General features: G+C 46.3%; 70 protein-coding genes and 1 tRNA gene (2 of these 71 running past the window's edge). 34 read left to right on the top strand and 37 right to left on the bottom strand.

What is annotated here, in order from left to right; all coding sequences use genetic code 11:
* On the top strand, positions 1 to 172 hold the 3' portion of the coding sequence (locus tag C3V43_RS06860) for a hypothetical protein (RefSeq protein ID WP_106070493.1). The gene continues 74 nt to the left of window position 1, outside the view; 172 of the gene's 246 nt are visible here — the last part of the coding sequence; the start codon falls outside the window, past its left edge; its stop codon occupies positions 170 to 172.
* 948 nt (positions 173 to 1,120) lie between these two features.
* Here C3V43_RS06860 and C3V43_RS06850 read toward each other — a convergent pair.
* Entirely contained in the window at positions 1,121 to 2,086 is a 966-nt protein-coding gene (locus C3V43_RS06850) for an IS110 family RNA-guided transposase (RefSeq protein WP_106069164.1), read from the bottom strand.
* Between the two features lie 216 nt (positions 2,087 to 2,302).
* Here C3V43_RS06850 and C3V43_RS06845 point away from each other — a divergent pair, with 216 nt between their 5' ends.
* The 5 genes from C3V43_RS06845 (at position 2,303) to leuB (ending at position 9,030) form a co-directional block, all read left to right on the top strand.
* Positions 2,303 to 3,799 carry a 2-isopropylmalate synthase gene (locus tag C3V43_RS06845; protein WP_106070492.1) on the top strand — a complete coding sequence of 499 codons (1,497 nt, stop codon included), beginning with the start codon at positions 2,303 to 2,305 and terminating at the stop codon, positions 3,797 to 3,799.
* Positions 3,800 to 3,955: 156 nt separating this feature from the next.
* Complete coding sequence (gene leuC / locus C3V43_RS06840; protein ID WP_106069163.1) at positions 3,956 to 5,350, top strand: 3-isopropylmalate dehydratase large subunit; 1,395 nt, start codon at positions 3,956 to 3,958, stop codon at positions 5,348 to 5,350.
* A 409-nt stretch (positions 5,351 to 5,759) separates the two neighbouring features.
* Positions 5,760 to 6,359: a 3-isopropylmalate dehydratase small subunit gene (leuD, locus tag C3V43_RS06835; protein WP_106069162.1), complete on the top strand. Its 600-nt coding sequence runs from the start codon at positions 5,760 to 5,762 to the stop codon at positions 6,357 to 6,359.
* The gene (locus C3V43_RS06830) at positions 6,349 to 7,896 is read left to right on the top strand and encodes a hydroxymethylglutaryl-CoA lyase-like TIM-barrel protein (protein WP_106069161.1); all 1,548 of its coding nucleotides are present in this window, start codon (positions 6,349 to 6,351) and stop codon (positions 7,894 to 7,896) included. Before leuD ends, C3V43_RS06830 begins: the two co-directional genes overlap by 11 nt.
* A 72-nt stretch (positions 7,897 to 7,968) precedes the next feature.
* Positions 7,969 to 9,030, top strand: a complete 1,062-nt coding sequence (gene leuB, locus C3V43_RS06825) for a 3-isopropylmalate dehydrogenase (protein WP_106069160.1) — start codon at positions 7,969 to 7,971, stop codon at positions 9,028 to 9,030.
* A gap of 142 nt (positions 9,031 to 9,172) precedes the next feature.
* On the opposite strand, the gene C3V43_RS06820 is transcribed toward leuB, so the two are convergent.
* On the bottom strand, positions 9,173 to 9,592 hold the full coding sequence (locus C3V43_RS06820) for a SlyB protein (RefSeq protein WP_106069159.1): 420 nt from the start codon (positions 9,590 to 9,592) through the stop codon (positions 9,173 to 9,175).
* Positions 9,593 to 10,149: 557 nt separating this feature from the next.
* Here C3V43_RS06820 and C3V43_RS06815 point away from each other — a divergent pair.
* A complete protein-coding gene (locus tag C3V43_RS06815; RefSeq protein WP_106069158.1) occupies positions 10,150 to 10,857 on the top strand; it encodes a TIGR02757 family protein in 708 nt (235 codons plus the stop codon).
* A gap of 52 nt (positions 10,858 to 10,909) precedes the next feature.
* Here C3V43_RS06815 and C3V43_RS06810 read toward each other — a convergent pair whose 3' ends face one another.
* Positions 10,910 to 11,527 carry a glutathione peroxidase gene (locus tag C3V43_RS06810; protein ID WP_106069157.1) on the bottom strand — a complete coding sequence of 206 codons (618 nt, stop codon included), beginning with the start codon at positions 11,525 to 11,527 and terminating at the stop codon, positions 10,910 to 10,912.
* A gap of 226 nt (positions 11,528 to 11,753) precedes the next feature.
* The gene (locus tag C3V43_RS06805; RefSeq protein ID WP_106069156.1) at positions 11,754 to 12,065 is read right to left on the bottom strand and encodes a hypothetical protein; all 312 of its coding nucleotides are present in this window, start codon (positions 12,063 to 12,065) and stop codon (positions 11,754 to 11,756) included.
* Between the two features lie 281 nt (positions 12,066 to 12,346).
* Here C3V43_RS06805 and C3V43_RS06800 point away from each other — a divergent pair, with 281 nt between their 5' ends.
* Positions 12,347 to 14,206: an SLC13 family permease gene (locus C3V43_RS06800; protein WP_106069155.1), complete on the top strand. Its 1,860-nt coding sequence runs from the start codon at positions 12,347 to 12,349 to the stop codon at positions 14,204 to 14,206.
* A gap of 28 nt (positions 14,207 to 14,234) precedes the next feature.
* Here the strand turns inward: C3V43_RS06800 and C3V43_RS06795 are convergent, their stop codons facing one another.
* The 11 genes from C3V43_RS06795 to C3V43_RS06745 form a co-directional block, all read right to left on the bottom strand.
* Complete coding sequence (locus tag C3V43_RS06795; protein WP_106069154.1) at positions 14,235 to 15,449, bottom strand: hypothetical protein; 1,215 nt, start codon at positions 15,447 to 15,449, stop codon at positions 14,235 to 14,237.
* Positions 15,450 to 15,481: 32 nt separating this feature from the next.
* The gene (locus tag C3V43_RS06790) at positions 15,482 to 16,126 is read right to left on the bottom strand and encodes an ATP-binding cassette domain-containing protein (protein WP_106069153.1); all 645 of its coding nucleotides are present in this window, start codon (positions 16,124 to 16,126) and stop codon (positions 15,482 to 15,484) included.
* Between the two features lie 30 nt (positions 16,127 to 16,156).
* The gene (locus C3V43_RS06785) at positions 16,157 to 17,257 is read right to left on the bottom strand and encodes a DUF4836 family protein (RefSeq protein ID WP_106069152.1); all 1,101 of its coding nucleotides are present in this window, start codon (positions 17,255 to 17,257) and stop codon (positions 16,157 to 16,159) included.
* Between the two features lie 8 nt (positions 17,258 to 17,265).
* Positions 17,266 to 17,964, bottom strand: a complete 699-nt coding sequence (locus C3V43_RS06780; protein ID WP_106069151.1) for a 16S rRNA (uracil(1498)-N(3))-methyltransferase — start codon at positions 17,962 to 17,964, stop codon at positions 17,266 to 17,268.
* 11 nt (positions 17,965 to 17,975) lie between these two features.
* The gene (locus C3V43_RS06775) at positions 17,976 to 18,557 is read right to left on the bottom strand and encodes a bifunctional nuclease family protein (protein ID WP_106069150.1); all 582 of its coding nucleotides are present in this window, start codon (positions 18,555 to 18,557) and stop codon (positions 17,976 to 17,978) included.
* A gap of 21 nt (positions 18,558 to 18,578) precedes the next feature.
* Positions 18,579 to 19,844 carry an MFS transporter gene (locus C3V43_RS06770; protein WP_106069149.1) on the bottom strand — a complete coding sequence of 422 codons (1,266 nt, stop codon included), beginning with the start codon at positions 19,842 to 19,844 and terminating at the stop codon, positions 18,579 to 18,581.
* A 645-nt stretch (positions 19,845 to 20,489) separates the two neighbouring features.
* Complete coding sequence (locus C3V43_RS06765) at positions 20,490 to 21,671, bottom strand: class I SAM-dependent rRNA methyltransferase (protein ID WP_106070491.1); 1,182 nt, start codon at positions 21,669 to 21,671, stop codon at positions 20,490 to 20,492.
* 135 nt (positions 21,672 to 21,806) lie between these two features.
* A complete protein-coding gene (locus tag C3V43_RS06760) occupies positions 21,807 to 22,427 on the bottom strand; it encodes a 3'-5' exonuclease (protein WP_106069148.1) in 621 nt (206 codons plus the stop codon).
* 7 nt (positions 22,428 to 22,434) lie between these two features.
* Positions 22,435 to 22,998: a DUF5063 domain-containing protein gene (locus tag C3V43_RS06755; protein ID WP_106069147.1), complete on the bottom strand. Its 564-nt coding sequence runs from the start codon at positions 22,996 to 22,998 to the stop codon at positions 22,435 to 22,437.
* 238 nt (positions 22,999 to 23,236) lie between these two features.
* Complete coding sequence (locus C3V43_RS06750) at positions 23,237 to 23,851, bottom strand: response regulator transcription factor (protein WP_106069146.1); 615 nt, start codon at positions 23,849 to 23,851, stop codon at positions 23,237 to 23,239.
* Positions 23,841 to 24,545: a hemerythrin domain-containing protein gene (locus C3V43_RS06745; protein WP_106069145.1), complete on the bottom strand. Its 705-nt coding sequence runs from the start codon at positions 24,543 to 24,545 to the stop codon at positions 23,841 to 23,843. The genes C3V43_RS06750 and C3V43_RS06745 overlap by 11 nt, the downstream gene beginning before the upstream one ends.
* A gap of 217 nt (positions 24,546 to 24,762) precedes the next feature.
* On the opposite strand from C3V43_RS06745, the gene C3V43_RS06740 reads away from it, so the two are divergent.
* The 4 genes from C3V43_RS06740 (at position 24,763) to C3V43_RS15035 (ending at position 28,693) form a co-directional block, all read left to right on the top strand.
* Positions 24,763 to 25,125, top strand: coding sequence for a BlaI/MecI/CopY family transcriptional regulator (locus C3V43_RS06740; protein ID WP_106069144.1), 363 nt, complete (start codon positions 24,763 to 24,765; stop codon positions 25,123 to 25,125).
* Between the two features lie 125 nt (positions 25,126 to 25,250).
* Positions 25,251 to 26,171 carry a TlpA family protein disulfide reductase gene (locus C3V43_RS06735; RefSeq protein ID WP_164996221.1) on the top strand — a complete coding sequence of 307 codons (921 nt, stop codon included), beginning with the start codon at positions 25,251 to 25,253 and terminating at the stop codon, positions 26,169 to 26,171.
* Between the two features lie 39 nt (positions 26,172 to 26,210).
* Entirely contained in the window at positions 26,211 to 28,283 is a 2,073-nt protein-coding gene (locus C3V43_RS06730; protein ID WP_106069142.1) for a M56 family metallopeptidase, read from the top strand.
* Between the two features lie 278 nt (positions 28,284 to 28,561).
* Positions 28,562 to 28,693: a hypothetical protein gene (locus tag C3V43_RS15035; protein ID WP_262494716.1), complete on the top strand. Its 132-nt coding sequence runs from the start codon at positions 28,562 to 28,564 to the stop codon at positions 28,691 to 28,693.
* A 313-nt stretch (positions 28,694 to 29,006) separates the two neighbouring features.
* Here C3V43_RS15035 and C3V43_RS06725 read toward each other — a convergent pair whose 3' ends face one another.
* The 11 genes from C3V43_RS06725 to C3V43_RS06675 form a co-directional block, all read right to left on the bottom strand.
* Positions 29,007 to 30,590, bottom strand: a complete 1,584-nt coding sequence (locus tag C3V43_RS06725) for a sulfatase family protein (protein WP_106069141.1) — start codon at positions 30,588 to 30,590, stop codon at positions 29,007 to 29,009.
* A 39-nt stretch (positions 30,591 to 30,629) separates the two neighbouring features.
* Positions 30,630 to 32,444, bottom strand: coding sequence for a RagB/SusD family nutrient uptake outer membrane protein (locus C3V43_RS06720; RefSeq protein WP_106069140.1), 1,815 nt, complete (start codon positions 32,442 to 32,444; stop codon positions 30,630 to 30,632).
* Between the two features lie 12 nt (positions 32,445 to 32,456).
* The gene (locus C3V43_RS06715) at positions 32,457 to 35,609 is read right to left on the bottom strand and encodes a SusC/RagA family TonB-linked outer membrane protein (RefSeq protein ID WP_394336168.1); all 3,153 of its coding nucleotides are present in this window, start codon (positions 35,607 to 35,609) and stop codon (positions 32,457 to 32,459) included.
* A 259-nt stretch (positions 35,610 to 35,868) separates the two neighbouring features.
* Entirely contained in the window at positions 35,869 to 37,464 is a 1,596-nt protein-coding gene (locus C3V43_RS06710; RefSeq protein WP_106069138.1) for a DUF4957 domain-containing protein, read from the bottom strand.
* A 31-nt stretch (positions 37,465 to 37,495) separates the two neighbouring features.
* Positions 37,496 to 39,262, bottom strand: a complete 1,767-nt coding sequence (locus tag C3V43_RS06705) for a RagB/SusD family nutrient uptake outer membrane protein (protein ID WP_106069137.1) — start codon at positions 39,260 to 39,262, stop codon at positions 37,496 to 37,498.
* A gap of 21 nt (positions 39,263 to 39,283) precedes the next feature.
* The gene (locus tag C3V43_RS06700) at positions 39,284 to 42,508 is read right to left on the bottom strand and encodes a SusC/RagA family TonB-linked outer membrane protein (RefSeq protein ID WP_164996220.1); all 3,225 of its coding nucleotides are present in this window, start codon (positions 42,506 to 42,508) and stop codon (positions 39,284 to 39,286) included.
* Positions 42,509 to 42,700: 192 nt separating this feature from the next.
* On the bottom strand, positions 42,701 to 42,949 hold the full coding sequence (locus C3V43_RS06695) for a hypothetical protein (protein ID WP_129588735.1): 249 nt from the start codon (positions 42,947 to 42,949) through the stop codon (positions 42,701 to 42,703).
* A gap of 84 nt (positions 42,950 to 43,033) precedes the next feature.
* Positions 43,034 to 43,690 carry an HAD family hydrolase gene (locus C3V43_RS06690; RefSeq protein WP_106069134.1) on the bottom strand — a complete coding sequence of 219 codons (657 nt, stop codon included), beginning with the start codon at positions 43,688 to 43,690 and terminating at the stop codon, positions 43,034 to 43,036.
* A 133-nt stretch (positions 43,691 to 43,823) separates the two neighbouring features.
* Positions 43,824 to 45,500: a glycoside hydrolase family 43 protein gene (locus C3V43_RS06685; RefSeq protein ID WP_106069133.1), complete on the bottom strand. Its 1,677-nt coding sequence runs from the start codon at positions 45,498 to 45,500 to the stop codon at positions 43,824 to 43,826.
* A 68-nt stretch (positions 45,501 to 45,568) separates the two neighbouring features.
* Entirely contained in the window at positions 45,569 to 46,825 is a 1,257-nt protein-coding gene (locus tag C3V43_RS06680) for a DUF4861 domain-containing protein (RefSeq protein ID WP_106069132.1), read from the bottom strand.
* Positions 46,826 to 48,424, bottom strand: coding sequence for a glycoside hydrolase family 28 protein (locus C3V43_RS06675; protein WP_106069131.1), 1,599 nt, complete (start codon positions 48,422 to 48,424; stop codon positions 46,826 to 46,828).
* Positions 48,425 to 48,770: 346 nt separating this feature from the next.
* Between C3V43_RS06675 and C3V43_RS06670 the strand changes: the two genes are divergently transcribed.
* Both C3V43_RS06670 and C3V43_RS06665 read left to right on the top strand, forming a co-directional pair.
* Complete coding sequence (locus C3V43_RS06670) at positions 48,771 to 49,628, top strand: enoyl-ACP reductase FabI (protein WP_106043424.1); 858 nt, start codon at positions 48,771 to 48,773, stop codon at positions 49,626 to 49,628.
* 94 nt (positions 49,629 to 49,722) lie between these two features.
* Complete coding sequence (locus C3V43_RS06665) at positions 49,723 to 50,427, top strand: SAM-dependent methyltransferase (protein ID WP_106069130.1); 705 nt, start codon at positions 49,723 to 49,725, stop codon at positions 50,425 to 50,427.
* Here the strand turns inward: C3V43_RS06665 and C3V43_RS06660 are convergent.
* The 9 genes from C3V43_RS06660 to C3V43_RS14675 form a co-directional block, all read right to left on the bottom strand.
* On the bottom strand, positions 50,393 to 51,511 hold the full coding sequence (locus tag C3V43_RS06660; RefSeq protein ID WP_106069129.1) for a hypothetical protein: 1,119 nt from the start codon (positions 51,509 to 51,511) through the stop codon (positions 50,393 to 50,395). The two genes, C3V43_RS06665 and C3V43_RS06660, sit on opposite strands and share 35 nt — an antisense overlap.
* Positions 51,512 to 51,559: 48 nt before the next feature.
* Positions 51,560 to 52,441 (bottom strand): lipoyl synthase, encoded by an 882-nt coding sequence (gene lipA / locus C3V43_RS06655; RefSeq protein ID WP_106042539.1) that lies wholly within the window; start codon positions 52,439 to 52,441, stop codon positions 51,560 to 51,562.
* A 19-nt stretch (positions 52,442 to 52,460) separates the two neighbouring features.
* Positions 52,461 to 54,671, bottom strand: a complete 2,211-nt coding sequence (locus C3V43_RS06650) for a S9 family peptidase (RefSeq protein ID WP_106070490.1) — start codon at positions 54,669 to 54,671, stop codon at positions 52,461 to 52,463.
* A 197-nt stretch (positions 54,672 to 54,868) separates the two neighbouring features.
* A complete protein-coding gene (locus C3V43_RS06645; protein WP_106069128.1) occupies positions 54,869 to 56,269 on the bottom strand; it encodes an ATP-binding protein in 1,401 nt (466 codons plus the stop codon).
* Positions 56,270 to 57,161: 892 nt separating this feature from the next.
* The gene (locus C3V43_RS14680; RefSeq protein ID WP_129588734.1) at positions 57,162 to 57,689 is read right to left on the bottom strand and encodes a hypothetical protein; all 528 of its coding nucleotides are present in this window, start codon (positions 57,687 to 57,689) and stop codon (positions 57,162 to 57,164) included.
* A gap of 579 nt (positions 57,690 to 58,268) precedes the next feature.
* A complete protein-coding gene (locus C3V43_RS06635) occupies positions 58,269 to 58,844 on the bottom strand; it encodes a hypothetical protein (protein WP_129588733.1) in 576 nt (191 codons plus the stop codon).
* A gap of 269 nt (positions 58,845 to 59,113) precedes the next feature.
* Entirely contained in the window at positions 59,114 to 59,617 is a 504-nt protein-coding gene (locus C3V43_RS06630; RefSeq protein ID WP_217349955.1) for a hypothetical protein, read from the bottom strand.
* Positions 59,571 to 60,065 carry a hypothetical protein gene (locus C3V43_RS06625; protein WP_106069124.1) on the bottom strand — a complete coding sequence of 165 codons (495 nt, stop codon included), beginning with the start codon at positions 60,063 to 60,065 and terminating at the stop codon, positions 59,571 to 59,573. The genes C3V43_RS06630 and C3V43_RS06625 overlap by 47 nt, the downstream gene beginning before the upstream one ends.
* 17 nt (positions 60,066 to 60,082) lie before the next feature.
* On the bottom strand, positions 60,083 to 60,610 hold the full coding sequence (locus tag C3V43_RS14675) for a hypothetical protein (RefSeq protein WP_129588732.1): 528 nt from the start codon (positions 60,608 to 60,610) through the stop codon (positions 60,083 to 60,085).
* 1,118 nt (positions 60,611 to 61,728) lie between these two features.
* Between C3V43_RS14675 and C3V43_RS06615 the strand changes: the two genes are divergently transcribed.
* From C3V43_RS06615 to C3V43_RS06545, 15 genes are all read left to right on the top strand, one after another.
* Entirely contained in the window at positions 61,729 to 62,655 is a 927-nt protein-coding gene (locus tag C3V43_RS06615; protein WP_106069122.1) for a tRNA modification radical SAM protein MnmL/YtqA, read from the top strand.
* 61 nt (positions 62,656 to 62,716) lie between these two features.
* Positions 62,717 to 63,916, top strand: coding sequence for an FprA family A-type flavoprotein (locus C3V43_RS06610; RefSeq protein WP_106069121.1), 1,200 nt, complete (start codon positions 62,717 to 62,719; stop codon positions 63,914 to 63,916).
* Between the two features lie 80 nt (positions 63,917 to 63,996).
* Complete coding sequence (nagB, locus tag C3V43_RS06605) at positions 63,997 to 64,809, top strand: glucosamine-6-phosphate deaminase (RefSeq protein ID WP_106069120.1); 813 nt, start codon at positions 63,997 to 63,999, stop codon at positions 64,807 to 64,809.
* Between the two features lie 206 nt (positions 64,810 to 65,015).
* On the top strand, positions 65,016 to 66,119 hold the full coding sequence (locus C3V43_RS06600) for a helix-turn-helix domain-containing protein (RefSeq protein ID WP_106069119.1): 1,104 nt from the start codon (positions 65,016 to 65,018) through the stop codon (positions 66,117 to 66,119).
* A 393-nt stretch (positions 66,120 to 66,512) separates the two neighbouring features.
* On the top strand, positions 66,513 to 66,737 hold the full coding sequence (locus C3V43_RS06595; RefSeq protein ID WP_106069118.1) for an NVEALA domain-containing protein: 225 nt from the start codon (positions 66,513 to 66,515) through the stop codon (positions 66,735 to 66,737).
* Entirely contained in the window at positions 66,727 to 67,803 is a 1,077-nt protein-coding gene (locus C3V43_RS06590) for a BF3164 family lipoprotein (protein WP_106069117.1), read from the top strand. The genes C3V43_RS06595 and C3V43_RS06590 overlap by 11 nt, the downstream gene beginning before the upstream one ends.
* A gap of 190 nt (positions 67,804 to 67,993) precedes the next feature.
* Positions 67,994 to 68,227: an NVEALA domain-containing protein gene (locus tag C3V43_RS06585; RefSeq protein ID WP_106070489.1), complete on the top strand. Its 234-nt coding sequence runs from the start codon at positions 67,994 to 67,996 to the stop codon at positions 68,225 to 68,227.
* 170 nt (positions 68,228 to 68,397) lie between these two features.
* Positions 68,398 to 69,408 carry a 6-bladed beta-propeller gene (locus C3V43_RS06580; RefSeq protein WP_106069116.1) on the top strand — a complete coding sequence of 337 codons (1,011 nt, stop codon included), beginning with the start codon at positions 68,398 to 68,400 and terminating at the stop codon, positions 69,406 to 69,408.
* A 131-nt stretch (positions 69,409 to 69,539) separates the two neighbouring features.
* Positions 69,540 to 70,352: a DUF1573 domain-containing protein gene (locus C3V43_RS06575; protein ID WP_235655888.1), complete on the top strand. Its 813-nt coding sequence runs from the start codon at positions 69,540 to 69,542 to the stop codon at positions 70,350 to 70,352.
* A 332-nt stretch (positions 70,353 to 70,684) separates the two neighbouring features.
* Positions 70,685 to 71,770, top strand: coding sequence for an IS110 family RNA-guided transposase (locus C3V43_RS06570; protein WP_106068911.1), 1,086 nt, complete (start codon positions 70,685 to 70,687; stop codon positions 71,768 to 71,770).
* 502 nt (positions 71,771 to 72,272) lie between these two features.
* Positions 72,273 to 74,687 (top strand): glycosyl hydrolase family 95 catalytic domain-containing protein, encoded by a 2,415-nt coding sequence (locus C3V43_RS06565; protein WP_394336167.1) that lies wholly within the window; start codon positions 72,273 to 72,275, stop codon positions 74,685 to 74,687.
* 10 nt (positions 74,688 to 74,697) lie between these two features.
* Entirely contained in the window at positions 74,698 to 75,330 is a 633-nt protein-coding gene (locus C3V43_RS06560) for a hypothetical protein (RefSeq protein WP_106069113.1), read from the top strand.
* 83 nt (positions 75,331 to 75,413) lie between these two features.
* Positions 75,414 to 75,977, top strand: coding sequence for a cob(I)yrinic acid a,c-diamide adenosyltransferase (locus C3V43_RS06555; RefSeq protein WP_106069112.1), 564 nt, complete (start codon positions 75,414 to 75,416; stop codon positions 75,975 to 75,977).
* 69 nt (positions 75,978 to 76,046) lie between these two features.
* Positions 76,047 to 76,268 carry a DUF2795 domain-containing protein gene (locus tag C3V43_RS06550; protein WP_002558131.1) on the top strand — a complete coding sequence of 74 codons (222 nt, stop codon included), beginning with the start codon at positions 76,047 to 76,049 and terminating at the stop codon, positions 76,266 to 76,268.
* Positions 76,269 to 76,399: 131 nt separating this feature from the next.
* Positions 76,400 to 78,838 (top strand): DEAD/DEAH box helicase, encoded by a 2,439-nt coding sequence (locus C3V43_RS06545; protein WP_164996219.1) that lies wholly within the window; start codon positions 76,400 to 76,402, stop codon positions 78,836 to 78,838.
* On the opposite strand, the gene C3V43_RS06540 is transcribed toward C3V43_RS06545, so the two are convergent.
* Both C3V43_RS06540 and C3V43_RS14765 read right to left on the bottom strand, forming a co-directional pair.
* The gene (locus tag C3V43_RS06540) at positions 78,784 to 79,317 is read right to left on the bottom strand and encodes a GNAT family N-acetyltransferase (RefSeq protein WP_106069111.1); all 534 of its coding nucleotides are present in this window, start codon (positions 79,315 to 79,317) and stop codon (positions 78,784 to 78,786) included. The genes C3V43_RS06545 and C3V43_RS06540 overlap by 55 nt on opposite strands.
* A gap of 33 nt (positions 79,318 to 79,350) precedes the next feature.
* A tRNA-Ser gene (locus C3V43_RS14765) sits at positions 79,351 to 79,439 on the bottom strand.
* Positions 79,440 to 79,693: 254 nt separating this feature from the next.
* Between C3V43_RS14765 and C3V43_RS06535 the strand changes: the two genes are divergently transcribed.
* The 5 genes from C3V43_RS06535 to C3V43_RS06515 form a co-directional block, all read left to right on the top strand.
* Complete coding sequence (locus C3V43_RS06535) at positions 79,694 to 80,344, top strand: porin family protein (RefSeq protein WP_106069110.1); 651 nt, start codon at positions 79,694 to 79,696, stop codon at positions 80,342 to 80,344.
* Positions 80,345 to 80,869: 525 nt separating this feature from the next.
* Positions 80,870 to 84,040, top strand: a complete 3,171-nt coding sequence (locus tag C3V43_RS06530) for a hypothetical protein (RefSeq protein WP_106069109.1) — start codon at positions 80,870 to 80,872, stop codon at positions 84,038 to 84,040.
* Between the two features lie 92 nt (positions 84,041 to 84,132).
* Complete coding sequence (locus C3V43_RS06525; protein ID WP_106040883.1) at positions 84,133 to 84,492, top strand: hypothetical protein; 360 nt, start codon at positions 84,133 to 84,135, stop codon at positions 84,490 to 84,492.
* A 104-nt stretch (positions 84,493 to 84,596) separates the two neighbouring features.
* Complete coding sequence (gene priA, locus C3V43_RS06520) at positions 84,597 to 87,062, top strand: replication restart helicase PriA (RefSeq protein WP_106069108.1); 2,466 nt, start codon at positions 84,597 to 84,599, stop codon at positions 87,060 to 87,062.
* Positions 87,063 to 87,195: 133 nt separating this feature from the next.
* Positions 87,196 to 87,541, top strand: partial view of a low molecular weight protein-tyrosine-phosphatase gene (locus tag C3V43_RS06515; RefSeq protein ID WP_106069107.1) — the 5' portion only. It continues 131 nt past the right edge of the window; 346 of the gene's 477 nt are visible here — the first part of the coding sequence; its start codon is at positions 87,196 to 87,198; the stop codon falls past the right edge of the window.

Genomic DNA, 87,541 nt, shown 5'->3' with positions numbered 1-87,541 from the left:
GGCTGAATCTAATGCCTCTGATACTGACTCTTGTTGCGCGGCAAAAACAGAACAAGTATGTGATTCTACCAAGGCTTGTTGTAAAACAGAAGGTGACAGTGCAAAATGTGAAAAGGCTTGTGATAAGCCATGCGACAAGAAAGAATGCGATAAAGCATGTGATAAGAAGTAAATGTGAATTTGCATCGAATAGATAAATCACGGGAGAGATGCGGTAAAGTATTTCTCTTGTGATTTCTTTCTGAAGGTACGGATTTTATGGAACTTACCGTTTTAATGATAAACAGGTTAGTCCGTGAAATCCGTGCTTGATGTTAATACTTGTGCTATTCCCATTGTGATTAATTTTTATTGCTAATAAAAACGATATCAAAAAAGGAATCTCATCCACTTTTTAAAGCACTATTTTTGCCCTCTTTAATAGATAATTCAAAGTACCTCTATGGGGAGTTTACAAGTGTCCCACTATGCTATAGCAGGTATTCTTTTTCACTTATATTTTTAATCTTACTTTGTACAAGAACACTGAAGAGAAGTTCATACTGCATTTGAAGGGAGATGACTTTGCATTTAAGGAAGTATGAGTCACACTTTTGAGATGCATTATGTCTCATTCTTGGATACAAAGTTTTGAAAGAGTCGTTTGATTAGGTTGGAGGAATTGTAAATAGCCGGTTGGAACGTTTTAGATTCTTTTATTGTGATATATTTGATTAATTATCATTTTATGAGTTATAAAATGATACTTTTAAAAAGAAAAAGAAAGAGATTTGTTTGCATGCTTCGAAATAATATATACCTTTGTGGCATTAAAATAAAAAAGAACGGAATGAATCAGAACTTTATATATATTCTACTGTGTGGTATTATTATTCTGCTAGCTATGTTTAGTGGAAGTGGGTACTGTGCATGAATATATAGAAGATTTAATGAAATACGAAAGCCTTTCTCACTTCCATGTGTGAAAGGCTTTTTTATATATAGAATATGAACTATAATAAGAAAATTGAATACGGTTAACGATAATTAGCATGTTTATACAGGTTATCGTGCATGGAAAGCTCGTCGGGGCTGCCTGCTCAGCCCCTTGCCGCATGGCGTTCCCTCCGCAGATGAGTATTTATGGTCTTTCGGACTTGAACCCATCGACATACGGTTTCCCTTGCGTGACCACTGCAAAGGCTTGCCTTAGAAGTTTGTTGGCGACCGCAACGACCGCCACCTTACCGGGCTTGCCGTTAGACCGCAAACGGTCGAAACACGCCTTGCACTCGGAATTGCACCTGAGTGATGAGAATGCCGCCACATAGAGTTGGCTTCTGAGGTTTGAATCCCCGTTTCGGTTGATGTGACCTTTGACATTGACTGACGTACCGGATTGTTGGTAAGTAGGCGACAGACCCAGATAACGGGTAAGTTGCTTGGCGTTATCAAAGTAGGTAAACCCACCGGTGGCTACAATGAGTGCCGCTGCCAATGTGGCACCGATACCCTTGATGGAGGTGAGCAGGTCCATCTGCTTCTTGTACTCACCTTGTGCCAAGGAAGCAATCGTCTCTTCCATTGCCTTGATCTGCTTCTCCAGGAAAGTAATCGTCTTTTCGATGGTTTTCTTGCATTCAGGGTCGAAAGAAGGAAGGATTTCAAGTGAGCCTCTTAGGTTACGTGTTGCCACGAGTTGCTTCTTGAGTTGCCGCAGTACCGTGCGCTTCTGCTTCAGGATGAGTATTGAATCGCTGCTCAGCTTGTAAGGAGTCGGTTGCATCCGCTCCCCGTACAGGGCTGTCAGACGAGCATCAATCTCGTCCGTCTTGGTGACGGAGAGCATGGCTCGGGCGAAATTCTTTATCTTCAGCGGATTCTCAAGGCTGACGGTTATCCCGGCTTCGGAAAGCAGATAGACGAGCAACGCACTATAATTGCCTGTTGCTTCCAAAACGCAATGGTGTTCTGCCGCTGAAACGGCCTGTATAAACTCATGTACACCTTTTACTGTGTTTTTAAATGTTTTTGTCCTGCCTGTCTTGGCGGACGAATAAGCGACAACGAAAGTCGCCTTGCTGACATCGATTCCAACGTAGGTCATAGTCTAAAACTTTAAATAAAACAACATCATTACATCGTGAGCCATCATTACAGCCCATTGAACTATCCGGTTTCTGATGTAAGAGTGTGGAGGTGAAACATATTCTACGGTCTTTATGACTAATGAAACATCGGCCTTATTCCACACTCTGATGTTGAAACTTTATGCAAAAGTATAACGAAAAATAATATATAATGAATCAAATACAATTAAATGATGAGTGACAGATTGTTTATTTTCGACACAACGCTTCGCGATGGTGAGCAGGTTCCCGGTTGTCAATTGAACACTGTGGAAAAGATACAAGTGGCAAAGCAATTGGAACTGCTGGGAGTGGATGTGATTGAAGCGGGATTTCCTGTTTCGAGCCCGGGGGATTTCAATTCGGTGATTGAAATATCAAAGGCTGTGACATGGCCCGCTATTTGTGCCTTGACACGTGCCGTTCAAAGAGATATTGACGTAGCGGCAGAGGCTTTGCAGTTTGCTAAGCGTAAGCGTATTCATACGGGGATTGGTACATCCGATTCGCATATCAAGTATAAATTCAATTCTAATCGTGAGGAAATTATAGAACGTGCGGTAGCTGCCGTGAAGTATGCTCGCAAATATGTGGATGATGTGGAGTTTTATGCCGAAGATGCCGGGCGCACGGATAACGAGTATTTGGCACGTGTGGTAGAAGCTGTAATCAAGGCGGGTGCTACGGTAGTGAATATCCCTGATACAACGGGCTATTGTTTGCCTTCTGAGTATGGTGCAAAAATAAAATATCTGATGGAACATGTTGACGGTATACATAATGCCATCCTCTCTACCCATTGTCATAACGATTTGGGTATGGCTACGGCAAATACGATGGCCGGTGTGCAGAATGGTGCTCGTCAGGTGGAAGTGACCGTTAACGGTATAGGAGAGCGTGCAGGGAACACTTCTCTTGAAGAGGTTGCGATGATAATCAAGTGTCATAACGATATTGATATTGAAACCAATATCAATACCCAGAAAATTTATCCGACCAGCCGGATGGTATCCAGCTTGATGAATATGCCTGTACAACCTAATAAAGCGATTGTAGGTCGTAACGCTTTTGCCCATTCTTCGGGCATTCATCAGGATGGTGTGTTGAAAAATGTACAGACCTATGAAATTATCAACCCGCGTGATGTGGGGATTGATGATAATTCCATCGTACTGACTGCACGTAGTGGCCGCGCCGCATTGAAAAATCGTTTGTCTGCATTGGGAGTGAATCCTACGCAGGATAAACTGAACGAAATATATGATGAGTTCTTGAAGCTTGCAGATAAAAAGAAAGATATCAATGACGATGATATTTTGGTATTGGCAGGAGCAGACCGTTCGCAAAACCACCGCATTAAGTTGGAGTATTTGCAAGTGACCAGTGGGGTAGGGGTACGTTCGGTTGCCAGCTTGGGATTGAGTATATCCGGTGAAAAGTTCGAAGCGGCAGCCAGTGGGAACGGTCCGGTAGATGCTGCCATCAAGGCTCTGAAGAAAATAATCAACCGCCACATGACATTGAAAGAATTTACGATTCAGGCCATCAGTAAGGGTAGCGATGATATGGGTAAGGTGCACATGCAGGTGGAATATGATAATCATGTTTATTATGGATTCGGTGCCAATACCGATATTATAGCCGCTTCTGTTGAAGCTTATATTGATTGTATCAATAAGTTTAAGATGTAAAACGACCTTATGGTTGAAAGATTTATTGAGTAAGAATGGAGGGATGATTTCACGAAGATTCAGAAAATATCCGGCAAAGGTTAAACGTTCTTTTAGAAGCAGAGATAAATTCAAAATCGATTTTGAGAAGAAAATAGCTAAATAGTAAATGAACAGATGAATACATTATTTGATAAGATTTGGGATGCACACATTGTGCAGGAAGTGAAAGACGGTCCCACACAACTTTATATAGATAGGCTTTACTGTCACGAAGTCACCAGCCCGCAGGCCTTTTCAGGCTTGCGCGAACGCGGCATTAAATGTTTTCGTCCGGAGAAGATATTCTGCATGCCTGATCACAATACTCCGACGCACGATCAGGACAAACCTATTGAGGATGCCATCTCAAGGACTCAGGTGGACACATTGGCCAAGAATGCGAAAGACTTCGGCCTCACTTATTTTGGCATGATGGACGAGAAAAACGGTATCATCCATGTGGTAGGTCCGGAACGAGGACTGACTTTGCCGGGTATGACCATTGTCTGCGGTGAATCGCATACATCGACTCACGGCGCAATGGGCGCAGTGGCATTTGGCATCGGAACGAGTGAGGTGGAAATGGTGATGGCTTCGCAGTGCATTCTCCAAACACGCCCAAAGACGATGCGTATCACGATTGATGGTAAGCTTGGAAAAGGAGTGATGGCAAAAGATATGGCTTTGTACATGATGTCGAAAATGACAACCAGCGGTGCCACAGGATATTTTGTAGAGTATGCCGGAGAAGCCGTGCGCAGTCTGACAATGGAAGGCCGGTTGACTTTGTGTAACCTGAGCATAGAGATGGGGGCACGCGGTGGTATGATTGCTCCGGATGAAACCACTTTTGAGTATATCAAAGGAAGAGAGTATGCGCCGAAAGGTGAAGCATGGGATACGTCGCTGGCTTATTGGAAAACATTGAAGAGTGACGAAAATGCAGTGTTCGATAAGGAAGTACGCTTTGCTGCCGAGGGCATTGAACCGATGATTACCTACGGCACTAATCCGGGTATGGGCATGGGTATTACAAATTCCATCCCTACCACCGAGGGCATGGATGAAGCCTCCCGGACTTCGTTTGAGAAGTCATTGGATTATATGGGATTTCAACCGGGAGAGCCTTTGCTGGGTAAGAAGATTGACTATGTGTTTTTGGGCGCTTGTACCAACGGCCGCATTGAAGATTTCCGTGCATTCGCTTCCATTGTGAGGGGGCGTAAGAAAGCCGACGGTGTGGTGGCATGGTTGGTGCCCGGTTCATGGATGGTAGACGCGCAGATTCGTGAAGAAGGGTTGGACAAGATTCTGAAAGAAGCCGGGTTTGCCATCCGACAACCGGGGTGTTCCGCTTGTCTGGCTATGAATGACGACAAAGTTCCTGCCGGCAAATATGCGGTATCTACCAGCAATCGTAATTTTGAAGGACGTCAAGGCCCGGGTTCCAGAACGTTGCTTGCCAGCCCGATGGTGGCTGCCGCTGCTGCGGTGACAGGGGTTATTACCGACCCGAGAGAACTCTTTTGATTGCTGAGTAGTAATCTGAATTCGATATAACGTGTTGGATATGGACTGCATCCGTACAAGAAAAAGCCTTTCATCGGCGTATAAAAACCTGTCTTTGCCTTATCTAAGACGGAAAGAGATTAGGGAGAAAACTTCATATAAGGGCTTTATATTTACATATAAAGGCGCGATAATTACATATAAGTGCTTTATAAGTAGATTTCTTCCGTTAGGGGAGAATGTTTTCAAGCAGGTCTCATCATCTTTCGGACGATGTCCCGTCTGCTTCTTTTCTTATATCGAACTCCTGTTAAGCAGACGATTCGCACGTATGGCTGAAGCCGGATCGCGGATGCGGAGTTGTCATGAAAACAAAATGATTGAAACATAAAAATTGATTTGTACATTTACTTAAATTGCAGATAGAGAGATGAAACAGAAATTCAATATCATCACCAGTACTTGCGTGCCCCTTCCATTAGAGAATGTCGATACGGATCAGATAATCCCGGCGCGTTTTCTGAAAACCACTACCCGCGAGGAGAAATTCTTCGGAGACAATCTGTTCCGTGATTGGCGTTATAATCCGGACGGTTCTCTGAATAAAGATTTTGTGTTGAACAATCCTGCTTATGGCGGGCAGATTCTGGTGGCAGGAAAAAACTTCGGTTCAGGCTCCAGTCGTGAGCATGCGGCTTGGGCCATTGCCGGTTACGGTTTCCGTGTGGTGGTGTCCAGCTTCTTTGCGGATATCCATAAAAACAACGAGTTGAACAATTTCGTGCTTCCGGTGGTAGTGAGCGAGCCGTTCTTGAAAGAACTGTTCGACTCCATATTCGCCAATCCTAAAGTGCAGGTCGAAGTGAACTTGCCCGAACAAACCATCACCAATAAGGCAACAGGCAAGAGCGAACGTTTTGAGATTAACGCTTACAAGAAGCATTGCCTGATGCATGGATTGGACGACATAGATTTTTTAGTGGGAAATAAAGATAAGATAGAAGCTTGGGAGAATAAAAATGAAGCATGATTATCCGAAGATAGAAATCATGGACACCACACTTCGTGACGGCGAACAGACCAGCGGAGTATCTTTTGTGCCCCATGAGAAGTTGATGATTGCCCGTCTGCTGCTGGAAGAGTTGAAGGTGGACAGGGTAGAGGTAGCTTCTGCAAGAGTGTCCGATGGAGAGTTCCAAGCGGTGAAGATGATTTGCGACTGGGCAGCTCGTCGCAATCTGTTGCCGAAGGTAGAAGTACTTGGCTTTGTGGATGGGCACACCTCGGTAGACTGGATACATGCTACCGGTTGCCGTGTCATTAATCTGTTATGTAAGGGTTCGTTGAAGCATTGCATGTGTCAGTTGAAGAAAAGTCCGGAGGAACATATTGAAGACATTCTGGCCGTGGTGAGCTATGCAAACAAGCGGGACATGGAAGTGAATGTATATCTGGAAGATTGGAGCAATGGCATGAAAGACTCTCCCGAATATGTTTTCCAGTTGATGGAAGCTTTGATTCAGACCAATATAAAACGCTATATGTTGCCCGATACACTCGGTATACTGAATCCGTTGCAGGTCATTGAGTTTATGCGCAAGATGGTGAAGCGTTATCCGTATGCTCATTTCGATTTCCATGCGCACAATGATTACGATCTTGCCGTGAGTAATGTACTTGCCGCCGTGTTGAGCGGCTGCAAGGGGCTGCATACCACCATCAACGGTCTGGGCGAACGGGCCGGGAATGCTCCGCTTGCCAGTGTGCAGGCCATCTTGAAGGACCATTTCAGTGCGGTGACCAACATTGACGAGAACCGTCTGAACGATGTGAGCCGTGTGGTGGAATCCTATTCGGGCATCGTTATTCCGGCCAATAAGCCGATTGTGGGTGAGAACGTGTTTACGCAGGTGGCGGGAGTTCATGCCGACGGTGACAACAAAAGCAACCTTTATTGCAACGACCTGTTGCCCGAACGTTTCGGCCGTAAGCGTGAATATGCTCTAGGCAAGAACAGCGGTAAAGCCAATATACGGAAGAATCTGGAAGACTTGGGCTTGCAATTGGACGAGGAGGCCATGCGCAAAGTCACTGAACGCATCATTGAACTGGGCGACAAGAAAGAATTAGTGACACAGGAAGACTTGCCTTACATCGTCTCGGATGTTTTGAAGCATGGAGTGATGGAAGAACGTGTCAGCCTGAAGAGCTATATCGTGAATCTGGCCTATGGATTGAAGCCGATGGCCACGCTGAAAATAGAAATCAACGGCAAGGAATACGAAGAAAGCTCCAGTGGAGACGGACAATACGACGCTTTTGTGCGTGCGTTGCGCAAGATATATAAGGTGACGTTGGGACGTAAATTTCCGATGCTGACGAACTATGCCGTAACCATTCCTCCCGGCGGGCGCACCGATGCCTTTGTGCAGACGGTCATCACATGGAGTTTTGAAGACAAGATGTTTCGCACGCGCGGTCTTGATGCCGACCAGACGGAAGCTGCCATCAAAGCAACGGTGAAGATGCTGAACATTATAGAGGGCGAGTATGAAAAGAAGGGGTAGGGTGCTGTAATGTATCTGTCTCCAAAACACGAGTTATTATAAGGAATAAAAACGATTTAGATAGAAGAAACAATGAAGTTTAAAATTGCCGTATTGGCCGGTGATGGTATCGGCCCTGAGATTTCCGCCGTAGGTGTGGATGTAATGACTGCCGTGTGCGAGAAATTCGGACACAAAGTGAGTTATGAATATGCCATCTGTGGTGCAGATGCCATAGACAAAGTAGGTGACCCTTTTCCCGAAGCTACTTATGAGGCTTGTAAGAATGCGGATGCCGTACTTTTTTCGGCTGTGGGCGACCCGAAGTTCGACAATGACCCTACGGCAAAAGTACGTCCCGAACAGGGGCTGCTGGCTATGCGCAAGAAACTGGGCTTGTTTGCCAACATCCGTCCGGTGCAGACCTTCAAGTGCCTGCTTCATAAATCCCCGCTTCGTGCGGAACTGGTGGACGGGGCAGATTTCCTGTGCATCCGTGAGCTGACGGGCGGTATGTATTTCGGCGAAAAGTATCAGGACAACGACAAGGCGTATGACACGAACATGTACACCCGTCCTGAAATTGAGCGTATTTTGAAGGTAGGGTTTGAGTATGCCATGAAGCGCCGCAAGCACCTCACGGTGGTGGATAAGGCCAACGTGCTGGCTTCTTCCCGGTTGTGGCGACAGATTGCCCAGGAAATGGCCCCCCTTTATCCCGAAGTGACTACCGATTATATGTATGTGGACAATGCTGCCATGCGTATGATTCAGGAACCTAAGTTTTTTGACGTGATGGTAACGGAGAATACTTTTGGCGATATCCTGACGGACGAAGGTTCTTGTATCAGCGGTTCCATGGGGTTGCTCCCTTCCGCCTCTACCGGCGAAAGCACACCGGTGTTCGAACCGATTCATGGCTCTTGGCCGCAAGCCAAGGGGCTGAACATCGCCAATCCGTTGGCGCAGATTCTTTCGGTAGCCATGTTGTTCGAGTACTTCGACTTGAAAGAAGAAGGAGCATTGATTCGTAAGGTTGTCGATGCTTCTCTTGAGGCTGATGTCCGCACTCCGGAGATTCAGGTGGAGGGTGGTGCGAAATACGGCACGAAGGAAGTAGGGGCATGGATTGTTGATGCCATCAATGCTTGCTGATAAAAATCACATCAGGCACGAACTTCGCAATTCTTCACGGTTTCTTTGAACTGAAATCCGTAAAAGTCTGCGATGTTCGTGCCTGAAAAATACAACGGTGCTCAGGGCTTCTTCCTCTCTTCTAAAAAAGGAGACTTGCCGTTTATTGGTTCACAAATTCTATTTTCTTGCTCAGCTTGTCCAGACGGCTTTGTACCTTCTCCATTTTTTTTTCCAGATTGGCAATCTCTTTTTGGTTTTTCGCCAGCTTATCGTTGGCGGCTTTCACTTTTTTCAAGGCTTTGGCCCGTGCTTTTGCATCTTTTGCGGTTGCGGCAGCATCGGCTGTCGAGAGTTTAGGGGTAGATGTGTCGACATTCGAGTTGGCTTTCATTGCCTTTTTCTTCAGTTCACTTGTTTCTGAGGTGGCTTTCTCGTAGGCTATTTTCAGCTTAGTTAGTTGCTCATTCAGCTTCAATACCTCTTGTTGTGCCTTTAAACGCTCCACTTCGGGGTCGTTGCCTGCGATGCACACTGTGCTCAATGAAAAGAGCAGCATTACTGCCAATAATAAATTCTTCATACGTGTATTGTTCTTTATTTACGCTATCTTTCTGATATTTAGTTATTTCTCCGCAAAGATATTGTTTTGCCGGCTCCCATACAAGATTGTTATCCGATAAAATGCAAACAAGGAGTATTTATTGATTTGAATCAAGTGGATCGCCGATATGCATGGTGCGGATATAGGGGGGCAGTGGCTTGCCGGATTCATCCGATATATGTGTAGTTGTGTTCTTTTTATTTTACAATTTTTCCAGAATTCCAATCGCTCCTCGGCGCAGATTGTTTCAGTCGCCGATTGAACGACAATCAGTCGCCGACTGAAACGGTTTCAGTCAGTGACTGAAATGGTTTCAGTCACTGACTGATTATACCCCCTCTCAGAAGTACTTCTGGCAGGGGTAGACAGTGAAGTCGAAACGAAGGAAAAGACTAATGGTTAATGGTAAAAAATGGTTATTAATAGGCTTTTGGGGAGATGTGGAAAACAAAAAGTTTCTTATCCTTGATTTATCCGATGTTGCTATAATTACAATATCTTTGCAATCCGAATGAAGAAGATAATTGCTTTGAAAGATGGTTGAAGATACTAAAAGACAACTTTTGGAGTGGGCGGAAACTTATCATTGTGCCGGTTTTATCCCGCACGACCCGGTACAGTTTCCGCACCGCTACTTGCAGAAGCAGGATATTGAAATCAGCGGTCTGCTGACGGCCGTCATGAGTTTCGGAAACCGCAGGCAGATATTGAAGAAAGCCGACGAGCTTCATGGGCTGATCGGAGCATCTCCTTACGAGTACGTGTTAGCCCGTCAATGGGAAGTCGATTTTCCCGCTTCAGACAGGAGGAGTTTTTATCGCATGCTTTCTTACTCGGATTTTCATGCTTATTTCAGTCGGCTGCACAAGGCATATTCTGCTTTTGAGAGTTTGGAAGATGCGTTGCACGCGTATTCGGGCACTCCGATGGAGCGGTTGTGCGCTTTTCTGAATATCTCCGCCAAAAGTCCGCAGAAGAAGCTGAACATGTTTTTACGCTGGATGATACGGAAAAATTCCGAGGTGGATTTCGGTCTTTGGAAGAGTTTTGATTGCAAGGATTTAATCGTTCCTTTGGATACGCATGTTTGCCGGGTGGCTTGTGCCTTGGGGCTGACCGAGACCGATACTTTCTCTTTGAGAAACGCCCGTCGCATTACGGCGGCTTTGGCGGAGGTTTTTCCCGATGATCCTTGCCTCGGTGATTTTGCGCTGTTCGGTTACGGGGTAAACAATCAGCCGTAGCCCCTCGCCGGACGTTCTGCCGTCCTCCGGCAAGGGGTATGATGGGGAGGCGTCAACGCTTATTCGGGAGGAGCGCCGCAATCGCTTTCTCTACCTCTTCCATGCTTGCTGTGGGTTCAAAACGTGCCACGACTTTCCCTTCGGCATCGACCAAGAATTTGGTGAAGTTCCATTTGATGTCCGATTTTTCGGCATATCGGGCATCTTTTTTCTTCAGCATCTCGTCCATGAACTTTCCTCTCTTGTCATTTAAGTCGAAACCTTTGAACGGTTGCATTTTCTTTAAATAAGTATATAAGGGGATTTCCGCGTCTCCGTTGACTTCTATCTTGTCGAACTGCTCAAATTGAATGTTGAAGTTCAACGTGCAAAACTCGTGTATCTCTTCGTTGCTGCCCGGTGCCTGCTCTCCGAATTGGTTACAGGGAAAATCGAGAATGTCGAATCCCTGCTCCCGATATTTGGCATAGATGGCTTGAAGTTCGTTGTACTGCGGGGTGAATCCGCAACGGGTGGCCGTATTGACAATCAGCAAGACCTTGCCTTTGTAAGCATCTAAAGAGATTTCCTTCTCCTCGGCGTTTTTCACTTTAAATCCATAAATGTTTTCTTGTGCAGATGCGGTTAGAGACAAAAGTGCCGCAAACATAAATAACCATTTCTTTTTCATATTCGTTTCTTTTTTTAATTAGTAAAAACAGAGAATGCTCAAAGCGCTTTCTCTCTCTGTCATGATATGCAGAAGATTGCATGAACGGGGACAAAGATAAGTCCGGAGCGGTAATATCACAATAGCATTATTCTTTTTTGGCAAACAGGGAAACAAAAAAGAGACTGCCCACGCATTGTGAACAGCCCCTCTTGCGTACTATTGATGTACTTTACCACTAAGCCTGTTATTCTTTTACGGCTTCACCTTTTTCATCCAGCATGATAGTTGTTTCCGTCTCATCCTTGGCAACAACAACTATTTTGTAGATTTTCACTCCATCTTTTTCTTTCACGTATGCTTCTTTTATCGAAGCTCCTTCATAGTCTTTGGCCAACGTCTGCATTACGGCTTGCGGCAAGTCGGCAGGGTCCATCTTTACAAATTCGTCTTGTGCAACTTGGCTTTCTGCTACAACAGAGTTGTCAACTTCCTGTGCAAATGCCACAGAACTACTTATTCCCAGAATCATTGCTAATGCTACTAATACCTTTTTCATAATGGTAATTTTTTTAAGTGAATATATTAGGTTAATGTCTCTGGCATTTATAATGCAAAGGCGATGCCGAAAAATAAGTGAATCAGTTATTTTGTTGTTTTTCAGTGTGATAGGTGGCCTATGGTAGATGCCGGATAGTTGGAAAAGTGTGGAAATATGTGGAATAGGGGGCACAGGATTGAGGAATAATTGCCCAAATATGATTTATTCTGTTTAAATTTGCGGCGCGCTTATCTTTTACTGTTAGGTTGCATATTTTTATACCGTAAGAACTATTGCTTATGCTGGTAACACTGATTATTCTGATTCTCTCTGCCGCTTTCTTTGTTGGCGGCAAAGTCCGTTCGGACATTGTGGCACTCTGTGCACTGCTCGGTTTGTTGGTTTTTCAAATCCTGACTCCGGAGGAGGCTTTATCGGGGTTCTCAAATTCGGTCGTTATCATGATGGTAGGACTGTTTGTGGTGGGCGGAGCCATTTTTCAGACCGGACTGGCAAAGATGATTAGTTCGCATATACTGAAGCTGGCAGGCAAAAGCGAATTAAGACTGTTTCTGCTGGTTATGATGGTCACTTCGGCCATCGGAGCTTTTGTCAGCAATACGGGGACGGTGGCGCTGATGCTTCCCATTGTGGTCAGTCTGGCTGTAAGCGCAGAGATGAACCCCGGCAGGCTGTTGATGCCTTTGGCTTTCGCCAGCAGCATGGGAGGCATGATGACGCTTATCGGTACTCCTCCGAACTTGGTTATTCAGAATACGCTGACCGGAGCCGGATACGAACCGTTGTCTTTTTTTTCTTTCATGCCGGTGGGCATTGTATGTGTAGCGGTGGGTACATTGGTATTGCTGCCTCTGACCAAATGGTTTCTTTCCAAGAAAGGTAAGAAGAGTGACAGCTTGCTGTCGGGAAAATCACTCAACCAGTTGGTAAAGGAATACGGATTGTCCAGCAATTTGTTCCGGTTGCGTGTCAACAGCGAATCCCGTCTGATAGGACAGACGATTATCGATTTGGACGTGCGTCGCAAGTATGATTTAAACATCATAGAAGTGCGGTGTGCTGATTTTTCCCAGCACCGTTTTCTGAAGACCGTGACCCAGAAACTGGCATCACCCGACACAACCCTGAGTGTGGGAGACGTGCTATACATCACGGGCGACATTGCCAATGTGAACCGCTTTACCGAAGTCTTTCTGCTTGAAATGCTCGACGGGCATACGACGGAAGAAGCTGCCAAAGCCGACAAATCACTCGATTTCTATGATATAGGCATTGCAGAAATAGTCTTGATGCCTTCGTCCAATATCGTGAACCAGACCGTGAAGGACGCCGGATTTCGCGATAAGTTCAATGTGAACGTACTGGGCATACGCCGTAAGCAAGAGTACATCTTGCATGATTTGGGGCGCGAGCGTATGCATAGCGGCGACGTATTGCTGGTGCAGGGTGCTTGGCACGACATTGCCCGTTTAAGCAAGGAAGACTCTGAATGGGTGGTATTGGGGCAGCCTTTGGCTGAGGCGGCTAAGGTGACTTTGGATTATAAAGCGCCGGTAGCGGCCGTTATCATGCTGTTGATGGTTGCGATGATGGTGTTCGATTTCATTCCCGTAGCTCCGGTGACTGCCGTAATGATAGCCGGGCTGTTGATGGTATTGACAGGATGTTTCCGAAACGTGGAAGCCGCCTATAAGACGATAAACTGGGAAACGATTGTGCTCTTTGCCGCCATGCTTCCCATGTCGCTTGCCCTTGAGAAGACCGGCGCTTCGGCTTATATATCCAATGCGCTGGTGAGCGGGTTGGGAAGTTATGGTCCTATTGTGCTGTTGGCAGGCATTTATTTTACCACCTCTTTGATGACCATGTTTATCAGTAATACGGTGACGGCTGTGCTCATGGCGCCTATTGCCCTTCAAAGTGCCGTGCAGATTGGTGTGAGTCCCGTTCCTTTTCTGTTTGCGGTGACGGTTGCCGCAAGCATGTGTTTTGCTTCTCCGTTCTCCACACCGCCCAATGCTTTGGTGATGCCGGCAGGACAATACACGTTTATGGACTACATAAAAGTGGGACTCCCGTTGCAGATTATCATGGGAGTGGTAATGATATTGGTGCTGCCGTTGTTGTTTCCTTTCTGAGCTTGAATGGACTGAGAGGGATAGTGTGCTAAGCTTCCCTCTTCTCGCCTTTCCATATTCCGGAAATCTTTCTCCGTATGGCGAGAATATTCAGCAGCGACACGGCAAGGAATAAGAGAAAGCCTGTCAGGAGACAGGGAAGCAACGAACTTTCTTCCAACTGTGGAAAGAAAGATTGAATCTTTTCGATATAATATGTGCGTATCCACATTACGCCACCTGTGGCAAGGAACAGGACAGCGACATTCAACCCTATCGTCAGAACGTGGTAAGGAAGGGCCACTTGCGTGGGGCTGTATCCTATCAGCAGAAGGTTTTCCAGTTTCACGGTATTCTTTTGCAACAGCAAGAAAATGCTCAACATCAGGATATAGAATGACAGTATGCTGATAAACAGCCCGACTGCCATGACAATGCCTGTGACGAGACGCAGGAAGTAGGTGGTTTTTCCGGCATCGAGGTTGTCACCTTCGGTTTCATAGCCGTTGGCGGAGAAGTATTCGTTGATGGCTGTGTCCGTGGGGTTCTTCACTTCTACGATGAGGCGCGACGGCTTGGCTTCTTTACCGGGAGCGAAGCTGTTGTTGGCCCAATCCATGAACGACTGTGGCACGAGAATGGTGTTCAGCCGGTTGGAGAACCCGACGATATTCCCCTTGTACTGCTCTGTCTGTTCATTGCCCCGCAACACGATGTCCATTTGTATCATGCTTATCAGGCCTTCGGATAGTTTCGGCAAACTCCGGCTTTGGGCGAAACCGAAATTATACAGGTTCAGGTAGTTGCGGGGGATAATGATGGGGATTGTATGGCTTCCCTCATCGAAGTGCCATTTGTCCAGACTGACGTCGACATATTCATCGGGTACGGATTCGAAGAACATTTCCGTGGAGAGGTGTATGCCGGCTTCTTGCATGCCTACTCCGGCAGAGACCTTGAACAGGGAGGGAGTGAAAGCGCCTACGCTGCGTGTGAAAGATTGTTCTTTCATCGCTTCGATGTCGTCCTTGCTGAAGGTATTGTCTTTCCCGGTGATACCGCCTAAAGCGCTGATTCTCTTTGTGGCTATGATATAGCCTTTCTTCATGAAGCTGTCTCCGGAGGTAAAGACGGGGAGTACATCGGAGTAAAACTGTACGCTCATTAGCACAATCGTCATACCCAAAAGATTGGCAAGGAAAAAGCCGGTCAGTTGACCTATGCTGATATGCCGGCGGAGAAGTTTCCAAACAAGTTTGTTCATACCCTTTTTATTAAGTTGAAAGTGGGGGGATATTATAATTTGAAGATGCTGTCGTATTCCATCACTAAGTGCTTTCCGATGGAAGTTATCAGGATGCCTGCTCCCTGCTTTTCTGCCTCGTCCGAAAGGATACGGCTCATGATGGTCCCGTTCTCATCGTCCAGATGGCTGACAGGCTCGTCTAAAAAGATGAAGTCGAAAGGTTGGCAGAGGCAACGGATGAAGGCGACTCTTTGTTGCTGGCCGAAAGAGAGTTTTCCGGCTTTCTCGTTTATCTTGTCTGTAATTCCGAGAAGTTCGAAGAGGGCAAGAATGTCTTTTTTCTTTTTGTATCCGGTGAGTCGGTTCTTCAGTTGAACGTTTTCAAAGGCCGTGAGTTCCGGAAAGAGACGTAACTCCTGAAAGAGGATGCTGAGCGATTGTCTGCGGCTATTTACCCATTCGTTGACGGAAAGGGAGCGTATGTTCCGTCCGTCAAAGTTGATGATGCCTTGATAGTCGTGACGATAACCGTAGATGTAGCTGCAAAGCGAGGACTTACCGGTGCCGGAAGCGGCTTCTATCAGATATCGCTTTCCTTTGTAGAACGTGATGTCCTGATGCCATATATCCGAGGTGATGGTGTTGCGGTCGGCAAATACCGTGGGAAGCGTCTTTTGTAGTCGAATGCTATTCATTTCTTTTATATTGTTCGTTGGTTCTTTGAATCACCATCCGATAAATTGTCTGGCAAAGTCGGCGAGCTGTTTCAAGGAATTCTGTTTTTTATCCTGCAGAACGACGGTGAAGGTGGTGCGGTTGCTGTCTCCCCGTACGTTCAGGACATCAATCCGGGTGATAAGTTGATAGAGGGTCTGAACTTCAGGCTCGTCGACGCCGAATGCCATGAGAGCCCGCAGGTTGGTCACTGTCAGTAGTTCCTCGCTGGTCAGTTCTATGTTGAAAGGTACGCCGTGCATCATTTGTGCCATGGCCAATTGCAGGTCTTTCGTGCTTTGGGGGTGGAAGGGCTGGTTGCTTTCTTTGGTTTCTCCATTAAAGTCGGCTCGTTGCAGGCGGGCATATATTCTTCCGTTCTCAAACAGAACATAGCCGTAAAGTTGTGTGCCTTGCGACCAGTTCAGAACGCCGCGCACGTCGAAAGGCAGTGTGTCGGGAGTGGCAAGCAGGCGTATGTCTCCTTTTTGCTTCATCATGGGCTCATAGAAAGGGTTGGCATGTATGCTTTTATCGGCAGGTTGTTTTATCAGGGCAGTGATGGCAGCCGACAATTTCTTTAGCTGTGTGGTGCTCCCGCCATAAACGACAAGCAATGTCCCATCATTGAAAGCCAGTTGTATGCCTGCTGCTGCCATGTTGGAAATATAATATCCGTCGGCCTTGACGGGAGCTGTGCAGAACTTCTCTTCGGCAAGTGTTTTGAGCAGCGTCTCCAGTTTCTTCAGGTCGCTGACTTTGAACGTGGCAGCCATGCTGTGCAGTGAAGGTGCTTTGAAGGCGTATACCGGTGCGTCCCAGTCTATCCCCGTCTCTTCGGGATGTTCCATCATGTTGTCCAATTGCTTGAAGAGGGCAGGACTGCTTCCGTCGAACAACAGATCGGATACTTTCTGCCGCATTTCCCTGCTGTTGGGAATATTCAATCCGGCTTTCTCGACGATGGCTTTCATATCGATGGCAGCCACTTCGGTAGCATTGGCAGGGATGACATGGGTATATTCTGTTTTTTCGGTCTTACTGCATGACCCACCAAGGAGCAATATCAGTGTCCAAACGGGGAACAACCGGAATAATAAATTCTTTTTCATACGCAATATTATTGGTTTTGTAGGTTTAGCAAGTGGCATGCCACAAGGGCTGCCGTCTCTGTGCGCAGGCGCGATTTCCCCAAACTGACGGGGCGGAAGCCATGTACCCCGGCTGTTTTTACCTCCTCTTCGCTGAAGTCACCCTCCGGCCCGATGAGGATTACGGCGTCGAGTCCGGGTGTCAGTACGTCTTTCAGTAACGGTTTTTCGCCTTCGTAGCAATGGGCTATGAACTTTTGTCCCTCGAAAGGCTGTGCAACGAATTGCTTGAAGTCGGTCATTTCGTTCAGTCGGGGCATACGTGCTTTGAGTGACTGCTTGATGGCAGATACAAGTATTTTTGAAATGCGCTCTGTCTTGACGACCTTTCGTTCGGAGAAACGGCAGTTCAGGAATGTCAGTTCGTCGAAGCCTATCTCGGTGGCCTTCTCGGCAAACCACTCTGTGCGGTCCATGTTTTTGGTGGGAGCCAGGGCTATATGGAGATGCCCTGTCCATAAGGGGGCTTGCGGGATGGTTTCCAGAATGCGGACAAGGCAACGCTTGTTGGTGGCGGTACTGATTTCGGCACGATAGAAGTTTCCTTTTCCGTCCGTCAATGTCACTTCGTCTCCCGTTTGCAGGCGCAATACGCGTACGGCATGTGCGGCCTCTTCTTCAGGAAGTTCTGCGCAAGTTTGTATGTCAGGTGTATAGAAGACATGCATGGCTGTTCGTTTTATTCTTTTTCCATACTTCTAATCCGGTCTCTCAAGCGGGCGGCCCGCTCATAATCCTCGTCTTCGATGGCCTTTTGCAAAGCCGCTTTCAGCATTTCCAGCGAGTCTTCTTGCAAAAACTCATCTTGGGAGGGACTGCCGTCTCTCATAGGAGCGGTAGATTGCTCTCCCGTTTTCAGGCGCTCTGCTTCCAGAATATCCTCGTAGATAAAGATAGGGGCATCCATCCGTAGGGCCAAAGTTACGGCATCGCTGGTACGGGCGTCGATGCGTAGAATGGTTTCTTCGGCTTTCATGTAAAGGAAGGAGTAAAAAATGCCGTTCTCTGCCTTGTAGATGAGGATGCGCAGCAGTTTGACGCCTAATATCTCGAGCACCGAGGCAAACAGGTTGTGTGTCATCGGGCGGGGCGGGATGATTTTTTTCAGTTCGATGAGCATGGCTTGGGCTTCGTAAGCGCCGATAATGACCGGAAGCTGCCTGTTTCCTCCTACTTCGGCCAAAACCAAGGCGTAGGCGCCTGCCTGCGCTTGGCTGTTTGAAATATTCTGTACTTGTAATTCTATCTTTTTCTTATTCATAGGGCTATAAATCCTTCTTTCTTATTTTCTCTCCTCCGGTCGGTGTTTGTATTTAAAGACGATTGAAAAGACCACCGCCACCACCAGTGCATAAATGGCAAATGTGTACCATGCTGATTGCCACTGCGCGATTTGCGGTGCCGTACTGTTGAAATCGACAAAATAATTGACTACCGCCTGTGCTCCCAGCGTGCCGATGGTGGCTCCGAAACCGTTTGTCATGATGACAAACAGTCCTTGTGCACTGGAGCGGATTTCTTTATCGGTCTCCCTGTCTACAAACAAGGAACCGGAAATGTTGAAGAAATCGAATGCAACTCCATAAACAATCATGGAGAGCACGAACATCCATACACCGCCGCCGGGATTTCCGCTACCGAAGAGGGCAAAACGGAGCACCCATGCCAACATGGCAATCAGCATCACCTGTTTGATGCCGAAACGTTTCAGGAAGAATGGTATCAGCAGGATGCAGAGCGTCTCGGATATTTGCGATAGAGAAATCAAGATGTTGGCATGCTGCACGCCGAAAGTGTCGGCATATTCGGGGATGTTTCCGAAGCTGCTGATGTATGGATTGGCAAAGCCGTTGGTTATTTGTAGCGACACGCCCAACAGCATGGAGAAAATGAAGAAAAGAGCCATCTTCTTCTGTTTGAACAATGTAAATGCACGTAATCCCAAGGCCTCCACCAGAGACTTGGTCTGTCCGCCCTTGCTGGTGGGGCAAGCCGGAAGCGACAGGGCATAAACGCCATATACCAGTCCGATGAGGGCGCAGGCGAAGAATTGCCCATAGGTGTTTTGCAGTCCCAGTAAATCGACCATCCACATGGAGCAGATAAAGCCGATGGTGCCGAAAATCCGGATAGGGGGGAAGGTCTTGATGGTGTCCAGTCCTGCCTTATCCAATGCGGTATAGGCCACGGAATTGGAGAGGGCGAGGGTGGGCATATAGAAAGCGACACTTAACGAATAGAAAGTAAACAGAATGCCGAACTCTGCATTTGCGCCTGCGGCCATGCCGTAATAACCGGTGAGCCCCATGAAGACGGCGGCAATGAAATGACTGAGGCTAAGCAGCTTCTGTGCCGGTATCCAACGGTCGGCAATGATGCCCAGAATGGCAGGCATGAAGAGCGACACGATGCCTTGCATGGCGTAGAACATGCCGATATGACCGGCCAGCCCTACATTAACCAGATAGCTGCCCATAGATGTGAGATAGGCTCCCCACACGGCAAATTGCAGGAAGTTCATGATAATCAAGCGGATTTTGATGCTCATAATTTCTTTCTTTTTTATGTGTTTTTCTTATTTATACATTGCCGCAAATGTAGGTATTTTCTCGGAAAGGAAGAAAGGAAGGAGGGGATAATAAAAAAAGAAGGCCATCTATCCCAGACAGCCAATCTTTATTAACCTTAAATCTAATACCATGAAAAACACAGTGCAAAGGTATATGGTTTATGTTATATAATATAATATTCCTGTCTGTTTCTTCTGCCTGTTAACCTTATTTAATGTTTTGAGTTTGGATGAAGAAAGCAGCCTACGAGATTAGCCGGTGTTTGGCATGAAACTTAAAAGTCGGTTGTATCGCCGAGGCGCGGTACTCATCGTTTCTGAAAAATCTTATCAAAATCTCTGTCAGTAGAGTAAGAGAAAAAGAAGAGGCAGGATTACTACCGTACTGAAGGTACATCAGTCGTATACTGATGTGGCTTCAGTCGTATACTGATCCTACTTCAGTCGTATACTGATCTACCCCCTCGCCAGAAGGTGTTCTGGCAAGGGTCTCCGGCTCTTTGGATTCTTTGCCGGAAATGAAATGACCATAGTAAATAGTTAATACATAACAGGCGTTTTTCCTGTCTGTTTATGGAATCAGTCTTGTGTTTTGAGAAAGCCTCAGATGGTTGAGGCTCTTCTTTATTCCACATACAGCACCAACCCTTTCAGGTATTCCCCTTCGGGATGATAGATGCTTACCGGATGGTCGGCAGGTTGTGTCAGTTGATGCAAGATGCGCACGCAGCGTCCCGACATGGCGGCGGCAGTAAACACGGCTGTGCGGAAATTTTCTTTGCTCACCGCCTGCGAGCAGGAGAAAGTGAAAAGAATGCCACCCGGCTTAATCTTCTCGAAAGCCTTGACATTCAGTTTGCGATAACCTTGCAGGGCATTGCGCAGGGCGTCGCGGTGTTTGGCAAAGGCAGGCGGGTCGAGGATGATGAGGTCGTATTGGTCGCCCATGCGGTCCAGATACTTGAAAGCATCTTCGGCATAGGCTGCATGGCGGTTGTCGCCGGGGAAGTTCAACTCAATGTTCTTGTTTGTCAAATCGATGGCTTTGGCCGAACTGTCAACGGAGTGCACCAATTGGGCATTACCTCGCATGGCATAGACGGAGAATCCGCCGGTGTAGCAGAACATGTTCAAAACACTGCGCCCCGGAGCGTAGCGTTCCAGCAGGGCACGGTTCTCACGCTGGTCGACGAAGAAACCCGTTTTTTGCCCTTTCAACCAGTCTATATGAAACTTCAACCCATACTCCGTGGCAATATTGTCGGTGCCTCCGCCTTTCAGAAAACCGTTTTCGGGATAGAGGTCGGCCTTGAAGGGAAGGGTTGTCTCCGATTTATAATAAATGTTGTCTATATTATCGCCCATCACTTCGGCCAATGCGCGGGCTATGGTCATACGGTCGAGGTGCATGCCGGCAGAATGGGCTTGCATGACGGCTGTGCGGGCATACACATCGATGACGAGCCCCGGAAGGTTGTCGCCTTCTCCGTGCACCAGACGATAGGTGTTGCTTGTTGCGCTTTCGGCAATACCGATGCTGCGCCGCATGTTATAGGCTACGCTGAGTTTGCGTTTCCAGAAATCGGTATCGATTGCTTCGTCTTGTCGGAAAGTCAACACACGTACGGCGATGCTGCCGATTTGAAAATGTCCTTTGGCTATGAATTCTTTTCGGGAAGTGTAAATCTCTACTACTTCTCCTTCTTCGGGTTCGCCCTCAAGATGTGCGATGGCACCGGAAAACACCCATGGGTGAAAACGCTTCAATGATTCTTCTTTACCGGGTTTGAGATATACTTTATACATAAACGGGCGGTTATTTATATCATCACTCATTCTGTCATTCTGCGCAAAGAACACGCTTTCTTTATGATATGAATGGTGAAAGAGATGGTTACTATCGTCAATTTAATCAGAAACTTGGCATTATGGGATATGATATTATTCTGTCTCTTCTTCTGCGGCAATTATAAAATCGCCGGATTTCTTTAGTTCCTGCAATCTGTTGTAGATGTTGAGGCACGCCCACGCATCGGTGGCGGCATATAGCTGCTGGGATTGCGTCAGTATTTCGGCCTCCCAATTGGAGAGCTGTTGGTTCTTTGAGATTTTCTCTCCGAATAGAATGGCGTAAATCTTTTGCAGGCTCTTGTCCTGAATACCAAAGGGGCGGACAAACTCTTGCAGCTCGACGACGGAGCGAGGCTCGAACGGAGCACGTTTGTGAAGCATCATGAAATCGTCTTTCAACGAGAGGCCTATTTTCGTGATGGAAGGGTTTTCCAGCAGTGTGATTATGGGGAGGGTCAGTCCGGTGAGGTTCAGGCGAAACAGGAAACAATGCTCTTCCGAAGCAATTTGCAGCAGTGCGACTTTGTACGACTGTCCTTTGTTGAACGAGGGACGCGTTTCGCTGTCGATACCCAGTTGCGGACAAGTTTTCAGATAGTTTACGGCTTTTTCGGCTTCCCAAGGAGTTTGTACGACATGTATCTGTCCTGTGAAAGTAGCTTTCGGCAGCTCCTTCAGTATCTCTTTGTTGATTGTTCTATGTATGACCATGTGCTGTTTACTTTAAGTCAACCTCTTCAGTTGTCTCTTCCTCTTCCTCGTTTTCGTCTTGCGCATATCTCACACTATGCAGGGCACGCAAGGTATTGACGAGCTTTTGTCCCCAATACAGGCGGAAATTCTCCTGACAGATGGCAAGAGCGTCGTTCATGGTTTCGTTCAGTCCCAGTTGAAAAACGAAAATGAAGTCCTTGATGTCCTGATAGATATCGGCTAAATCCTCGGATATGTATTTGGTGATGGGTTGGTCGCTATATTTCATGTCCGAAACGAACACCTCCAGATAATCGTCCTTGCCGGCAAGGATATTGGAGAGGTTCATGCGGAGTACCTCATAAGTTTCTTCGGTGACGAAGGTTTCCGGTGCTTCATCCCCTATGGGTTTGCAGTCGGGCAGCATGGAGGTCTTGAGGTAAAGCAGTGGAAGAATTTTCAGGGATGTGTCGATGAAAATGGAGGGTTTCATCCCTTCCGCCTGTTCCAGAAATTTACAGAACTCGGCGGCTACTGTAACAAACTCTACGACATTGCGGTCGAATATCACTTGGCTTTCTTTTTTCATATATGATGGCACTTTGAGATGCAAAGATAACGTAAACCAGAAGTAGAAGCAAATTAATCAGGGGATTATTCTTTTTTTCACTATTGCGATGTATTGCTTTTCCCCGATATGCCGTGGGGCTGATGTCAGGTTTGTGGGAGTGTGCATCCGGAAAGTGCAGGTTCTGGGACGGACGGGCGTTCGTTGATTTTAGGCTTGCAGAATATATTATATAATAATGTATGATTATTACATTAATTTATAATGTGTCTTTTATGTCACTTAGCTCTACCAGCTTATTCACAATGGCATAAATGGTGAGGCCGGCCGGAGAATGAATCTGTAATTTACGAGCTATGTTCCGGCGATGGGTGATGACGGTGTGAATGGAAAGATAGAGCTTGTCGGCAATGGCTTTATTGGTCATGCCTTTCACTACGCACGTAATAATTTCTTTTTCGCGTTGGCTCAGGGTCTCCTGCTCGCTATCTTTCTCTTCTTCCTCTTCGGTGTGCAGCAACCGGTTAATTTTGGAAGAAATGACATCTACATCATCGCAGATGGCAAAATTCTCGTCGTACTCTTTCAACGTGTTGTTGTCTATGACGGAACATATCATAGCGACATATTTGATTCTGCTTCGTCCGTGTTCTGCTTTGAAAGAAGCTAAGTCGAACCATCCGCCGAAAGTGGGGTTGATGATTACTATGTCAGCCGGATGCATGTGGATGTAGTTCTGCAACGATTCCGGCGAAGCAACCTCAATGGGGTGGACATTCAGGTTGGGAATACGTTTGAGTACAGCCGTAAGGCCACTTCGGATGATAATCGAAGTTTCTGCGACAACAATCTTCAAAGAGGCATTATTGTTCATCTTTCAGCTCCTTTTCTATTTGTGCTACGGCGGGAACAAACATATAATCCTCTACCTGACAGTGGGTTGCAAGGTCTTGCTCGCAGTTGAATATGTCGAACAAAACGGCATTCAGCAGATTGTTGTTCTCTTTTTCCGGGTAGTATTTGATAATGATGTTTTTCAACTCTTTCAGCTTGGTCTCTATCTGATTGTGCTTACAAGCAAAAGTGGCGATATTATAATTATCCGACAGCCTGCCCTGCATCAGTTGTTCTACGTAGGTGAATACGGCTGTATTCTCGTATTCCATGTGGCGTCGTACTTCCTTGGCATATTCATCGAAAAACTTTAAAATGAGGGACGCCACATCATTTGTACCGGAACTGTCGATGGCTTCGATCAGCTTGCTGCGGATGGCCGGCAGGTTGAAATCCAGAAAGTAAGTATGGGCGCGTTTCAGATAATCCATAAGGGCAAGGATGGAGAATTCGTTCCCGTTTCCGTTATAGGAGTATTGCTCTTCGCTGATGAAATTGGCAACAGCGAGGAATGTCGGGCAATCAACGCCTTGCGCTTTACAGACATCTTTAACGCTTTTATCTCCGAACCCTAATGAGAGTCCGAAACGACTCATCACCATCAATAGGGAGTAATTATCGCAGATGAGATCGCTCATTTTATCTGTTGCACGGTACTTATGTTGTTCATTCATTGTGTGGTATCGTTTTTTATGCCCTGAATTAATGTGCAAAGTAACGACTTTTCTTTGAAAGGTGCAATCGCTATTAGTAGGTATTTTGGAATCGGTTGGCATTGAGTGTTCTGTGGATGTCGGAAAGAATGAACTATAAGCTTTAGTTTTATTTAACGAGATAAATTAGTTTGTAAACTATAAATTTTAGTTCTTTGCAAAAAAACATAAGAAAACGATGAAAGGATTGACTGTAAAAGAAGAGGAGATTATGGGTTTTTTCTGGGAAAAAGGTCCATTGTTTGTAAAGGAGATGCTGGGGTTCTATGCAGAACCGAAACCGCATTTCAATACTTTGTCCACCATTGTCAGAGGACTCGAAGATAAAGGTTTTTTGAGTCATCACACTTATGGAAACACTTATCAGTATTATGCGGTGGTGAGTGAGGAAGATTTCCGTAAACGGACATTGAAAGATGTTATCCGTAAATATTTCGACAATTCCTATCTCAGTGCAGTGTCGTCGCTGGTGAAAGAAGAGAAACTTTCGCTGGAGGAGTTGAAGCAACTGATACGGGAAGTGGAAAAAGGGAAGAGGTAATAAGAAATAAGATAAGAAATGACAGGAATGAAAGAGTATTTATGAAACGTAAATTATTGTTTTTATTTATGCTGTGCAGTTTGTGTATACCGGTTTTAGCACAGTTTCCCCAAGGGGTGATTTTTATGATAGACGGAAAGTTCTATGACAAGATGCCTGCTTCATTCAACATGGATTGGATTACCGGAATGGATAAAACGGTGGATGAAGACGGTAATGTATTCTGCAAACTCTACTTGAGAGAGGGAGTTCGACTTGATTCAGTTGATGTGTCCAAAGCTATTCCGGAGGATAAAATCCCACATCTGCAAGAGATTAGAAAGCGCTTGGAAACTAAGGCGGTGGTAGTTTCGAAGCCTAAGAATGCGATAGTGTTGCTCAATGGTGTTTTTTTCTCTGAGATGCCGCCGCGCATTCAGTATGAAATAATGGATGTTCATTTTTATAAAGACACGAGTGGATGCACCATCCCTTTTTATTATTGGAATGGAAAACTGGAGGAAGAGGATATGAAATATGCTTTGCCCTCTGTCAGAGTGGAAGGTGCCGAAGAGATGCTGGCTCTTTATCGCACTCCCGATTTGAGGAAGATGAGGATACAGATGCGGAAACCTAAGGAGTTGCTTCTGAAAGTAGGAGATGAACTGGGACTTTTTAATGTGCAAGATGTGTCGGGCAGACAGTGGACACAACAGGAGACCTTGGGCAGGCCGTTGGTACTTAACTTCTGGTACACGGGGTGCGGTCCTTGTATCATGGAGATGCCCGAACTGAGCACATGGTTGGATATTTGTCCTGAAGCAAATTACTTTGCTGTTACTTGGAACACTGCTGAGCAAATAAGAAAAATTGTCGCTAACAAACATTTTCTTTTCACACAGATAGCCGATGATAAGGTTTTATGGAAGCGGTTTGGGGTAGAACAGACCCCTACAACTGTACTGATTGACAAGAAGGGGGTTGTACGTAAAATAGAAATCGGTACAAACGAGCGCAAACGTAAAGAATTACTGGAATGCTTGAAGAATCTGGAAAAAGAAAAGTAGATCTGTTCGGGAATTTAAAACAATAAAAAACAGAAAAGGATGGGACTCTTCTTTGTATATATACTGAAATCATCCGTTTGCTTGGCGGCATTTTATTTGTTTTACCGTTTGTTGATGGCTCGCGAAACATTTCATCGTTTCAATCGGTTTGCTTTGCTGGGTATCTTGCTGTTGTCTTGCCTCCTGCCGTTGATCGAAGTGAACGTAAAGCAAGAGACTGAAGTGCGTCAGACAATGCTGACACTGGAGCAGCTGTTGATGATGGCGGATGCGGAGAGTTCGGCAACGGTCGGAGCGGTTGAAGAAGCAACGGTTACGTGGGTGCAGATGGCTCTACTGGCTTATCTGTCGGGAATCCTTTTCTTTGCTTTCCGTAATGCTTGTTCGTTGATGCGGTTGCTGATGTTGTTGAAATCGGGAAGCAGACAACATGTTGATTGCTATTTGCCGGGTAGGAGAGAGCATGTCGCTTTGATTGTCCATAATAAGGAGGTATCTCCCTTCAGTTGGATGAAGTACATCGTTATTTCCCGTAAAGACTTGGAAGAGAATGGACGCGAAATCCTTATCCATGAACTTGCCCATATCCGTAACAGGCATTCCTTGGATTTGCTGGTGGCCGATGTTTGTGTTTTCTTTCAGTGGTTCAATCCGGCTTCGTGGCTGATGAAACAGGAGTTACAGAATATACACGAGTATGAAGCGGATGAGGCGGTCATTGAGGAAGGTGTGGATGCGAAACAATACCAATTATTATTAATAAAAAAAGCTGTCGGCACAAGGCTCTACTCTATGGCCAACAGCTTTAATCACAGTAAACTTAAAAAACGTATCACTATGATGTTAAAAGAAAAATCAAGTCCGTGGGCATGTTTGAAGTATCTTTATGTACTTCCCGTAGCGGCTGTTGCTGTTACAGCTTTTGCCCGTCCCGAAGTCTCCGAGAAAGTTGAAGAGATTTCTGCCGTCAAAGTTAATGATTTGGCTGCAATTGTAGAAACAAAAGTGGCAGAAAGTGTGGGAGACACCACGAAACCTGCCGGAGTGACGTATGTGCCTGTCGAGGTGAATGAAAAGTTGAAAGGAACTCCGGTTTTGACAGTCGTTGAACAAATGCCCGCATATCCCGGAGGTATGGCTGCTCTGATGGAGTATTTCAAGGAGAACATGCGCTATCCTGCATCTGCCAAGGAGCGAGGGCTGCAAGGACGTGTCACGGTTCAGTTTGTGGTAGATAAGGATGGAAGTATTAAGGAGCCGAAAGTCATTCGTTCGATAGATCAGGAGCTGGATGAGGAGGCATTGCGCTTGGTAAAGAGCATGTCGAAGTGGGAGTCGGGCAGACAGAACGGGGAACCCGTTGCGGTGAAATTTGCAGTTCCGGTGCCCTTTAAGCTGGATGCTGACGTAAGAATGAGCGAGCAGCTTGTCATTCAAGAAGTGCGTACGTCGATGGACGGAGGTAAAGGAATACCGCTCTATATCGTAGATGGCAAAGAGGTCTCCGCTTCTGTGATGCGTGCGCTGAAACCTGAAAGCATTGCAGGCGTGTCTGTTCTGAAGGATAAGTCGGCCACGGCAATCTATGGAGAAAGAGCGAAACATGGCGTAGTTGTGATAACCTTGAAGGAAGGCGATTCTGCGATAGACATGCCGGAGAAGAAACCGGAGGGAGCCGGTAAGGACGGCAAAGATATCGATCTATCCAAAGTGGAGGTCTTTATTGATGGTGTAAAGGTAGATTTGCAAGAAAAGAAGTTGGACGAACTTGTGCCGTCCGATAAGATAGAGAACATAAAGGTTGATAAAGCTTCTGATGGAAAAGGCAAGATTTATATTACGATTAAAAAAGGAGAAAAAGTACACAATTTATATGCGGTTCAGGGCAATATGAAGGTGGAAGGCAAAGTGGTGGACGAAAAAGGCGAACCGATTATCGGTGCTACTGTTCTGATAGAAGGCACCAATCGTGGTTCGGTTACAGATATTGATGGAAAATTTGTCCTTTCCGTACCCGATAAGAATGCCGTTTTAGTAATCTCCTATATAGGTATGGCAACGGTAAAAGTAACGGCGCAGCCGGAAGTTACTGTTGCATTGAAGAAGGAATGATTCTGTTTCTTTACCAGATTAAGAAAGAGCTACCTCTATGGAAAAAGGAATCTTATTGTTAATTTCTCTTTATATTCAGAGGAAATGTGATTAATTTTGGCGGCACTATAAAATATTTTGTGTAAATGGAAAATACGGGATTCAAAGTGAGTTCCGTATTTTTTTCATTGCTGTCCGCTAAAACATTTTCTAGTGTATAAAATTTAGGGCTGATACTTCGTGAGTGAATTATCAGCCCTTTTGGTTATCTTTGAGTTGCAAAACAAAAAAGTATAACCATGGGTATGGTAAGAATCGTCCTGATGTACTACATCAATATGGATACGTTCTTCGAACGACCTGACGAAGATTTGAAATTACTCCTAAAACAAACATCGGAAGAACCTTCGGAAGAAGAGAATTTGACATAAGGAGGTTTTTCCAAAAGCAGAAATACTTCCAACACGTAATAGTTAATGGGTTGGGAGTAGATAATTATGGTTTAGTGGATAGTAATAAATTTGAATAGGAATCCTAACATCTGTATTATGATTTATGTGATTAGCATGCAAAAATACGGATTATAGGTGAAGGCGGGAAAGAGATATCCCCTCGCTTCCGTCTGTCCTCCCTGAATGGGAGAGCTGATGAACACAAGGGGATTATCGGAAAAACAGTGTCGGTGTGAGCACTGTTGTGAACGCTTGGGGGAGCGTCCTGCGTGTTAAGCTAAACTCTGTTTCTTTATTCTTTATACACTTCGCGTATTGGGTCGTTGTACTGCACTTGAAGCTTCAGCAACTCTTCCTTCAGGTTGGCGGTGATGGTCTCTGTGCCCGGTTGTCCGTAGATGTTGTGCATCTCCGAAGGATCTTCTTTCAGGTCGTACAGTTCCCAACAATCAATGTCGTTGTAGAAGTGTATGAGTTTGTAGCGTTCGGTGCGCACACCGTAGTGGCGTCGTACGGCATGTTCGGCGGGATACTCGTAGAAATGGTAGTAGAGCGACTTGCGCCAGTCCGCCGACTGCTCGCCCCGGAGCAACGGCAAGAACGACACACCGTGCATGTCGGCCGGAACGGGCACACCCGCCAAATCGAGGATGGTAGGACCGTAGTCGATGTTCTGCACCATCTGTTCCACATCTCCCCGCTTTCCGCCCGGCAAGCGGACGAGCAACGGTGTGCGGAAAGATTCCTCGTACATGAACCGCTTGTCGAACCAGCCATGTTCGCCCATGTAGAAGCCTTGGTCGGAGGTGTAGACAATCATGGTGTTCTCCAGCAGGTTATGCTTCTCCAAATAGTCGAGTACACGGCCCACGTTACGGTCTACCGAATGAATCACGCGCAGGTAATCGCGCATGTATTGCTGGTATTTCCATTCGGCCAGCGCCTTGCCCGTCAGTTTGGCTTCCTTGAAACGGCGGATGACAGGGTCATAATGCTTGTCCCATGCAGCCTTCTGGGCAGGATTCATGGCGTTGTATATCCTGCGTCCGGCTTGCTCCAGCCCGGCGTTGCCGGTATGTATCTCATTTTCTTTGTCGGCCATCTTCAAATCATACACCAAGTCCATGTCCTCGATGATGCTCATCTCCTGCTTCGATGCGGGGATGCGTCCTTCGTACTTGTTGTAGAAGTTCTCCGGCAAGGGGTACGCCACGTCGTTATAGAGGTCGAGGTCGCAAGTGTCGGGCATCCAAGTGCGGTGGGGCGCTTTGTGGTGGATGAAGAGGCAGAAAGGCTTCTCCGGGTTGCGGATGCTGTCCATCCAGTTCAGGGCCACGTCGGTCACGATGTTGGTGGCATAGCCTTCGCGTTGCAGTTTCTCACCGTTGCGGATAAAGGTGGGATTGTAATAATCCCCTTGTCCGGTAAGTATATCCCAATGGTCGAATCCCGTGGGTTCGGATACAAGGTGCCATTTGCCTATCATGGCGGTCTGATAGCCGTTTTCGCGCAGCAGCTTGGGGAACGTCTGCTGGCTGCCGTCGAAAACGGTGGTGTTATCGGTAAATCCGTTGGTATGGCTGTGTTTGCCCGTCAGCATGCAGGCACGGCTCGGCCCGCTGAGCGAATTGGCCACGAAGCTGTTGGTGAAACGCACGCCTTCGCGGGCAATCCGGTCGATATTCGGAGTCTGCGTATAACGTTGGTCGTAGGCGCTGATGGTTTGGAACGAATGGTCGTCGCACATGATGTAGACGATGTTCATCGGCTTCTTCGCCTCGGCGGCCGGCTTCTTCGGTGTGCCGCAGGCGGCAAGCGAAGACAATGCAGCCGTCCCGGCAAGCGAGTAGATTAAGGTTGAGCTGTAATTCTTCATTTTAACTCGATATTTTATTTGCAAATAGACATATCCCGCTTACCATCCCGGATTCTGTTTCCACTGATTGGCGGTTCTGTTGAGCATCTCCTGATGGATGGGCAACAGATAGTCGCGGTCGGTATTGAACTTCCATCCGTCGGCATATCCGGCAGGATTGGTGGGGATGATGTAGCGCAAGGCATCGCCGGGCTTACCTGTCAGGAAGAGATTGTTCTTTGAAGGTTGGTCGTACACTAACTTGCCTCCGTATTGCGGATGGTTCTCTAAATTGCTGCCTGTATAGAGTGCGCCTTTGGGCCATTGGCCTACAATCAGCTCGTCGGCGGCTGCCCAGCGCAGGATGTCTTCCAGACGGCTGCCTTCGCAAGCCTTCTCGATGCGGCGCTCACGGCGCACGGCTTGGATGTATTTGTCGAGCTTGCGGAAGGGATAATCGTCCTCTTGGTTATACTCGCGGTCGAAGTCGACGGCAGGCATACCCACGCGGTCGCGCAAAGGTTGCAGTGCGTCGATGATTCGTTGTGCGTTTCCTGCACCATCCAGTTCGGCAAGGGCTTCGGCATAGTTCAGCAATACATCGGCATAGCGGAATTGGATGCCGGGAGTAGCGCCTTTAAACTCTGCGTCGAGGTTGCCGGTGTAGTCAATCTGCACATGTTTCAACAATGAATAGCCCGTCATGTTCTGGTTGTAGGAAGAAGAACCGATGAGCGGCGGAACCACGTAATAGGGTGCCGTGTCGTCCGGACGCAATTGCTGTCCGGGGGCACATACGGTCTGTACCAGACGCGGGTCGCGCAGGGTGGGTTGCAGTTCGTTGCCAAACACTTTCTTGGCCACGATGCGTGCTTCGCCGGTAAAAGGTTTTCCGTCGCGTGTCAGGTAATCGTCCACCAATGAGGCGGTGACACCTACTCCGCCTCCGCCTTGATTCAGATAACGGTTCACGTTGTTGCCTATCTTGTCGCCGTCGTACATCTTAAACCAAAGCACTTCGGGGTTTGAAGAAAGGTCGGCGGTCTGGAACATCCGGCGGTAGTCGTTCAACGGATTGCCGGTGGTATATATGCGCCATACGTTGCGGTCCATCACAGCTTTGGCTGCATCGGCGGCCTGAGTGAAGTAGCTGCGTATTTTTTCGTCCGTCACGGTGGGGTCGTAGAACTTGTCGTTCTTCGCTTTGTGATACTTCTCCCACGTACCCTCAAACAGAGCCACTTCGCTCTTCAGGGTGCGTGCCACGTCTTTGTGCACACGCATGGAAGCACTGTTGTTCTTTTCGTTCAACAGGGAGATGGCTTTGTCCAGATCGCTCAGGATATTGTCGGCTATCACCGTGCGGTTGTCACGGGGCAGTTTCATTTCCTCGATGTTGGGGTCGAGCGGTTTGTCAATCCATGTCAACTGTCCGTAGCTGACGAACAGGCGGTAGTAGTACCATGCGTGGAAATAATAGGCTTCGCCCACGCATTGATTGTAAGCAGCCGTTCCCTTCTCGGAGGTATTCTCCAGATTGTTGAGCAGGAAGTTCACGTTGCGGATTTGGGTATATGCTCCTAACTTGGAAGCATTGCTTAATGAAAGCTCTCCTGCCAATCGGGAGCTGACCGCACTGGATGCCATATTGTCGCTGTGAGTGTCGGAACCGGCAATGCCGCTTCCTCCACCGGCGGCAAAGTCTTGTGCACGAAGACCGCTTTCGTAAAATTGGTCCAAATAGTTTCTGATTTCTCCTGTGCTTGAGAAAGGAGTGGCTGTGGAAAGTACGCCTTCGGGCGTTTTGTCCAAGTCGTAGCAGCCGGCCAAACCGATTATTAGGGCTAAGCCCGGCAATATATTTCTTTTCTTCATGATCGTATAGAATTATAAGTTAACAACTAAACCGAAAGATACCACCTTGTTCATCGGATAGTTCTTTCCACCTTCGCCGGTATAACTATTGCTTGTGAATACAGCTTCGGGGTCGAACATGCCCATCAGCGGCGTAAAGGTCAGCAGATTCTCGCCGGAGAAAAATACCTGCACCTTCTGCATGCCGATTTTCTGTGTCCACCGTTGGGGAATATCGTAGCTCAAAGTGAGGTTTTTCAGGCGGCAATAGGCGGCGCTCTGTATGTAGCGGTCGCTCACGGTCTTTGTCTTTTGTTGGAACGGGCCTACCCCTCCGGCCGAATGGATATACGGTTTTGGGAAATAAGCATCCTTATTATCCTCGCGCCAATAGTCCATGTGTTCTTTGAAGACCGTTACTTGTGCATACGGGCCGCTCCCCCAGAAGTAGACACCGCCTCCGGCATTGTAGTCGCGCTTGCCTACGCCTTGGAACATGGCGCTCAGCGTAAGGCCTTTGTAGCTGATTGAGCCGTTGATGGTATATTGGTAGCGAGGAGTTGTGTTACCGATGATGGTCATATCTCCCATACCTCCTTCTAAGCTGTTTGTACCCCTGTCTATTTTATTGTCCCCGTTCAGGTCTCTGTATTTCACATCTCCCGGCGTCCACGGTTTACCGCTGATATATTTCAAGTCGTATTTCTGGTTATATTCGTCCGCTTCAGCTTGTGTTTGTATCAATCCGTCGGCACGGTAACCCCAGATTTCGCCTACTTTGCGTCCTTTATACCAGCTTCCTGCAGGGTCGCTTCCTTTGGGGTTGACGTATTCCGTTACTTCTGCCGTGGCGTCGGACAGCATACCGCCGATGCTGTAGTCGATGTCCTTGCCAATCTTGCCGCGATAGTTTAGGGTGAGTTCCCATCCCCGGTTACGCATGCGGGCATTGTTGGTTTTGGGTGCATCTGCTCCGAAGAAATCGGGAAAATCTTCGCCCGGTCCTAACATGTCTTTCGTGTCGCGTTGGAAGAGGTCGAACGAACCGGTCAGGGAGTTACCGAAGAACCCGAAGTCCAGACCAATGTTCTTGCTTTCTACCTTCTCCCATGTGGTAGCGGGGTTCACTACCAATGGCGCTTTGGTGTAAATGTGGCGTCCGTCGTTGAATATATAACCTCCCAAGCCGCCATTCAGTTCCATGGTGGCAGCAAACGTATAGAGAGCCGCACCGGCCTGATTGCCCAGCAAACCGTAAGAAGCACGCAATTTCAGGTTGCTCACTACATCGGTGAGTGATTCCATGAAGCGTTCCCGGTTGATGTTCCATCCCAACGAGGCCGAAGGGAAGAATCCCCAGCGGTGGTCCGGAGCAAAGCGGGATGAGCCGTCGTAGCGTCCGTTCACCTCTACCAAGTAGCGTCCGTCATAATCATAGTTGATGCGGCCGAAGAATCCTCGGGTGGCCCATCCGTTGCGGGTATCTACCACCACTTTGTCGCCCGTACCCATACCCACGTTCGGAGTGGCTGTGGAGTAAAGTCCCGTAATAGCGTTCTTCATGTAGCTGTAGCTGTTGTCTTCTTCCTGATAACCGCCCATCAGCGTAAAATTATGCTTATCGGCTAATGAGAAAAGGTAATTGGTATAGAGGTTGATTGTTTGATAACGTGTGCGTGCGTAGCTGCGGGTAAACTTGCCGTCGGGCGACATTCCCAATTCACTGCGTTGACCTTTCGAGGTGCTCACACCGTCGGCTGCGTAGATAAGTGGACTTACGTTGAGAGCCTCGTATTCCATGTTCATCTGTTTATATGTATAGTCGAAAAAGATAAACCAGTTCTTCAGAGGTTGTACTTCAAAACCGGTGGTCAGGCTCAGCCGATCGCGTGCGGTGGTGGTGTACGTACCGCTTTGTAGGTAAGGAATCATACTCAATTCGGTGAAATGACCGTTGGGATCGATTACCGACACCGTAGGTCGGAAACGTGCCAATGAATGGTAAAAACCTTCGCTGATACCACCGTCGCCGAATGGAGTATCGGTATCGGAGTGCATAAATTTGGTGTTTACTTTCAATTTCAGCCAGTCGGTGATCTGTGAATTGACGTTGGCGGTGAGGTTATAGCGGCTGAAATCCATCTTGGCATAGCGCAGGATGCCGTCTTCCGAGTAGTAACCGCCCGAAACGTAGTATTGTGCTTTTTTTCCGCCACCGCTCAGACTGACGTTGTGGTTTTGTTTGAAAGCCCAGTCTTTATAGTGCAGGTCGAAGTAATCTACATTGCCTACACCCAGTTCGGAGTTTTCGAAAGCCGGATTCATGTTGGAGTTGGCTGGTAATTCGGCCCAAGGGTTCACGCTGCTTGGGTCTTTAATGTATTGTTGCAGCAAAGCCATTTTTTCTTCGCTGTAAAGACGGGGAGAGCCGGCATTGGTACATCCGTCGTTCCAATATTTGGCAAAAGAGTAGGAGTCTACCATATCGGGCAACACGGTAGGCGCACTCCATCCCACTGTGCCTTGATAGTTGATGCGTGCTTTCCCGTCTTCGCCTTTCTTGGTTGTCACCAAGATAACGCCGTAAGCCGCTCGTGCCCCGTAGATAGCGGATGCTGCTGCGTCTTTCAATACCGAAATACTTTCGATGTCGTTCGGGTTCACGTCAGAGAGGTTCATTTCCACCCCATCTACTAATATATAAGGATTGGCTGTGTTGTCTAAGTTTCCTTGTCCGCGCAAGGTCAATGTTCCCGATGATCCCGGGCGACCGGTTCCTGAATTGCTTACCATCAAACCGGGTACCAATCCTTGCAGACTTTGTGTGGCATCGGCTACCGGACGGCGTTCCAACGCATCGCCCTTTACGGCCGAAACAGAACCCGTGAGGTTCACTTTCTTCTGTACACCGTAACCTACCACAACTACTTCATCCAGCATTTCGGTATCTTCTGCCAAAGCGATAGTTAAACGTGTTTTTCCATTCACAGCAATTCGTTGCGTGGTATATCCGATGTATGACACCACGATGGTTCCTCCGGAAGGAACGCCGGAGAGCGTAAACTCACCATCCGCATTGGTAATTGTACCGTTGGTAGTTCCTTCCACCAATACACTTGCGCCTATGATAGGCTTCTGATTGTTTTTGTCCGTTACGCTACCTGTTACAGATAAAGACTGCGACATGGCTGCCGGTGAAAGCAGAAGCATGATCGTTACAATCCATCCGAACAAGCATGAAACTGTTCTTCTTTTTTGCATACTCTTAGATTATTTTAAAAGTTAACTTGAGCAAAATGCTCGTTGCAAAAGTAAGGGATCGCAGGTGCGCTAAAGTCGTAAATCGTCTATATTAAGTCTGAATATATCTAAAAAAGCCGTTCAGGAGGGTTTCCTGAACGGCTTTCTATGATAAGTGAATAAAATAATATGAATAAACCGTCTGTTACAACCATCGGGGTGCACCGACTTTGTTTATCTTGACATTTTCGTTGGTTACAGTGAAGTCGCCTTTATCGGCATCTTTAAACTTCGGGTCGAGTGTCTTGCCTCCGTCTTTTGCCACAATTTGAGTAACGCCTTCAACTGTCAGTTCAATGGTGCCTGCATTTGCCGCATTATAATAGTTGTTGTTGCTAAATGTGGGGGCAGAGTTCGTTTGCGATTGTTTGGAAAAGTAACCTGCTGTATTCGCTACAATATTATTGGTGAATTTGATGCTATGCTTGAAAGTCGTTTTCACACCGTTTTCTTCTTTTTCCTCTAATGCGAATCTTACGTACATAATGCGTTTGCTTGCATTGTTCGATATGCCGACTAAGGTGTTGTTACTTACGTTAATCTTACTCATGACATCAGGAAACGCTTTGGCAGTATTGTCATAACGCACGAAGTCACGCTCTGCACAGCTGTTGTAAACGGTGTTGTTGATGAAGTTCAGTGCATTGTATGCCCCCTTACGGCTATCCATGAAGTCAGCTCCGTTGCATTTTACATCGTGTATGATACAATTGTCGAAAGTGATTGATTCTACCAAAGAGGCGGTATTGATGTAGAATAAACCTTTGTCGAAGTTCTTTATTTCGCAATTTTCTACATGCAGGGCTGTGTATGTTGCTTCTTTTTTGTAGTCGAACGCATGGTTTTTGCTACCGTCTCCGTCAAGGATAACGTTTCTCATTTCTACGCTACCCCCATTCAAATTAAAGTTACCTCCTTTAATGACGGGTCTGTTGTTGATTCGTTCGCCCACAATACGCACATCCTTGTCGACATCTATGCCGGTGAGTTCGTAAGTACCTGCACGAACTAAGATAAGGTTGAAGTCTGCTGTGGCTTCATTGATGGCATCTTGCAGAGACTTTCCGCCTTCCGATACTAAAATAGCCGTAGCCGGATCTATTAAGGTTGTGAAGGACTGTTCGCCGCAATTCTTGTCTCCATTGACTAAACGGGCTGTGTACTTGGTGTTTCCTTGCAGTTTGCCGACAGTCGCGGTGCAAGCCTTTAATTCTTCCGGTGTGAAGGTGTGCCGGATATCTCCGGGAGTAAGCACAATGCCGGTTACTTGTTTATTTGTTTTCCACGTAAATGTGGCGCTTGAGTAAGTCAAATCGTCTTCCGTCACTTTGCTTAGCAATTGTTCCGGGTCGGTTTTGAAGTACACTCCGTTCCATTTAGACTCCGGTCTGCCTTCACCATGAGCCTTGAATCTGGCAGAATATTTGGTATCGCCCACTAAGTCTTTAACATCATAAGGAATATCCTTATTTGTCAGGCCTGTGTAGGTGCGTACCGCTGTTCCGGCAAAAGTCAGACTATCATCTTGAAAGATTTCGATGTCATAGCTTGTTGCACCTTCTATCGGAGTCCAGCTTAAACGGACATTGATGTTATTGTTTACTTTTGCCTCTAACCCGAAGGGAGCAAAGAAGCGCGCATATTCAACACCGGTCAACTCGTCGTCTTGTTTGCTGCAAGCCGTGGTCAGGGCAGCCAAAGCCAACCCCAACCCGATTGTATATTTAGAAAACTTCTTCATAATCTTATCTGTTGTATGTATCTCTCATTAATTAGTCATTAGAAAGCATGCCGTTGCTGTTATCGATAAATGTTTGCCAAATTGGCCAAAACTGGCTCTCATCAGGATTCTTCTGATAAAGACTGTTGATTAGTTCATCGGTCAGTTTTTCGGTATTGATCCATGTGACGCTTTCATAACCTGCGGGTGCATTGCCTGTTTCGCCGTGGTTCAAACCGTAGAAGAGCAGTGTTTCTTCGTCTTTGTCTATCTTATAGTACAGTTTTTCGGGAAGGTCGGCGTATGCTCCTTCGCGACGTGCCAGTTGCTTCATCTTCTCTTTTGCCTCGTCCATCTTGGTTTTCAGAAGATTCCAACGGATAAGATCGGCTTTTCTGAGAGATTCTCCGGCAAACTCAAAACCACGTTGCTCTACGATGGCGTTGAAGAACGCTTCTTTGTTTGCGGTGGCTTTTGTCATATATGCCGATACTTTGGCTGCTGGCAATGCGCGCTCCAGTATCGGTTTCAAGTAAGGAGCTGCGGCAGCAGGCGATTCCAACTCGTTGATAACTTCTGCTGCCATCAGATATACATCGGCCAGACGCATGTACTGCCAGTTGACGCCGTCGTCGTTGGTAGAAGTTACAATGCGGTTCATCCATTCATAACGGAGCTTCCCGAAGCACCAGCTTTTCAGGCTACGCACCTCTTGTTTGGCTTTTCCATTTACCAAATTGGACGACCACTCGTAAGGAACACAGGTAATGTCACGGCGCATATCCTCTACATCATAGTCATAGAAAAGATAAGGCAGGGGGCCGTTTATGCCGCCTTGTGCTTGCTCCGTATATTGGTCTTTTGCCTTGTGCTTCACGCCGAAGGTATAAAGTACACGACCGCGGCCGGCAGAAAAAGGAACTTCCCAAAGGGATTCACCGCCTGCGGTGGTGTTGTCTTGGCAAAGTTTCTTAAAGTTATCTATAAAGTTCCCCAGCACACAGCCACTGTTATTAATGATATCTATACACTCTTCTTTTGCAATGGCGTACATCTTGTCAACCGTCAGTTCCGGACTATTGCTGCGGCGTATTCCGTCTGCGCGTTGACTGTATCCTGCGGCATAAAGAGCGGTACGTGCGCGCAACCCTTTGACGAATGCTTTGTTGATGCGTTCCGTGCTTTTGGTGACAGTAGAACCGTTCGGCCAAGACACCATGTCCGAAGCTTCTTTCAAGTCGTTGAGCAGACGTATATAAATGGAGTCTCTGTCCATTCTTGGCAGGTAAACCGTTTCCGAAGAATTAGGCTCGAAGCGGCCGGGAACATCTCCCCAACCTTTTACCAAGTCGAGGTAGAGTACGGCTCTCAAGGTGATAGCCTCGCCTAATAGTTGACTGAAATCCGGGTTCGTGAGGTCGGCATAGGTGCGCAAGCCTCGTATGCATAGGTTGGCACGTTCGATGCCTTCATAGAATTTTGCCCAAGCATTGTTGTCGGTATTCATTTGTGAGTTGGTAGGACGCGTTGCGTATGTACATAACTCGTACTTCCCGTCATCGGCAATCTTTGCAGGGTCTATGTTGTTTATCCATTCAAGGTCGGTGTTTATACCGTAATAAGGGAGGAAACGGCCTCGATAGGAGTTGGTTTCTCCAAAGGATTGATGAATGCCCATCACGGCGCCTTCAGCCAAGTCTCTTACGGAAAACAGGTTGGGCTCTTCCATTGCAGAAACGGAGGGAGCTTCCAAGTCGCAAGAGGTCATTGCGCCTGCCAGCGACAACATTAAAAGGGATTTATATATTATATTTTTCATTTCTTTAATTGTTTTGCTTGGTTAGAAGTTCAAGTTAAGACCTACTACAAACTGACGGCTCTTTGGATAAGCGGAGTAGTCAACACCCGGAGTTAAGTTGGTTCTGCGGATGGTAGATACTTCCGGGTCATATCCTGAGTAGTTCGTAAGACAGAATACGTTGTAAGCCGTTACATAGAGACGTAAGTTCTGTATGTGCGCTTTAGAGAGCAAGCTCTTGGGCAACGTATATCCTAAGGTCAGCGTATTCAGACGCAGGAAAGAAGCGTCTTCTACGGCCCAGTCGCTGAAAATCATTTTTTCGCTATTGACATAGGGCGACCACATAGTGGTGTTGGCATTCATTGCAGCTAATTGGGCGGGATCATTACAGATGGTTCCGTCTGCATTCAGGTTGTTCCAGCGTTTGCCGGCAGCCATTTCGCCAATCATATTGCGGTATTGGTATTTTCCGGGATTGGTGAATTCCATTTTGTTGGCGTTGTAGACATCGTTTCCGTAACTCCAGTTAAAGTTTGCGCTCAGGTCGAAACCGTAGGCACGAGCGTTGATGCTGAAGCCACCTGTATGTACCGGATTGGCATCACCAATGATTTCACGGTCGGCCAATGTTACTTTATTGTCCGCACTGCCGTCAACATTGGCCAGTTTCATGGTACCCGGACGCAACTTACCGAGAACGGCTGTCCCATCCACTACACCGTCTTTCAGCTTCCATGATTTGGTAGTTTCGTCATAGCCTGTGAAATCGCTTACTTCGTAACGGCCTGCCGAGCGATAGCCGTACATCCGTCCTACGGAACTTCCTTTGGCAATCCAGAAGTCGTAACCAATTTCGGAAGATGCCCAATAGGTTTCTTCACCGAAGTCGTTCATGATGCCGAGATCCTTGATTTCATTCTTGTTGAATCCTATATTCGCGCTGAAGCTCAAACCGAAGTTCTTTTTATCGAGAATGGTCCAGTTGATGCTGGCCTCAATACCTTTATTCTGTGTTTTACCCATGTTACGGTATTGATAGTCGTAGCCGGTTCCTGCAACCGGAAACTGAATCAACAAATCCTTTGTCGTGTTCAGGTATACTTCGACAGTACCGTTCAGTTTGCCGCCCAATACGGTGAAATCCATACCCACATTGCGGGTGATTGTGGTTTCCCACTTCAAATCCGAGTTAGGCATTATCTTGGATGCAGACCAATAACTGTCAAATCCGTTGATCCAACTGGTTGCGGATGACTTATAGTTTAAGTTCATCTGGCCGGGAGGAATGTTATTGTTGCCGGCCGTACCGTAGCTGACACGCAGTTTCAGGTCGTCCAACCAGTTTTTTGCGCTTTCCATAAAAGGTTCGGAAGAAACACGCCATGCAACGGCGGCAGACGGGAAGTACCCCCATTGATTGCCGGATGAGAATTTAGAAGAACCGTCGGCACGGAATGTGGCACTCAGCAGATATTTGCTTTCAAAGTCGTAGTTGACACGACCGAAGTAAGACAACAGCTTCTCGTCGGGATTGATGTAGTTGTCAATAGTAAAAGGTTTGCCTTGCGAGGAATACTTCCATGCGTCGGATGCTGTGAACGATTCGGGAAATCCATGAATGACATTGATCTGAACCGTTGATTTACTGATGACCCACTCGTGTCCTATCATGGCATTCAGGTGATGACTGTCGCCCTTAAACAGTTTTGAGAAGTCGTAGCTGACGGTATTCGTACTGCGGAACTTATGACGATTGGTATTGGCGAGTTGAGCTGCCGGTTTTTTCTGATTGTCTTTGGAAGGCACATTCTTTATATAATAGGTGGTCAATCCCCAAAAGCGCTGATCGTTGTTGCGATAATCATCGTATCCGACTTCGGCCTTGATTTTGAAGTTCTTGAAGATTTCCCATCCGAAACCGCCTGCAATATTCAATGTTTTGCGTTCCTGCATTCGATCGTTGTCTGAGATGGAAGTCAGAGGGTGATACAGGTTCCCCAAGTCATCGTCGGCACTACCAGAAGAAGAATCTAAATTGGCAAGGGGTATCGGAGTATAGATGACGGAGTATTTCAGGCGTTTGTCCGAATCGTAAGTAGAGCTGACATCATTTGCACCGCCGCCGTTGATGTCAGTGTCTGAATAACGTGCCTGAAAGTCTAATGTCACATTCTTGGCGGGTTTGGTGTTCAGTTTTAGGCTGAAGTTATCACGTTTATATGATGAGCCTTCCATAATGGCTTTATCATTCATGTGATTGTAGCTGAAAGCATATTTTATTTTGTCGCTACCTCCGTTGATGTTCAGGCTATGATTGAAAGTATGACCGGTGCGGCCGAAAGTCAGATTTTGCCAATCATTGGTTGCAATATTGTCATATAAATCCAAATCAGTGTATGAGCCGAAGAACTTTTCGTAACCTGCAACATAACTGCTGCCTTTCAATTGGGCCAGCTCGTATTGCCAAGTCGCATAATCGGCGGCACTAAGCACGTCCAATGTCTTGGCAATCTTTTTCCATGAATAGTAGGTGTTGTAATTTACTGAGATTTTGCCTTCTTTACCGGATTTTGTCGTCACCAAGATTACGCCGTTTGCACCGCGCGAACCATAGATGGCGGTAGAAGAGGCATCTTTCAATACAGTCATATCTTCAATATCCGTAGCCGGAATGTCGGATATTGATTCTACGGGAAAACCGTCGACGATAAACAAAGGCTCGTTACTTTGGGAGATAGAACCGCCTCCACGCACACGAATCTTTAATTCCGCATCGGGAGAACCTTCGGTTGTGGTGATTTGTACACCGGCCATTTTCCCGGTCAATGCTTCTGTTGCCGAAGCTACCGGAACGGCTGCTAAAGTTTCGGAGTTAACGGTAGCCACAGATCCGGTCAGGTCTTTGCGCTTTACCGCACCATAACCGATGACAACAACCTCTTCCAGAGCTTGTGCATCATCCGACAAAACCACATTGAGTGTTTTCTGCCCTTTGACGGCAACTTCTTGTGTGGTCATACCCACGTAAGAAAATACCAATGTGGCATTAGCGGGAACGGTTAGGCTGAAATTACCGTCTATGTCGGTAATCGTGCCATTGCCGCTATTCCCTTTCTGAACTACGGATGCGCCGATTACGGTTTCTCCGGTTTTGTCTGTCACAGTACCTTTTACGGTTACATTTTGCGCTGATATGCCGAGTGATATCGTGGCTACTAATATAAATAGTAGCGCATTGCGCATGTTCTTCATTTTGTTAGACATCCTTTGCATGTTTATAATTTAAAAAAGTTTCCATCTTTTGCTATGTGTTCGCACACACTGTTAAATCATTGATGCAAATGTATAGAGATGTAAAACCTCGGATGTGTAAATTCTGTTTTTAGGTTGGTACTTTTTGTTATCTATGGCATGCCGATATGTTAATGCTCTGCTCGATAGTGTCATGGCAGAAGCTTATTGCATTCCGGTTGCCGGTATGTATCGGTTGCCGGCAATAGTCTCGATATCATACATTATTTCTGTCGGCAGAAAAAGTTTGCGATGTCCGCAGAAAAAGTTCTCTTTGTCGGCAGAAAAAGTTTGCGAATACGGGAAGTATTCTCTATCCCAAACCTCGGGATATGTATTCCAAGCCTTGGAATATGTATCCCAAGCCCTGAAATATATATTCCAAGGCTTGGAATAGAGTTTTTCTGCGGACATCGCAAAGTTTTTCCGCGGATATCGAATAGCTTTGAAAGGAACGTCTTCTTGCAAAAGAAAAGGAAGTGACCTGCTGTTTTCAGGTCAACGAGACATGGCTATTGTGAAGATTTCGCCTGCTTCGTTCACAATGTATTCGGGACGGAAAGCCTCCAGTTCCGTGCGTGGTCTGAATCCCCACGTCACTCCGCATGCGGTTATTCCTGCATTGGCGGCCGTCTGCATATCCACTCCCGAGTCTCCTACATAAAGGACATCTTCTTTGTCCGTCCGGGCTATTGCAAGAATATCATGCACGATGGTCGGATCGGGCTTTACGTTGATGCCTTCGCGCTGCCCGAATACGGCAGCAAAGCGGATGCCGGGGAAGTAATGGGCAATCAGCTTTTCCGTGGCAGCCTGATATTTGTTGGATGCTACGGCCGGTTGCAATCCTGCCTCCTGCAATTGCAGCAGAAGTTCGGGTATGCCGGGATAAGGACGGCTTTTATCGGCATTATGTATGTCGTAATAAGGGATGAATTCTTTGCGTACGCGCAGTACGTTTTCTTCGTTCTTTTCTCCTTCCGGCAGGGCGCGCTCAAACAGTTTGTCGATTCCGTTGCCCACCATGAAGTTATAGGCTGTTTCCGGATGTATGGGGTAGCCAAGTGCCTGCAAGGCGTGGTTGGTGCTCTGTGCCAGGTCGGCGATGGTGTTCAGCAGAGTGCCGTCCAAATCGAATATTATCAGCTTTTTCATTCGTTTTCTTTTTTTTCGATGGCAAAGATAGCATTTTTATGGAGATGGAAAAAGGGAATTTGAGCGAGGCAGATGACGGAACGGGACAGGTTTCAGCGTGTGTCTTTTATGCCGCACCCGACGTGTGCGTTTTTCATTTGGTGATTCTGAACCAGTCTACATCTGCCCAACCGCCGTCGTTGGCTATGATGGCGGGACGGGTGCAGAACATGCCGATTTTCGTTCCGATCCATTTTCCCTCTTTGGCCTGAAAAGGTTTTCCAAGCTTATGATATTCCTTGCCGTTCAGGCTGTAGCCGAAGTTGCACATTACCACCAAGTCGTGTCCGCCTTCACTCTCGGTTATTTTCTTTCCCTTGCAACCGAATTCAACACGCAGATAAACGGTGTTTTCCTTCAGCTTTGTTGTTCCGTTCACTTCTTCGTGACTGCCTTTGTCTGCTTTCAGGCAGGATACTTGCGAAAGCATCAGACCGTGACCGGTGTTTTCCAGAATCAGCCCGGCATAATCCAATCCCATGACAACCAATCCTGTACGTTCGCCTTTGTATTTCTCCGAAGGCTTGAACGTAAGTTTCATGGTGGTGGTGAAATTGTCCGAAGGAGTTTTTTGCAATAGCAGGTTGGCAACATCCCATAGGTTCTTGTATTCGTCGACTACCGGGTATGAGTAGAGGCGCACCAGGCTTTGGTCGCCGGCATAATAAGCCCATTTCTCGTTGATGTTGGCCTGCCATTGCCATTGCGGAGAGAGGGTGTAACCGTCGAATTCATCGCTCTCTTGCGGGTTGCAGATTGGATAAACCTTGCCTACATTGGGCTTATTGTAGGTCGATACGGGTTCTCCGCATCCGTCACCGTCTTTATCGATGCCGATAACAGGCCAACCATCTATCCATTTCATGGGTTGCAGATGCACCGGACGTCCGTAGGCACCCACGTCCTGGAAGTGCAGGAACCAATCTTCTCCGGCAGGAGTATCTACCCATGCACCCTGATGGGGACCATTGACAGATGTGTTCCCTTGCTCCAATACCTTTCGCCATTCGTATGGCCCATATATATGCTTGGAACGTTGCACAACCTGCCATCCCGTAGGAACTCCGCCTGCTGGATGGAAGATATAATAGTATCCGCCTCGTTTGTAAAGCTTCGGACCTTCGCAGGTCTGATGTTCCTCATGACCGTCGAAGACAATGCGCGACTGTGTGACGGCCTTGGTGGCATCGGCATTCAACTCGCAGATGGCGATGACGCTTTTCAGTTGTGCACGGCTTCCTGCATAGGCGTGCACCATGTATACTTTGCCGTCCTCGTCCCAAAAGGGGCAGGCATCGATAATGCCTTTTCCGGGCTTCACCGGTATGGGGTCTGTCCACGGTCCTTTCGGGTCTTTGGCTTTCACCATGAAAACCCCTTGATCGGGGTCTCCCCAAAAAATGTAGAATTCATTGTTATGATGGCGGATGGCCGGTGCCCATATGCGGTTGCCGTGTTGTGGGCGTTCGGGCGTTTCAATCGGAGGGAGTGCATAGGGTATGGCAGCACCGATAATGCTCCAGTTCACCAAATCTTTGGAGTGTAATATTTGTAATCCCGGCAGGCAGTTGAAACTGGAAGAGGTCATGTAGAAGTCATCTCCTACCCGGCAGGCATCCGGATCGGAATAGTCCGCGTATAAAACAGGGTTTTTATACTTTCCGTTTCCCAAGTCCGGACACCAGACTTCCGAGACGTGATTCTGTCGTTGTGCCTCCAGCGGTAAAGCAAGTAATAAGCCAAGGGCTAAATACAGGTTTCTTGTTTTCATGGTTAAAAAGATTTCAAAGCTTGATATTTAATTATTGTCGCGGTTGAAGGTGGCGCTCTGATTAGTGGTTACTTCTCCTCTTTGCGAGGCAGTGGAATGAGGGGAGAAATACTTACGGGGTGCTCCAGCGCTTCTTTCCACTCTTGCATATAGGCGAACCATGCTTCCGGGGTGGGATAGCCGAAGGTCTCTTTGCAGGAGGCAAACATGGTGTAATGGTGGAAGCGGTTGCTGCCGGGGGCTGAAAGCGTATAGAGGAAGTTTTCCTTGTCAGTCACTTCCTCGCGGATGTATTTTTGTGGAACATAGGTAGCAATGCCTATCGTCTCTTTGGCGTATTTCGCCGTGTCGGTCATGGGCCAGTATCTTCCCCAACTTCCAATCAGCCCCTTATGGTCGGAATAAGAGAGGGTTTCGCCGCCCATGATGTTCTGAACGCCGGTACAGAAAGTCTCTTCTTCCAGAGGTTGGTCGAAGAAAGTCTCCACGAGCAAGTCCCGGTGTCCTGCATAGAGAATGTAGCGGTTGGTCATTGTCAGCTCTTTGCCTTGATATTGCCAGTCTTTCACCTCCACGTCGGTAATGGTGCGTACCGGACCGTATGCAAGGATACGTTCCGTGCGGAAGGTTACCGGCTCGATGTGGGTGGCCTTAGTGCCGTCCCAACCTTTCAGCGTGCCGATGCCGCAACTGCTTCCTACCATCAGCACATCGTTGCCGAAACCGTGCGCAAGCTGCTCGTCGGTAGGGTAAAACCGGCTCTCTTCGAGTTCCAATCCTTTCTTGAATTTACCGTACGGGTCTACTGTCTGTTTCGGGTTGAAGTAGATACGATAGGCTGCCAATTCGGACTCGAACATCGGCCCGTGCCCATACAGCATGTTATAGAAGTCAGTCGTTCCGGGTGCTGTGACTGATTGTACCGGTGCATGCTTCTGCTTCCCTGCATCGCGCACCAGCATGGTGGCAAATACGCGTGCAGGATAAACCTTGGCGGTTTTATCGGCCGAGAATGTCACGGAAAGTACTTTCCTTCCATTGGCGGGCATGTCGATGACGAAGGCCAGCTCGTCGGCTTTCGAGTCACCGTTCAGGTCGTCCAATTGCGACGGTATTTCCACATCTCCATCTTTTACTACGGCCGACTGTATACGAAACCTGCTTTTCAGTTCGGACAGTTTGATGACTATGGGAGCATCCGTTTGGGCTTTGTCCCAAGAATTGACCACTTCTATGGAGTATGTGGCGGTTTGCGGGGCAGTCTGTGCATACATATAGCTGCTGCACAACAGCCAGACAAAGATGATGAGTGAAGCAGTTTTCATTTAAAAGCTCAATCTGATTCCTTTGGCATCGATATTCTTGTAGCTTTTACCATTAACTATCAAGGCTTTTGCGCTTTTCACCTCCAGCGTTTCCCCGTTTGTCTCGATGCGGATATTCTCGAAGATTATTCCTTCTGCCTGACTGACAACTACTCCTTCCTTAGCTTCGCTGATAGTGACATTCTTCACAGTGACATTCTTGATAGGCATTTCCGGCAGTCCGTTGAAAAACATGGCACGCCCCGCCCCTTTGCAGATGATATTGGAAATATGAATGTCACGGAAAGCGGGTGTCTCCACTGTCACGGGCGGAACGCTTGCCCGCATGCGTCCGGCCAGCTCCTCCTCCGTTTCCTCGCCGGCACCTTTGCCGCCATAGAACAAGTCGAACAGCAACGGTTCGTGAGGAATATCAATCATGTGAATGTTATTGATATAAATTCCTTCCACCACACCGCCCCTACCACGGGTACTCTTGAATCGAAGCCCTACATCCGTTCCGAGGAAAGTACAATCGGACACATAGATATTCTTCACCCCGCCGGACATCTCGCTGCCCACCACGAAACCGCCATGCCCGTGCAGCACTGTGTTGTTTTTTACGATTACGTTTTGGCAAGGCTCTCCGCGTTTGCGTCCGTCCTCATCTTTTCCCGATTTAATGCAAATGGCATCGTCGCCGGCATCAAAAATATTGTTGATGATAAGGGCGTTTTTACACGATTCCAGGTCCAGCGCATCACCGTTTTGCGAGTACCACGGATTGAACGCCTTCACTTTATTGATGGTGATGTGTTCGCACGACAGCGGGTGCAGGCACCAGCTGGGAGAGTTTTTGAATGTTACTCCTTCTAACAGCACCTTTCTGCTCTTGACGATATTCAGTAGCACCGGACGCAGCCACGGGCGTATCTCGTTCCATTCCTCATCGGTTTCGATGCCTTCGGGATTGTTGAAGTCCTTGCAAGCCAATGCGCCTTTCAATGAGCCGGCAGTGGGATACCATATCGATTTGTCTACCACGCCGCCCGATTTTACCAGCGCATTCCATTGGGAAACCGTGAGCTTGCTTTGCTTCACAGGGCGCCAACTGTCGCCCGAACCGTCGAATACACCATGACCGGTGATAGCTATGTTTTCAGCATTCCATGCCGAGATGGGCGATTGGCAACGGCGTGTTTCCAGCCCTTCGAAAGAGGTCTTTATGATGGGATAAGCATCGAAGTCGTCTGTAAATACCACCAATGCATTCTTTTCCGTGTAAAGGTTTACATTACTCAACAGTTCGATAGGACCGGTCAGCCACAGCCCTTCGGGAATGATAACCCTTCCTCCTCCGTGCATGTTTACCTCTTTTATGGCATCGTTGATTGCTTTCGTGTTGAGGGTAATGCCATCGCTTTTTGCGCCGAATTGCAGGATATTTACCGAATAATCCGGAAATACGGGTTGTTCCACTTTAGGCATATCGAATGGCAGATTCTCATAGATAGCTTCGTCTATATGATTTCCGCATTGTGCCGATGCGATGTTCTGTGCAGGCTGCAACGGGAGCGATAAGGCAGTAATCACTAACCATTTTTTGATAAGTGTGTTCATTCGCGATACTATATTATTTAATTATAAATTTACCGAGATTGCGGGAGGCGTAACCGAAGAGGGGTTTTATCATTTCTCCGCAAGCGGCCCTCACGGGTGGCCTGCGGAAGAAATAATAAGTTGATTCATGTTAACCTAATTCTAACCTTAAATAAATATTATGAAAAAACCTCTTTAATTACCGGTTGCAAATGTATCGGGCTTCGGCGGAAACGATGTGCACTATTTGTTGGTTTTGGTGTATTTTTTGTCGTTTGCCTCTTTCTTTTGCACACTTTTGAGGTTTTTATGCAGAAATATGCGGAAACTTCCTATCTTTGCAACCGAATTTTTAGTAAATATAGGTATGAGTTATAATTTATTGAAGGGAAAAAGAGGCATTATTTTCGGTGCTCTGAACGAGCAGTCCATTGCCTGGAAAGTAGCAGAAAAAGCAGTAGAAGAAGGTGCAACCATCACCTTGTCAAATACCCCCGTTGCCGTGCGCATGGGCGAAGTATCCGCACTGGCCGAGAAACTGAATTGCGAGGTCATTGCTGCGGATGCAACGAGTGTAGAAGATTTGGAGAATGTATTCAAACGCTCCATGGAAGTACTGGGCGGACAAATCGACTTTGTGTTGCATTCCATCGGCATGTCGCCCAATGTGCGCAAGAAACGCACTTATGACGATTTGGATTATGATATGCTGGACAAGACGCTGGATATCTCTGCCATCTCTTTCCATAAGATGATACAGGCAGCCAAGAAGCTGAACGCCATTGCCGAGTACGGCTCTATCCTTGCACTGAGCTACGTGGCTGCACAACGTACATTCTACGGTTACAACGACATGGCAGATGCCAAAGCGTTGTTGGAGTCCATTGCCCGCAGTTTCGGCTACATCTACGGACGCGAGCACCATGTGCGTGTCAATACCATTTCACAGTCGCCTACCATGACAACGGCCGGTGCCGGCGTAAAAGGTATGGACAAACTGTTCGACTTTGCCAACCGTATGTCTCCGCTCGGCAATGCTTCTGCCGATGAATGTGCCGACTATTGCATCGTCATGTTCTCCGACCTTACCCGTAAGGTGACCATGCAGAACCTGTTCCACGACGGCGGTTTCTCCAGTGTAGGCATGAGCCTTCGCGCCATGGCCACTTATGAGAAAGGTCTGGATGAGTATAAGGACGAAAACGGAAACATCATTTACGGATGATTTTTTATTAGACGTTAGAAGATAGACGTTAGACTTTGGATATTTCTATTCTCTATTTTCTAACGTCTGAATTTATTCTCTAATTTCTACCCAAATGGAACCCGCACTTTATCTTTTGCCCGTCACCCTGGGCGATACGTCCATAGACACGGTATTGCCGTCTTATAATAGAGAGGTGATATCGGGAATCCGTCATTTTATAGTGGAGGATGTGCGTTCTGCGCGCCGCTTTCTGAAAAAAGCGGATAAGGAAACGGATATTGATGCGTTGACGTTTTATACGCTGAACAAGCACACATCTCCCGAAGAGATATCCGGTTATCTGAAACCGTTGATAGAAGGGCAGCCGATGGGAGTAATCTCTGAAGCCGGTTGTCCGGCTGTGGCCGATCCCGGTGCCGATGTAGTAGCCATTGCCCAACGCAAAAACCTGAGAGTGATTCCGTTGGTAGGGCCTTCTTCCATTATCCTGTCTGTCATGGCTTCCGGATTCAACGGACAAAGTTTTGCCTTTCACGGCTATCTTCCCATAGAGCCGGCGGAGCGCGCCAAAAAAATAAAGGCGTTGGAACAGAGAATATACAATGAACATCAGACACAACTCTTCATCGAAACGCCCTACCGTAACAACAAGATGATAGAGGACATCCTTCATAATTGCCGCCCGCAAACCAAGCTCTGTATTGCGGCAAACATTACTTGCGAGGGGGAATATATCAAAACCAAAACCGTGAAGGAATGGCAGGGCCGCACTCCCGACCTGTCTAAGATTCCTTGTATTTTTCTCTTGTATAGATAATATCTTTCAGGTTTTCGTATTCATGTTCCAAGCAACTGCCGAAGAAGTTCCGTCCCATATTATCTTCCATTTGCCGGAGCGTCCATAATTTCCCGCCTTTGAAGTTGTCATTGCATAGGATGGAATCGTCTTTCAAATCGAGTGTAAAGAGATAGACCAGCCGGTTGGTCGTTTCGTTTTCAAAGTGATATACGAAGTTGAAACGCAACTCTTCCGCCGGGGCGGAGGGTAATGTTTCCTTCAGTATCCTCTTTGCCCCTTCCTCCAAGGTTTCTTTGTAAATCAGATAACCTTCCAGCAATAAATCTGTTTTACCTCTCTCGAAAGCGCAGCATTGATGGCGAGGTAGGAGAAACAGCATGCCGTTTGACATGACGGCAATCCGGACGACCGGGTTGATATAATTGTTTTTCCGGCTTACGGCATCCGAAGCCAATGCTTTCCCGATGACATCTCCCCGCATGTTGACTATCGGGAAAAAGACCTCATTCCTCATAAGTGAGTTAAAATAGAGAATGCCGAACTGGTTGAACAGGATACCCAGAATAAATACGAGAAGCGGAGCCACGTTGAACAGCAAATGCCGGGTGGCATTTCCCAAAGGACGACTTACCAGCATGGCGCACAGAATAATCAGGAAATGCAGAAGAGCGATGAGGAGAATGACCCGTGCAGACACGACGGTAGCCTCCGCTCCCTGCATAAAAACCGGTTTGCAGCACTTCTGTGCTTGCTCCGTTTGATGCCGCAGAAAGCGTTTCCGGTTGAAGTATATGATGAGCGGCGGTATGACGACGCAAATCTCCAATGTGAGGGGGAACATGGAGCGGGGGCAATAATGGGGGATGAGCAGTGTGGCTATTGCCAATAATAGGAGCATTGCGGTGCTGCTGTACAGTATGATTTGCGGAATATTATAGTCTTTTTTCCGCAAGGCAAGCATGCTGAGAACGACACCTATCCCCGCACCTATATAGATGGCATCCTCTTGTGTCATAATTTCGCATAACACAAAGGTTATTATGACAGGTATGAATCCCAGCGACAGGTTGAATTTGTATGATAGAATTTTTTGACTCCTCATTCGTTGTATGATTTCTTTCTCTTCTTTACATCATAACAACCGAGCGTATCAAATGTTTCTTCCTTCATTCTTTTTTTGTGCGGGGCAGATGTGCTTCTCCGCATGATAGGAAGAACGCACTAAAGGCGCGCTTTCCACCTGACGGAATCCTTTCTTCAGTCCGATTTCTTTGTAAAGGGCAAATTGTTCGGGCGTGATATATGCCGCTACCGGATAATGCTTGTGCGTGGGTTGCAGGTATTGCCCTATGGTCAGTATGTGGCAACCCGCTCCTATCAGGTCGTCCATCAGTTCCTCCACCTCTTCCGGGGTCTCGCCCAAACCTACCATGATGCCCGATTTGGTTGTGGTGCCGCTTCCGGCTATTTGCCGCAGCACTTCAAGACTGGTTTCGTATTTGGCTGCGCTGCGCACCAACGGACTGATGCGGCGCACGGTTTCCATGTTGTGCGAAATGATTTCCGGACGTTCGTTGATGACTTGCTCAACAAGTTCCTTTCGTCCCTGAAAGTCCGGAATCAATACTTCCACGGTTGTCTTGGGGTTGAGGCGTTTGATTTCCCTGATGGTGCGTGCCCAATGCGATGCCCCCAGATCGGGGAGGTCGTCACGGTCTACGGAAGTGACTACCGCATGCGCGAGTTTCATCAAGGCAATGGATTCTGCCACATGCGTAGGCTCTTCGGCATCCGGCGGCAGGGGCTTTCCGGTTTGTGTGTTGCAGAACTTGCAACTGCGCGTGCATATATTCCCTCCGATCATGAAGGTGGCAGTGCCTTTTCCCCAGCATTCGCCCATGTTGGGGCAACGGCCGCTGCTGCAAATCGTATGCAGGCAGTGCGATTCGACGATGCGTTTGGTCTCGGCATATCGCTCGTTGGCGGCGATGCTTATTTTGAGCCATTCAGGCTTGCGTACTCTTTCCGGCATATCCTTATTCGTATCGGTATCAGAGGTTGTTTTTGAAAAAGTCGGTCAGCCGCGTGTACAGGTGAAGCCGTGTGTTTCCTCCGTAAATGCCGTGATTGCGGTTGGTGTAGATCTGCATGTCGAATTGCTTGCCCAGTTGCACCAACTCTTCGGCATATTCCGCACAGTTCTGGAAGTGCACGTTGTCGTCGGCCATGCCATGCACCAGCAACAGCCGGCCGTTCAGCTTGTCGGCGCGGGTAAAGGCCGAGCCGGCTTTGTAGCCTTCGGCGTTCTCTTTCGGAGTGCGCATGAAACGTTCGCCGTAGATGGTGTCGTAATAGTTCCAGTCGGCCACGGCGGCCACGGCTGCTCCGGCTTTGAACACCGGCGTTCCTTCGCTCATGCTCATAATGGTCATGTATCCTCCATAACTCCATCCCCAAATGCCGATGCGGTTTTTGTCCACATAGGGTTGGCTGCCCATGTAGAGGGCCGTTTCCACTTGGTCTTTGGCTTCCTTGACTCCCAAGTTCAAGTAGGTGCACTTGGTGAAGTCGGCACCCCGTCCGCCGGTGCCCCGTCCGTCTACACACACCACGATATAGCCTTGCGATGCCATGTAGGTTTCCCAACTGACGCTGAACCTGTCTGTTACTTGTTGCGAACCGGGACCGCTATACTGGTACATCAGTACCGGATATTTCTTCCCGGCAGAGAAGCCGGTCGGTTTCATCATCCAGCCGTTCAGTGCGGTGCCGTCGGTGGTCCGGAAGGTAAAGAACTCTTTCCGTGGCATGTCATAATTGGCAATCTCCTGTTTCAAGGCGGCGTTGTCCATGAGGGTGGCGAGTGTCTTGCCCGTGTTGTCGTTCAGGGTGATGACGGTAGGTGTGTCCAGTGCGGAGTAACGGTTCATGTAGTACTTCATGTTGGCGCTGAACTGAGCGCTGTTTGTTCCGCTTTGTGCCGATAACTTTATTTTTTTCCCTTTCCGGTCTGTTTTATAGATTGCAGTGCGCATCGGGCTTTCTTCGTTGCTGCTGAAGTAGAAGCTGCCCTCTTCGGCATCGTAGCCCAGAAACTTGCGTACCTCATACTCTCCGGAGGTTACTTGCTTCAGCAGGTTGCCGCCTATGCTGTACCAGTATAGGTGCTTGTAGCCGCTTTTTTCGCTTACGAAGCTGAAGTTCTCCGGATAGAAAACGATGTTGTCGAATACGTCTTCGCTGATGTACGTATCGCTTTCGTCTCGCAGGGCTAATTTGGCTACGGTGCTGCGCGGGTTGGCAAAGTACATGTCGAACCGGTTCTGATGGCGGTTCAGGGTCATGATGGCAAGTTTGTCAGGATCTTTGGTGAAGCGTATGCGCGGAATATATCCGTCGGCCTCTACGGGTACGTTTATTTTGCGGGTCACCTTCGATTTGATGTCGAAGGTATGTACCGATACTTTGGAGTTGGCCTCACCTGTTTTGGGATATTTATACGCATATTCTCCCGGATACTTTGCGAACGGGGCGAGGCGAGGCCACTGTCCGGCAAAGAGCTGCATGGAGTAGGAGGGCACTTCCCTCTCGTCCCAGCGGATAAAGGCCAGCATCTGATTGTCGGCACTGAACTCCAAGGCACGGTCGAAGGCGAACTCCTCTTCATACACCCAGTCGGGAATGCCGTTCAGAACTTCGTTCTGTTTGCCGTCCTCCGTCACTTGGCTTTCGCTGTTGCCGTAAAGCAGTTTCACGAGGAAGATGTTGTTGTTGCGCACAAAAGCCACTTGGTTACCGTCCGGCGAGAACACCGGCACTTGTTGCGGGCCTCCGTCCGAAAGCCTTTCCACTATGTTGTTTATCCGTCCGTCGAGGTTGCGCTTCAGGCTGTAGATGTAGTGCACTGCCGTATAGGAATGGCGATAGATGGGGGTTTTTTCCGTAGCGATAAGCAGTTTGCTGCCGTCGGGAGCAAAGCTGTAGCTGTCGAAGCTTTTGAAAGGGCATTCGCGTGCGGTGGCGGCGTCGAACAACACTTCCACCTGCTTTCCCGTTTTGAAAGAGTATTTTATGATTTGCGTTCTGTCGGCATTCATCTGCGAGTAATGTTCGCCGTCGCCCGGAATGGGGATGACGCCTGAAATGTTCTTGGGCGTGAATTTGCCCGATACGATTTCTTTCAGGTCAAGCGCTTTGCCGTTTTGGGCAAGGCTTGCCAATGTGCAGAGGCAGAAAAGGAGGAGACAGCAGATTTTTTTCATATCCATCAATATAACGTAAATTCGGTATAATAAAATTATTTTTCTGAATATTAGCGACATAGCGATACCATTCGCAGGCTTATGGCATTGAACCATGCCATTTAAGCGATTACCGCAATGTTTTCAGCGGCTAAAGTTACGAAGATTTATTGTATGGCGAATGACTTTTTGGCTGAAAAACTAACTAATAGCCATCTTCAACGTTGCTCTTGAATGATTACCCAATGTCCTGCACTTGTATTTCCCTCGCGAATCAATACACCCACCTTTTGCATGGCTGCAAGGTCTCTCTTAACTGTCCTCTCGGATAGTGAGAGAACCAGTGACAATTCTTTCACGGAGATACGTGGATTGTTTTCAATCATTTTGCTGATTTCTCTTTGTCTGTCAGATAGTTGCTCTCGTGACAAACTGGTGACGTCACTCGTGACATTGCTGGTGACATCACTACCGATAATTTTCTTTCCGCTTGCGACGTCATAGCCACGCTTAAATGTTACAAGTGTACCACCGCAATCAGATTTGACCGTGGGTATAGGCAGCCCTACTTTCTTGAATCCGTCACGGATTTTGGAATAGCCACGTCCCCATGTGTCGATAAAACCTGCCTTGAACATCGTATCGGCAATGTTCCGATTGCGAGGCTTGGATGAATGCTTGCCGTAAAGCACACTCTCGTCATATCCTTCCGGCAGTGTGCCCTCGTTCCATATCTCCACATGGTCATCATATACACGCATCTGTATGTCAGGTCCTGTGTAATCCTTATGGGCGATGCTATTATATAGTATTTCTCGCAAAGCCTCTATCGGGACTTCCAATTCCTCGATACGAAGCATGCCCTCAAAGCGTATAGGCGAAGCCAGATATTTTGCTTTCAACACTTCTACTACGCGGTCAGCCATTTGGATTATGTTGCCTTCTATCACATCCTGTATCAACAAATCTGCTTCGTCAACACCAAAACGGCCAATTTTGAATCTTACACCGGTGAAGAATTTCAATGGATCTTTGCCAAAAAGCAAAAGTGTAGCATTCTTTAGATGCTCATCTTCATCCATCAGATGCAGGCTTGTCAATATATCTTCAGTTGAAGCATTGCGCTGGTCTTCAGGTATGCGGTCTGCTTCAATACCTCTACGCAAGAAATATTCTATAGCCTTTCGGTCAATGTCATTCAGTGTTGCACGGTCATTCGTGATGTCATCCCATGAGCGTCCCATCTTCTTTAAGATGAATTGCTGCAAGGCTGCGCCATTCAATTCCTGCAAAGTACTGCCGGAGCGATAGTAATATTTACCTTTGTAACTGATAGGCACGTTACTAGGGTCAATTGTTATCTCTATGTATTCTAATCCGTCCTGCTCATAGAGGTTTACATCTACCACCAGCCCCATGCTGTTAACAATCTTGTTGGGAATGTCTTCCATCAGTTTCGTGATGTTCTTCAGGCCATATATTTCGAGATCATCATCCACTCCAAAATACATAACAGCTCCTTGTGCATTCGCAAAGCCGCAAATCCACTTTAGATATTCGTCTTGCCAGCTACGCTTGTATTCGACGTTCTGACATTCTTTTGCTGTTATCTTGCTCATATATATTACGTGAAATCCGATATAATAATAAAATTATTCTTTTGAATATTAGTGACATAGCGATGCCATTTGCAGCCTTATGGCATTGAACCATGCCATTTAAGCGATTACCGCAATGTTTTCAGCGGCTAAAGTTACGAAGATTTATTGTATGGCGAATGGTTTTCGGAAAGTTTCTCCACACTTCACCGTCCGTAAGCTCGCATGTCATTGCCCGTAACCTCACACTTTACCGTCCGTAAGCCCACACCTTAGCCTCGCTCCGCCCTCATGTTACGGTGCATAAAGTGTGGGCGCAGGCCTGCCTCCACCTCCTCCACCTCCAACTTTTTTGGGATGCACTTCACAATGAGGGATATGGGGGAGGTCTTTTCTATTCTTTTCTTCTTTTTTCTTTTCTTTTCTTTTCTCGCGCGCGCGAGGGAAAAAGAACTGCTAAATTGTTGATATATTGAGTGTTATGGTCTTTTGGGGTAGCTCATCGACTGCTTGCCAACTCCGAGTCGGCTCGGAGTTGGCAAGCAGTCGGCAGGCAGTCGCTCGTCGGTTCGTGCCGAGTTGTCGCACAAGGTCCGTACTATTTCGCTCCCCATAAAAACCGATTATGTGAAAGATACGCCATGCATTTCCAATCCCGAAGTCTTTCAAGAAAAGAAAAACATTTACCTCTTAGAGAGTTTTTCTCCTTGCTCCGGCTCGCTATATAGATGCCCTCATCCGGAACTATAGATGCAGCCTGCCGGAAATATAGATGTAGCACGGTAGATATATATACCAAACCCCGCCTACAGATATCTCTCGCAAGGAATGCTTTTTGATAATCACTCGGTATTAATTCTCAATAATGTGGTCTGTTTACCCTCTATTCTTAGCATCCTTCTACGATTCTGAATTATTTTCTTTTAAACAGCGATGCAAAGAAAGAAAATACGCCTTTTCGCTTTTTCTTTGGCTGCGCCTGACTCCTTACAGAGCTGAACCTATTTTTCGTCTCGTCAAATCCGAAGATGACATCGGCTTCTTTTTCTATTTTAGGAATGGCAACGAATTGCAATTCTTTGTAATTCCCGATACTCTCTATCGGAATCCAACATTCTTGCTCGGAATCCCAATAAGTGACGTCGTCCAGCGTTTCCTCTTCGATATCCAGATTTGCCGATACGTCATACTGCCCGTCGCTGCTTTTCATCAGGATATACGCTTCGACGAGTTCGTATGTCACGTTGTCGTAATTCAATACCGGTTTTTGCCAAGTTTCGTCTATCTCCTCGTTTTCTTCTTCATCCAAGGCAAATATCCAGATTGGATTTTTCTGCATGTCTTGCAGGGTCACATCTTCCATGGGTTTGGGTTTCCCATAAGTCATTTCAATGGAATAAACATTGTCATAGCTTATTCCTTTCAAACCAAATGCTTTCATCTTTTGTTGCGTTTTTAGTCCTATAATAATGAGAGAATCCTTACATCCTTTAGTTCCAAAAAGATATTCCGACCGGTTGATAAAATCATCAGATTCGGTAGAAAAACTTGAGAGCTTGTATGCGGGAGTTGCTCCGATGATTTCGTCGTAACTGCCGCAACATTCTCTTTTATTTAAAAATTGAGTTTTACGGTGGATGTAATCCAATTTATAAATGTCATGCGGCATAAAAAAGTAGTATCCGATAGAGTCTGTAAGTGCTATAAAAGTAATATTGGGGTACTTGTTTTCATTGCAAAATTCTTTAAACTTCTCCGTAACAATACAATATCCGTCGTATGTGCACAATATATCGGCTCTTTTTTTTTCGACCTTGTAATGAACATCCGGTATTTTTTCTAATGTGTTATGACAAATCGGGCATGTGCCCGGTCTGTTTTCATTATCATACATGTATTCTATATCCGGCATAGATATAATTTTAGCTACCACGGTCTCCATTGCTTCATCATTTTATTGTTTCTGTAAAAATCTAATTTCTGCGGGTTGGATACAAAAATACATATATTCTTTTGAATGCTAACAGCATTGCGATAAATTTGTTTGAAGGAGTTGTAGAATATCTTTTACTTTTGCTTTTATTTCAGCTTCTGTAGTATAAACTTTTGGAGCTATCTTATGATCTTCACTGAACTCTGAATATCGTCCGGCTATTATACTTAATTCATCAAACCATATTTTTTTGTTTTGATCCGTTTCATCTCTATAGATGCCCATATCATACCATTCGTAGAATTTGTTACAAAAGTCTATAGTACTGATTTTATCACAAAAGTATTGTTCTAAAAGATTAGGTATGAACATTTTCTTTGAGATCTGTATGGCTTTACTTTTCAATCTCTCTTTTAGTATCGTAACTTCATTGTAGCTGAGTTTCATTTCTGCAAATGAGACTAAGCTATTAGCTGTTTCGGCTAATTGATTGAATAGCGACAACTCCGTCTCGTTTAAGTTTCCTGAGGTATTCCAATAATCGCTATAATAAATATAAGCAACATAATATTCGTCTGAAAAATCATTTTCATTTATTTCTCCCGCAATGAGTTTATGAATAAGTTCATAAATATCATCTTTGCAATAGCTACTCTCTTCCATTTTGTTTATTCCGAATTTCAAATGCTATATTTTCATCTAAACAGAGCTTTATAGAATCTCCTGAATTGAAGGACTTGATCTTGTTTAATAAATTCTCATGTCCTTTTAATAGGGAGTGTACAAGATATTGGTATTCACTTTTGGATAACGTTACTTCTTTTGCCATTTGTTTCCTCCTAATTTTCTTGCCTCTTTTGTATAAATATAGACCGAATCTCTGTCCGGTTTGTGCTTATTATCATACATAATGCCCACATGCTTGAGTCAATTCAGAACTTGATGAACAGTTTTTCTGATAAAAGTAAAAGTAAATTTTCTAAAGCCTCTTCGAAACTCATGACCCCATCAAGATATTCATCTCTACACTCGTCGACATAGTAGATTAATTCCATTTCTTTTTCTGAAAAATCTACTTCATCATCTAAAGCCAATGCCAATAATTTATTTATAATGAATATGAAGTTCGTGTCAGAAGATAAATCGTATAAACTCAAAAGTGGAAAGAATAAGTTACCCCGAATTTTCAGATTAGTTATTTCTCTCTTATAAATTTCATCCATTAAAATCTCTTGGATACGTTCTTTCGTATGAGCCCAAGATATTTCAATAATGAAATAATGGTTTACATCTATTTCATTATTCAGAATATAATCATCAGCCCAAGAAGTTATGACAGAGATATCTATAATGTTATACTTAAGTGCGATATCGAACAATCTTATATTTTTATTCCAAATCGAGCTTTCCCTTGTTTCCATGCTGAATAATTCCATTATCGAATAAGGTTTCATATCCTTCCCCTTTATTCCCTAATAAGTTACATCCTTCTAATAGAGTGTTATTAGAAAAATAAACGGTATCTCCAAATTGACAATCGAAGAAATTCAGAAAGCCATGGAATATATTTTCTTTCATTATGAACGGCTTTTTGTTATGTCCTCCGGCTTCGAAAGTTGCTTCTTGCAGAATAGTATTATTGGTAAATTCCAGTCCATTTATAAACCAACAATAGGAGAGTTGTACCTCTTTAATGATGCAATCACGAATAACTACTTCTGAATGAAAGAGAAAAGCCGGTAGGTCAAGCCTATCAATAATAGATTGTTTAATCGACAGGCCTGAATACAACTCAAAATTCAGCGCATTAATAATTACATCAGGTTCTCTTTTAAGATAATCCAAATCTATTGCCTCTATCTGTTTACCTTCTATTCTTAGCATCCTTCTACGATTCTGAATTATTTTCTTTTAAATAGCGATGCAAAGAAAGAAAATACGCCTTTTCGCTTTTTCTTTGGCTGCGCCTGACTCCTTACAGAGCTGAACCTATTTTTCGTCTCGTCAAATCCGAAGACAACATCGGCTTCTTTTTCTATTTTAGGAATAGCAACGAATTGCAATTCTTTGTAATTCCCGATATTCTCTATCGGAATCCAACATTCTTGCTCGGAATCCCAATAAGTGACGTCGTCCAGCGTTTCTTCTTCGATATCCAGATTTGCCGATACGTCATACTGCCCGTCGCTGCTTTTCATCAGGATATACGCTTCGACGAGTTCGTATGTCACGTTGTCGTAATTCAATACCGGTTTTTGCCAAGTTTCGTCTATTTCCTCGTTCTCTTCTTCGTCCAGAGCAAATATCCAGATTGGATTTTCCTGCATATCTTGCAGGGTCACATCTTCCATGGGTTTGGGTTTCCCATAAGTCATTTCAATGGAATAAACGTTTTTATAGTCTATTCCTTTCAAACCAAATGCTTTCATCTTTTGTTGCGTTTTTAGTCCTATAATAATGAGAGGATCCTTACATCCTTTAGTTCCAAAAAGATATTCCGACCGATTGATAAAATCATCAGATTCGGTAGAAAAGCTTGAAAGTTTGTATGCGGGAGTTGCTCCGATGATTTCGTCGTAACTGCCACAACATTCTCTTTTATTTAAAAATTGAGTTTTACGGTGGATGTAATCCAATTTATAAATGTCATGCGGCATAAAAAAGTAGTATCCAATAGAGTCTGCAAGTGCTATAAAAGTAATATTGGGGTACTTGTTCTCATTGCAGAACTCTTTGAACTTCTCCGTAACAATACAATATCCATCGTATGTGCACAATATATCGGCTCTTTTTTTTCGACCTTGTAATGAACATCCGGTATTTTTTCTAATGTGTTATGACAAATTGGGCATGTGCCCGGTCTGTTTTCATTATCATACATGTATTCTATTTCCGGCATAAATATAATTTTAGCTACCACGGTCTCCATCGCTTCATCATTTTATTGTTTCTGTAAAAATCTAAATTTCTGCGGGTTGGATACAAAAATACATATATTCTTTTGAATGCTAACAGCATAGCAGTAAATTTGTTTGTGGTATAACCTTCAGCTGATTATCATCGAAGGTTTGCAGAAGCTAAAGTAACAGAGATTTTTTGGTTGATTGTCTTTTTCATATTTTGCTTTTAGTGATTATATAGTGTTTCCGTCGAAATATAAGATTTTAATTTGAATATTTCAATTTGTTCTTGATTTATTGTTTGTTGCAGGAGTTAAAAACGGCTCTTCCATTAAAGAAGAAGATTCGTCCGGTATTTGGGGTAACAACTTGATATGAGTTACCCCTTTTCGGGAAAAGTCATCGAATAGAAGTTGTTTCTGTCTTTCACAGAGGGTATGCACCTTTATCATTTTCTTGTTTTCTTCTTGTCTATAGCGAGCGTCTCCAAAAGAACATGATAAGAACATGATAAGAACATGGTAGGAACTTGGTAGGAACTTGGTTGGTGTGAAGGTAAGATGGCTGCTTCTTTTATGTGCTTCCAATCGTGTCAAACCGTTGAAAAGTTGAAATAAATTCAAAACAGATGCTTATCTTTGCGCATTATGGATAGAATGAATCTTTATAATGAATTTCCCTTGTTCCTGAAACGTTATTTCCCTTACAAGGTACAGAAAATATCGCTGAATGCCGGCTTCACATGCCCTAACAGAGACGGCAGCAAGGGCTATGGCGGCTGCACGTATTGCAATAACCAGACTTTCAACCCCGATTATTGTCATACGGAGAAATCCGTCACGCAGCAGTTGGAAGAAGGAAAGCTGTTCTTTGCCCACAAGTATCCGGAAATGAAATATCTGGCCTATTTTCAGGCTTATACCAATACGTATGGAGAACTGGAGAGCCTGAAACGTAAGTACGAGGAAGCCTTGTCGGTGGACGGAGTGGTGGGGTTGGTCATCGGCACACGCCCCGACTGCATGCCCGACAACCTGCTGCGCTATCTGGAAGAGATAAACCGGCATACTTTCCTCTTGGTGGAGTATGGCATAGAAAGCACCTGCAACGAAACCCTCGGGCGCATCCGTCGCGGGCATACCTTCGAGGCTGCCGCAGATGCGGTGGAGCGAACCGCCTCGTGCGGCATCCTTACCGGCGGGCACGTCATCCTCGGACTGCCGGGAGAGACGCCGGCCGACATTGTGGCGCAGGCCGGCACACTGTCGCGCCTGCCCCTCACCACGCTGAAAATGCACCAGTTGCAACTGATACGCGGCACCCGCATGGCATTGGAATATGAACGCCACCCCGAAGATTTCCATCTGTTCGATGTGGAAGAATACATCGCCCTTGTCATCGACTATATCGAACATTTGCGTCCCGACTTGGTGCTGGAACGTTTCGTATCGCAGTCGCCCAAGGAACTGCTCATCGCTCCCGATTGGGGATTGAAAAATTATGAATTCAACCACCGGCTGCAAAAAAGAATGAAAGAACTTGGAGCATATCAAGGCAAGAAGTATGAAATGTGAGAAAAAAGAACTACTTTTGTGGCATGTTTAAACGTGGAATCAATCTAAATAAATAAAAACAATGAACCCGAAAGCTGTGATAAAAGGAAAAATCCACTACGTGGGAGTAAACGACCGCAATAAACATTTGTTTGAAGGCATGTGGCCGTTGCCGTATGGCGTTTCGTACAATTCTTACCTGATAGACGATGAAACGGTGGCATTGGTCGATACGGTGGACATCTGCTATTTCGAAGTCTATCTTCGTAAGATAAAGAGCATCATCGGCGAACGCCCCATACAGTATCTCATCATCAATCACATGGAACCCGACCATTCCGGTTCCATCCGCCTGATAAAGCAACATTATCCCGACATTGTCATCGTGGGCAACAAGCAGACTTTCGGCATGATCGAGGGATTTTACGGTGTGACGGGCGAGCAGTATTTGGTGAACGATGGCGATTATCTGGCTTTGGGACACCATAAGCTCCGTTTCTATATGACGCCGATGGTGCACTGGCCCGAAACGATGATGACCTTCGACGAAACGGAAGGCGTGCTGTTTTCCGGCGACGGATTCGGTTGTTTCGGCACGGTGGACGGCGGCTTCCTCGACACCCGCATCAATACCGACCGCTGTTGGGACGAGATGGTGCGCTACTATTCCAACATTGTGGGCAAATACGGCTCTCCGGTGCAGAAAGCCTTGGCAAAACTGAGCAGCCTGCCCATCTCCACCATCTGTTCCACCCACGGGCCGGTGTGGACGGAAAACATCGGCAAAGTAGTGGGCATTTACGACAAGCTGAGCCGTTATGATGCCGACGAAGGTGTGGTCATTGCATACGGCTCCATGTACGGCAATACGGAACAGATGGCCGAAGCCATTGCAGCCGGGCTTTCCGCGCAGGGCATCCGTAACATCGTGATGCACAATGTGAGCAAGAGCGATCCGTCATACATCCTTGCCGATGTCTTCAAGTATCGGGGGCTCATCGTCGGCAGTCCTACTTATAGCAATCAGGTTTATCCGGAGGTAGAATCCCTGCTATCCAAAATCCTTGTACGCGAGGTTAAGGGACGTTATTTAGGCTACTTCGGCTCATTCTGTTGGGCGGGTGCTGCGGTGAAGCGTATGGCCGAGTTTGCCGAGAAGAGCAAGTTCGAGCTGGTGGGCGACCCTGTGGAGATGAAGCAAGCCATGAAAGACATCACCTACGAGCAATGCGAGCATCTGGCGTGCGCCATGGCCCAACGTCTTAAAAAAGACCGGAAATAAAGCCGGAAAGTTCCGATAAGCACGTGAAAAAATAAATTCAAACCGACTTCTAAATTGATTAACCTAATAAAACAATCGCAATGAGACTAATTATTCAACCGGATTATCAATCCGTATCAAAATGGGCGGCACATTATGTGGCTGCAAAAATCAAGGCCGCTGCTCCCACGCCCGAGAAACCTTTCGTGTTGGGATGCCCCACCGGCTCTTCTCCTCTGGGCATGTACAAAGAACTGATCGACCTGAACAAAAAAGGCATCGTTTCTTTCCGCAACGTAGTCACCTTCAATATGGACGAATACGTGGGGCTGCCTAAGGAACACCCCGAAAGCTACTACTCTTTTATGTGGAACAATTTCTTCAGCCACATCGACATCCTGCCCGAAAACACCAACATCCTGAACGGCAATGCGGCCGATTTGGACGAGGAGTGTGCCCGTTATGAAGAAAAAATCAAGTCATACGGCGGCATCGACCTCTTTATGGGAGGCATCGGACCCGACGGACACATCGCTTTCAACGAGCCGGGCTCTTCCCTGTCGTCGCGCACCCGCCGGAAGACGCTGACTACCGATACCATCATCGCCAACTCGCGTTTCTTCGACAACGACGTGAACAAAGTGCCCAAGACAGCGCTTACCGTAGGTGTGGGCACAGTGCTCAGCGCCAAGGAGGTGATGATTATCGTCAACGGTCACGGCAAGGCACGTGCCCTCTATCATGCCGTAGAAGGCCCCGTTATGCAGATGTGGACCATCAGTGCCCTCCAGATGCACGAAAAGGGTATCATCGTTTGCGACGATGCGGCTACCGACGAACTGAAGGTGGGCACTTACCGCTACTTCAAGGATATCGAGGCAGACCATCTGGAACCGGAAAGTCTGTTGAAATAAGTCGGCTCTTCCTGTCGCTTTATTATATGGCGCAATTCGTTCGATGCAGAACGGGTTGCGCTTTTTTTGTTTGTGTGGAAATATCGCGAAGATTATATGGGGGGATAGTTGCTGTGAGAAAAATGCTGGTCATCAATAATTTTATATTTAATTTTTTTTAGAAGAGAAATCAATTAACTTTGGAACGAATAAACTTTAAATCAAATATGGATCAAAAGAAAATAGATGTGCAATTCTTGCTGATATACATCGCTGTGGGCATCGTTGTTGCCGCAGTCACAGCTTGGGCTTTGTATCAAAACCGCACAGAATATTGGAGGGCGCAGGCATGTAAAACTTTTCAGAAGGCTTTGATTCAGGAATTACAGAAGAGGGATACGATGGATGTATTCTTTTTATCATCGGGAACTTCTGAACTCAGTTCAAAGTTTGACAAGGATAAGAAAGAATCGGTGAAGCGAAAGATTATAAGCGAGTTCGGAGAGAAAGAATTTATCATTCCATATGAAAAGTATAAGAATAATATAGAAAGCACTCTTGGTACACATGGTATGTATTCTTATGTATTGGCAATGGATCCTTTGAAGGCTGATTCTCTTAATGTGCTTTGGGAGAAGCTGATGGCCGAAAAAGATTTTTTCGGGAGGACAATGGTTCGTACCTCCGTATCCGACTGGCGGGAACATGAAACCTACGCCTACTCGGCCGATTCTCTCTCCGTGCAGCGGTCGGACAGCATTGTATCCTATTATTTAGGACTCAGATCCGAGATAGGGGTAACAGGGTATATTTATTATCCTTGGTGGAAAACTTTTTCCTTGAAAGACGTCTTTTTATTGAGTCTCCTTATAATAGGTTGTTGCTTGCTGTTTTTTATACAGGAATATTTCATCAGGCTTTATCATCGCCTTTTTGTAAAACAGGTGTCTACGGTTATACTGAAAGAAGTACCGGTAATTGCAGCAGATAAGACCGAGTCGCATATCTATAAAATGGACGAAGATTTGCTTTTTGATGCCGGTCTTGGAATGCTGAAGCGGATGAACAATCCGGATGAGTTTTTGAAACTGATGCCGCAGGGGGCTAAATTGTTGCAAGGTTTTTTGGATGCGGAGAAATATACACTATCCGTCAATGAGATTCTCGACCTGCTGTGGAAGGGAGATAAAAATGCACAAGAGGGGAGGGTGCACACCGCCATCAAAAGATTGCGTGAGAATCTACTCTCTTTTTCCGGCTGGACAATAGTGAACATCACTTCGGCTTATCAACTGAGGCCGCCTGCCTCATCGAGGGAAAGTTCTTTATAAATGCACCGGGTTTCGTCAGGTGTGTCGAACTCTTTGTCAAAGTCCTTTTAAATGTCTGTCCACAACGTGCGAATGTCTGTTTGCACATTGCGGACGTTTGTTCGTAGTGCGCGGATTTCTGTTTGCACGTTGCGAGTAGGGTTCTCTTCAAGAAGAGAACAACTGTACTCTATGCTATGTGCAAGTTTTCTCTATGTTTTTTGCAAGTTCTATGTAAATATGAGGTCCCCCCCAAAAACACTCATAACATTCTCAACTATGCTTTTACATCACCTGACAATGTCTTACATTGAAGAAAAGGAAGGCTTGTCAGACTTTGTCAGGTGGAAAATTTGCTGATTCTTTTTCTTTTTCAGATTTTTGTTCTCATCATTTAATGTAAAATCTGAAATTATGAAAAAGAAATTTTTGTTCATGGGCTTGTTCTTAGCCGTAATGGGGGCAACCGCTTTCTGTTTTAATTCAAAAAGTGAAGGATTTGAAGGTTTAATGTTAGAAAACATAGAAGCTTTAGCTGCCGGTGAAGGGTCATCACTTGTTCATTGTATCGGAACAGGTTCTGTGGATTGCCCTAAGTTTCAAATTAAAGTGTATTGTGTAGTATTATATGGCAATTAAGCTTTCAGTAGGGACTTCTTTTTTACTTCTCTTGCTGGCGGCATGCACAACTGCTCCACCCGGCAAAGGAGTTCCTTATGACGTTTTCCCCGAAACGCGGAGTCTCATGGGGCGGGTGTTGCCGTTGGATACGGCTGTCTTCCGCTATCCTTTCCGCATCAGGGTGCAAGGCGATAAAGCCGTGATGTTGGATTTGCATGGCACCGATCACCTCTTTCATGTTTTCAGCTATCCGCAGGGGCATTACCTCTCTTCTTTCGGTAAGCGAGGAGAGGCTCCGCATGAAATGATTTCTGCCGAAAACGTCCGTTGGAAAGAAGATGCTTTGTGGGTGCTCGACGCCGATAAGTCGGAAATCACCCGGTTGGGTCTTTCCGGCGATTCATTGCTTCGCGGGGAAACGGTATCCTTGGATAAAAACATACTTCGGGCGTTGGATTTTGCCGTGATAGACGATACCGCATTTCTCATCCCCGACTATTCGGGCGATGCCCGCTTCTGCCAAGTAAGTCTGCAAGGCCGTCTGCTGGGGAAGTTCGGAAGCATTCCGTCCGCCGACGAGGAAGCCCTGCGCAATGCCCGTCCTGCATTGGCGCAGGCTTGGCGCAGCTTCATCGACTACAATCCGCGCAACGGGGTGTTGGCTGCCGTCACACAGCTGGGCGAGGTCGTCGAGGTTTATAATCTGAGGGATAGTACGCACGTGGTGCGCATCGGCCCACACGGTGAGCCGGAGTTCCTTGTCTCAGAAGGCTATGGTTTGCCCATGGGTATCATGGGCTTTAGCGATGTGCAGGTCACTGACAGTGCCATCTATGCCGTTTTCCATGGTCGCCCCTTCAAAGAGATTGCGGCGAGTGTGCGTAAAGGAACAAAACTTCCTGACGGCGGGCAGTATATCTATGTCTTCAGCTTGGACGGCGAGCCTTTGTGCAAGTATGTGTTAGACCATTCCGTCTATGGCATATCGGTAGACGAAGAGAAAGGCATCATCATCGCTACGGATGTCAATCGGGATGACCCGATCATAGAGTATAGAATAAAAGATTTGTGTGAATATAAATAAAAGGAATGGGTGATAAAGCGTTGTTTGAGGAACATTCGGTTTCACCCATTCCATAACCCGCTAAAGAAAGGAGGTCGTGGCAAAGGTAGCAGATAAATCGTGAATACGCAATATGCTTGCGTTTTCCGTTGAAAGGATAGATACGGAAAGAAATGAAAAACTGATTATTAAACTCATAAAAAAAAGAAACATGAGTAAGAAAATTTTTGCAATTTTGATAGTTGCCGTAGTTGCAGTATTTGCAGGCTACAATGTTTATCAGTCACAAAAAGGAGGAATGATGTCTGATTTGATGTTGGCTAATGTGGAAGCGTTGGCAAGATATGAAATAAATCCAGATTGTCCGAATGGATGTACTAGCGCTTCTTCATATTGTTATTGTTTTAAAATATATACAAATATGCGGGAGGTGCATTGGCAATAGTAACTTTAATCTTTGAATAGAAGGATTAAACCTATTATCAGTGTTTATATTATCGCATTTTTAGAAAGCTAATTCTGTGGCGTGTAAAGGTAGAAGGTGGCATCCTTTAAGATACGCCTCTACCTTTTTTTTCATTGTATCTTATTTATGTAATTTATATCTTTTTTCTTATGAAATATATATTGCTTTTTGTGTTAGTAAGTATTTTGGGGGGATGTTCCCATCGTTCAGGGATTGATAAACATCTCAGTCATTCCAGTAATGTAATGGATGTAAAAGAACTCGTGAAAGAGATTGTTATAGACTCGCCGTTCGTAGGAGGATTGGCAAGACCTTATGTTATGGATAAATATTTCATACTTACTGACCCACAATCAGAAAAGCATCAAATTCTTATCTTTGATAAAAAGAACTTTTCATATATTACAGGGATGGGATTTGCCGGAGAAGGACCTAATGAAATTACTAACTTAGGAGAACTTATACCTGATGGAAAGCAACGTTGTCTATATGTAGCAGACTATGGGAAAATGCAAATATCGGGATATGATTTGGATAGTATATTGTTAAAGCAGGATTGTTTGCCTAAGTATAAGTTTGATATAGATAAAACTACTACACCAGTAATGTTCTCCTATGTCAATGATACTCTTTGTTATGCGTGTTGTATGACAGCCAAACCGGGAGAGTTCTTTCAAGAATATTTGGTTACATGGAACATGCGAACAGGAGATATGCATCCATTGATTAGCGGACATCCGGATATTGAGAGAAAAAGATTTCGTTATGCTACATCTGTAGATAATGATTTGATTGCAATGAGCTATGATCATCATGACTTGTTGGCTACTTATGATCTTCAAGGAAATTTGAAACATTATATTTATGGACCGAATTGGGATGATGCGACGAGCAATGCCATGGTTTATTATTATGGAAGTATCATTATCTGTAATAATAGGATTATAGTAGGCTATTCTGGTAAAAGAAATCCTAATACAGGCCAAGTACATGTAACAGACCTCATTGTTTATGATTTGGATGGTAATTACATAAAAACATTAAAGGTGGGCTATAACATTGTGCTATTTTGTTACGACCCAGAATATAATCGTATAATTATGGTTTTAGATGATGAAATTCAATTTGCTTATTTGAATTTGGAGGGACTTTTAGAGTAATATAAAGGTGATAAAGATTAAGAGAGGATTTATTCGTGTGATGGTAAATATAATATTCTGTTAGTATGAGAATTAAGAATTTAATAGGGATACTTTGCTTACTTCTCTTTCTTTCTTGTGGGAATAGAAGAGTGGAGAATATTGAAACTCTGCTGCAAACGTGGAGTGGAAAGGAAGTTTTGTTTCCTGAAAAAGTAGTATTTACCGTGCAGGGTAAGGATACTGTTAATTTTTCGATGTCGGGAAAGTTCAAGATTCTCACTTATGTAGATTCTGTCGGCTGTATAAGTTGTAAGTTGCAGTTGGATAAATGGAAAATATTCATGGAAGAAATGAATACCAACGGAGTGGATTCTGTCAAATATTTATTTTTCTTTTCTCCCGAGAAGCGGAGGGGCTTCTTAGGTACATTAAAAGCCTTTGGTTTTGTACATCCTGTTTGTATTGATGAGAAGAACCGATTGAATGAATTGAATGGCTTTCCGCCTAAAGATGACTCATTCCATACATTTTTATTAGATAAGGATAATAAAGTCTTGGCTATCGGTAATCCTATCCATAACCCAATGGTGAAAGAACTATACTTGAAAATCATTCGAGGTGAGGAAGTGGGAGAGGAAAATAAAACAAAAGTTGTCAAGACAAAATTGAATATAGCCCATACTTCCGTATCGTTGGGTAGCTTTGATTGGAAAGAGGAGCAGAAAACTGCTTTCGTGATTAAAAACACAGGTGATAAGCTTTTGGTGATAGAAGGTGTCAGTACTTCTTGCGGCTGTACCACTGTAACTTATTCCAAAGAACCTGTGCAACCGGGCAAAGAGATAGTTTTGGAGGTGAGCTACAAGGCCGAGCATCCCGAACATTTCAACAAAACCATCACGGTGTATTGCAATGCCGAAACCTCACCGTTGGTTTTGCAGATTAACGGGGATGCTAAATGAAAAAATAATACAAGATTTGTGTGAATATAAATAAAAGGAATGGGTGACAAAGCGTTGTTTGAGGAACATTCGGTTTCACCCATTCCATAACCCGCTAAAGAAAGGAGGTCACGGCAAAGGTAGCAGATAAATCGTGAATACGCAATATGCTTGCGTTTTCCGTTGAAAGGATAGATACGGAAAGAAATGAAAAACAGATTATTAAACTCATAAAAGTTCCTATGTTTAAAATCGGAAGTGACGGATAACATAATATAGCCCTAAAAAAGCTATACCATTATAGTTAACTTTGTAAGTGATAACAACAATATTAACTCATAACGATATAGCTTATGAAACGTGTACAAAGTAACACATTAGATTTCAGTGGTCAAAATATTTATGTAGGAATTGATGTCCACCTGAAGAGTTGGTCGGTTGCAATTTTATCAGAGCATAGTGTTCTGAATCGATTCAGCCAAATTCCGGAACCGGAAGCATTGCACAAGTATCTTGTCAGCAATTATCCGGGCGCCAATTACTTCTCTGTGTATGAAGCCGGATTCTGCGGCTTTTGGATACACGAGAAGTTGATGGATTTAGGAATAACCAACATCGTGGTCAATCCAGCCGACGTTCCGACCATGAGTAAGGAAAAACTTCGTAAGACGGATGCCGTGGATTGTAAGAAGCTGGCTCGTGAATTACGTTCCGGTTCGCTGGTAGGAATATACGTTCCCAAGGCGGATGTCCTGGAAATGCGCTCTTTGATAAGGATGAGAAACCTGATTGTAAAAGACAGCACCCGTGCGAAGAACCGCATCAAGTCATTGCTTCGTTTTCATGGAGTGGATATACCCGAAGAGTTTACCCGATGCTCGATAGGATGTTGGTCAAAACGTTTCCTGACTTGGCTTCATTCTCTCGAACTCTCAACAGAGTATGGCAAGAAGACTTTGGAACTGCACCTGGAGCAGTTCGTGCGTTTGCGTAAGATGCTTCTTCAGGAAACACGTGCCATCCGTGAGATATCACGTAACGCACCTTTTGAGAGGCCGATACGTCTTCTGACTTCTGTTCCCGGAATAGGCGTTACTACAGCTGCTACCCTGATGGTTGAACTTGACGGTATAGTCCGTTTCAGGAATGAGGACCATCTGGCTTCCTTCATCGGTCTGGTACCCATGTGCCATTCGAGTGGTGAGAGTAACGGCACAGGAGATATAACGGTACGTCGCCATTTCATGCTCCGCTGCCTGTTGGTGGAAGCTGCATGGATTGCAATCCGTAAGGATCCTGCAATGACTGTAGCCTATACGGAATACCGTAAACGTATGAATCCCCAGAAGTCAATCATAAAGATTGCCAGACGGCTTGTAAACAGAATATATTATGTACTCAAACATGAAAAGGAATATATACCGTGTGTTGTCAAATGATACAGAATCCTATAAGGTAAAACAACTTTCTTTTGAGGAAAATACTATCATTACTTTGCGGCTTTGAAGTCCGCTTAAAAAAGTTTGTAATCCTCATTAATGGTTTGACTGATAAAGGAACTTGCAGCCCCTTGTGTGGTGTCTGCTGTGGAAAGTTTGTTTTACCATAGGATTATGGTTAGGTTTTCTTAGCCATATCAGACGATATCAGTAATACAAAAAGAGAGGCGTGTAACCGCCTCCCAAAGTAGCATTACTGCGTACCGTTAGGATGCTTATTGCTGGTAGGTTGCTCCTCAGCAGAGCCTACTTCCTCTTAACATCCTGACAAAAAGATATGAAACTAAAGTTAATTATTAATGAATTATCCAACTTTGTTTGGATTTTAAATGGAAAATCTGTTATGAAAAAACTTCTTCTCTCCTCATTGGTTACAGTGGCTTTCTGCTGTTCGTATCCTTTGTATGTGTTCTCATCGGTTCCGACCGATAGTTACAACCATATGCTCTACTACACGGCTCCCGCTTCCATTTGGGAAGAAACGCTTCCGCTGGGCAACGGCAGGCTCGGCATGATGCCGGACGGCGGGGTGCGGCGCGAGCGTATTGTGTTGAACGAGATTTCCCTTTGGAACGGTTCGGAGGCCGACTACGGCAACCCCGATGCGGCAAAGAGCCTGCCTGCCATTCGCCGGTTGTTGTTCGAGGGGAAGAACCGCGAGGCGCAGGAACTGATGTACAGCAGCTTTGTTCCCAAGAAAGGAGAGGCGGACAAAAGATATGGAACTTACCAGATATTGGCTAACCTCGACTTGGAGTTCGATTACCCTTTGCTGAACGCCAAGGCGGAAGGGAAAGTTGCCGTTACGGCACAATCCGATGTCCGTCCGGTGGACTATCGCCGGGGGCTGAATCTGCGTGATGCCTTGGCTTATACAGCTTTTACGCTGAACGATGTAGCTTATCGGCGCGAATATTTTATTTCTCGCGACAAGGATGTCATGCTGATACACCTGACGGCCGGACGTAAAGAGGCTTTGAATTTCTCCGCCCGTTTGAGTCGTCCGGAACGTGCCGCTGTCACCATCGAAGGGAATACGCTCCTGATGAATGGGATGCTCGACAGCGGTCTGCCCGGCAAGGATGGAATGAAATTCCGTGTTGCCATGCGGCTTGTCTCGAAAGGAGGCGAACAGGCAATCGACCCCGAACGGGGAATAGCTTTGAAGAACGGGCAGGAGGCTTGGCTGGTGATTTCGGCAACCACCTCTTATGAAGCGGCAGGTACCGACTTTCCCGGAGAACGCTATGCCTCGGTCTGCGACAGGCTGCTGGATGGAGTAGCGCCTTCCGGCTCTTCATTCTCCAAACTGAACGCGAAACTGGAACGGACGATGAAAAAAGAAACGGCTCATCGCTCGCTTTACGACCGTGTTTCGCTTACCTTGCCCGCCACGGAAGACGATGCGCTTCCCACCAATGAGCGTATCCTCCGTTTTGAGCAGAAAGAATCTCCCGGACTGGCCGCTTTGTATTATAACTACGGACGCTATCTGCTCATCGGCAGTACCCGTCCCGGCAGCCTGCCCCCCAACTTGCAAGGGCTTTGGGCAAACACGTTGCAGACTCCATGGAACGGCGACTATCATACCAACATCAATATCCAGATGAATCACTGGCCGTTGGAGCAGGCAGGTCTTTCCGAACTCTATGGCCCGCTCACCACTTTGGTGGAGCGTCTCTTGCCTTCGGGTAAAAAGACAGCCGTCACTTTCTACGGAGACAAGGCCGAAGGCTGGGTACTCCACATGATGACAAACGTCTGGAACTATACAGCTCCCGGCGAGCATCCGTCTTGGGGGGCAACCAACACCGGAGGGGCATGGCTTTGCGCCCATCTGTGGGAACACTATCTTTATACGCAGGATAAGGAATACTTGCAACGCATTTATCCGATTCTGAAAGGTGCTGCCGACTTCTTCCGTTCCACGATGGTGCGTGAGCCGGGGAACGGATGGCTGGTCACCGCTCCCACCTCTTCGCCCGAGAATAGCTTCTACATGCCCGGAGACAGTCTGACGCCCGTCAGCATCTGCATGGGGCCTACAATGGACGTGCAACTGCTGACAGAGCTCTACTATAACGTTATTGTTGCTGCCCTTGCGCTGAACCGTGATGCGGACTACGTGAAGAAGCTGGAAGCCGACCTGAAAGAGTTCCCGCCTATGATTATCAGCAAGGACGGATACCTGCAAGAGTGGCTGGAAGATTATAGGGAAGCTGAGGTACATCATCGACACGTTTCCCATCTATACGGTCTGCATCCCGGAAACCTCATCTCTCCGGCCAGGTCACCCAAGCTGGCCGATGCATGCCGTGTCACATTGAATCGCCGTGGCGATGGAGGTACGGGATGGAGCCGTGCGTGGAAGATTAACTTCTGGGCTCGTCTGGGCGATGGCAACCGTGCGTGGAAGCTTTTCAAGAGCCTGTTGCAACCGGCAGTAAACGCCAAGACAGGACGGCATGGCAGTGGCACTTTCCCCAATCTCTTCTGCTCGCACCAGCCTTTCCAAATAGATGGGAACTTTGGTGGTGCTGCCGGAATCGGTGAGATGCTTTTGCAGAGCCATGAGGGTTTCATCAATCTATTGCCCGCTTTGCCCGATGGCTGGGATGCCGGGAGCTTCCGTGGCATGCGAGTGCGCGGTGGTGCTGCCGTCGACCTCGACTGGAAGGATGGCCGTGCAACGAAAGCCGCCATTACGGCTCTTGCTCCGGGCAGGTTCATCGTGAAGATGCCTGCGGGAGTAAGTCTTGCAAAGGTGTCGAAGAATGGAGCGGAACTTGATTTCAAGGACGACTCCTTTGCATTGGATTTGAGAGCAGGAGAATCCCTTAAAGTCACATTCTTCTAATCCACGGGTCATGGGGTCGGTCACACTTGCCTTGAAGCGTCCTTTCATCTGGTTGCGGCGGTTTCGTCATCGTTGCGGCTACGGGGTGCATTCTCCTTTTGCTTTTGATCTGATCACGCAGGTCATTTATGAGAAGGCACCTTATTATAAGTATAAGGATTTAGCGGAGGAAGAAGAAAAACTGGCGCCGGAGAAAGGCGTATGTTGGGAATATGAGTCGAGAAAGGTGAAACGGCTGCTGTTCCGGTTGGTGAATTACGCCCGGCCCGACACGCTTGTAGACTTTGGAACGCTTTCTGCCTCTTCGCTCTATCTGAAGGCCGGAAAAGAAGGTGCGGACTATCTCTCCGCTTCCTCGCTGTCCGAGCTTTTTCTGGAGGCCGGCGTTGCTGTCGATTTTCTTTATTTACACGATTATCGTCGTGCAGAACTCATGGAAGAAGCATTCGGCATTTGCGCCTCCTGTGCAACGGAGAAATCTCTTTTTGTGATTGAAGGCATTCGATACACCCCGCAGATGCGTGTCCTCTGGAAGCAGATCCAAGAAGATGAACGGGTGGGCGTCACTTTCGACCTTTATGATTTGGGCATCGTTTTCTTTGACAAGACAAAGATAAAGCAAGACTATATTGTCAATTTTTAATTATTATCAGAGGCAGGTTGCACAGACTTCTCCATGACTTATCGTCCGTGTGGCTTACGCTTCTTGCTAAAAATCTATTTTTTATGAAAAAGAGTTTTATTTATACCAAAACCGGAGATAAAGGGACTACTTCCCTTGTAGGCGGAACTCGCGTGCCTAAAACGCATATCCGGCTCGAAGCGTATGGAACGGTGGATGAATTGAATTCCAATCTGGGAGTTCTTGCTACATTCCTCTCGGATAAGCAAGATAGGATGTTCATGCTGCAAGTGCAGGACAAGCTTTTTGCCGTAGGCTCTCATTTGGCTACCGATCGTGAGCAAACCGAACTTAAAACGGCCAGTGTCGTTCATTGGGAAGATGTGGAGGTTATGGAACGTGAGATTGACCGTTTGGACAATCTGCTTCCATCTTTGTCGGCTTTTATCCTTCCCGGAGGAAGCCGGGGGAGTGCGGTGTGCCATGTTTGTCGTACTGTGTGCCGTCGTGCCGAACGCCGGATTCTGGCTTTGGCCGAACAGGTTGAAATCTCCTCGGAACTAATGGCTTATGTAAATCGTTTGTCTGATTATTTGTTCGTTTTGTCTCGCAAAATGAATCAAGATGAGAAAAAAGAAGAAATATTTTGGAATAATCGTTGCAAGTGAAAGATTTTATTATACTTTTGCCGAAAATTAGAAGTAGGATTTATATTCACCGCTTAAGACTTAGAAACCATGTATTGGACATTGGAATTAGCATCCAAATTGGAAGATGCTCCTTGGCCGGCAACCAAGGACGAATTGATAGACTATGCCATGCGTTCAGGTGCTCCGCTTGAAGTAATTGAAAATTTGCAGGAAATGGAGGATGAGGGCGAAATCTATGAAAGTATAGAAGATATTTGGCCTGATTATCCAAGTAAAGAAGACTTCTTTTTCAACGAGGAAGAATATTGATAAGCCTTGAAATGACAGGCTTACTGCCTGCAGGCGGTGAAGTTCTGAAAAAAACAAAGGAAAGGTAGTTCTACGACTGTTATGTTATGGTCAAAGAACTACTTTTTTTATTTAATCCCCATTCATTCATTATGATAAATATCCCGGAAGGAACAATACGCCGGTTACCGGAATTGAAAGAGAGGTGTCTGCCCGAAACATATAGAGCGGAAATTGGTGAACTGATGACAGAAATCTACGGTTACAAGCAATTTCGCGAGTTTGAAATCTATAATGATTTATTCAAGGGAAAAGGCAAACTCTGCATCTCCCAAGGGCAGTTGGTCGAGAGTGTTGTTCTTGAAGCGGAAAAGGCGCAAGGGGCAGAACAGCAAGTGGACAATATCTTGCTGACAGCTCCTACCGGTTCGGGTAAATCGTTGTTATTTCAACTTCCTGCCATTTATCTGGGAAGAAAGTATAAGCTGCTGACTATTGTAATATCTCCCTTGAAAGCTTTGATTGTAGACCAGACAGAGAATCTGGTGGATTTGGGCTATACCCGTGTGGCGTATGCCTCTTCCGACCTTTCTCCTGAACAGAAAGCCGAAGTCTACCGTCGGGTACGCGAAGGAGAGATTGATTTGTTCTATCTTTCACCGGAATTGCTCCTTTCTTACGATATCAGGCACTTTGTCGGTGAACGTCGCATCGGTCTGGTGGTAATTGATGAAGCGCATACGGTAACTACGTGGGGAAAAGAATTCCGGGTGGATTATTGGTTCTTGGGTCGTTATCTGAAAACCTTGAAGCAGAGTTTGGGGTATGACTTCCCATTGTTTGCACTTACGGCTACGGCCGTGTGGAATCCGAAAGGAGGCAATGACATGGTGTTCGATACCATCCGCTCTTTGCAAATGGAACCATGTGTGCTGCATGTCGGTACGGTGAGGCGGAAAAACATCGGTTTTGATATCCGGCAGATGCAGATAGAAGAGGGCGAGACGTACGATAAAGCCAAGCAACGTGTGGTTTCTGCCCGTATAGACAGCTTTCTGGATACCCATAAGACCTTGCTCTATTATCCTTTTGCCGGTGGGATAGACATGCGCCTGAAAACGTGGGTGAAACCTGCCGACCGGCATCTTGTGGCTTCTTATTACGGCAAAAAGGATAAGGAACAGAAAGCCGCCATCGTGCAGGAGTTCAAAGAAGGGAGCAAGAAGCTGATTGTTGCCACCAAAGCATTCGGCATGGGGGTGGATATCAGCGACATCGACCGCATCTATCATGTGGCTCCATCCGGTACGTTTGTCGATTATATTCAGGAAATAGGCCGCGCGGCACGCGATGCGAATATTCAAGGTGTCTCTGCCACAGATTATCACGAGCGCGATTTCTATTACATGAAGCGTCTGCATCAGACCGGTAGCATCGCTCACGAACAGTTGGCGCTCATCTTGCGGAAACTGATGGAGGTGCATCGGATGAAGGGAGAAAAGCGCGAGATGCTGGTGTCTCTTTCGGACTTCGAGTTTGTGGTGAAATTGCCGCGTATGAAAAACAAGCTGGAGTATGAGGCAGAGTTAGGGCAACTCATTAAGACGGCTTTGTTGTGGTTGGAAGAAGATATGGAGCTGCGTTATGGTACCCCCCTTTTGGAAGTCTCGCCCAAGAACCTCTTGACCGAGGGCTATGTGCAGGACAAAACAGGCGATGCCTTTGTTCGTGAGTTCGGTGCTTATATGACTGCTGTCGAAGGCGGAGAAGGAGTTTATAAAGCACGCTTGGAGGAGATTTGGGAAGCACGTTTTCCCGAGTTGGGATATAAGGAATTCAAGCAGAAACTCAACAACGGAACCTTGTTGGAGGGCGCACGTGCTGTGTCGGTGGGCAAGCATGAAGTGCTGTTGAAGGAAGATGCGGTTGTCATCGGTCGGCGTATGGAAGCTTTGTTCAGGGATTTGACATCCATGATGAAGATGGCTCTGATTAAGTCGAAAGGCAAGTTTGATGAAGAAGAGTTGCGTGCTGTCTTTGCCGGACATGATATGGATGTGCGTTCCGCCAAGCGTTTCATCGGTTCGCTATTGGAGAGCCGCACGGAAGAGGGACGCAGTGTGAGCTATATCAGCAGTGCGAAGAAGAAAGATTCCAATGAACTTTCTTTTACTGTGACAAGGGGATTCGATCTGCTTTTATCCCGTTATCAGAAACTATGTGCTCAGCGCATAGTGGGCAATAAGGGCGACCGTCTGCTGTTCTATTGCACTCCATTCTCTGACTTGAATATGCTTCTCAATCTGCTTTCCATGCTCGACTGTCTCTCGTTCAGTGTCGAAGGTGGCGGTACTCCTTGTGTCTTTATACGTTTTAATGATTCCGACAGATTGAACCGGCTTGCATCCGGCGAGGAATATCGCAATTTCATCTTGGATGCCAACGAACAGATTTTTCAGGAGCAGATTGAATTGTTCACCTTCTTCTTCGGGACAAACGGACTGACGGACGAACAACGTTGGAACTTCGTGGAAGATTATTTCACGGGAATGGGGGTGGAAGAGTTGAAAAGGCGGTTTGCTGTTTTTTGAAAGGCCAATCTTTCGTCTCCATTGGCCAGAAAGATGATGCCGCAATATTGGAAACCATGTTTCTTCAGGATGTGCTGCAAGATATGATTGTCCCGATGAGTGTCGGCGCGCAGGTTGGGGATTTGCTTGTAGCACCACTGCAGGCAGGCGTGTGCCACGCCTTTGCCGGTTTCTGTGCTTGCCAGTCGATGAATCACTCCATAAGGCGAAATGTCATCCGCCCATTGGCCTTCGTAAATATGTGTATAAGTGGGGTCGTTGCCTTGGATAAAGGCAAAAGTTCCGATAATCTCTCCGGCTTCGTCGATGCACACGTAGCTGTTTCCCTTTTCAATGTCAGCTAAGACTATCTCTTTGGAAGGATAGTTGCCTGTCCATTGCCGCATGTTTCCGCTATTCCGCATGATGCGTTTGGCTTGCTCGAAGATGTCCATCAGGACTTCTGCTTCTGTGACCTTTGTTCTTCTGACTTCTATCATAGGGACCGGCTGACGCATTTCTTTAGAAAGGAGCGGAAAGAGTGGGATTCAAACCCACGGAACAGCATAAGCCGTTCGCCGGATTTCGAGTCCGGTCCATTCGATCACTCTGGCATCTTTCCTTGCATTGCGATGCAAATGTAGTGTGTTTTACGATTCGTTGTTCTTTTCGCTTCGCTTTTTTTTGCATGAAAGGCATGTTTTCCGGCTTATTTCCCATAAAGCCGATTATATGAAAGACCGATGTCATTTGAGCCATACTTCTTCTCCGTTTCCGAGGTTTATAGGAGAGCGGTATAAATAAAAAAGTGAGCATTTTTTCTCTGTTTGAAAGTTTTTTGTATATATTTGTCTCGTAAATTAAATTAGATTGATTATGAAAAAAAGTCTTTGTTTCTTCTTGATAGTTGTATGTTGCATGCTTGTGTCCATGCCTGCTCATGCCCAATTGAAGTGGGGCGTCAAAGGTGGTGTAAATCTTTCGGAGATTGATTGGAAAGGCGGATATGCCGGAAATAAGGAACATTCCACCGGTTTCTTTATCGGGCCGATGGCAGAGCTCACCATTCCTATTATAGGATTAGGCATTGATGGAGCTTTGATGTATTCGCAAAGAGGAAATAAGTACGATGTTTCGGCGGGCACCTTTTCCGGCTCGATTGATGAAAGGCAGCAGGGCATCGAGATTCCCGTCAACCTGAAGTACACAATCGGTTTGGGCAGTTTGCTGGGCATATATATTGCGGCCGGTCCCGATTTCTTCTTCAATTTTAAGGACATAGACCTGAAGGCTTTAGGAAGTGGTGTGAATACCGACGGGGCGGTCGACACCAAAAAGACGCAGGTAGGGCTGAATGTGGGGGTGGGCGTCAAAATCCTGAAACATTTGCAGGTAGGCGTCAACTATCAGATTCCGATGGGCAATACCTTCTCTGTCGGCGATGCCGCAGGCGCGATATGGGAAAAAGTTTTGGGCAAGAACGCCAAAACAAAGACGTGGCAGATATCCGCCGCTTATATCTTTTAAAGCGGCTGTCAAAGGGATGGCCGGTTGGACGAGGGTGTGGCAGGCATGCCCTCGTCTTTTTTATAATCTTCTCAAACCTGCATCATATTAGGTTAGGTACTTAATGGCAAATTCTTCATTAATTTGAACTTGAAAAAAATATTGCTCCGTCAACCTCTTCTGAAAGGCCTGCTTTCGGTTTCAGTAAAGCTATAAGCCTCGTTGACTCCTCTACTAACCTTTTGCTTCTCAAAGAGTTATTTTTGCGCTATGGGAAAATGGCTGCAAACGCTTTCCTATAGCCAATTGCACGCCCTTTTATTAATAAAAATATACTTTTTGATGCAATCTTTTAATTTAGTTATAAAAAAACAGCTTTTTTATTTGTTTGTTTATGGAAAAACACTTATGTTTGCGGCATAATTTATTCCGTTATCTGCGAAGTGGCGGTGTTTGATTGTATATTAAGAAAATGAGGGTTAGCGAACCCCGATAGTGATTTTGTTGACTGTTTTTGTTTTTTTTATAAATTAAATTTATTCTATTATGAACAAGAAGTATCTAAGTGTAATCTTGTTTGGAGCCTTAATGACGGCTTCTACAGGTGTGTTCACATCTTGCAAAGACTATGACGATGACATCAAGAACTTGCAGGAACAGATGGACAAAAAAGCTTCGCTAGAACAATTAAAAGCACAGGTGGCTACTTTAACGGCTTCACTAACTGAAGCAAAGAGTGAAGCTACAGCCGCCAAAACTGCTGCCGAGGCTGCTAAAGCCGATGCTAAAAAGGCTTTGGAGGCTGCTACGGCAAGTACAGGTGGAGTTACGGCCGCAGAATTGGCTGCTTTGAAAAACGCTTACGAAAAAGCGGACAAAGCTTTGCAGGAACAAATCGACAAGTTGGCTACTTTGGAAAAACTTTCTCAAGAGATTGCCGCTTTGAAGACCGAAATGGAGGGCAAGTATGTTAAGACGGCTGATTTGGCTGCTAAAGTAGATGCCCTTACTGCTAAATTGATGAGTGTGCTCGGACATCGCTTATCTACGTTGGCCGTAATTCCTACTTCACACATCAACGGTATTGCCGCTATCACGCTGACTACGTTGCAGTACACTCCGCAGAGATATCAGGCTCTTCCGGATCACACTCTTCCTCACGGAGTCCGTCCCGTACTGGACCACGTAGCCGTAGGTGGAGCAACTCCTCTCTACATTTCTACTGACCGCAACGAAGCTTATTTCCATGTAAGCCCCAACGTTGGTGTTCGTACGCAAGATGTTGAGTTGCCTTCTTTCGATTGCATCAAATCTGAAAACATCGTGACCAAGGCTACGGCTGTTACTGAAAACAATCCGGTTAAGCCCGTAGAGTATTCTATCGACAAGAACGTGATGACTGTGAAGTTTAAGAAAACAGTTGTAGGTTCTATCGCTGCCACTCCGTTTGGCACTGGAAACAAGGAAACATTCCACATGGTTTCTTTGAAGACTCCTATTGCGGAAGCTAACTTGACTGCGGAAGAAAAAGCAGCAGGCAAAAAAGTATATGTGAACTCTGAATACGTTCGTCTGCACGAAGCAATCAAAGTTCCTTATATCGCCAATAGCAGAACCGACTTCAGCAAGCCCGTAACCGTTAACATGTTTGCCGATGAAGAACAGACTGACCTTACAGAACAGCCGAATCCGTTCTACGTTCACTACAGCGACTCTGTAGACGTATACAAATCTTTGGCTAACGCAAGAGTGGATTACAAATGGCAATACAACAAGCCTCTTGACCTGAAGAAATTGGTGACTGTATGTGTGGTTGATACTTTGAAGAACCACGCTGGCCACGCAGAGTTGAAGAACTACAAGGATTATGGTTTGACTTATCGTTTCTACAAAGCTGCTGCACCGTATATCACATTGGGTGGTCCTGAAGGAAATACCAATAAAACCGACCAGCAGAAGTTTGCTAAAATCGATTCTCCGGCAAACGGTATCCTGACTTCAGGAGTTTATACCATCACTGATCCTAATGCTACTTCTGTAGGCCGCGAACCGGTTATCCGTGCCGAATTGGTTGACTCTGTAAACAACAAATTGGTTGCTATCCGTTACTTCAAGATTAAGTGGGTGAAAGAAACAGGCGTACGTCCTATCTCTATTGCTCTTAACGATGAAATCTATAAGTGTGGCAATTATAAAGGTGTTATCGGCACTCAGTACATGAATGAGAAGATTTATGCTCAGGCTAAGGAAGGTGGTATGACGAAGCAAGAATTCCATGCTGTTTATACCGATCCCGGCTTCGACGGAACAAGCGGCAAGGGTCAAGGAACTGCTACGCTCGAAGTAAACTCTGAAAGCGGTGTGGATTCTTATAACATTATCTGGATATTGACTCATACAGATATCGTGAAGAAGTATCCTAACTGGAACAAGCAGGAAAAGATGGACTTCTCTAAGATTATCTACTGGAAAGATCCGACAGGCGCATATCCTACTTTGGTTATTACGCTGACACGTACTATCTACAAGCCGGTATTCAACTTGTGGGGCTATGATGGTCGTTATTGGAAGCAAGGTACCGATTGGTCTGTATTCAACGTGAACCCGATTGTTTACAATACTACAGAGTCTAACCCGGCTTGGGGTGCCAACACAACGAACAACCCGACTTGTAACATCTATACCGACTTGTTGAACGGTTACTTGGATGACCTTGGCAAGAAACCGACTACCGGTGCCGATGGTGCTATCTGGTATGCAAATAAGAACGTGGCCGGTAAGAAGTTCTACTATTCAGTAGATTATCCTACTACTGCTCCGGGACATTTGGGAGTAGCAGGTGCACCCACTTACGAAAAGAATGGTGTACGCTTCATCTTCGATGCCGAGAAACTGGCTACGGTTGCTTATAAGTATGACTACTTCAATGGAACTAAGGTTGTTCCGATGAGCGCAACTGTAAGTCCCGATGGTACACGTCTGTATATCAACGCCGAGCTTGCTGCTACAATCGTTAATACGACACCGAATAATCTGGATCCGACAGAGTTGACTTACAACATCAAGTTGGAAGAAAATAATCCGGCTCACACTCCGTTCTCTGACCTTCTGAATGACAAACCGACTGAAGCCGCTAAAGCTATCGTAGGTAAATTAGTGCCTATCAAGATGGTTGCCGACCTCTGCTATGATGGTCCTCACGCTCGTGCTCACACAGTTCTGATTAAGGCATATGATGCATTCATTATTGAGCCGTTGAAGGTGAAAGAAGGTACTACGGATAACTTTACGGATGCTACTATCACAGGTAGTACAATCAGTGTGAAGAACGCCTTTACTTATATTTCTTGGAATGCTGACGCCAGTGGTAATTTCTACACCGTGAAGAGAGTAGGTACTCCGTTGGAAGTCGCTTTGTGGAACTTCTATGAAGCAACCGAAGCTATATGGCAGACGGATAGAATCACTTCTAACTTGAAACTCGTAGGCGGTAACTTGATTCCGACAGCAGGTGTAACAAATGGTCCGCTGCCTTCTAATACGAAAGTTACTTACGACTCGACGAAAGAAGAATTGACTTACTACAACTACAGTGGTACTCCGGTTAACTGGGACTACAAACTTTACATCCCTGTTAAATTCGGTTACAAGTGGAAGACTTTCACTAAGACATTTGAAGTGATTGTTAAGAAGAACGCCGGTACTCCGGGTGAATAAGTGTTGTCTATCGTCAAGATAATCAATAAATAAGGAAAGAGGGTGTTCTCTGGTGAGGGCACTCTCTCTCTTTTAATAAACGAATGAAAAATATGAAAGCAACTTTTTGGACAGTATTGATGATTGTTTGTTTGTCCGCATTGTATTCGTGCGGCAATATGGGCTCCGGTTCTAAATCGGCGGATGAATCTCATCCTTTTGCCGGAACATTTTATACGGAGACCGGAATACGCTTTGAATTGCACGAAGACTCTACAACCCTCATCACATTCTCTGACTCGGTGACGTATGAAAGTACGTGGAAAGCCTGCAAATCAGATGACAATTTGGAGTATGCCAACATCGAGTTTGCCGGTAATCAGGAATTCTATTACCTGAGAAAAGGAAAACTCTATCGCAGCGAACGCGAAATGAGGCATGAAACCATGGGGGTAGAGGTGAAGTATCAGTAAACGGACCAATATTTTGCCGACAGAACAAGGCTGTCTCCTTTAAATAAAAAGGAGGCGGTCTTTTTTTTTGTTCTCTCTGGCTTTGTCGTATCTTTGTCCTCGCAATGAAGAAATATGTAGATGTCATATTGCCCTTGCCTTTGCATGGTTGCTTCACTTATTCCTTGCCGGAAGAGTGGGCGGATGACGTGCGGACGGGATGCCGGGTGGTAGTGCCTTTCGGCCGGAAGAAGTACTATACGGGCATAGTGCGTAATGTGCACCGGTGTGCGCCTACCGATTATGAAGTAAAAGAAGTGTCGGCGTTGTTGGATGCCGACCCGATACTGCTTCCTGATCAATTTGCGTTTTGGGAATGGATTGCCGATTACTATCTTTGTACGCCGGGGGATGTGTATAAGGCGGCTTTGCCTTCCGGCCTGAAGCTGGAAAGCGAAACGATTGTAGAATATAATCCGGATTTCGAATCCGAAGCCCCCCTTCCGGAGAAGGAGCAGAAGATTCTGGATATGCTCTCGGCCGAACCGGAACAGAGCGTCACCAAATTGGAGAAGGAGGGTGGTATCAGAAATATCCTTTCTGTAGTGAAGGCGTTGCTCGAGAAAGAAGCCATCTTTGTGAAAGAAGAGTTGCGCCGTACCTATAAACCTAAGACGGAGCTTTGTGTACGTCTCACCGCTGCCGCAAGCAATGAGCGTCGACTGCATTTCTTTTTCGATGAGTTGCAGCGTCGGGCATCCAAACAGCTTGACCTGCTGATGAAATACATCGAGCTGTCCGGTTGCTTGGGAGGGCGTGAGGTGAAAGAAGTCTCCAAAACAGATTTGTTGCAACGTGCATCTGCCACTCCGGGCGTATTCAAAGCGCTGGTGGAGCGTGGCGTTTTTGAAGTTTATTCTCGAGAAGTGGGCAGACTGAACACGGCACTAACCAAGCCGCTTGTTCCCGTCAATGAGCTGAACAGACATCAGCAGCAGGCACTTCATGATATACAAGAGAATTTCCGGACAAAGAATGTCTGCCTGTTGTATGGAGTGACGGCAAGCGGCAAGACCGAGATTTATATCCATCTGATAGAAGAAACCATCCGTCGGGGGAAGCAGGTGCTGTACCTTTTGCCAGAGATAGCTCTTACCACTCAGATAACGGAACGTTTGCAACGTTTCTTCGGCTCTCGTCTGGGTATCTATCACTCCAAGTTCCCTGATGCGGAGAGGGTGGAAATCTGGCAAAAACAATTGTCGGAAGAGGATTACGACATCATTCTGGGAGTCCGCTCCTCCATATTCCTTCCTTTTCGCAACTTGGGGTTGGTCATTGTGGATGAGGAGCATGAAAACACCTACAAGCAACAAGACCCTGCTCCCCGATACCATGCCCGTAATGCGGCCATCATGCTGGCATCCATGTGTGGAGCCAAAACGTTGTTGGGCACAGCTACTCCTTCGGTGGAGACCTGGCACAATGCCCTGTCGGGCAAGTATGGTTTGGTGGAACTGAAAGAGAGGCATAAAGAGGTACAGTTGCCTGAAATTATTCCTGTGGACATTAAAGAACTCCATCGCAAGAAGAGGATGAACGGTCCTTTCTCGCCGTTGCTGCTGCAATACGTACGTGAGGCTTTGGAACGGAAAGAGCAGGTCATCTTGTTCCAGAACCGCCGTGGCTTTGCCCCCATGATAGAGTGTAATACGTGCGGATGGGTGCCCAAATGCAAGAATTGCGATGTGAGCCTGACCTATCACAAAGGGATGAACCGCCTGACTTGTCATTATTGCGGCTATACCTACCAGCTTCCGCATGCCTGCCCGGCGTGCGAAGGCACCGACTTGCGCAATCGAGGTTTCGGCACGGAAAAGATTGAAGACGACATCAAAGAACTTTTCCCCGAAGCTCGGATAGCCCGGATGGATTTGGATACTACTCGTACTCGTACGGCATACGAACGTATTATTTCCGATTTTGAGCAAGGAAAAACGGATATCCTGATAGGTACGCAGATGGTATCCAAGGGACTTGATTTCGACCGTGTCAGTGTGGTTGGGATTCTTAATGCCGACACCATGCTGAATTATCCCGATTTCCGTGCCTACGAACGTGCGTTCCAGCTGATGGCGCAGGTGGCGGGACGTGCCGGACGGAAAAGCGGACGGGGGAAGGTGATATTGCAGACCAAAAGTGTGGATCATCCCATTATTCCGCAAGTCATTGCCAATGATTACGAGGCGATGGCGGGCGGACAACTGGCCGAGCGTCAGATGTTCCGTTATCCGCCTTACTATCGGTTGGTGTATGTCTATCTGAAAAACCGGAATGAGACGTTGCTCGACCTGATGGCGCAGACAATGGCCGCCAAGTTGCGTACCGTTTTCGGCAGTCGGGTACTGGGTCCGGACAAACCGGCGGTGGCACGTGTGCAGATGCTGTTTATCCGTAAGATTGTTCTGAAACTCGAAGCAACGGTTCCGATGGCACGCGTGCGCGAGCTGCTTGTGCAGGTGCAGAAGGAGATGGTAGCCGAAGACCGTTTCAAGTCGCTGATTGTCTATTATGATGTAGATCCCATGTAACGATTTTATAAGAAGAAAAAAAGTCCCCCATGAGTATTCCCTTAATCAAACTATTGGCGGAAATCGTCGATGACACAAAAACGTTTGGGTAGCTTTTTCGTTGCTAATCATTATGTATGTAGATGTTTTATGTATGGAAGATAAAAAGAAGATACTTTTTGTTTGTTTAGGCAATATCTGCCGTTCTCCTTCTGCCGAAGGAGTGATGCGGAAGATGCTGGAAGAGGCAGATCGGGCAGAGCGGTTCGTGGTCGATTCGGCAGGAATATCATCCTATCACCGGGGTGAATTGCCCGACAGCAGGATGCGCGCCCATGCAGCACGGCGGGGTTACAACCTGGCTCACCGCTCGCGTCCTGTGTGTACGGACGATTTCTATAACTTTGACCTGATCATAGGAATGGACGACCGCAATATGGATGACTTGAAAGAACGTGCTCCCTCCACTGCCGAGTGGAAAAAACTGCATCGCATGACGG

Origin of the sequence: Prevotella heparinolytica (genome assembly GCF_002998535.1) — a bacterium.
In the GTDB taxonomy this organism is placed as follows: domain Bacteria; phylum Bacteroidota; class Bacteroidia; order Bacteroidales; family Bacteroidaceae; genus Bacteroides; species Bacteroides heparinolyticus.
Note: the sequence above shows the minus strand (reverse complement) of the source record. Positions and strands in the feature narration are given on the sequence as shown.

What these genes read in the sequence shown, in the direction of transcription:
- C3V43_RS06750 (WP_106069146.1), bottom strand. Translation starts at nt 23,851, where the DNA reads ATGAACAATAATGCCTCTTTGAAGATTGTTGTCGCAGAAACTTCGATT.
- lipA (WP_106042539.1), bottom strand. Translation starts at nt 52,441, where the DNA reads ATGCCGGAAAGAGTACGCAAGCCTGAATGGCTCAAAATAAGCATCGCC.
- C3V43_RS06535 (WP_106069110.1), top strand. Translation starts at nt 79,694, where the DNA reads ATGAAAAAAAGTCTTTGTTTCTTCTTGATAGTTGTATGTTGCATGCTT.
- C3V43_RS06530 (WP_106069109.1), top strand. Translation starts at nt 80,870, where the DNA reads ATGAACAAGAAGTATCTAAGTGTAATCTTGTTTGGAGCCTTAATGACG.
- C3V43_RS06570 (WP_106068911.1), top strand. Translation starts at nt 70,685, where the DNA reads ATGAAACGTGTACAAAGTAACACATTAGATTTCAGTGGTCAAAATATT.
- C3V43_RS06780 (WP_106069151.1), bottom strand. Translation starts at nt 17,964, where the DNA reads ATGCATGTCTTCTATACACCTGACATACAAACTTGCGCAGAACTTCCT.
- C3V43_RS06540 (WP_106069111.1), bottom strand. Translation starts at nt 79,317, where the DNA reads ATGATAGAAGTCAGAAGAACAAAGGTCACAGAAGCAGAAGTCCTGATG.
- leuD (WP_106069162.1), top strand. Translation starts at nt 5,760, where the DNA reads ATGAAACAGAAATTCAATATCATCACCAGTACTTGCGTGCCCCTTCCA.
- C3V43_RS06525 (WP_106040883.1), top strand. Translation starts at nt 84,133, where the DNA reads ATGAAAGCAACTTTTTGGACAGTATTGATGATTGTTTGTTTGTCCGCA.
- C3V43_RS15035 (WP_262494716.1), top strand. Translation starts at nt 28,562, where the DNA reads ATGGGTATGGTAAGAATCGTCCTGATGTACTACATCAATATGGATACG.
- C3V43_RS06775 (WP_106069150.1), bottom strand. Translation starts at nt 18,557, where the DNA reads ATGAATAAGAAAAAGATAGAATTACAAGTACAGAATATTTCAAACAGC.
- C3V43_RS06765 (WP_106070491.1), bottom strand. Translation starts at nt 21,671, where the DNA reads ATGTATAAAGTATATCTCAAACCCGGTAAAGAAGAATCATTGAAGCGT.
- C3V43_RS06600 (WP_106069119.1), top strand. Translation starts at nt 65,016, where the DNA reads ATGGATCAAAAGAAAATAGATGTGCAATTCTTGCTGATATACATCGCT.
- C3V43_RS06705 (WP_106069137.1), bottom strand. Translation starts at nt 39,262, where the DNA reads ATGAAAAATATAATATATAAATCCCTTTTAATGTTGTCGCTGGCAGGC.
- C3V43_RS06660 (WP_106069129.1), bottom strand. Translation starts at nt 51,511, where the DNA reads ATGAGGAGTCAAAAAATTCTATCATACAAATTCAACCTGTCGCTGGGA.
- C3V43_RS06815 (WP_106069158.1), top strand. Translation starts at nt 10,150, where the DNA reads ATGGTTGAAGATACTAAAAGACAACTTTTGGAGTGGGCGGAAACTTAT.
- C3V43_RS06745 (WP_106069145.1), bottom strand. Translation starts at nt 24,545, where the DNA reads ATGAATGAACAACATAAGTACCGTGCAACAGATAAAATGAGCGATCTC.
- C3V43_RS06720 (WP_106069140.1), bottom strand. Translation starts at nt 32,444, where the DNA reads ATGAAGAAAAGAAATATATTGCCGGGCTTAGCCCTAATAATCGGTTTG.
- C3V43_RS06595 (WP_106069118.1), top strand. Translation starts at nt 66,513, where the DNA reads ATGAAAAAGAAATTTTTGTTCATGGGCTTGTTCTTAGCCGTAATGGGG.
- C3V43_RS06690 (WP_106069134.1), bottom strand. Translation starts at nt 43,690, where the DNA reads ATGAAAAAGCTGATAATATTCGATTTGGACGGCACTCTGCTGAACACC.
- C3V43_RS06650 (WP_106070490.1), bottom strand. Translation starts at nt 54,671, where the DNA reads ATGAAAAAAATCTGCTGTCTCCTCCTTTTCTGCCTCTGCACATTGGCA.
- C3V43_RS06740 (WP_106069144.1), top strand. Translation starts at nt 24,763, where the DNA reads ATGAAAGGATTGACTGTAAAAGAAGAGGAGATTATGGGTTTTTTCTGG.
- C3V43_RS06675 (WP_106069131.1), bottom strand. Translation starts at nt 48,424, where the DNA reads ATGAACACACTTATCAAAAAATGGTTAGTGATTACTGCCTTATCGCTC.
- C3V43_RS14680 (WP_129588734.1), bottom strand. Translation starts at nt 57,689, where the DNA reads ATGAAAGCATTTGGTTTGAAAGGAATAAGCTATGACAATGTTTATTCC.
- C3V43_RS06755 (WP_106069147.1), bottom strand. Translation starts at nt 22,998, where the DNA reads ATGAAAAAAGAAAGCCAAGTGATATTCGACCGCAATGTCGTAGAGTTT.
- C3V43_RS06760 (WP_106069148.1), bottom strand. Translation starts at nt 22,427, where the DNA reads ATGGTCATACATAGAACAATCAACAAAGAGATACTGAAGGAGCTGCCG.
- C3V43_RS06790 (WP_106069153.1), bottom strand. Translation starts at nt 16,126, where the DNA reads ATGAATAGCATTCGACTACAAAAGACGCTTCCCACGGTATTTGCCGAC.
- C3V43_RS06730 (WP_106069142.1), top strand. Translation starts at nt 26,211, where the DNA reads ATGGGACTCTTCTTTGTATATATACTGAAATCATCCGTTTGCTTGGCG.
- C3V43_RS06590 (WP_106069117.1), top strand. Translation starts at nt 66,727, where the DNA reads ATGGCAATTAAGCTTTCAGTAGGGACTTCTTTTTTACTTCTCTTGCTG.
- C3V43_RS06805 (WP_106069156.1), bottom strand. Translation starts at nt 12,065, where the DNA reads ATGAAAAAGGTATTAGTAGCATTAGCAATGATTCTGGGAATAAGTAGT.
- leuB (WP_106069160.1), top strand. Translation starts at nt 7,969, where the DNA reads ATGAAGTTTAAAATTGCCGTATTGGCCGGTGATGGTATCGGCCCTGAG.
- C3V43_RS14675 (WP_129588732.1), bottom strand. Translation starts at nt 60,610, where the DNA reads ATGAAAGCATTTGGTTTGAAAGGAATAGACTATAAAAACGTTTATTCC.
- C3V43_RS06820 (WP_106069159.1), bottom strand. Translation starts at nt 9,592, where the DNA reads ATGAAGAATTTATTATTGGCAGTAATGCTGCTCTTTTCATTGAGCACA.
- priA (WP_106069108.1), top strand. Translation starts at nt 84,597, where the DNA reads ATGAAGAAATATGTAGATGTCATATTGCCCTTGCCTTTGCATGGTTGC.
- C3V43_RS06685 (WP_106069133.1), bottom strand. Translation starts at nt 45,500, where the DNA reads ATGAAAACAAGAAACCTGTATTTAGCCCTTGGCTTATTACTTGCTTTA.
- C3V43_RS06610 (WP_106069121.1), top strand. Translation starts at nt 62,717, where the DNA reads ATGAACCCGAAAGCTGTGATAAAAGGAAAAATCCACTACGTGGGAGTA.
- C3V43_RS06680 (WP_106069132.1), bottom strand. Translation starts at nt 46,825, where the DNA reads ATGAAAACTGCTTCACTCATCATCTTTGTCTGGCTGTTGTGCAGCAGC.
- C3V43_RS06700 (WP_164996220.1), bottom strand. Translation starts at nt 42,508, where the DNA reads ATGTCTAACAAAATGAAGAACATGCGCAATGCGCTACTATTTATATTA.
- C3V43_RS06830 (WP_106069161.1), top strand. Translation starts at nt 6,349, where the DNA reads ATGAAGCATGATTATCCGAAGATAGAAATCATGGACACCACACTTCGT.
- leuC (WP_106069163.1), top strand. Translation starts at nt 3,956, where the DNA reads ATGAATACATTATTTGATAAGATTTGGGATGCACACATTGTGCAGGAA.
- C3V43_RS06545 (WP_164996219.1), top strand. Translation starts at nt 76,400, where the DNA reads ATGATAAATATCCCGGAAGGAACAATACGCCGGTTACCGGAATTGAAA.
- C3V43_RS06795 (WP_106069154.1), bottom strand. Translation starts at nt 15,449, where the DNA reads ATGAACAAACTTGTTTGGAAACTTCTCCGCCGGCATATCAGCATAGGT.
- C3V43_RS06810 (WP_106069157.1), bottom strand. Translation starts at nt 11,527, where the DNA reads ATGAAAAAGAAATGGTTATTTATGTTTGCGGCACTTTTGTCTCTAACC.
- nagB (WP_106069120.1), top strand. Translation starts at nt 63,997, where the DNA reads ATGAGACTAATTATTCAACCGGATTATCAATCCGTATCAAAATGGGCG.
- C3V43_RS06555 (WP_106069112.1), top strand. Translation starts at nt 75,414, where the DNA reads ATGAAAAAGAGTTTTATTTATACCAAAACCGGAGATAAAGGGACTACT.
- C3V43_RS06735 (WP_164996221.1), top strand. Translation starts at nt 25,251, where the DNA reads ATGATAGACGGAAAGTTCTATGACAAGATGCCTGCTTCATTCAACATG.
- C3V43_RS06710 (WP_106069138.1), bottom strand. Translation starts at nt 37,464, where the DNA reads ATGAAGAAGTTTTCTAAATATACAATCGGGTTGGGGTTGGCTTTGGCT.
- C3V43_RS06615 (WP_106069122.1), top strand. Translation starts at nt 61,729, where the DNA reads ATGGATAGAATGAATCTTTATAATGAATTTCCCTTGTTCCTGAAACGT.
- C3V43_RS06770 (WP_106069149.1), bottom strand. Translation starts at nt 19,844, where the DNA reads ATGAGCATCAAAATCCGCTTGATTATCATGAACTTCCTGCAATTTGCC.
- C3V43_RS06645 (WP_106069128.1), bottom strand. Translation starts at nt 56,269, where the DNA reads ATGAGCAAGATAACAGCAAAAGAATGTCAGAACGTCGAATACAAGCGT.
- C3V43_RS06785 (WP_106069152.1), bottom strand. Translation starts at nt 17,257, where the DNA reads ATGAAAAAGAATTTATTATTCCGGTTGTTCCCCGTTTGGACACTGATA.
- C3V43_RS06715 (WP_394336168.1), bottom strand. Translation starts at nt 35,609, where the DNA reads ATGTCGCAGTCTTTATCTGTAACAGGTAGCGTAACGGACAAAAACAAT.
- C3V43_RS06665 (WP_106069130.1), top strand. Translation starts at nt 49,723, where the DNA reads ATGGAACCCGCACTTTATCTTTTGCCCGTCACCCTGGGCGATACGTCC.
- C3V43_RS06625 (WP_106069124.1), bottom strand. Translation starts at nt 60,065, where the DNA reads ATGCTAAGAATAGAAGGTAAACAGATAGAGGCAATAGATTTGGATTAT.
- C3V43_RS06850 (WP_106069164.1), bottom strand. Translation starts at nt 2,086, where the DNA reads ATGACCTACGTTGGAATCGATGTCAGCAAGGCGACTTTCGTTGTCGCT.
- C3V43_RS06800 (WP_106069155.1), top strand. Translation starts at nt 12,347, where the DNA reads ATGCTGGTAACACTGATTATTCTGATTCTCTCTGCCGCTTTCTTTGTT.
- C3V43_RS06565 (WP_394336167.1), top strand. Translation starts at nt 72,273, where the DNA reads ATGCTCTACTACACGGCTCCCGCTTCCATTTGGGAAGAAACGCTTCCG.
- C3V43_RS06630 (WP_217349955.1), bottom strand. Translation starts at nt 59,617, where the DNA reads ATGGAATTATTCAGCATGGAAACAAGGGAAAGCTCGATTTGGAATAAA.
- C3V43_RS06725 (WP_106069141.1), bottom strand. Translation starts at nt 30,590, where the DNA reads ATGAAGAATTACAGCTCAACCTTAATCTACTCGCTTGCCGGGACGGCT.
- C3V43_RS06845 (WP_106070492.1), top strand. Translation starts at nt 2,303, where the DNA reads ATGAGTGACAGATTGTTTATTTTCGACACAACGCTTCGCGATGGTGAG.
- C3V43_RS06695 (WP_129588735.1), bottom strand. Translation starts at nt 42,949, where the DNA reads ATGTCCGCAGAAAAACTCTATTCCAAGCCTTGGAATATATATTTCAGG.
- C3V43_RS06560 (WP_106069113.1), top strand. Translation starts at nt 74,698, where the DNA reads ATGGGGTCGGTCACACTTGCCTTGAAGCGTCCTTTCATCTGGTTGCGG.
- C3V43_RS06580 (WP_106069116.1), top strand. Translation starts at nt 68,398, where the DNA reads ATGAAATATATATTGCTTTTTGTGTTAGTAAGTATTTTGGGGGGATGT.
- C3V43_RS06550 (WP_002558131.1), top strand. Translation starts at nt 76,047, where the DNA reads ATGTATTGGACATTGGAATTAGCATCCAAATTGGAAGATGCTCCTTGG.
- C3V43_RS06635 (WP_129588733.1), bottom strand. Translation starts at nt 58,844, where the DNA reads ATGGAAGAGAGTAGCTATTGCAAAGATGATATTTATGAACTTATTCAT.
- C3V43_RS06585 (WP_106070489.1), top strand. Translation starts at nt 67,994, where the DNA reads ATGAGTAAGAAAATTTTTGCAATTTTGATAGTTGCCGTAGTTGCAGTA.
- C3V43_RS06670 (WP_106043424.1), top strand. Translation starts at nt 48,771, where the DNA reads ATGAGTTATAATTTATTGAAGGGAAAAAGAGGCATTATTTTCGGTGCT.